The organism is Saccharopolyspora tripterygii (assembly GCF_054778355.1).
This window is the reverse complement of record NZ_BAAGZP010000034.1, coordinates 67,370-175,203: the sequence shown is the minus strand read 5'-3', so window position 1 is coordinate 175,203 and position 107,834 is coordinate 67,370. Positions and strand designations below refer to the sequence as shown.

The following is a 107,834-nucleotide window of genomic DNA, read 5'->3' as shown; positions in this document are numbered from 1 at the left end:
CTTCACCGCGAACTCCAGGCCATTGACCTTCTGCAACTTGACGCTCATGACATCCCTTTCGTGCAAGACCAGTTGACATACCCGTCCTAGGTGGACGGTTGCGGCGAATGCCCGGATGCGATCACGCGGAGTCGGCGGAAATCCGGCTCAACGCGGCTTTCGCTCGTCGGACAACGGGCCGCGATCCCCCTCGCGACATCAAAAAAGGCACCTCCGTCAGGAGGCGCCCTTACCGTGCTGTCCCTTTACCCCGCCGGCCGAGCGTGGCGGACCTGATGTCCGTTGCAGCGCCTCTCAGCCAGCGGTCGCGCTCCCGACGGAGCGCATCGAGTCGGTCGAACCCGGCGTGACCAAAATTTTGGTGACACCGGCCTGCTTTGTCAAGCGGCGTGATCACCGCGACCGCCGCGGTCCGAACCCCACGCAGCGCCTCCCGTCCATCACCAGAACAGGTGATATCCGTCGTCCGCGCCGTCGTGCGTTCTGAGCAATCGCGCGAGATCGCGCAGACTGACTCACGTCAATCCATTTAGGTCACAGCTAAAGAATGCGGCGCTCATGACACTTGTTGGCGGTTTTCGAGAAGTGGACGAGAACGCGGCGCTCCCGGCCGACCGGCAGGAGGCGCTCCACGAGGAGGACCCCGGTACGGCCATAGCCATGCGAACGTTCTTCACCCCTCCGTTCGCCAGCTTGCCCGTCGACCTCTACGCCAAGATCGAGGACGGCGCCGCCACCCGGCATCGCACCGCCGTCACCGTCCACCCGCACAGCACGCTGTCTCGACCTACTTCGGGCGCTTCCCCGCCAGCTACTGGCAGCGCTGGACCGCCGTCAGGCGGGTGATCATCCGCGCGACGGTCAGCGGCGCCGGGATCGTGCGGGTCATGGCGTCCGACGCCAAGGGCGCCACCCGAACCCTGCACACCGAGCGGGTCGCCGGGAACACCGAGTCCCAGGTGCAGTGGACCGCCGACGTCGGGAAGTTCGTCGACGGCGGGGCGATCTGGCTGGACCTGATCACCGAAGCGGACTCGCTGCAGGTCGCCGACGTCGAGTGGCTGGTACCGCACCCGCCGCGCAGCCGCCCCACCTCCGCTGTGCTGTGCACGCACAACCGCCCGGACGACTGCCTCAACACGCTGCGCGCGCTGGCCGCCGACCCGGCCGCGCTGCGCGCCCTGGCCGCCGTCTACGTGGTCGACCAAGGTGACGACACCCTCGAGTCGCGGGAGTCCTTCGAAGCCGTCCGCGGCATGCTCGGCGGTCTGCTGCAGTACCGACGGCAGCGCAACCTCGGTGGCGCGGGCGGGTTCACGCGCGGCCTGCACGAGACCCTGGCCGACGAGGACGCCGTGGTCAACGCGCTGTTCATGGACGACGACATCCTGCTGGAGCCGGACACGCTGGTGCGGATGACGACCTTCGCCGACTCCGCCGTCGAGCCGGTCGTGGTCGGGTCCCAGATGCTGCAGCTGCTGCACCCGTACCGGATCCACGTGTCCGCCGAGCACGCCCGTTTCACCACCATCGAGCCGGGTCTGGCCGTCGAGGGCGGCCTGGACCGCGCCGACCTCACCGAGGACCTGCAGGACCTCCGGGTCGACGCCGACTACAACGCCTGGTGGTGCTGCCTGCTGCCGTCGGAGATCGTGCGCGACGCCGGCTACCCCATCCCGATGTTCTTCCAGTGGGACGACGTGGAGTTCGGCTACCGCATCCGGGGCCGGGGGCACGCGACGATCACGCTGCCCGGCGCGGCGGTGTGGCACGCGGACTTCGACTGGAAGGACGAGGAGAGCTGGGTCCGCTACTTCACGCTCCGCAACGCGCTGATCATCGACGCGCTGCACGGTGACTTCAACCCGGCCGCGAGCGCGAAGGTCTTCCTCCGCTGGACCGCCGAGTGCCTGGCGTCGATGCGGTACGCGCAGGCCGAGGTGCTCATCGCGGCGGTGCAGGACTTCCTGCGCGGTCCGGGCGTGCTGCGCGACGGCGACGCGGCGACCCTCCGGCGGATCGCGGCGATCCGCGCTCCGCACGCCGAGACCGCCCGGTACGCGCCCTCCCAGGTGCCCGGTCTGGGCGGCTCGTCACGGCCCCTCGCCAAGGCCGGACCGGACCCGGCCCGACGTCAGCTGGTCCTGGCCAAGCGCCTGGTGTGGCACCTGCTCGGCAAGGTCGGCGGTTCCGCCTCCATCTCCTCCGGTGACGCTCACTGGTGGCACGTCGGCCTGTTCGAGACCGCGGTCGTCACCGACGCCTCCCAGGAATCGGTCTCGATCCGCCGGGTCGATCGCGACGAACTGCGCCGAGTCGGGAGGAAGGCGCTGCGCGCGGCATTGCGGCTGCGCCGGGAAGGAGAACGGGCGCGCGGCGCGTGGCGCGACGGCCACGGCGCGCTCACCGACAGGAAGAACTGGACGCGCCTGTTCCAGCTCGACGAAACCGACTCTTCGGAGGAGTAGATCGTGAACCTGCTGTCCCGCGCCCTCAAGCCCGTGCGGGTCGCCGCACGCGAGAAGCTGCAGCGAGCGGTGTCCGACGCCGTCGCCGGCGTCGTCCGCCCGGAGGTCGACCGCGCCATCAACGCCACCCGCGACTTCGAGATGCGGTCCCGGCGCGACCTGTTCGCCGCCGGGGAACGCGACGCCGCCGTGTCCACGGCCCGCCTGGTGCACCAGGAGATGGCCTCGGCGCACATGCTGCCGGACCCGATCGCCACGCTCAAGCACGCGCTGTCGCTGGCTCCCGCCGACGGCATGGCGCTGGAGTTCGGCGTCTACTCCGGCAAGACCCTCACCGAGATCGCGCGCTCCCGCAAGGGCGTCGACGTCTACGGCTTCGACTCGTTCGAGGGCCTGCCCGAGCACTGGCGCGCGGGCTTCCCGGAGGGCACGTTCGGCGGCGAGATGCTGCCCGACGGGCCTCCGAAGGTGAGCGGCGCGGAGCTGGTCGTCGGGTGGTTCGACGACACGCTGCCGAAGTTCCTGGAGGCGCACCGGGGCCCGGTGGCGTTCCTGCACGTCGACTGCGACATCTACTCCTCCACCAAGACCGTCCTGGAGCTCGTCGGCCCTCGCCTGCGGCCGGGTAGCGTCGTGGTGTTCGACGAGTTCTTCAACTACCCGGGCTGGCAGTTCGGCGAGTACCGCGCTTGGGGCGAGCACATCGACGCCACCGGTTGGAAGTTCTCCTACGAAGCGTTCACCATCGACAACGAGCAGGTGGCCGTCCGGCTGACCGACGTCGGTTCCCACGTTGACATCGAGCGTTTCGCCCCGGCTCCCCGCGCCGCGGTTCAGCACCGCTGATCCGTCGCCCCCGCCCGCCTGGTGCCGGGCGGGCGGGGGGCGGGTGAAGCACGGGCACGGGACCGGAGGAGAGTGGTCGTCGGCGTCCGCCTCGGAAGCGGAGGGCAATGACTGACAGCGACCGGCTGCACCGTGCGTACGGACTGGACGAGGAACTCCGAGACCTGGCTTGCGAGGTCAACCGCGCTGCGGCTTGGAGCTACCGGCTGTCCGACGGCGAGCTGCGCTGGTCGACGGGCATGGACGAGCTGCTGGAGGTCGGCGAAGGCGGCGAGGACGAGCTCCGCGGCCGGCTGCGGGAACTCATCGCGCCTCTCGTGCACTCCGCGGAGACGCTGCAGGCGCCCGGCTCGCAATCGCTCGAAGAACCGTTCTCGACGCCCTCAGGCGAGCGGCGCGCGGTCTTCCTGCGCTGCCGCACGGCGCTCGACCGCGGCGAGCGCTGCCTCGTCGGCCTCGCGGTGGACGTGGCGTCCCCGCTGAACGAGGAACGCCTCGACACCGACGTCGCGGATCGCTACCGGCGGCTGATCGAGCTGAACCCGGACGCGGTGTGCGTGCACCAGGACGGCACGACCGTCTACGTGAACCCGGCCGGCGTGCGCATGATGCGCGCGACCTCGCCCGACGAGATCCTCGGGCACCCCATCACCGAGTTCGTCGCCAAGCACGCGCGGGCGGAGCTGTTCTCGCGTCTGTCGGTTGCCAACGAGCCCGGGACGACCACCGAACCGGCCGAGGCCGAGATGATCCGGGTCGACGGGTCTCGGATGCTGGTCGAGTCGGTGGCGGTCCGCACGAGCTGGCACGGACGACCGGCCTTCCAGGTCATCCTGCGCGACGTGACCGCGCAGCGGGCGGCAGAGGCGGCGTTGCGCTACCAGGCTGCGCTGGTCGAGCACGTCAACAACGCGATCATCGCCACCACCTGGCACGGCGTGGTGACCAGCTGGAACCCCGCCGCCGAGATGATCTACGGCTTCTCGGCCGACCAGGCGCGCGGGCGCCCGGCCGGGGATCTCGTGGGCGCGGACATCAACCCCTCGGCGCTGCTGGCCGTCGGCGGCACCACCGAGGCCAAGCACCGCCACGCGGACGGTTCGCCGGTGATGGTGCGGATCTCGGCGGCGGAGATGAGCAACGGGTACGTGCTGGTGTGCGCCGACGAGACGGCGCGGCGCACGGCCGAGAAGCGCTACGCGACCGTGGTCAGCCTGCTCGACGAGGGCGTGCTGATCATCGATGCGAACGGCCGGATCGTGATGGCCAACCCGGCGGCCACGGCCATCCTGGGCACCGCGGAGGACGACCTGGTGGGCACGGACCCGCAATCGTGGGTGGCCTTCGACGAGGAGGACAACCGGCTGCCGCAGGCGCCGTCCCTGCAGACGCGCTTCACCGGTGAGCCGGAGAACCGGCGGGTGGCGCGCTTCGTCCGCCCGGACGGCACGAGCGCGTGGCTGGCGATCTCGGCGCGCTCGCTGACCCCGGAGGACTCCCCGCCGCACCGGACGATGGTGTCGTTCACCGACATCACCGAGCCGCGCGCGTTCCGCAAGCAGCTGGAACGGGAGGCCACGCACGACCCGCTGACCGGGCTGGCGAACCGGACGATGGTGCTGCGCCGGCTGCAGAACGCGATGCGCGAGGACGATCGCACCACGCCGACCGGCGTGATGTTCATCGACCTGGACAAGTTCAAGATCATCAACGACTCGCTCGGACACGTCGTCGGCGACGAGGTCCTGCGGGTCGCCGGTGAGCGCTTGCGGTCGGTCATGGACTCCGACGAGCACGTCGGCAGGCACGGCGGCGACGAGTTCGTGGTGCTGGTGCACGACGAGGAGGACCCGTCGCGGCTGCACGCGCTCGCCGACCGGATCCGGCGGCGGCTGACCGACCCGATCCTGGTCGAGGGCAGGCACCTGCACGTCGACGCCAGCATCGGCATCGTGCTCGTCCCGCCCGACGACCCCCGCACCGCGGAGGACGTGCTGCGCGATGCGGACGTGGCCATGTACGAGGCCAAGACGCGCGGCCGCGGGCGCGTGGCGTTCTTCGACGTGCAGCTGCGCGAACGACTGCAGCGCTTCCTGGAGCTGGAGCAGGACCTGCGCTCGGCCGTCGAGAACGGCGAGCTGTGGCTGGCCTACCAGCCCATCGTCAACCTGCACGCCAACCGGGTGAGCGGGGTCGAAGCGCTGCTGCGCTGGACGCACCCGGTGCACGGGACGGTCTCCCCGGAGGAGTTCATCCCGATGGCCGAGGAGAGCGACCTGATCCACCACATCGGGGCGTGGGCGCTGGCCACGGCGGTCGAGGAGATCGCCCGGTTCCGGACTCGTTACGACCTCGACCTGCGGGTGAAGGCGAACCTGTCGGTGCGTCAGCTCGAGGATCCCGATCTTCCCGAGGCCGTGGACAAGGCCCTGCGCAAGACCGGGTTGTCGGCGAAGTCGCTGTCCCTGGAGATCACCGAGAGCGCGCTCATGCACGATCCGGCCACGGCGACGCGGATGCTGCAGGAGCTGCGCCGGTACGGCGTGCGACTGGCCATCGACGACTTCGGCACGGGCTACTCGTCGCTGGCGCAGCTGCTGCGGCTCCCGCTGGACTCGCTGAAGATCGACCGATCGTTCATCGTCGGCATCGCCCACTCCCACGAGGCGGCGGCGCTGGTCAACAGCATCATGGCGATGGCGCACGCGGTGGATCTCGCGGTGATCGCCGAAGGCGTGGAGACCGCCGAGCAGCTGGAGGTGCTGCGCCAGTCGGGCTGCGACCAGGCGCAGGGGTACTACATGAGCCGCCCGGTGCCGGTCGGCGACCTGGCCGAGGCGATCGAGCTCGCCGACCGTCGCACCAGGCGGGAATGAGGCGGGTTGCGTGACGCAACCCGTATCCTGCGACTCATGCGGCGGACGTCCCTGGCTCACTGGCCCTGTTCGATCGCGCGCGCCCTGGACCTGCTGGGCGACCAGTGGACTCCGCTCGTGCTCAGGGAGGCGTTCTACGGCATCCGTCGCTTCGACGACTTCCAGCAGTCGCTGGGCATCGCGCGCAACACGCTCGCCGAACGGCTGCGCAGGCTGGTCGACGAAGGGCTGTTCGAGAAGAACGCCTACCAGGACGAGCCCCTGCGGTACGACTACGTGCTCACCGAGAAGGGCCGTGACTTCTACGGCGTGCTGGCCGTCATGTCGCGCTGGGGCGACCGCTGGCTGTCCGACGACACCGGCGCACCGGTGGTGCTGCACCACCGGACGTGCGGCCACGACACGCACGCCGAGGTGGTCTGCGCGGCCTGCGCCGAGCCGTTGCGGGCCGAGGACACCACGGCGCACCTCGGTCCCGGCTACCCCGCCCGGTTGGCGGAGCGGCCCGACGTGCGGGCGCGGTTCGGCTGAGCTCCTCACAGCTCCCGGACCAGGTCGAGCGCCCGCCCCAGGGTGGTCAGCCGCTGGTCGAGGGTGTCGCCGGCCGGGTAGAGCCGGACGGCCTTCACCCCGGCGTCGCGCCAGACCCGCAGCCGTTCCCGCACCCGCTGCTCGGTGCCGATCAGGGTCGTGCCCAGCACCATCTCGTCGGTGACCAGCGCTGCGGCACCCTCGCGGTCGCCCGCCTGCCAGCGCTCGCGCACGGCCTCGGCGACCTCGTGCCAGCCCTGCCGTGCGTAGGCGCGGTTGTAGAAGTTGGTCTTGGCAGAGCCCATGCCGCCGAGCGAGAAGGCCAGTTCCTTCTTGCGCGGCGCCACCACTGCGCTCAGCTCGTCGGCATCGGCGACGAAGGCGACCTCGGCGCCCTGGCTGATGTCGAGCTGGTCGCGACTGCGTCCGGCCTTGGCCAGCCCGGCGTCGAGGTGGTCGAAGTAGGCCGCGGCTCCTTCCGGGACGAAGCTGGTGCCCAGCCAACCGTCGGCGATCTCGCCGGTGAGCTCCAGCATCTTCGGCGACAGGGTGGCCAGGTGCACGGGCACGTCCACCGGCGGGATCGAGACGCGCATCGGCTTGGACTCGCCGGTGCGCGGGATGGTGAAGTGCTCGCCGCTGTGGGTGATCTTCTCCCCCGCGAACACCTGCCGCACGATCTGCACGGTTTCGCGCATCCGCCCGAGCGGGCGGGCGAAGTCGACGCCGTGCAGCCCTTCGACGACCTGCGGCCCCGACGCGCCCAAGCCGAGGTGGAACCGCCCCTCGGACAGGTGCGCGAGGTTCATCGCGGCCTGCGCGATGGCGACCGGAGTGCGCGTGCCCAGCTGCACGACGCCGGAGCCGAGCTGGAGCCTGTCGGTGCGAGCGGCCAGGTAGCCAAGCGTGGAGGGCGCGTCGGAGCCCCAGGCCTCGGCCACCCAGCACATGTCCAGGCCGAGCTTCTCGGCTTCGCGGACGAACTCGACCGTCTCGCGCCAGTCACCGCCGGAGGCCTCGATCGTGGTGGCGGTGCGCATCAGGCGGCCGTTTCGGCGAGCTGCTTGATGCCGGCGAGGTTCGTGGTCAGGCTCCGCTCGAACTCGCGCAGCCGGACGAAGACGATCTTCTGCTCCTTGTCCGGCATCTGCTCGATCGCCAGCGACAGCCCCGAGGGGGCCGGGCCCATCTGCGCCCACTGGCTCAGGTGCGTGCCGCCGTTCTCGGGCCGGAGCGCGAACCTCCAGGAGGCCATCGGGTTGTCGGGGTCCTTGACCGCCCAGCCGAAGGCCCGCTCGGGTTCGAACACGACGACGTGCGAGGTCGTGGTCCACTCCCCCAGCGCGTCGTTGCGGTTGCGCCCGGTGAACCTGGCGCCCAAGGACGGCCCCTCGGCACCGTCGAGCCAGTGGATCTCCTGCAGCTCGTCGCTCATCCGCGCGATCAGCCGCATGTCGGTGATCAGCTCCCACACCCGTCGCGGCGACGAGTCGATCCAGGTCTCGACCTCGACCGAAGGTGCGTCCGCGTAGCGCGCGCCAGTCCACTCCATGCCCGTCGGCCTCCTCAACGTACGGCGTTGACCAGTAGGGTTTCGTGATGCAACCCGCGTTGTCAACTACCGCACGATGAGGACGCCGTTCAGCCCAGGCGCGACGGAGAAGGCGAGACCGGTATCGGCACCGACACCTGCGGGAGCACGACCTCGCGGTCGACCTCCAGCGCCTCCTTGACCTCGGCGACCACTTCCCGGCTGGACGTCGAGCAGACGAAGGCCGCGCGGGCGTGCTCGCTGATCACGGCGTGATCGCACACCTCGATCTCCACGTGCCGGAACACGTGCGTCATGCCTTCGACCTCGGAGAAGCTGTAGGTGATGGTCACCGAGGACGCGCGATCGTCGGCCCGGGACCGGACGATCCAGCGTCTCCCAGGCTCGGCTTCCAACACCGACCAGTCGTCACCCCTCACTCCCTGCCAGACCGTGCCCTCGGGCCGCCTGCCCGGTGGCACGAGCGTCCACCCTGGATCGGTCACCAGCCGGTTTTCCTCCCAATTGGCCGGATTGGTGATGTAGCTGTAGACGTCCGCCGCCGAACACTCGATGTCCGTCTCGGCCATCGTCGAATAGAAGGGCATGGCTCAAGCGTCCTTCCACTCAATATTTCCCCCGGACGCGCCGCGACCGGATTACCCCCACCGGGACCATTGTTGGGCCCGAAAGGGAATCAGCAACTCGATCGGAACGCGCGAAGGCCACCTCAGGCACGCCACCGGATGTGATCAGTGGCGCGGAACACATCCACCCACTTCCCGCGAAAAGCGCTGGAGCGTAGCTGGTTTCACGACGACCGGGTTCGCACGCCCGGCGTTGGCCGGGCGTCCTCGCGAAGATCCGCGCGACCGTACCGAACGAGGCGTTTCCGGCAAGACGGCGAGTTCGCTTCACATCGGCGCCGAGAAGACCGTGACCCGCACATTCGTTGCGCAGGCAACATCAGGATGTCGGCCCGCCGCCGTCACCCGGTGGGGTGCGTTTCCAGATCGATTCCGAAAGCCGCGACGGGGTCCGTCGCGGACCCGCTCGCGAGCCGGAGCGGACGTGAGGCACGACCGCGCGAAGGCCTGCGACCAGCACATGTACCGTGACTGCCGAACCCACCGGCCCGGCCCGCCGGGCGGTGATCCGCAGGAGCGTCCACAGGAGACTCACCACCGATGCAACCGAGTAACGAGCAGGACCGGGCGAAGTGGGCCGCGGGTACGGCCGTCATCGACGCCTACATCCGCGACGGCATGAAGCTCGGCCTGGGCTCGGGCACCACCTCGCACTGGTTCGTCCGCGCGTTGGGCGAAGCGGTGTCGAACGGCCTCAACGTGGTGGGCGTGCCCACCTCGACCGGCACCCGTGACCTGGCGCTCGAGGTCGGCGTGCCGCTGACGACGCTCGCCGAGGTCGGCAGGCTCGACCTCACGGTCGACGGCGCCGACGAGATCGACCCCGCAGGCCACATGATCAAGGGCGGCGGCGCCTGCCTCCTCTGGGAGCGCATCATCGCCGACACCTCCGAGAAGATGGTCTGCGTCGTCGACGAGGGCAAGGTCGTCGACCAGCTCGGCAAGTTCCCGCTGCCCATCGAGGTCGTGCAGTACGAGTGGCAGGCCACCGAGCGCGCCATCAGCGCGCTGCTGGAGAAGGTCGGCCAGCCCGGGGTGAAGCTGACCCGTCGCGAGAAGGACGGCGGCCCGCTGGTCACCGACAGCGGCAACTTCATCCTCGACGCGCACCTCGAGGCGATCAAGGACCCGATCGCGCTGGACTCGCAGCTCAACTGGATCCCCGGTGTGGTGGAGAACGGCCTGTTCACCGGCATCGCCGCCGAGATCGTGATCGGCCGCGGCGACGGCAGCCACGAGATCCGCGACGTCTCCGCGACGCCGTCGGCCCGCCCGTCGACGCGCGGTCGCTGAAGCGCTCACTCGTGAGAAGAGGGGCCGTGGGCGATGCTCACGGCCCCTCTTCGCGTCCTGCTCACCTCGCGTGGCAGTAGGAATCCGATGAGGCGTCACCGCCTTGCAGGCGGACCTGGTGAGCGCGGCGCCCTCGGAAGTCGTCGCCGCGCGGGAAGAACCCCTCGTCGACCCGCAGGCCGCCGCGCTGCGGATCGGTGATGACCTCGGCCATCCACGCGCCGACTCCGTCCGGGTAGAACTGGTCGTCCCACGACCCGTAGAGCGAGTTGGTCAGGTAGATCCGCTCGCCGTCGCGGCTGACCTCGACCATCTGCGGTCCTCCGGCCAGCGGGCGGTCGGGTTCGGCCGGGTGCGCGCCCCGGCGGACGATTCCCCCGAGGCGGACCGACGCCGTCTCTCGCGGCTGCGCCGGGTCGCTGACGTCGTACTGCTTGAGCTCACCGGTCCCCCAACAGGAGACGTAGAGGAACCGGTCGTCGACGGAGAGGTTGATGTCGGTGACCAGCGGCGGCACCGCACCGAAGGGCTTCAGGGCGGGCGGCAGCTGATCGGCGTCGGCGGGTTCGGCGGGAATCGTGATGACCTTGTCCGCCTTCCAGCGATCGCCCTCGCGGGACCAGCGCCAGACCGAGGCCGACAGGTCGTCGGTGTTGGTGACGACGCCGGCGAAGCCCCAGGTGGCGTCCGGGTCGTGTGAGGGGCGCAGCTCGAGCACCATCTGGTTCTCCGCCCCGAGGTCCACCCGCTGCACGTGCCTGCCCTCGGCCAGGTCCCAGAAGTGCAGTGCGTGGCCGTACTCCTTGCCCAGCAGCAGTTCGGGGACCAGGCCGTCCTCGACCATCGACGGCGTGCCCCACTCGCTGCTGATCAGCGTGTTCTGGTTGAGGTGCCACCAGGCGTCGTAGGCCAGCTGCTGCGGTCCCCGGTCGGTCTCCCACGCGCGGACGACCTCGAAGGTGTCGTGGTCGAGCACCGCGATGCCGCCCGGTCCGCCGTCACCGCTGGCCGTGCCGAGGCAGGACAGGTAGATCCCGTCCGGGCCGCAGTGCAGCGTGTGCGGGCGCGAGTACCCGGCCTTGTCGGCCAGTTCCTCGGCGCTGATCGTGCGCACCAGCTGCGGCTGCTCGGGGTCCGGTTGCGTGTCGAACACGTGCACGTTCGACGAGCGGAGACCGGGCAGCAGCAGGTACCGCCGCTGCAGACCGTCGGTGTGGTGCCCGGCGTGGGCGAACGCGCTGCTGCAGGCGTTCCACCCGAAGTGGTGCAGCTCGTCGCCCTTGGCCGGCAGCTCCACCCACCCCACGACCCGGCCGCGCTGGGGCGAGTTCCGAGCGGTGTCGATGACCGCGAGCGCATCGGGCTGCTGGGCCTGGCGATCGAAGGTGACCACGTAGGCCAGCTCTTCCGGTGGCGCGGCGATCGCTTCGGCGGGACTGCGGTAGAAGGTCGGATCGACCGCGGGCGTGCTCATCTCTTCCTCCTCGGAAGATGGCGTTCGGTCGATCCAGCATGGTCCCGCAGCCCCACCGCAGCGACCTTGCCCGCGAACAGCGGCGGCAGGGGTGCCGCGCTACAGGTGAGCGCAGCGCAGCTCCGGGCTGAGCCGGTAGGTCGTGTCCAGAACGACGTCCTGGCCGCTCAGCCACGTCAGGTCCTCCCCGGGGTGCGGGGTGTGGACGATGACCAGATCCCATTCCTCGGAGGCCACGTCCGTCCCGGAGGCCAGCGTGGATTCACCCACCCGGACGGCGGGCACGAGCGGGTCGGCGTAGGCGACGCTGGCGCCGAGGGCGCTCAGCCCAGCCATGATCTCCAGCGCCGGGGACTCGCGGATGTCGGCGACCCCCGGCTTGTAGGCCACGCCCAGCACGAGGACGCGGGAGCCCGCGAACGACTTGCCCTGATCGGCGAGCAGCTGCCGGGCGCGATCCACCACCCTCTGCGGGCGTGCCGCGATCGCTCCCATCGCCGCGTTCATCAGCGGCGCGGGCAGGCGTTGTGCTCGCAGCTGCCAGAGCAGGTAGTGGGTGTCGCAGGGGATGCAGTGGCCTCCGACGCCGGGTCCGGGGTGGAACGGCATGAACCCGTAGGGCTTGGTGGCCGCCGCCTCGATGACCTCGATCGGGTCGACGTCGAAGGCGTGGCAGCTGTCGGCGAACTCGTTGATCATCGCGATGTTGACCGCGCGGAAGCTGTTCTCTAACAGCTTGGTCAGCTCGGCCGATTCCGGGGACGAGACGGTGTGCACTTCGGCGGTCGTACCCTCCAGCGCTTCCGTCGCCCGTCGCCCGCACTCGGCGGTCACCCCGCCGACGATGCGCGGCGTCGCGCGGCGGTCGTGGCGGGTGACGCCGGGGTCGATGCGCTCGGGGCTGAAGGCGACGTAGATGTCCTCGCCTGCGGTCCAGCCGTTGCGGTGCCGCAGCGGTTCGGCGATGAGGTCCCGGGTGCACCCCACGTACGTGGTGGAGGTCAGCACGATCGTCTGGCCCGCGCGCGCGTTGGCGACCACCGACGCGCAGGCCGCGGTCAGCGCGCGCATGTCGGGAACCAGGTGGGTGTCCACCGGGGTCGGCACCGAGATCAGCACCAGGTCGGCCTCGGCGACCGCGGCCGCGTTGGTGGTCACCACCAGTTCGCCGCTGCTGAGGGAGCGGCCGAGCCGCTCGTGATCGGCCTCGGACAGATCGACCTGGTCCGCCTTGATCGCCAGCAGTCGCGCTTCGTCGATGTCGACACCGGTCACCGCGACGCCGGAATCGGCGAGCGACAACGCCGTCGGCAGGCCGACGTAGCCCAGCCCGACGACCACGGCGTTGGTGGGTGTGCGCGGGGACGGAACTGTCAGCCGCGCGGGCGTTGCTGAGTTCGGCTCTGCCCCATGAATGTTGGCTGTGCTCATCACCGGGGACTCCTCGATGCGCTTGCCTCGCGTTCCAAAACGCGCTCCGTGCAGACGGATTCACCGCTGTGCCGAAGCGATTACCGGCGTTGCCACCGGCTCTCGTTCCGCCGACGTGAGTGTCGCGCCGACCTGGGTGTCGACCACCGTGCACCAGCGTGGTGCGGCTCCGTAGAGGACAAAGACCCGGAGCAATCAGGTTCAGGACTTATGCCCCGGCTTTCGCACGCGGGCTCGACGCACAATCGAGCTGTCACGCCGGTGGGCCGCCGACGCCGGTCCGCCACGAGGAGGTCCCGCGCGAGGAGGTCCGCATGGACCAGCAGCAGTGGGACCGCCACGACATCGCCGCGTACCTCGGGATTCAGGTCGGTTCGGTCAACCCCTGGCTCGCCCGGCACGGCATCGCGCCGGTCGCGAGGCGGCCCGCCGGCCGCGGTGCGCTGGCGAATCTCTACGACGCCGAGGAGATCAAACGCGTCCGGGAGGCCGGTCGCGGGTGGCGGGACTGACCTCTGCCGGGTGCCTGCCGGGACGATGTCTCCAGGTGGTCGTGGCGAGCGCCGGAGCGAGCAGCAGACCGGCGACCAGCAGCACGTTGAGCACCCCGGTGAGCGCCAGCCCCACCACGGCGATCACCGGCAGCACCGCGGCCGCGTCCAGCAGCACGACCCGCCGGGTGCTCGCGGTCGGACCCGCGGCCGGTGCTGGTTCCGGATCAGGCCGGGGCGCCCTCTCGGCACCGGCGGGCTCCTCGGACTTCCGCGTCGAGTCCGGCGAGCCGACCGCTGCGGGGGCGACGGCCTGGGCCAGTCGGCGAGGGCTGGTCCAGATCCCGCTCGACTGGGCGCGCCACAGCCGGTACAGCGTCCACATCGTGGCCGCGGCCTCCACCACTCGCACCATCAGGAACCCCACGCCGTAGATGAGCAGGCTCGGGCGCCTGCGCAACGCGGCGACCACGCAGGTGATCAGGTAGTCCGGCAGGAACAGGAACAGGACCAGGTTGAACGGGGTCATCAGCGGCGCCAGGACCGAGTGGACGTCCCGGTACGCCGGCCAGTCGAGCACCCAGCCCGCGGTCAGCGGCACCAGCGCCATCACCACTCCGGCGCAGGCCAGCGCGAGGATGATCAGGCTGGAGGTGACGATCTCCAGCATGAAGAACGACGTGGTGAACCAGAACCGGCCGAACCACGCGCCGTGCCTGCGCAGGGTCTGCCACAGCCCGAGCGCCCAGCGCCGCACCTGCCGGTAGTAGTCCCCGAGGTTGTCCGGATCGTCGGTCGTCGCGTGCACGTCCGGGGAGAAGGCGATCTTGCCGAGCCGCTTGTGGTGCAGCTCGAAGGTCATGTTGAAGTCCTCGATGATCAGGCCCGGCGGGTTGAGGTCCATGTGCGGCAGGGCCGAGGTCCGGTACATGCTGGCGAACCCGGGGACGATCGGCGTCACGTTGATGTAGCGCCAGGACTGCCCGTAGCGCATCCACTGCATGATGGTCCACAGACGCGCGCGGTAGGAGATCAGCAGCCGTCCCATGAAGGTGTGCTCCCGCGGGTCCCACGGGGTGTGCACGCACCCGGCGACGGCGGCGTAGCGCGGATCGTCCAGCAGCGGAAGCCCGTTCGTGAGGTAGGCGGAGTCGATCTCGGTGTCCGCGTCGATGATCAGCAGCGCCCCGAACCGCCCGACGATGTCGAAGTGGCCGATCGCCGCCTCGATCGCCCCGGCCTTGCCACGGCCCGGGGTGATCTCCAGGACCTGGACGCCATGACTGGCGGCGACTTCCGGCGTGCGGTCGCTGCACCCGTCGGCGAGGACGTGGACGTTGGCCGCCGGCACGATCCGCAGCGCCGAGGTGATGGATTTGGCTATGCCGCCTTCCTCGTCGTGGGCCGGGATGACGACGGCGACCTGCTCGGGACGCATCCTCGTCGGGGGTGCGTCCGCGTCCTGCGGGGCCGGCCTGCGGTTGTCGTCGAAGCGGCGCAGGAACGCGATCATCGTCCACACCGGGACGTTGATCCCGAACACGAGGAACAGCAGGGCCCATTCCACCGCGCTCATCTCCTTCCCGTTGAATTCCCACGAACCGCTCCCGCCATGCGACAACGTCGCACCCCACCCCGACAAGTGCTTTTCACCCGTTCGGGTACGCATTCTTTTCGCCCCTGATTCGGGTGCCACATCGTGGTGCACAGTTGTTTTCAGCGGGCCGATCGGAGACCCCGGTGGTCGAGGCTCGCGCACCGTGCGGGAACACGGATGAGAACCGCGTACTCGCAGCTCAACAGCCACACCTGTGGGTCCCGACCAGGCGGGACAACACCTCCAGAACTCCTCGATGACGAGGGGATGCCATGCGTTTCTTGATAACCGGCGGTGCCGGATTCATCGGTTCCCATCTCACCCGTTTCCTGATTTCGGAAGGGCACAAAGTCCTGATTCTCGACAATTTCAGCACGGGCCGTCCGGGGAATCTGAATTCGGAATCCGGACCTCCAGCACCGGAGGTCGTCGATGGTTCCGTGTGCGACCGGCAGCTCGTCGACGAGTGCACCGGCCAGGTCGACGCGGTGTTCCACCTCGCCGCTGCCGTGGGGACCTTCACCATCGCCCGGCGGACCATCGAGAGCCTCCGCACGAATCTGCTGGGGACCGAAGCCGTGGTGGAAGCCGCCTGCGAGCACAAGGTGCCGCTGCTGCTGTCGTCGACCAGCGAGGTCTACGGCCTCAACCCCAAGCCCGGCCTCACCGAGGAGGACGACCGGGTCCTCGGCTCTCCCCCGCACAGCCGGTGGTCCTACGCCGAGGCCAAATCCGTCGACGAGACCATCGCGCACGCCCACGCCGTCGAGCACGGCCTCGACGTGGTGATCGCGCGGTTGTTCAACACCGTCGGTCCGGGCCAGAGCGGCGAGTACGGGATGGTGATCCCCCGCTTCGCGCGGCAGGCGCTGGCGGGCGAACCGCTCACGGTCTTCGGTGACGGCAGCCAGATCCGCTGCTTCTGCCACGTGCTCGACGTCGTGCCCGCGCTGGTGGCGCTGCTGCGCGACCGCGAGGCGCACGGCCAGGTGTTCAACGTGGGCGGGTCCGCGCCGGTGCGGATCGAGCAGCTCGCCCAGCGCGTCGTCGAGATCACCGGCTCGCCGGGCGGCATCGTGCACGTGCCCTACGACGCGTACTTCGAGCCCGGCTACCGGGACACGCCGAGCCGGATCCCGGACTGCTCGAAAGCACGCGCGCGCATCGGTTTTCGCCCTACCCGGGATCTCGACGAGATCATCCGCTCGGTCGTGGCCGACCAGCGCGCGCACGCGGTGAGCGGGAGTTGAGCGGTGCGACGAGCGTCGGTTCTGCGCAGCGTGGGGGCCTGCGCGGTCCTGGCGCTGCTCGCGGTCGGCTGCGCCGCCCCGGCGCCCGCGCGGTGCGATCCTCCGCGCAACGCGGCGATCTCGGTGCCCTACTGGAACCTCAACCGGGGGGCCGAGACGGTCCGCAAGCACGCGTCGGAGCTGGACTCGGTCTCGCCGTGGGTCTACGGGATCGCACCGGACGGGCGGATCACCGCTCAGTCCTCGGGCAGGCCCGAGGAGGCCGAGAGCCTCGAGAACCTGCTCACCGCGGGGCCGGAGATGGTCCCCTCGATCACCAACCACTTCGACGGCGACTGGCAGCGCGAACCGCTCGCCGGCATCCTGCACGACCCCGAGCGAACCCGCGGGCACGTCGACGCACTGGCGCAGTTCGCCCGCGACGGGGGCTATTCCGCCATCGACATCGACTACGAGGACATGCGCGCGGTCGACGGACCCGTGTTCACCAGGTTCGTCCGCGAACTGGCCGACCGCCTGCACGCCGAGGACCGGCGGCTGTCGGTCACGCTGGCACCCAAGACGGACGACGACGGCAACAGCCAAGCCACCCGCGCGCAGGACTACCGCGCTGTGGCCGAAGCGGCGGACTCGGTGCGGATCATGGCCTACGACTACCACTGGGCCACCTCCGATCCCGGCCCGGCGGCGCCCGAGACCTGGGTTCGGGACGTCCTGAGCTACGCGCTCACCCGCGCACCCGCGGACAAGGTCGTGCTGGGCGTCCCGGAGTACGGATACGACTGGAGCGGCGGGTACGGCACCTCGGTGTCCTCGGCGGGCGCCCTGGAACTGGCGCGTCAGCGTGGCATCGAACCGAACTGGGACGCCGCGGGCGGGTCCGCCTGGTTCACCTACCGCGAGAACGGGGTCGACCACGCCGTGTGGTTCGAGGACGCGCGCAGCACCGCCATCAAGCTCCGCCTGGCGCGGGAGTACGGGCTCAACGCGGTGCACCTGTGGAGCTACGGGCCGGAAGCGCCCGGGGTGTGGGAAGAACTCGACACGGGCTGGAAGCAAGCCTGTCCGTGAGACCGACGGGCCAAGGGAGGAGAGACGACATGGACTGCCTCAACGGGGACGATTTCCTCGCCCATCAAAGGGTTCTGGTGATCGCCCCGCACGCCGACGACGAAACGTACGGCTGCGCGGGCACGATCGCCCGGATCAAATCCCTCGGTGGCGAGGTCTGCGTGATCGTCGGTTCCGTGGCCTCCATCGAGCAGTACGGCGGGCAGCAGACCTCCGGCCTGCGGACCGTCACCGCCGACACGCGCATCGCGGAGTTCCAGTCCGTCGCCGAGCTGCTCAAGGTCGACGACTGGGAGGTGCTGTTGCGCGGCCCGGATCAGCACATGGCGCTGGACGTGGTGCCGCGCCGCGACCTGGCCGCTTTGCTGGAGCGGGACGCCCGGCTGTCCATCGAGAACGTCCGGCCGAGCATGGTCATGATTCCCGCGATCAGCTACAACCAGGACCACGAGGCGCTGTTCCGGGCGTGCGTGACCGCCACCAGACCGTGCTCCCCCGGCGACCGGCACTTCGTCCCGCACGTGCTCTGCTACGACAACACGAGCCTGTTCTGGACGCCGGAGCGCGAGCGGTTCACCCCGTCGCTGTTCGTCGACATCAGCGAGTTCCTGCAGATCAAGCTGCAGGCGTTGGCCCTGCACGCCTCGCAGGTCAAGGATCCGCTCTACCACGGCAGCCCCGAGGGGCTGGAGCTGCAATCGCGGTGGCGCGGCAGGGAGATCTCGGCCGAGGCCGCCGAGGGCTACGCGGCGATGCGGGTGGTGCTGTAGATGACCACCGTCTCGATCCACCAGCCGAACTTCCTGCCGTGGACGAAGCTGATGGCCAAGATCGCCTTGAGCGACGTCCACATCGTCTACGACACCGCCCAGTACACCCGCAGCGAGTACCACGCGCGCCAGCGGATGAAGAACCAGTCCGGCGGGACGTCCTGGCTCAGCGTGCCCGTGGTGCACACGGGCGACCGCCAGTGGCTCTGCGACGTGCGCATCGACCAGCGGCAGAACTGGCGACCCGGCCACCTCAAGCACCTCAAGGTGCACTACCGCCGCACACCCCACTTCGACGAGCTCTACGACCTGGTCCGCGAGGTCTACCGGCGCGGCCACGACCACCTCGTCGACCACAACCTGGACCTGACCACCGAGCTGTGCCGCTACCTCGGCCTGAAGACGCAGATCCTGCGGGCCAGCGACCTCGACGTCCCGGTGCCCGAGGACAGGCAGGAGCGGCTGCTGGAACTGGTCCGCAGCGTGGGCGGTGACGCGCACTTGACCAGCAGCGGAACCTCCTACTCGGTCGACTGGTCGCCATTCCACCGCGCCGGAGTGCCGGTGCTCGACCAGCTCTTCGAACATCCGGTGTACGCGCAGCCGCACGGCGAGTTCGTCCCGGGACTCGGCGTGCTGGACCTGCTGTTCGTCGAGGGGCCCGCGGCGCTGCGCACCCTCCGCGCCTCCTCGCGCTTCGAGCCCTCGCTCGACGCGATGCCCGTCGCCAATCCACAGAGGAGTGTCTGCTGACCTTGACTTCCTAACTCTGCGCGCACAGCGCGGTAGCACAGTCCCGTGACACCGGCGTGGCTCGTCCACGCAACGGCTGCCCAACCGACGGGTGTGTTGCTCACCCGCAGTCACCTCGATGCCGAAACTTCCTCGGCAGGGTGTCTTCGCGGAGAACAGCGCATCTTTCGTCCGGTTGTAGGCAACCCTAGGCGAGCGTGCGACGTGAGAAGGGTGTCGCGATGCCAAGACCCGATCCCTCGGGTCGCTGGGGGGCATGAACACCAACCCACGGGACACACCTGTGCGACCGCACGCGTGTGCGCATTGGAAACTGGGAGGAAAGATGTCGACGACGACATTGCGCAGCAAGGGCTTCAAAGCCGCCATCGCGGTGGCCGGAGGTCTGATGCTCGCCGGGTCGAGCATGGGTCTGGCCTCGGCGGAGACCGAGCAGGAAGCGACCCACCGCGCGATGGCCGAAGCCTGCGGCGACGGTTACCTCTGCGTGTGGCCGGAGCCGAACGGGCACGGCGAGATGGTGAAGTTCTTCGAGTGCGGCCTGTACGACACGCCGTGGCCGGTCGGGTCGTGGATCAACAACCAGTACACCGGCACGGTCGGCGAGTTCATCGGTCCTGACCCGGCGAACCCGGAAGGCCCGTGGATCGTCCAGTACACCTCGACCGCACCCGAGTTCAGCGACAACAACCGGGGATTCGACACCCGCCAGGTGCACCCCTGCTGATGTCGAGGAATGAAAACCCGGCCACCGCCGTGAGCGCGGCGGTGGCCGGACCACAAGGAAACTGGGGGAAATGATGTACGCATCGAAGATCAGCAAGATCGCCGCAGCGGGCGCAGGTTCCCTGCTCCTGCTGGGCGCCGGCTCCGGCGTTGCCGTCGGTGAGACCCAGGAAGAGGCCGTCGAGCGCGCCAAGGCGGTGTGCGGCGAGGGAGTGCTTTGCGTCTGGGACGGTCCGGACTTCACCGGGGCCGTCAATGAGTTCGGGCCGTGCGCGGAGGGCCCGGTGGATTTCAGCTTCGAGGACAAGCGCGCTGGATCGTGGCTGAACACCCAGTACGAGCCGGGAGAAGCTGTGTTCTTCGGTCCGAACCCGGACAACCCTGAGGAGCTGATCGAGAAGTACCGCTCGCCGGTCAACGAGGCGATCTCCGAAGGCGAAGTTTTCGACCTCAGCGCGGTCGACAACTGCTGAGGTGAGCAATGCGCCCGGCCGTCGCTGCCCGTCAGGGGCGGCCGGGCACGCACCACTGGGGGAATGAACGATGTACGCAACAATGCTTCGAAAGGCCGCCGCTGTCGGCGGAGGCTGCTTGCTGATCATGGGCGCCGGAGCCGGCCTGGCATCCGGAGAAACACCGGAAGAGGCCAAGTCCCGCGCTCAGGCCGAGTGCAACGACACCTTCCTGTGCATCTGGGAGGGTCCCAACTTCACCGGCACGAGGACCGACTTCCTGGAGTGCGAACCCGGGCCGGTCCCGATCGAGTTCCGCTTGGGCTCGTACATGAACCGGCAGACACTCGGCACCGTCGCGACGTTCCACGGGGCCGGAGGCGAATGGCAGTACGACTCCGTAGCCGTGGATGACTCACCAACCGACAAGGGATTCGACACCTACCAAGTCGATCCCTGCTGACCGGGGGATGCCGATGACCACGTCCGCCTCGCGCGGCGGTCGTGGTCATCGGCTTGTCGCGGCATCGATGGCACGATGTGAGCATGACGCGATGGAGCAGCGAGCAGCTACCGGACCTCGCAGGCAAGACGGCCGTCATCACCGGCGCCAACAGCGGCCTCGGACTGCAGGCCGCGCAAGCGCTCGGGCGCGCGGGCGCGCACGTGGTGCTGGCCGTGCGCGACCTGGCCAAGGGTGAGCAGGCCGCGGGCAGCGTGCCCGGCTCGGCCGAGGTCCGCAGGCTCGACCTCGGTGATCTCGCCTCGGTCCGCGAGTTCGCCGGGACCTGGGACGACGACCTGGCGATCCTCATCAACAACGCCGGCGTCATGTTCCCGCCGGAGGGGCAGACCAAGGACGGCTTCGAGATCCAGTTCGGCACCAACCACCTGGGTCACTTCGCCCTGACCAACCTGCTGCTGCCGCACGTCACCGACCGGGTGGTCACGGTGTCCTCCTTCATGCACCGCTCGGCCAAGGGCATTCGCTGGGAGGACCCGAACTTCACCGGCACCTACGACCCGCAGAAGGCCTACGCGCAGTCGAAACTCGCGAACCTGCTGTTCACCCTGGAGCTCCAGCGCCGGCTCATCGAGTCGGGTTCGAGGGTGCGGGCCACCTCCGCCCACCCGGGGTACTCGGCCACGAACCTGCAGAGCCACGCGGGCAACTCGCTGCTGCGCCGGTTCATGGCGATCGGCAACGCGGTGATCGCGCAGTCGGCCGAATCCGGTGCGCTGCCCACGCTCTTCGCCGCGACCCAGGACATCCCGGGCGCCAGCTACGTGGGCCCCGACGGTCCGATGGAGCTGCGCGGCGCGCCCACGCTGGTGGGGCGCAGCAAGGCCGCCAGCGACACCGAAGCCGCCCAGCGCCTCTGGACCCTCTCCGAGCACCTGACGGGAGTCGGCTTCCCGCTGGCCGAGAAGTCCTGACCGTCCACTCGGGAATCAGGACAGACCGTTGGCGCGGATGACCTCGGCGTAGAAGCGGGCGCTGTCCTTGGGCGTCCGCGCCAGGCTGTCGTAGTCGACGTGGATCAGGCCGAAGCGCTTGCCGAAGCCGAAGGCCCACTCGAAGTTGTCCAGCAGGGACCAGACGAAGTACCCGCGCAGGTCGACGCCGTTGGCGATCGCCCGGTGCGCGGTGCGGAAGTGCTCGCGGAGGTAGTCGAGCCGGGCCTGGTCGCGTACCCGGCCGTCGACGACCTCGTCGTCGTAGGCGGCGCCGTTCTCGGTGATGTGGAGCGGGACTCCCGGGTACTCGCGGTGCAGGCGTTCCAGCAGTTCTCCGAGGCCGGCCGGGTCGACCTCCCACTCCATCGCGGTGGTCGGCAGTCCGCGGGTCGCCGGGGTCATGTCGGCGCTGCCGGGCCACGGGCTGGGTTCCTGCCCGGCCCGCCAGATCCTCGGACGGTCGCCGGAGCGCACGACCTGGCGCGTGTAGTAGTTGATGCCGAGGAAGTCCAGCGGCGCGGCGATGATCCGCGCGTCGCCGTCCTGCACGTGCTCCGTGCCGGTGACCTCGGCGACGTCGTCGAGGACGTCGGCCGGGTACTCGCCGCGCAGCAGCGGATCCAGGAACTGGCGGTTGAGCAGCCCGTCGACGCGGCGGGCGAGATCGCGGTCGGCCTCGGTGGCGGGGTCGACCGGGGCTAGGTTGAGGGTGATGCCCAGGTTCGAACCCGCTCCCCCGGCGCGCATCGCGGTCATCGCGAGCCCGTGCCCGAGCAGCAGGTGGTGGGCCGCGCGCATCGCGGCGGCGTGGTCCTGCCGACCAGGAGCGTGCACGCCCTGGGCGTGGCCGAGGAACGCCGCGACCCACGGCTCGTTGAGCGTTGTCCAGTTCTCGACGCGGTCGGACAGCGCCTCGTGCGCGCGGGCGGCGTAGTCGGCGAAGCGCAGCGCGGTGTTCCGCTCGGGCCAGCCGCCTCGGTCCTCCAGCGCTTGCGGCAGGTCCCAGTGGTAGAGGGTCACCCACGGCTGGATCCCGGCTTCGAGGAGCGCGTCGATCAGCCGCGAGTAGAAGTCCAGTCCCGCCGGGTTGAGCTCGCCGGTGCCGTCGGGCTGCAACCGGGGCCAGGCCAGTGAGAACCGGTAGTGCGTGAGCCCGAGCTCGCGCATCAGAGCGACGTCGTCGCGGTAGCGGTGGAAGTGGTCGCAGGCAACGTCGCCGGTGTCACCGCCGGCCACGTTGCCCTCGGTGCGGCAGAAGCGGTCCCAGATGGACTCGCCGCGCCCTCCTTCCGCCACACCGCCCTCGATCTGGTAGCTCGCGGTGGCCGCACCCCAGGCGAAGCCCTCCGGGAACCGCAACTGCTCACTCATGCGCACTCCTCGTCGAGCCGTCCCGTCCGATCACCGGGTGGTGATGGTCAGCGGCACCCCGTGCGGGTCGATGAGCAGCGGCTCGGGGCCGGGGCGCAGGACCGCGCCCGCACCGGCGGCGGTCATCGCACCCACCGCCCCGGGCGCCTCCGCCACGCCGAGCCCGATCGCGCGCAGTCCGTGCCGGGATTGGCCCGCCGACCACGGGCTGGGGCTGGTCTCCCGGCGGAAGCTGAACAACTCCAGCACGACGTCGCCGAGCCGCAGGTTGGTGATGACGAACCCGCGCGGGTCACCGGAGCGGATCAGCTTGCCGATCACCTCCGCGCCGAGCGTGCGGACGTAGAAGTCGAGCGCTTCTTGCAGGTCCGGGACCGTCACGGCGATGTGGTCGAAGACCGGCCCGGCATCGCGCGCGCGGTTCTGGTGCGCGGCCAGGTATTCCGCGGCGATCTCGGGCGAGTAGGTCTCGTCGTGCCGGACCGCGCCTTCGACGAATTCCAGCAGCGTGCCGTCCGGGTCGGTGAAGAAGGTGATGCGGACGTTGCCGTGGGCGTCCTTGGGCTGCTGGGTGAAGGCGACCCCGGCGTCGCCGAGCCGCGCCGCTTGGGCGTCGACGTCACCGACCTTCATACCGAAGTGCCTCATCCCGCACTGGAGGTCGTCGGCGCTCCAGCCGCCGAGGTCGCCCTCCCCGACCTCGACGAGCTTGATCCGCGCCGATCCGGCGTCGAGCCAGCACGCACCGGATTCCGCGGCCGTCTCGGTGAACCCCAGCAGGCCGGCGTAGAACTCCTGGGACCGCGCCAGGTTCCGGCAGCCGATCTCGACGTGCCGGATCTCGGCGGTGGCCGCGCTCGGGTCGGCGGAATGGTTCGCGGTCATCGCCCCTCCGGCGAGTCGTTCCGGACGCTGCTGGTGGTCGCGACCCGGTGATCATGAGCGATCACGATGCTGCCACCGCGTGGGACGTCGCGGCAACGGAATGTCCAGGACACGAACCGCACCCTGTCCGGTCCGTGTCCTGCTGACGAAGAGGTGCCCGCCTCACCGAGGGGGCGGTAGTGAGACGGGCAGCGAAGAGACTACGCCGTTCGGCGCAGTCTCCGGCCTCACCGGAGGCGCTCCGCGATGATCTCACCGCATCCGGTGAGGGCCTTTCGTTCAGCCACTTCACCAATCAGCGGGGCCATCCACGCGCCTGTTCGGAACCTGCGGCGAGAACTCCTCGATTTCAGGGGTCTTGTACTCGACGATGACCGGTATTAGTTTATGCTCCGTACTTATCGGAGGTGCGCGTGGCCGAACGCAGAACCGCCGGACCCGCGCTGCTCGGCTCGACGGCCGGTGTCGACCAGAGCGCTGTCCGGCGGGCCAACCTGGCGCTGGTGCTCGACGAGGTCCGGCGCGGCGAGGTCGTCTCGCGGGCCGACATCGCCGCCCGCAGCGGGCTCACCAAAGCGACCGTGTCCAGCCTCGCCGCCGAGCTCCTCGACCGCGGCCTCGTCCGCGAGACCGGGTTGCGCCGCGACGGTGCGGTCGGCCGTCCCGGACGTTCGCTGGAGCTCGACGGCAGCCGCGTCACCGCGCTCGGTCTGGAGATCAACTCCCAGTACCTGGCCGCGCTGGGCACGGACCTCGCCGGGCGGGTCGTCGTCGATCGGCGGGTCCGGTTCGACGCCACGCGCGCCGAACCGGCGGCCACGCTCGACCGGCTGGCGGCCCTGGCCGCTGAGGCCCTGACCGAACTGGCCGCCTCGGCGTCGTCCTCCCCGGCCGGAATCGCCGTCGCCTTGCCCGGTCTGGTGGACGCCGAATCCGGCCACGTGCACTACGCGCCCAACCTGGAGTGGCGGTCCACCGCGATCGCCTCGGCCCTGCGGGACCGGCTCGGCGTCGACGTCCCGATCTCGGTGGACAACGAGGCCAACCTCTCCGCGCTCGCCGAGCTGCACTCCACCCCCGACCCCGCCGCCGACCTCGTCTACCTGACCGGCGAGGTCGGTGTCGGCGCCGGGATCGTCACCGGCGGCAGGTTGCTGCGGGGTTCCGGCGGGTTCACCGGCGAGATCGGCCACGTTCCGGTCGATCTCGGCGGACCCGAGTGCGGATGCGGGCGGCGCGGCTGCCTGGAGACCAAGATCGGCCTGCCCGCCGTGCTGCGGGTCGCCGCGCCCGACCTCGCCGAGCAGGACGCGGACCCGCAGGACCAGGCTCGCGCGCTGCGCGCACGTGCGGAAGCCGGTGGGCCGCAAGCGATGGCGGGATTCGACGAGGTCGGCAAGTGGCTCGGAATCGGCGTGTCGATGCTGGTCAACCTGCTCAACCCGGAGGTCGTCGTGCTGGGCGGCTACCTCGGCACGGTCGCGCCGTACCTGGTGCCCGCCGCGATGCGGGAGCTGCGCGGGCGCTCGGTGGCCGGTGATGCCGCGATCTGCCGCATGACCGCCTCCACCTTCGGCTTCTCGGCGGCGGTGCGCGGCGCGGGAAGCACTGTGATCGAAGAGGTCTTCCGGGATCCGCTGCGCGTCCCGGCAGCCGAAAGAGCCGCCGGTTGAGCAGGTTCCGGCCCGGCAGCAGTCACGACGAAGTGAGGAGCACCTGGTCATGACAGACTTCACCCCGAAGCCCGAGGACAAGTTCTCGTTCGGGCTGTGGACCGTGGGTTGGCTCGGGCGGGACCCGTTCGGCGAAGCCACCCGCAGCCCGCTGGACCCGGTCGAGGCGGTGCGCAGGCTCTCCGACCTGGGAGCCCACGGGATCACCTTCCACGACGACGACCTGGTGCCGTTCGGGTCGAGCGCCGAGGACCGCTCGGCCGTGGTGTCCCGCTTCCGGAGCGCGCTGGATCAGACCGGCCTCGCCGTGCCGATGGTGACGACCAACCTCTTCAGCCACCCGGTGTTCAAGGACGGCGGATTCACCGCCAACGACCGCGACGTGCGCCGCTTCGCGCTGCGCAAGGTGCTGCGCAACGTCGAGCTGGCCGCCGAGCTCGGCGCCCGGACGTTCGTCGCCTGGGGCGGGCGCGAAGGCGCCGAATCCGGTGCGGCCAAGGACGTTCGCGCCGCGCTTGACCGCTACCGCGAGGCCGTGGACACCGTGTGCGCGTTCATCAAGGAGCGCGGTTACGACCTCCGGCTCGCGCTGGAACCCAAGCCCAACGAACCGCGCGGCGACATCCTGCTGCCGACCGTCGGGCACGCGCTGGCGTTCATCAACGAGCTGGAGCACGGCGACATCGTCGGCGTGAACCCCGAGGTCGGCCACGAGCAGATGGCCGGCTTGAACTTCGCACACGGGATCGCGCAGGCGCTGTGGTCGGGCAAGCTGTTCCACATCGACCTCAACGGGCAGAACGGCATCAAGTACGACCAGGACCTGCGGTTCGGCGCGGGCGACGTGCGCAACGCCTTCTTCCTCGTCGACCTGCTGGAGAACGGCGGGTACGAGGGACCGAGGCACTTCGACTTCAAGCCACCGCGCACCGAGGACTACGAGGGCGTCTGGGCTTCCGCGGCGGGCTGCATGCGCAACTACCTGATCCTCAAGGAGCGCGCCGCTGCCTTCCGCGCGGACCCCCGGGTGGTGGAAGCGTGGGAGGCCGCCCGCGTCGGCGAGCTGTCCACCCCGACGCTCGGCGCCGGGGAATCGGTGTCCGACCTGCTGTCGGAGGAGCTGGACGTGGACGCGGCGGCCGCCCGCGGCATGCACTTCGAACGGCTCGACCAGCTCGCGATGGACCACCTGCTCGGCGTTCGCTGAAGCGGCGTTCCACCTGATCGTCGAGCAGGTCCGCGCGGGGGTGCGAGGGCATCGCACCCCCGCGCCCCCATCACGCACAATTGTGCGGTCACAACCGACTCCGGCGTTCCGGCGCCGCGAGGACCGGACCGGGAAGGCGCGTCGCTCCCCGGTCCGCGCGAGCATGAAGGATGATCCGCAATGCTGGTGCTAGGCATCGACTCCTCGACCCAGTCCACCAAGGCGCTCGTGGTCGACGCCGACGACGGTTCGGTCGTCGCCGAGGCCAAGGCCGCGCACCCCGACGGGACCGAGGTCGACCCGGCGGCCTGGTGGGAGGCAGCGCAGAGCGCCATCGGCGAGGCCGTCGCCGCCGCGCCCGGCCGCATCGAGGCGGTGTCGGTCGGCGGCCAGCAGCACGGCATGGTCGCGCTGGACGCCGGCGGCGAGCCCGTCCGAGACGCCCTGCTGTGGAACGACACCCGCTCCGCTCCGCAGGCCGAGCAGCTCATCGAGCGCCACGGGGCCGACTCCCTCGCCGGCCGAACCGGTTCGGTCCCCGTCGCGAGCTTCACCATCACCAAGCTCGCGTGGCTGGCGCAGCACGAACCGGACAACGCCGACCGGGTCGCCCAGGTGCTCCTGCCGCACGACTGGGTCGGCTGGCAGCTGGCGGGACGACCGGAGCAGGCGTGGACCGACCGCGGCGACGCCTCGGGCACCGGGTACTACTCCCCCACCAGCGGGGAATGGCTACCCGACCTGCTCACCGACGCGATGGGCGGACGCACCCCGACGTTGCCGGCACTCCTGGCTCCCCAAGCCGAAGCCGCCCGGGCGACGCTGCCGGGCATCGAGGGCGCGACGATTGGGGCGGGCACCGGCGACAACATGGCCGCTGCGCTCGGGCTCGGGCTGAAACCGGGCGACGTGGCGGTCTCGCTGGGCACCTCGGGCGCGGTGTTCGCCCCCGCCGAGCAGCCCAGCGCGGACAGCTCCGGCACCGTCGCGGGCTTCTGCGACGCGACCGGCCGCTACCTGCCGCTGGTCTGCACGCTCAACGCCGCTCGCGTGCTGAGCTCCACCGCCCACATGCTCGACACCGACTTGGAGGGCCTGTCGCGGCTGGCGCTGGCGGCCGAGCCGGGTGCGGGCGGGCTGAGCCTGCTGCCGTACCTGGAGGGAGAGCGGACGCCGAACCTCCCGGAGGCGACCGGCACCCTGGCGGGCCTGACCGGCGCGAACATGACTCCGCAGAACCTCGCCCGCGCCGCCGTCGAGGGGATGCTGTGCGGCATGGCCGACGCGATCGACGCGTTGCGCGACGCGGGCGCCGAAGTCCGCCGCGTGCTGCTCATCGGCGGAGCGGGCCGTTCCGAAGCGGTGCAGGCCATCGCGCCCGGACTGTTCGGCGTCGACGTGGACGTCCCGGAACCGGCCGAGTACGTGGCCATCGGTGCCGCCAAACAGGCGGCCTGGGCTCGCTCCGGCAGCGCCACCCCGCCGGACTGGGAGGTCGCGGGCACCCGCAGGAGCGTCGGCGAGGACACCGGCGGCGCCGAGGTGCGGGCCGCCTACGCGGCCGCCCGCAAGCAGGTCCACGGCATCTGAGCGGATCGTTCAGGCGGCGACGGCCTCTCCGACCACAGCGGTCCAGAGGTCGTTCGCCGCACGCCGCAGGATCTCCCGAGCGCGCGGATTCGGTTCCCAGCACTGGGTTTCGTCGAACCAGTCGTCGTGGAGGAAGGCGGCGGGCAGCACCTGCCCGCTGCCCAGTCCACCACCGAGGCCGATGGACTGACTCCGCACCGTTCCCAAACCGAGTGGTAGGACTGGTTTTCCGGCGAGCACGTCACGCGGGAGCAACCCGAGCAGCGCTCGCAGCGGCGCGCTGCCGTGCGGTTCGTAGCGGGGCATCACGACGGCCACCGCGTCGGCGGCCGATAGCGCTCGCCGCACCGAGCGCACTTCGGGATGGCGATCGTCGCCGGCCATCAGCGCCGAGTGCGGTAGCTCACCCACCGCGATCTCGGTGACGGCACCACCCCCGGCGCGCAGCTGGGCGCCGACGGTGCGGACGATGGATCCGGGCCGGGACCGCGGCGAGAGATGACCGGTGAGCAGGGCGAACTCAGCCATCCCGGCGCTCCTCGACCTGCCGGGGGCGGGACGTGGGCGAACGCGGGCACATCATGCGGGACTCCTCGGAGCGGGATGCGCCAGGACCGGCGCGCGGCCTCGTCGACGCGCGCAGCGGTCACCGGCGAAAACCGGTGGGGAAAGGGAAAGTCCGGATCCGATCGGGGCCCGGTGGAAAGGACAGCCTCAGATCAACAGATGGCGCTGCACACGCGCAACAGGTCGATGTGGCACCGCACCACGAGACCGACGAGGGCTATCATGCCGGTCATCCTCGTTCCCCAGCGTGCGCGCTGTAAAGCGCGGCCGCCCACATCCCACATCCCGGGCTTCGTCGGCCCGGAGCGCGTCCGCACCCCGGGCCGACGAAGTTCTAGGAGGGTCGCCGCTTCGACACGAACGTAACCGATACCAGCCCGATCACCGCAACCGCGGCGAACGCGTAGAAGCCCCACGGGTAGGCCAACCCGGCGCTGAGCAGCGCACCACCCAGCAACGGGCCGGAGATCGCACCGAGCCGCCCGACGCCGCTGGCGGCCCCCAGCGCGGTCCCTCTCCCGACCGCCGGGTAGTGGTGGCTGATGTAGGCGTAGACGAGCACCGTGGTGCTGAAGACGAACACACCCGCCAGCAGCACGCTGACGTAGATGCCGATGCCGGGAAGCGGCACGCTCAGCAGCGCGAGGAACACCGCTGCCGCCGCGAACCAGATCATCGCCGAGGTCCGCACCCCGATCCGGTCCGACACCCGGCCGGCCGCCAGCAGACCGAGCACGGCACCGACGTTGAGGGTCAGCAGCAGGGCCAGCGCCGCTCCGAGCTCGTAACCGGCCTCGCGCATGATCACCGGGAGCCAGGTGTTGAGGCCGTAGACGAGCAGCAGCCCCATGAACGAGGTCACCCAGAACGCGAGCGTGGAACGCAGGTGGCCACCGCGGAAGAGGATCGACACGGGACTGCGGTCGGCCTTGGTCTCGGTCGCGTCCGGAAGCGATTCCGGCAGGTACCGAGCGAGCAGCGGGACCAGCGCCAGCGCGGGCAGAGCACCGATGACGAACATCGAGCGCCAGGTCAGCAGGGGGATCACCAGGATCCCCAGCAACGAGGTGAGCACGGCACCCACGTGGTAACCGGTCATCAGCGTGGTCGTCGCGCTGCCGCCCTTGGCCTCGGACGCCTCGTTGACCAGTGCGATCGCCACCGGCAGGACACCGCCGAGCCCGAGACCGGCCAGGAACCGCAGGATCCCGAAGACGAGGGGCCCGGTCGCGAAAGCGCAGGCCAGGGTGAGCGCGGAGAACAGCACCACCGTGGTGATCATGAGCTTGCGCCGTCCGAAGCGGTCGGTCAGCGGCCCGACGCACAGCGCGCCGATCATCACGCCCACGAGTCCCACCGAGGAGATCAGCGACCCGGTCGCCGGGGTCAGCTGCCAGCCCGGCGCGCGCAGCAGCTCGGGCAGCACGACGCCGAGCACGACGAGGTCGTAGCCCTCGAGCGCGACCGCGGCCCAGCACAGCGCGGCGACGCCGCGTGCGCTGACCCGTCGGGCGGCTGCCGGTTCCGGCAGGCCGCCGGACTGTCCTGACGCCGTTGTCATTCCAGCTCACCTCTTCGATGTCGGTGTCGTGCCCGGAATCATGTGGGTGCCTCCCGGAACCCGGACCAGCATTCGTTTCCGCTGAGCGGGAGCCGTTCCGAGGTTGAGACCTCCGCGGTCCGACGCACTTCGCAGCGAGGACCTCCTCCCGAAACGTTTCGGAACCGGAGTGGAGTTCGGAACTGGCGGAGAACCACCCCCTCGGCGCGCGGAACCTCGGAAGAGTGGATGGCTCGGACTCGCCACGTGCGGTTGTTGACCTCTTCTCGCAAGCGCCCATATTCTTCGACACCGCTTGTCGTTCAAGGTTTTTCAGAAACTCTTTCGAACCAGAAGAGCACGCCGGAGTCCGCGATGAAGCAGATCCGCCTCGCCACCACCGCCGCAGCAGCGGTCCTGCTCCTGCCCGTCCACGCCGAAGCCGCGCCCCAGGCTCCCGGACTGCGCGATGCCGCACCGGAAGGCCTCGCCATCGGCTCCGCCGTCGCCGGCGGCGGCCATCACGAGGAGCAGCCCTACCCCGATCCGTTCACCTCCGACCAGCGCTACCGCGACGTGCTCGCCCGCGAGTTCAGCTCGTTGTCGCCGGAGAACCAGATGAAGTGGGACTACCTCCACCCCGCTCGCGACACCTACGAGTTCGGCACCACCGACGCGATCGTCGACTTCGCGGAGCAGCACGGCCAGGTGATGCGCGGGCACACCCTGCTGTGGCACAGCCAGAACCCGGAATGGCTGGAGAGCGGCGGGTTCTCACCCGATGAGCTGCGCGAGATCCTGCACGAGCACATCTCCACCGTCGTCGGCCGCTACGCCGGGCGGATCCAGCAGTGGAACGTGGCCAACGAGATCTTCGACGATTCCGGGAAACTGCGCAGCACCGACAACATCTGGATCCGCGAGCTCGGCCCGGGCATCATCGCCGACGCCTTCCGCTGGGCCCACGAAGCCGATCCGGGCGCCGCGCTGTTCTTCAACGACTACGGCGTCGAGGGCGACAACGCCAAGAGCGACGCCTACTACCAGCTGGCCAAGGACCTGCTGGCGCAGGGCGTTCCGGTGCGCGAGCTTGCCGCGCAGGCCCACCTCGACCTCGACGACGGGTTCCCGGCGGACCTCACGCAGAACCTGCAGCGCTTCGCCGATATCGGGTTGGAGACCGCGATCACCGAGCTGGACGTGCGCATGACGCTGCCCCAGGGCGGCGCCCCGACTCCGCAGCAGCTGAGCGAGCAGGCCGACTACTACCGCAGTGCACTGCAGTCGTGCCTGGACGTCTCCACCTGCCACTCGTTCACCGTGTGGGGACTGCCGGACAAGTACTCCTGGGTGCCCGGAAACTTCCCGAACCAGGGCGCGGCGACGATCTACTGGGACGACTTCACCCCCAAGCCCGCCTACGACGCGCTGGTCGAAACCCTCTCGGCGAGCGAGCGGAATAGCGGGAAACCCGAGAAAGGGACGATGACGACGTTCGGGTGAATCACCCCTGGTCAACCGGCGGGGACCCTGGCACGGTGAGTCGCACTGGGGTTTTTCGCGTTGCAACGGCGCGGCGTGGACGACGTCCGGACTTCGAGATGAGTCGCGGGCGGGGCGGTCCTCGGCCGCCCCACCGCACGAGGGCGGAAGGTACGCGGGTCCGATGCGGTCGCAGACCGAGAGCAACGCCGAGGTGTCCTTCGAGCGGTTGTCCCGCTTGCGCGACACCGGATTCATCAAGGTACGCCCAGGATTCGACAACCTCAGCACGCGAGTGCTGAGACTGGCAGGCAGCAGTGCCCGAGGATGCGGGAACGTCCGGATGCTGCGCGACGCCAGGACCCTGGAGCTGCCGGTGGCGTGGACCTACCGCTACGGCTTCCCCGGCGAGACGGATCAGTCCTACGCCCGGGTCCTCGCGCAGTTCCCCGCACTGCACCACCTGCCACCGATGGAGGACGTAGAGCGCTGCGGCGAGGGCATCTCCGCCGCCGCCGAGGCGTCGCTGCTGACCGGGGTCGCGACCTGGCGCCGCGAGAACCCGGGCGGCCTGCTGGAGCTCGTCGAGGACGGCGACGCGCTGGTGGTGCTCGACGACCGGCCCCGGTTCGGCCACCACGAGTACGTCTTCGCCGGGGACGCAGCCGAACTCCTGCGCTACGTGGAGGTTCCCTGCCCGGTCTCGGTCCTGGCGGCCCGCTTCGGTGCGCAGGTGCACGGGAGGCTGGCGGATCTGCGCGAGTGCGGACTGGTCTTCACCGACGCCGGGACCTGGGTGCACGTGGTGCCGCGGTCGGTCGACCACCTCGCGCCCCCACCGCATGCACCCCCGGACGCTGATCTCCGGGCGCACCGGGGTGCGGTGTTCCGCCCATCCGGGTAGGCCGTCGGAAGTGGTGGAACGACATGCGAATGGAGCAGCCGACGGTCACGAAGGCGCAACGAAACACCGCCCGGATGACCATTCCAGCCCTGGTCGCGATAGCAATTGCTGATCAACATCGTGAGCGAGGGGGCTGGAATGGCGGCGTTACCGACTGACGCGGGTTCCCAGGAGCGCAGTGACGTCGAGCTGATCGAGGCGGTGCGCGAGGGCGACACCAGCGCCTACGGCGGCCTCTACGAACGTCACGTCTCGGCCGCCTACAGCATGGCGCGCCAGGTCACCAAGTCCTCCGCCGAGGCCGACGACGTCGTCTCCGAGGCCTTCTCGAAGGTCCTCGACCTGCTGCGGGACCAGCGCGGGCCGACCACGGCGTTCCGCGCCTACCTGCTCACCGCCGTCAGGCACGCCGCCTACGACCGCACCCGCAAGCAGCAACGGGTCCAGTACTCCGAAGACCTGGAGACCGTGCCCAACATCGACATCTCGGAGCCGTTCAAGGACACCGCCGTCGAGGACGAGGACCGGTCGCTGGTCGCGGCCGCCTTCGCGAAGCTGCCGGAGCGCTGGCAGATGGTGCTCTGGCACGTCGAGATCGAAGGTGCTTCGCCCGCGAAGGTCGCTCCGCTGCTGGGCATGACGCCCAACGGCGTGTCGGCGCTGGCCTACCGGGCGAGGGAAGGGCTCAAGCAGGCCTTCCTCCAGGTGCACCTGGCCAACCTGGATGACGAGCGGGACCGCTGCCGGGTCAACGTCGAGCGCCTGGGCGCCTGGACCCGGGGTGGCCTGGCGAAACGCGAGACTGCTCAGGTCGATTCGCACCTCGACGACTGCGACCGGTGCCGGGCGCTGGCCGCGGAGCTGGCTGAGATCAACGGCGCGCTGCGCCTGTTCATCGCTCCCCTGGTGCTCGGCGCCACCGCCACCGCCGGATACCTCGCCGCGGCGAGCGGCGGAGCCGTCAGCGGGATCGTGACGGCCGTGGGAGGCCCGCGTCGCGCGGCCGTCTCGGGTGCCGCGGCCGCTGCCGCGCTCGCCGTGCTCGGGCTGGCCCTGGCCTCCCACGACGAGGAGCTCCCACCGGTCGCCGCCGCCAAGCCACCGCAACCGCCCGCACCGCAGGCGCCGCAGCCGCCTCCCGCACCACCGGCCGCTCCCGCACCGCCCCCAGCAGCGCCGGGATCGCCGGCCCCCGGCGCGCCCGCTCCGCCGCCAGGGGCTCAGCAGCCGGTGCCGCCGCCGTCTCCCCTGCCGCCCTTGCCGCTACCCCCGTCCCCGTCGCCCGAACCGGTCGCCGACGGCACGCTGCACGCGGGCGTGGAGCTGCTCGGCATCGACGTCGACGCCGACCCGCACCTGCTCGTCCGCCACGACCGCATCGAAGCCGGCGCGACCCTGCGGCTGCAGCAGAACGTACCCCCTGACCGGCTGATCGGAATCGACGAACCCACCGGAGCCCTCGACATCCTCGGGGACCCGGTGCTGGGCCGCTGAAGCGGATCACGGACCGGTCGAGGAGTCCTCAGTGGACTCCGACTCCTGCGAGGGGGACGATTCCTCCGACGACGCAGGCGGTTCCTCGGACGACCCGGTCTCGGGAACGACCGATTCGGTCGCGGGCGACCGGGGTTCGCTCGACTCGGGTGCCTCTGTCACCGGCGACCGCGACGTGTCCGGGTTCACGGACGAGGGCGGCGGGCTGTACGTCGGTGGCGGCGAGCCCGGCGCCTCGTAGGGCACGGGCACCGGCACCGGTGCGGGCACGAGCACCGGCACCCAGTCCCGGCCTCCGCCGCACCACCGCAGGTAGGTGCGCACGTCGTCGGAGTCGTAGAAGTTCCACCACCGGGGATCGTCGCAGTGGCGGGCCGCGGGCTCGCGGCTCACGAGCCCGCACCGGGCCTTGGTCTTCACGCTCATCCTCGCCGGGTCGATTCCGCAGTCACCGCGCGGATGTTCGACCTGACCCGGCGGCGGAGGCGGCGGGGCCGGGACCTCGACGTAGACGGTCCGCGGCTGCGCGGCGGTGCATCCGGCGAGCAGCGCGGCAGCGGCCAGACCTCCGAACAACGCCGATGCGTACATCTCGCACCCCCGGACTCGAACTCGGTGGAGGATTCACCGTCCGGGATCGACGTTACGTCCGGGCGCGGCGCCTGCCACGGGACCAAAGCCCCTGGCAATCCACCGGGAACTCGGAGCTCAATGACACGGGGAACCCCCGTCGTCGACCGACGGGGCCCGCGCTTCGAGGGGGATGCGGGCGGCTTCGCGACCTCACCCCGCATCTCCCTCGTCGAGCCGCCGCGCGCGGAAGGACTTCGTCATGCGCCGTCACCGGATCCGCCCCGCCGCAGCAGCACTCGGGCTGCTCGCCGCCCCGGCCCTGGCGGCATGCGTGACCTACCTGCCCGCAGCTCCCCCGCCGCAGCCGATCACCATCCCGGCTCCCGCCGCGCCCGCGGTGCCCTACCAGCTCCCGCCGTCGAACTCGGTCCACACCAGCGGTTGCGTGGCCTCCTACGAGACCGCGCAGTCCTCCGTGGACATCTGCGGATCCGCGGGGTCGCTCTACTACTACGGTTCCAGCGACTCCGGCTCGATCACGCTGCGCGCCTACCCCAGCGGGGACGGCTACGCGACGGAGAGCAACGACGGCCACGTCTACCACGTCGATCACACCGCGCTGACCATCACGCGCGACGGCACGACCCTCTCCTCCCAGCCCGTGATCGCCTCGTCCGGGGGCTGATGAGGCCCACCACCCGCTCGGTCCCAGATCACCGCACGCGTCACGGGCTGTGACCACCGGCGGCCGAACGGGTGCAATCCAGCGGAATCCGGACGCGCCGGACATCAGCGCTTAACTTCCACCGCGGTCGCTGCCAGATTGGTCCGCACACCGAGGCGCGCGGGCAGCGCTGCCCGGTCCGGCGATCGACCGACCGGACCAACGCCGCTGACGCCGTTCAGGGCAGGCGGTGCGATTCCTCCGCCCGCCACGGTTTAGGATCATCGGCCGCGAGGGGGCGCTGGTTTGAGCACAGCACAGGTCCACCGGAAGGCGCGACGCAGGCAGCATGCGCGCGGCAGGCACAACACGCGCCCGACCGCGACCAGGCCCTGGGTGGGACGTCCGCTGCCTGCCCGGCCCGGCACCTCCCCGATGCGCACGCCCCTGCCGATCACACCGGCGACAGCACCGCCCGAGCCTGAACCCAGCCGAGGAACCACCATGACCGCTCGCCACGCCGAAATGATCACGGCGTCCCTGTCGATCGCCACCTTCATCGCCGTCGGAGCGATGTGGATCGGGTACTTCTAGCGGCCGACCCTCGTCGAGTCGCGCACCACCAGCTCCGGCTGGAACACCAGTCGGCGGTGCCGGACCGGCCGCTCGCCCGAGGTCTCGTCGATGAGCAGTTCCGCCGCCGTGCGGCCGAGCTTCCGCGCGGGCTGGCGCACGGAGGTCAGCGGTACCGCAGCCGCTCCCGCGAACTCGATGTCGTCGTACCCGACGATCGCCATCTCGTCCGGCACCCGGACCCCCGCCGCCACCATCGCCTGCAGCAGGCCGAGCGCGAGCAGGTCGTTGGCGCAGAACACCGCGGTCGGCCGCGGGCTCATCCCCAGCAACCTCGCCCCTGCGTCACGACCCGAGGCAACGTCGAGCGCGGCGGATTCCAGCACCGACAGGCGAACGTCAGCGCCCTCCAGCGCCGACCGCGCACCCGACTCCCGGTCCCGGCACTGCGCGAGCAGCGACGGGCCGTTGACCATGGCGATCTCCCGGTGCCCGGTCTCCGCGAGGTGGCGAGCCGCCAGCGCTCCCCCGGCCACGTCGTCGACGGCGACCGAGCTGCCCTGCACCTCCGGCACGGTGCGGTCGACGAACACGCGGGGAATCCCGCTGCGGGCGAAGGCGTGCAGCCGCTCCCCGGTGGTGTCCACGGGCGAGAGCAGCACACCGCGCACCCGTTGCTCGGCGAGCATCGACAGGTAGGAGGACTCCAGTTCGACCCGCTGGCCGCTGTTGCAGGTGATCACGTTGAGACCGGCCTCGTGAGCGGCTTCCTCGGCTCCGCGGGCGAGATCGACGAAGAAGGGGTTGGCCAGGTCCAGCACCAGCAGCGCCATGATCCGGCTGCTGCCCGCGCGCAGTTGCCGTGCCGACTCGTCGCGGACGTAGCCGAGCTCGTCGATCGCCGACTGAACCCGCCGCCGGGTCTCGTCCGAGACGAGTTGCGGCCGGTTGACCACATTGGACACCGTGCCGATGGAAACCCCGGCCAACCGCGCGACGTCCTTGATTCCGACCATGCTCCGACCTCACTCACCGACTGCCGTGAGCCTACGGGCATCCCGATCGGGACGGCAGCCGCACTGTCCAGGCTCTGAGTCCGGAGCTGACGGGCCCGGCGCGAGGCCGGGCCCGTGGGCTCAGACCTGTCGCGGCATCTCCTTGACCTCGCGGCGCAGGATCTTGCCCGTCGGCCCCTTCGGCAGCTCGGGGACCAGCCAGATCTGCCGGGGGTACTTGTAGGCGGCGATGCGCTGCTTGACGAATTCGCGCAGCTCGTCCTCGGTCGCCTCCTGGCCCGGCTTGAGCGAGACGGCCGCCCCGATCTCCTCGCCGAGCGACGCGTCCTTGACGCCGATCACCGCGGCTTCGGCGACGGCGGGGTGCTCGTAGAGCACCTCCTCGACCTCGCGCGGGTACACGTTGTAGCCGCCGCGGATGATCAGGTCCTTCTTGCGGTCGACGATGAAGTAGAAGCCGTCGGAGTCCTTGGTGGCGATGTCGCCGCTGTGGAACCAGCCGTCCTTGATCGCCTCGGCGGTGGCCTCCGGGCGACCCCAGTAGCCCTTCATCACGTTCTCACCGCGGATCACGATCTCGCCCGGCTCGTCGAGGCCGACCTCGTTGCCGTCCATGTCGACGACCTTCATCTCGCACCCGCGCACCGGCAGCCCGATGGACCCGGACTTGCGCTCGTAGCCGGGCTGGTTGAAGGAGGCGACCGGCGAGGTCTCCGACAGGCCGTAGCCCTCCAGCACCAGGCACTCGAACTTCGCCTCGAACCCGCGCAGCACCTCCACCGGCATCGCCGAGCCGCCGGTGGCGCAGGTGCGCAGCGAGCTCATGTCAGCGCCATCGGCGTCGGGGTGGTTGAGCATCGCGGCGTACATCGTCGGGACGCCCTCGAAGATCGTGACCTTGTCGCGCGGCACGATCTGCAGCGCCTTGGCCGGGTCGAACCGCGGCAGCAGCGTCAGGCACGCGCCGACCTTCACCGAGGTGTTGAGCGCGCAGGTCAGGCCGAAGACGTGGAACAGCGGCAGGCAGCCCATCACCACGTCGTCGGGGGTGAGCTCGAAGAGCGTCTCCACCGCCATGGTCGCGTTGGAGGCGAGGTTGCGATGGGTCAGCTCGGCGCCCTTGGGCTTGCCGGTGGTGCCGGAGGTGTAGAGCAGCACGGCGGTGTCGGAATCGGCGCGCTCGACGAGTCCCGGGGCCGGCGTCCCGGACAGCTCCGTCGGCCCGGTGGCACCGACCACGACGCCGGGGATGCCCACCTCGGCGGCCGCGTTGGGCACCGCGTCGCCACCGCCGTCCCAGCCGTAGACCAGCGACATCTGGGAATCGCGCAGGTAGTACTCGACCTCGCGGTCCTTGAGCAGCGGGTTCATCGGCACCACGGTCGCGCCTGCCAGCAGCGCGCCGTAGAAGAGGATCGGGAAGGCGGGCACGTTGGGCAGCACCAGGCCGACCCGGTCGCCGGGTGAGATTCCGCGTTCCCTCAGGTCACCGGCCACGGCAGCGGCTGCGGCGTGGAGCTGGGAGTAGCTGAGCACGTACTCGTCAAGACGGACCGCGGGCCGGTCGCCGTGCCGCTCAGCGGACGCGACCAGGTTCGCTGCCAGGTTCGTCATGTTCCGTTCCCGTCGTCGTTGAGGTGGTTCGGAGTCGGCGAGATCATCGATCCCAGCCAAATCGTCCACGCTCCGCAGCCCGGAGGCAATCGTTCGGGTGCACATTTCGGTAACACGTAGTCGTCATACCTGCACCGATGCGCGACCGCACCACCGAAGCGCACCGGAAACGCCCGAACTCCGGTGTTCACTCGGGCGTCGTGCCCGACGGTCTGGGGTGGGGAAGTTTTCATGAAAACCTCCCCACGAACCGGTCAGAGGAGTTCGGCCGCGAGTTCGGCGATGCTCCCCGCCTTGAGGTCGAACTCGTCGTCCTCCGCCGCATCCGATCCCTCGACGCCTTCGCGAACGATGAGCGCGGCGGACATGCCCTGCTCGGCGGCGGCGCGCAGGTCCCACGGGTGGGACGCGACCATCAGCGCCTGATCGGGCTCGACGCGCATGAGCTCCAGGGCGCGGCGGTAGACCGACGGGTCGGGCTTGTACGCGCCGACCAGCTCCGAGGAGAGCGCCAGGGCCCAGCGCAGCCCGCCGCGGCGGGTGATCTCGGCCAGGGCGAGCACGGTGGTGTTGGACAGCGCGACGACGTTGAACCGGTCTGCCAGCGCGCCCACACCGGGAGCGGCGTCGGGCCAGGGCTTCGGGCGCATCCCCTCCGCGGCGAGCGAGGTCAGCGCTTCCTCGTCGAGCGAGAGGTCGGTGGCCTTGACCGCGTGATCCAGCGCCTCGCGGCTGAGCAGGTCCATCGGCCGGTACTCGCCTCCGCCAGCATCGGCCAGCAACTCGTCGGTCCTGGTCGCCCAGGCGGCCGCGAGCGCTTCGCACGTCTCCTCCGACTCACCTGCCCCCTGGAGCGCGGCCCGGGTCGCGGCGCGGAGCGCACCTCGTTCGTCGACGACCGTTCCCAGGACGTCGAAGATCAGCACGGACAAGCGGGAGACATCTAGCGACACCGGGCGATCATGCACGCTCGGGGAGCAAGATCGCAGCCCTTCGGCGGAACACGGTTCGATCTCACCTCAGCAGCCGGGCGGGCGAGCGGAGGTGACGACTCGTCCACTTCGCCGAGCGGCGTGCGCGCACCGCCGGCGTGCCGACCGCGTCGAACCCGTTGCCCAGCAGGCCGGGGTGGTGTCGGCCGATTCCTGTTCGGACCCCACGATCGTGGTAGTTTCGCCTGGCAGCACAGGAATTCACCGATTCGTGAGTGGAGCGTCCCGTGAGCACCGAACTGCCCGATTTCGACGCCGTCTACCGCGGTGAGTCGCCGTTGGGCGAAGAAGCACCCGTGCCGTGGAACATCGGCGTCCCGCAGCCGGTCATCTCCGACGTGATCGAGCGGGGTGACGTCGCAGGCCCGGTCCTGGACGCGGGATGCGGCGTCGGGGTGACGACCCGCGAGCTGGCAGCGCGCGGCTACGAGGTGCTGGGCGTGGACATGTCGGCCACGGCCATCGCGCAGGCCGAAGCGGCACGGGACGAGCGGCACGCTACGGCGACGTTCCAGCTCGGGGACATCACCCAGCTCTCGGGGCACGACGGGCGCTTCGGCACGATCATCGACAGCACCCTGTTCCACTCGATGCCGGTCGAGAGCCGGGCCGCCTATCTCTCCGCCATCGCTCGCGCCGCTCGCGAGGGTGCGCGGTTGTACATGCTGGTCTTCGACAAGGGCGCCTTCCCGGACGGCCTCGGCCCGCACGCCGTGGACGCCGAGGAGCTGCGCGCTGCCGTCGGTGAGCACTGGACCATCGACTCGATCGAGCCGAGCAGCATCGCCGGCCTGCTCCCGCCCGAGATCAGCGCTGCGCACCCGGTCGACGACGCAGGACGTTCCCGCGTTCCGGCGCACTTCCTCACCGCGCACCGCTGACCCGGTGCGGCGGTCGTGACGGCTTCGGGGCCCTCGCTCCCACGCCGGCTGGGCGTCGTCGACGCGACGTCCATCGGGCTCGGGTCGATGCTCGGCGCCGGGGTGTTCGCGGTGTTCGCCCCGGCCGCTGCCGCTGCCGGGAGCGGGCTGCTGATCGCCCTGGCGATCGCCGGGTTCATCGCCTTCTGCAACGCGTCGAGCTCCGCGCAGCTGGCCGCCGCCTACCCCGCCTCGGGCGGGACCTACCTGTACGGCCGCGAACGGCTCGGCCACTGGTGGGGCTTCGTCGCGGGGTGGGGCTTCGTCGCGGGCAAGACGGCCAGCTGCGCGGCGATGGCGCTCACCTTCGCCGCCTACGCCGCACCTGGTTTCGAGAAACCGGCTGCCGCACTGGCGGTCGCCGTCCTGGCCGCCGTGAACTGCCTCGGCATCACCCGCACCGCCACCGCGACCCGCGTCCTGCTAGTCGTGGTCCTGCTCGTGCTCGCGGGGTCATCCGCGCTGATCGTCCCGGCCGCGCAGCCCGGTGGGTCGCCGGACTGGATGCCGCATGGGCCGTTGGGCCTGCTGCAGGCGGCCGGCCTGCTGTTCTTCGCGTTCGCCGGGTACGCCCGCATCGCCACGCTCGGTGAGGAGGTACGCGACCCGGCGCGCACGATCCCGCGCGCGATCCTGCTCGCCCTGCCGGTAGCAGCGCTGACCTACGGGGTCGTGGGACTGGCGTTGCTCCTGGTGCTGGGCCCGCACGCGCTGGCCACCAGCACCGCGCCGATCTCCGATGCGCTCGCCGCCGCAGGGCGGGACGAGTTCTCCCCGGTGGTGCGCTTCGGCGCCGCTGCCGCCAGCCTCGGTGCGCTGCTCGCGCTGATCGCGGGAATCGGCCGCACCGGGCTGGCGATGGCTCGCGAGGGCGACCTGCCGCGTCGGCTGGCCGCCGTCCACCCTCGCTTCGGCGTCCCGCACCGCGCCGAGATCACCGTGGCGGTCGCGGTGATCGTGCTCGTGCTGACCACGGACCTGCGCGGGGCGATCGGCTTCTCCAGCTTCGGGGTGCTGGTCTACTACGCCATCGCCAACGCTGCCGCGTTCACCCAGCCACGCGCTGACCGTCGTTGGCCGAGAGCGCTCAACGTCACCGGGCTGGCCGGCTGCCTTCTGCTGGCCGCGACGTTGCCGTGGACCTCGGTGCTGGCCGGGCTCGCGGTGTTCGCCGTCGGTGTCGGCGCCCGCCTGCTCAGCAGGGCACTATCGGCTTGAGCTCGGCGTTCAACCTCCTTCGCAGGTCCCCGGCTTCCGGGGCGTCGAGCGACTCGTAGATGCGCACCGCCGTTTCCCAGTGCGCGGTCGCCGAATCTCGCTTTCCCGCCGCCTGCTCGATGTCGCCGAGCCCGGAGTGCGCCCGCGCTCGGACGTAGTGGCTCGATCCGCTGCTGGCCACCGCCAGGGCGTGGCGGTGGCAGCGGGTCGCCTCGTCGGCGGCGCCCATCGCCATGTGCGTTTCGGCCAGTGCCGTGAGCACCATCGCCTCCAGGGTGGCCGACCGCATCCTGCGGGCGAACACCAGCGCCGCCCGGTGGCTCTCCATCGCCCGGGGGTAGTCGCCGAAACCGCTCCGGATGGTTCCCAACCGGTGCAGGGTCATCCCCTCCAGGAACCGGAACCGGCTGCGGCGGGCGAGGACCAGCGCGCGCTCGGCGTGCTCGGCCGCCTCCGCGAAGCGATCGAGGTCCCGGTACACGCCGGACAGCGCGTAGGACGCGTCGGCTTCGCCTGGCCGGTATCCGTGCGCCGCCGCCACGCGCGACGCTTCCCGCAGGCATTCCAGCGATTCGGCGTGGCGCCCCCACCTGCGGTGCAGCCGGCCCAAGCAGATCAGCGGCCGCAGGCCCAGCAGCCGCAGCCCCGCCTGCTGGTAGAGCCCCGTCGAACGCCGGAGGTGCTCCAGCGCGAGCTCCGTGCGCCCGGTGAACACGCACAGCTCCCCCAGGCTCAGCAGCACCGTTGCGGTCGCCGCCGGCCCGCAGGCCCGCTGCAGCGCGCGCTCCAGGTGATCGCGCGCGGCCTCGAACTCGTTGCGCCGGAAGTGCGCGACGCCGAGACCGCGCAGCGCGACCCCTTCACCGGCGCGGTCGCCGGAACGCTCCGCGATCTCCAGCGCCCTGCCGTGGATGCGTTGCGCTTCGTCGACGTGCCAGCCGAAGTCGAGCGCGGTGTCCAGCGCGGTGGCGAAGTCGACCGCGTAGTGCCCGCATTCGCCGTCGACCGTCTCCGCGATGCGCACCATCGTCTCGAACTCCGAATCGAGCCAGCGGGCCGCGTCCTCGTGATCGCGCATCGGTGGCACGTCGAACGCGGGCTCCGCGGCGGAGAGGGCGTCCGGGGCGAGGAACCGGGAGGCCGTCGTCGCGGCTTGCAGGTAGTAGTCGTAGAGCCGCCGCAGCGATGCCCGCCGCTCGGCGCCGTTCTCGCTGACCCGGGACAACTCGGCCGCGTAGGTGCCCAGCAGGTCGTGCAACCGGACCCGCTTGCCCGCGATCTCCTCGACGAGGTGCGCGCGTACCAGCCGGGTCAGACCGCGCCGGATCTCGCGGACGTCCACGCCGGCCAGCGCGGCCAGCGAGTAGGCGTCCATCTTCCTGCCGGGGTGCACCCCGAGCAGCCGGAACAGCTTCGCCTCGGTCGCCGAGAGGTTGCGGTAGGAGGCCGCGAAGATGGTCCGCACGCACGCTTGCGGGTCACCGCTGTCGAGCAGGTCCAGCCGCGCCTGCGCGCAGCCGAACTCGTCGATGGTGTGCCGCAACCCCCGGTCGCGGTGCCTGCGCACCCGCTCGGCGGCGATCCGCAGCGCAAGCGGCAGTCGCGCGCAGCACTCGATGAGCTCGCCGACCGCGTCCTCATCGGTGGCCAGATCGCCCAGCAGCTCCTTGAGCAGCAGCCGCGCCTCGTCTTCGGTCATGCGGTCGAGCTCCACCGGACGCGCGCCGTGCCCGACGACCAGGCCGTCGAGCTGGTGACGGGTGGTGATCACGACCGCGCAGTCGGCGTTGCCGGGCAGCAGCGGGCGGACCTGCTCGGCGCTGACCGCGTTGTCGAGCACCAGCAGCACGCGCTTGCCGTCGAGCAGGCTGCGCAGCCTGGCCGCCCGCTCGGCCAGGTCCAGCGGCACGTCCTTGCCGTCCACTCCCAACGCGCGGAGCCACCCGGCGAGGACATCACCGGGCTCAGCGGGTGTGCCGGTCCCGAACCCGCGGAGGTCGGCGTGGAGCTGACCGTCCGGGAAGCGGGACTTGACCCGGTGCGCCCAGCGCAGCGCCACCGCGGTCTTGCCCGCTCCGGCGGTGCCTGCCACGACCGCGATCGGGATCGCGCCGGGCTGACCGGTGAGGATCGCGTCCATTTCGGACAGAGCGACTTCCCGTCCGATGAAATCCGGTGCGCTGTGCGGGAGTTGCGCCGGGAACCGGGTGGTTCCGGCGAGCTCGACGACTTCGCCCGCGCGGATCTGCCCGTGCAGGGCGCGCAGGTCCGGGCCCGGGTCCAGTCCGAGCTCGTCGTTGAGGACCTCGCACGCGTGCTGGTACGCCGAGAGCGCCTCCGCCTGCCGCCCCGCGTGGTAGAGCGCCAGCATCAGCAATCCGTGCAACCGCTCGCGCAGCGGGTTGCGGTGCACGAGGTCGAGCAGCTCGCCGGCCACGGCCTCGTACCTCCCCGCGCGCAATTCCCCCGCGTAGAGCTCCTCGACCGCCAGCAAGCGCTGCTCGGTGAGCCGTTCGACCACGGCGTCGACGTCGGGCAGGTCCACCTCCTGGTACGGCCTACCCCGCCACATCCCCAGCGCTCGTCGCAGCAGCCGGACCGCGCTGCTCGGGTCCGGCTCGCCGGCCGCCTCCTCGAGCAGCGTCTCGAACTCGGCGGCGTCCAGCTCACCTTTCTCAACCCTGAAGCGGTACCCGGCCGGCCCGTAGCTCAGGCGATCGGGGTCGTCGAGCTCCCGCCGCAGCCTGTGGACGTGGACCTGCAACCGGCTCGCGCCCTGCTCGACCGCCTCACCCCACATCGCCTCCAACAGCACGCTGACCGGTACCGGCTGGTTGGCGTGGGCCAGCAGCACCGCCAGGAGCGTGCGCCGCAGCGCGCCGGTCACCGGCGACGGTCTGTCCCCGTCGAACATCCGGACCGGTCCAAGAACTTCGAACCGCATCTCTCTTCCCCCAGAGAATCCACAAAGATCACTGATGCCGCGATCTGGCGAACCGTCGCCGCTGCCCCGAAAAGCGACGAGAGAACCACGCGCGCAGCGGCCGCGCACAGCGGCCTACCGGACGAGACGCACTCAAACGTGTGACATCAAGCGTCTGTTCGATGCGCGCGGCTGGTGCCGGAGCACAGCACGAACACAGGGCCCTGCGCTTCTGCTCGACGACGGCAGATGCCGACGAGCGGAGCGCCGAATTCCAGAAAGCACGGATCGCACGGGCCTCGATGATCGAGGGAGGCACTGCGCGGTCCGGCTTCGTCGACCGGCGTGGGATCAGCTACCGGCACCTGCCCCCAGGCAGGCGGCTCGGGCAGCGGTTCCTACGCGCGCGACCAGAAAGAACGATGATCCATCGCTACACCCCCCAGGTGTTCGCGTAGCTGTCTTTCCCCCAGTGCCAGGTGGTTGGACCACCGGCGCTGCTCCCGATGATGAACGCTCCCCCGAACAGCGCACAAGCTCTTAGCCCGAGCAAATTTTCGCCATTTGCAGCGAGTGGCGTCCTGACCTGGCGAAACTCAGCGCAGAACAGGACATTTCGATGCCGGGCGGACACGCCGTGCGCGTGTCGGGCTCACCGGTTCGGACCACTTACGAACAAGAGATCGGTGGTGAGGCGGCCCCCTCGCCCGCCTCACCACCGCGCGTCCGAGCCTACGGCGGCCGGCCACTGGTTGCGAGATCAAGCATCGCCGATCGGATGGCGTGTGTTCGCCCACTTGCGATCTGCCCGCACCACCCCGCTGGACTAATGTCACGGCCATGAACCGCTCGCCATCCACACCCGCAGAAGCATTCGCGACGCTGATGGAGGGCAACCAGCGTTTCATCGACAGCTCGCGTCTGCACCCGCACCAGGACGCCGACCACCGCTCCTCCCTGGCCAACGGTCAGACGCCGTTCGCGGTGTTGTTCGGCTGCTCGGACTCGCGACTGGCAGCGGAGATCATCTTCGATCGCGGCCTCGGGGACCTGTTCGTGGTGCGCACGGCCGGTCAAGCGACCGGCTCGGAAGTTCTGGGCAGCATCGAGTACGGCGTCTCCGTGCTGGGTACCCCACTGGTGGTGGTGCTCGGTCACGACTCCTGCGGTGCGGTCGTGGCGGCCCGGCAGGCCGTCCTCGAGGGCTCCAACCCGCCCGGGTACCTGCGCGACATCGTCGAGCGCGTGACGCCGAGCGTGCTGGCCGCCAACGCCGCGGGCGAGAACGACGTCGACGATATCGTCGACGTCCACATCCAGCGCACCACCGAATTGCTCCTCGAACGTTCCTCCGTGCTGGCCGACGAGGTCGCCGCGGGCCGCTGCGCGATCGCGGGCCTGTCCTACCGGTTGGCCGACGGCACGGCCCGGCTGGTCTCCAGCCACGGCCCTCTGCAGCACACCGCCGCCTGAGCTCCTCAGGCCACTGTGGATCGTCCGGGCGCCCGAACCCTCCGCGGTCGTTCTCGGCACGCCGACCTCCGCGCCAGGAGTTAGCCTGCGAAGGCACGCTTGGCGAAAGGAAACGGCCGCGTGAGCTTCCAGCCGCGTCGAGTGCTACTGCTCAGCGCCACCATCGGTGAGGGCCACAACGCGACCGCCCGCGCTGTCGAGGAGGCCGCGCGCGAGGTCTGGCCCGGGTGCGAGGTGGTGTGGCTGGACGCGCTCCGCATCATGGGCCGCTGGGTTCCCCGGACGTTCAACTGGATCTACGTCACCAACGTCGAAACCACGCCGTGGCTGTACGACTTCTTCTACGACGCGCTGTGGCGCTACCGCTGGTTCGCCAACGCCTGCAGGCGCTTCGTCGGCGCGTGGTGCGGCCCGCTGCTCCGCCGCGCGATCCGCCAGGTGGATCCGGACCTCGTCGTCTCCACCTATCCGCTCGGGACCGCCGGACTGGACTGGATGCGCAGGCACGGCGACCTCGACGTGCCCGTGGCGGCGATCGTGTCGGACTTCGCCCCGCACCCGTTCTGGGTGTACCCGGAAGCCGACCTGCACCACGTGATGAGCGAGGCGAGCCTGCGCGCGATGCGGCGCGCCGAGCCCGACGCCGTCGGCGCGGTGTCCGTGCCTCCGGTCCGGCGCGACTTCGCACCCCGTGACCGCACCATCGCCCGCTCCGAATTCGGGGTGCCTGCCTCTGGTTTCACCGCCCTGATCTCGTGCGGGGCGATGAGCTTCGGCTCGGTGGAGCGGGCCGTTTACGCAGCGCTGCGCGTCGACGGGCTCGAACGGGTGCTGGTGGTCTGCGGGCGCAACGAGGACCTGCGGGAACGACTGCTGGCCAGGGGTGAGCCTCGACTGGAACCGCTGGGCTGGGTGGAGGACATGCCCGGGCTGATGGCCTGCGCGGACGTGGTGATCACCAACGCCGGTGGAGCCACCGCGCTGGAGGCGCTGGCGTGCGGGCGGGCGGTCCTGATGTTCGAGCCGATCGCCGGCCACGGCAGGGCCAACGCCGAGCTGATGGCGGATGCGGGGCTGGCCGAGCTCTGCCCGCGCGAGGCGCAGCTGATCGCGACGCTGCGCCGTTGGATCACCGATCCGCAGGAGCTGCGAGACCGCGAGGAGCGGGCGCTCAAGCACAGCCGGTCGGCCGAGTTCACCGACCAGATCGCAGCGCTGGCCGGACTTCGACGCCACAGCGGTCCGCGGCGGCTGCGCGCCCAGGACGCCTTCTTCGTCTATGCCACCACACCTGAGGTGCCTCAGCAGACGGGCGCGATCCTGTCGCTGGAGCCGTCGCTGGATTCAGCACGGGCGTGGTGCCAACACCTCTCGCACCGCATCGAGCGGCACGCACCTGCTCTGCCCGTGCTCACGCGCACTCTGGTGACCCGCACCGGCCGTCGTCCGATGTGGACCGATGCGGGCGCCGTCGACCCGGCCGGACATCTCGACTGCCGGCCGCTGCGTTCCGCTGAGGACGCCGGGACCATCACGAGCGAGTTCTTCTCGACTCCGGTGCCCACCGACCGGCCTCCGTGGCAGCTGCGGCTGCTGCACGACCCGGGGACCGGGCGGGCGACCGTGCTGGCGAAGATGCACCACTCCCTCGGCGACGGACTGGCCGTCACCAACGCGCTGGTGGGGCTGCTCTGCGACGGCCACAACCCGGCCTCCGCCCCCGGCTCGGGCGGGCGGTCCTGGCGGCAACGCGCCCCCGAGGTCCTGCGCGGGCTCGTCGGCCTGGCGACCTCCGCGAGAACGTCCAACCGCACCTGGACCGGCCGCAGCTCGCCGGCGCGCAACTTCGGCCACCTGGCGCTGCCCGCCGTCCGGGTTCGGGCCCGCGCCCGCGATCACGGCGTGACCAGCAGCGCCCTGCTGATCGGGTTGGTGGCCGAGGCGCTGCACCGCGCCACGGGCGAACAGCGCGCAGATGCCCGGTTCCGGGTGATGGTGCCGCGCACCGCGCGCACCGGGCGCAACGGCGCCGGGACCGCCGCACCCGGCAACCACACCCACACCCTCTCGGTGGACCTGCCGATCGGGCCGATGCCGCTGGTGTGGCGGATCCGGGCGGTCGCCGACGCGCTCACCGAACCCGACCACAGCGGTCAGCCCGAGGCAGCCGGGGCCGTGCTGGCCGGATTGGGCCTGCTCCCGGCGCCGCTGCACGCCTGGGTCGTGCGCCGCATCTACGGGCACCGGTTCTTCAACGCGGTCGTCTCGGTGATGCCGGGACGACGCCGCCCGGCGCACGTCAACGGCACCCGCCTGAGCCGGGTGCTGCCGGTGCTCTCGCTGGCCGATGGAGTGGGCGTGGCCATCGGCGCGATCGGCTGGGGAGAGGAGTTCAGCTTCGGCATCACCACCGATCCCGCGCTCGCGCCCGCCGCCGCAGAGCTCGCCGATCACCTGCGGGACGCGTTCGACGAGCTCCAGGAGCGAGGATGAGTTCCGGGACTGTGCTGCCCGTGGCCGTGCCCGCCGCGGTGATCGGCGCTGCGAGCTTCGGGCTGGCCAGCGCGATCCAGCACCGCGTCACCAAGCAGGTCCCGCGAGTCGCCACCTTCAGCCCCAGGATGCTCTGGGACCTGGTGCGCAAACCGATCTGGGTGCTGAGCATCGGCACCGTCATCATCGGCCTGTCGCTGCAGGTGGTGGCGCTGGCGTTCGGCCCGCTGGTGCTCGTCCAACCGCTGCTGGTGACCTCTGTGCTCTTCGGCGCGGGGTTCGCGGCGTGGCTGGCGGGCAGGAGGATGGACCTGGTGCTGGCGCTCGGCGCCCTGTCGTGCGCGGGCGGGCTGGCGGCGTTCCTGCTGCTGGCCCAGCCCTCCGGTCAGGGCAGCGAGTTCACCGGGGATCCCGTGGTTCCCCTGGCGCTGGGGATGGCGCTGCTGGTGGTCCTCTCGCTGCTGGCCGCCCGGTGGCTGCCGGGCGAGTTCGGCGTGGTGGGTCTGGCCGTGGCCACCGGGGTGTTCTACGGCGTCACGGCCGGGCTGATGCGGGTGGTCGCCGGCCAGTTCCGCGCGGGCGGAATCGTGGAGCCGTTCGGCCACTGGACCCTGTACGCGGTGTGCGTGATCGGGCCGATGGGCTTCCTGCTCAGCCAGCAGACCTTCCAGCGCGGGCGGTTGATGTCCCCGTCGCTGGCGGTGATCACGACGGTGGATCCGCTGGTCTCGGCGGCGATCGGCGTGAGCTGGCTGGGTGAGCGCATCGTGTCCTCCCCCGCGATCCTCGCCGGGGAGGTGTTGGCCGCCGCGCTCATCATCGGCGGCATCGCCGTGCTCGCCCAGCGCAGCGAGCAGATCGGCCGCGAGCTCACCGAGCGGGAGGGAACCGAGTCGTGGGGGTGAGCTCCGCCCTCGTCACCGGTGCGTCCTCGGGGATCGGCGCGGCCATCGCGATCCGGCTCGCCGCCGACGGCTGCCGGGTGGTGCTGGCGGGCCGCGACCGGGCGCGCCTGGACGCGCTGGCCGAGCGCACCGGCGGCTCCGCCGTCTCCGCTGACCTGACCACCGCAGAAGGCCTGCATCGGGTGGCTGAGGCCGGACGCGGGGTCGACCTGCTGGTGCACAGCGCGGGCGTCGGCTGGGCCGGCGAGTTCCGCGAGATGCGCCCGGAGCGCGTCGCCGAGCTGGTCGCGCTGAACCTCACCGCCCCGATCCTCCTGACCCGCGCGGTGCTGCCGCCCCGGGCCGCGTTCGTGGCCTCGGTGGCCGTGGTCGGCGTGCGCGACGAGGAGGTCTACTCCGCCACCAAGGCGGGGCTGCGCGCGTTCGCCGCGAGCCTGGCCCACAGCGGCATCGCAACGACCGCCGTGTTCCCGGGCGCGGTGCGCACGCCGTTCTTCCGCGACCGCGACTACCGCCGCCGCTTCCCCCGCATGGTCGAGCCGGAGCAGGTGGCCGACGCCCTGGTCGACGCCGTGCTGCGCGGCCGCTCGGAGGTCTTCGTCCCGCGCTGGCTCACCGTCGCCGACCGCGTGCACGGCGCCCTGCCCGCGGTGTTCCACCGGCTGGCGGGCAGGTTCGGCTGACCACCCGGGTTCAGCTGCGCACCGCTCGCAGGGATTCGCGCAGCGAGCCCATCGTCGCCAGCACCGAGGTCGGCTCGTAGCCGCAGTGCGCCATGCAGTTCGCGCAGCGAGGGTCGTTCCCGCGCCCGTAGGCGTCCCAGTCGGTGTCCTCCAGCAGTTCCTCGTAGGAACTCGCGTACCCGTCGCTCATCAGGTAGCAGGGCCGCTGCCAACCGTAGAGCGAGTAGGAGGGGATGGCCCACGCGGTGCAGGCGAAGTCGACCTCGCCTTCGAGGAAATCCAGGAACAGCGGCGAGTGGTTGAACCGCCACCTCTTGCGCCGCCCATCGGCGAAGACCTTCTTGAACAGCTCGCGCGTCTCGGCGACCCCGAGGAAGTGCTCCTGGTCCGGCGCCTTGTCGTAGGCGTAGGCCGGGGACAGCATCATCTGGTCGACCTTCAGGTCGTTGTTGAGGTAGTCGAGCACCTCGATGACCGACTGCGGTGTGTCGGTGGTGAAGAACGTCGAGTTCGTGGTGATCCGGAACCCCCGCCGCTGCGCGTCCTCGACGTTGTCGACCGCTTGGGCGAAGACGCCCTTCTTGCAGACCGAGGCGTCGTGGCGCTCCTCCAGCCCGTCGATGTGCACCGCGAAGGAGAAGTAGGGCGACGGCTCGAACTTCTCGATCTTGCGCGGCATCAGCAGCGCGTTGGTGCACAGGTAGACGAACTTCTTGCGCTTGACCAGCTCCTTGACCAGCACCTCGATCTCGGGGTGCATCAGCGGTTCGCCACCGGCGATGGACACCACCGGAGCGCCGCACTCCTCGACCGCCGCCAGCGCCTGCTCGACCGGCATCCGCTGCTTGAGCACGCTCGCCGGGTGCTGGATCTTGCCGCACCCGGCGCAGGCGAGGTTGCAGGCGAAAAGCGGCTCCAGCTCCAGGGTGAGCGCGAACTTCTCGCGCCGGGCGAGCTTCTGCTTCATCAGGTACGCACCGACGCGAACCGCCTGGCGCACTGGAATGCCCATGATTACAACGCCTCCTCACAGGTCGTGCGAACTTCCGGCGGGATGTGACGGCCCCACCGCCGCAGGCAGGAACCCACGGCGTGCAGCCGCGCGAGTCCCGACAGGGCTCGGCGGGCGGTGCCCGGCCGCAGCAGCGGCTGCTGCTGGGTGTCGACCACGACGCGCACGACCGCCAGCGGTCGGTGCCCGGCGGCCTGGGCGAGCACGGCCGATTCCATGTCCACGGCCAGCGCACCGGTCGCGGCGAGCTCGGCCCGGCGCTGGCCTCGCACCAGCGCCTCGGTGGTCACCACGGGCCCGCGGCGCACCGGGAACCCGCTGCGCGCGAGCTCGGCGGCCAGCGACCCGGCCGCGTCGCAGCGCAGCACCTCGTGGCGGCCGCGCACCTCGTCGGCGACGATCACGTCCCCGCTGCGCACCTCCGGGGCCAGGCCGCCCGCCAGTCCGGCGACCACGAGCACGTCGAAGTCGGCGGCCAGCAGCCGGACCGCGCTCTCAGCGCTGCGGCGCGGCCCGTAACCCGTGCGGCGCACCGTCACCGAATCGGCGCCGAGACCGGTGGTGCGCAGCGATTCCTGGGCGCAGGAGGCTCCCCCGGCAGCGGAACGCAGCGCACTGGCCTCCAGTCGCATCGGCGCGCAGATCAGCATCCTCGTCGACATGTCACTCCCCGTCCCGCAGGTAGCGCCCGAGCGCCGTCAGCGGGAAGATCACCCGGTACAGGTGGTAGTTGATGTAGAAGTCCCCCGGGAACCCGGTCCCGGTGAACTCCGGTTCGTCCCAGCCACCGTCGGCGCGCTGGCTGCGGGCCAGGTAGCCGATTCCGCGGCGCACCGCGTCGGTGTCGTGCCTCCCCATCGCCAGCAGCGCCATGAGCGCCCACCCGGTCTGGGAAGCGGTCGAGGTCCCGCGCCCGATCCACTGCGGATCGTCGTAGGAGCGCAGGTCTTCGCCCCAACCTCCGTCGTCGTGCTGGTGGTTCTCCAGCCAGCGCACGGCATCTCGCAACGCCCGGTGCTGGCGATCCACTCCGGACGCGACCAGCGCGGGAACCGCGGCACCGGTGCCGTAGACGCGGTTGGCACCCCACCGCCCGAACCACGACCCGTCGCGCTCCTGGTTGGCCAGCAACCACTTCACCCCGCCGCGCAGCACCGCGTCGTCCTCGCCGAGGACCGCCAGCGCCTCCACCACGTGCGCGGTCACGTCCGCCGACGGCGGGTCGATCACCTCGCCGAAGTCGCAGAACGGCAGCTTGGTCACGAGTTGCCGCGTGTTGTCGGCGTCGAAGGCGGCCCAGCCACCGTCGGAGGAGCGCATGCCGCGCAGCCAGCGCACACCGCGCGCGATGGCGGCCCGCACGGCGTCGGGATCGGTGTGCTCGACCCGGTTGAGAGCGAGCAGCACCTCGGCGGTGTCGTCGATGTCGGGGTAGCCGTCGTTGTCGAACTCGAACGCCCATCCTCCGCCCGCGGGCAGGGACGGGCGCTTGACCGCCCAGTCGCCCTTGACGCGGATCTCCTCGGCGAGCAGGAAGTCGGTCGCGCGCCGCAGCGCCGGGTGGTCGGCGGGGACGCCCGCGTCCCGCAGCGCCTGCATACCCAGCACCGTGTCCCACACCGGCGACTGGCATGCCTCCAGCCTGCGGACCGTTCCGGCGTCGGTCTGCTCGCGGATCAGGAACCGCTCCAGCCCGGCGAGTCCCTGGGCGATCACCGGGTGGTCCAGGGAGTAGCCGAGCAGGTGCAGCGCGAGGATCGAGTACACCCACGGCGGCTGGATCCCGCCCCACGACCCGTCGGCCTCCTGGCGGGCGACGATCCACTCCGCTGCGCGCAGCATCGCGTGCCTGCGCAGCGATCTCACCGGTCTCCGGTGGTAGCGGTGCAGGACCCGGTCGAGGGTGTGGAAGCCGTAGGCCCAGGACCACTCGCGGCTCGGCCGCACCGCCGGGCGCCCGGTGCGCAACTCGCGCACGTCGGTGCCCAGGTCGCGTTGCGGGCGCAACGTGCAGACCACCGTCAGCGGCACCACGGTCTGGCGAGCCCAGCACGCCCAGTCGGAGACGTTGAGCGGGCACCACGCCGGCAGCAGCACGACTTCCGGGGGCATCGCGGGCAGGTCGTCCCAGGACCACTCGCCGAACATGGCCAGCCAGATCCGGGTGAACACCCGGGTCTCCTCCAGGCCGCCGCGGGCCAGGATCCACTCGCGCGCCTGGCGCATGTGCTCGGACTCGACGTCGTCACCTGCGAGCTTGAGCGCGGTGTAGGCCTCGACGGTCGTCGACAGGTCACCGGGGCCGCCGTGGAAGGTCGCCCACGTCCCGTCCTCGCGCTGCTGCGAACGGATCCACCGCGCCGCCTGCGCGGTCTCGGTGGCGGTCCGGATGCCGAGGAACTGCCGCAGCAGCAGGTCTTCTACGTCCATGGTCACGTTGGTGGCCAGCTCGCCCTTCCACCATCCCTCGGGGTGCTGCAACGACAGCAGGTGGTCGCGGGCGGCCGACGCCGCCGTGCGGGCGTCGGCTCGCGCCGATCCCTGGGTGGGGATCTGCGCGGCGGTGGCGGCCGGAGCGGTGGACTTCTGCAGCTGTTCGGTCAAAGCTTCCTCCGTACGATGAATTCGGCGAGCTCTCCCAGTGCCGCGGTGTCCCCCAGTGATCCGGACTCGAGCTGCGCCTCCGCGAGCTCGAGCCGACGTCGGCACTCCCGGCGCGTCCAGTCCTCGGAACCGGCGCGGCGCACCATCTCCGCGGCTTCGTGCAACTGCTCCTCGGTGAGCTGATCGGGCTGCTCGTAGAGCTCCCACAACCGCTCCCCGGCTGCGGTCCCGGAGGTCAGCGCGTGCACCACCGGAACCGACTTCTTGCGCGTGCGCAGATCGGACAGCACCGGCTTGCCGGTGACGTCCGGGTCCCCCCACAGGCCCAGCAGGTCGTCGACCAGCTGGAAGGCCATGCCCAGCTCGGTGCCGTAGGCGTGCAGGGCGCGGACGTTCTCGCGCGAGGCACCCGCGCTCAACGGCCCGAGCGAGCAGGCGCAGGCCAGCAGCGCCGCGGTCTTGTCGTGCGCCATCGACAGGCACTCGGTTAGCTCGACGTCGTCGCGGTTCTCGAAGTCGAGGTCGGCGGCCTGTCCGGCGATGAGCACGCGGGTGGTCGTCAGCAGCGAGCGCACGGCCGCCGCGGTGTTGGGCGCCGACGACTCCAGCAGCACCTCGGGAGCCACGGCCAGCAGCGCGTCACCGGCCAGGATCGCCGCCGGGGAGCCGAAGACCGTCCAGGCGGTGGGCCGGTGCCTGCGAGAGGTGTCCCCGTCCATCACGTCGTCGTGCAGCAGCGAGAAGTTGTGCACCAGCTCGACCGCGGCCGCGGCGGGAACGCCGCTTTCCGCCGAACCGCAGGCGATCTCGGTGGCGGCGAGCACCACGGCCGGGCGGACGGCCTTGCCCCCGGCGTCGGTCGGCGACCCGGCCGGGTCGACCCAGCCGAAGTGGTACTCGCTGACCCTGCGGGTGTCGGGGTCGAGTCGCGCCACCGCTGAGCGCAACGTCGGCTCCACCAGTTCCCGCGCGGTGCGCAGCGCCGGGGGCAGCAGTGTCGTCATGCCGTCACCTCCACGCTCGCCCGCGATCGCTGCTGGGCGTCGACCACCTCGGCGGCTCGGGCACCGCTGCGAACCGCGCCTTCGGTGGTGTCCGGCCAGCCGGTGGCGGTCCAGGCCCCGGCGAGCACGAGTCCCGGCACGCTGGTTCCCGCCGCAGGACGGTGGATCGCGGAGCCCGGTGCCTGCCGGAAGGTGGCGTGGGGTTCGCGGGTGACGAAGAAGTCCAGCAGCCGGGCGCGAGCGACCGCCGGGAACAACTCGCGCAGCGCGGGCAGGAAGATCTCGCGCAGCTCCTCGGTGCGCATCCCGAGCTCCCGCTGCGCGGCCGACTGCGACAGCGCGAGGTACTGCCCGCGGCGCGCACCGGAGATCCGGGTGCGGTCGAACACCCACTGCACGGGCGAGTCGAGCACGGCGGCCATCTCGACGTCGGTGACCGCGCGGTCGAAGTGCGCGTGCACGTTGACGATCGGCGAGGCCGACAACCGGGACCAGTCCACCGCGCCGCGCACCGGCAGGTCGGCGACGAGTCCCGCTGCCGCCGGGTGCGGTGTGGCGATCACGACCGAGTCCGCGGTGAGCACCGCATCACCGGCCGGCTCCTCCACCGGGACCTGGAACCCCTCCGGTGCGCGGCGGATCGCTCGCGCCTTGCACCGGACCCGGACGTCGACGCCCGCGGCTTCCAGGGCGCGCTGCCCGGCGGCCCCGTGCAGTTCGGACAGCGGCTGCTGCGGGATCCCGATGTCGCAGGACTCGGTGTCGTCGAGCACTCCGGTCCGGAAGACCTTGGCGGCCAAGGCCATCGACGCGTGGTCGGGTTCGGCGTTGAGCGCCGCGACCGCCAGCAGACCCCACAGCGCGTCGACCGCGCGCGGGCTCTCGCGCCGGGCCCGCAGCCACTGCCCGAGGCTCTGCTGGTCCAGGTCGGGATCGTCCGGGTCGAGTCCGCGCAGCGCGAGCGCCGTGCGGGTGACTCGTATCCGCTGCGCCCAGCTCAGCCGCCGGTACTGCAGCAGCGCGGGCGCCAGGTGCGCGGGCGCGGGCAGGTTCCAGCGGGTCAGCGTCGCGGGTGCGGCGCCGGGACTGAGGACCGGCACGCGGAAGGGTCGCAGGACCACGCCGTCGGCCACCCCGAACCTGCGCAGCAGGTCGAGGTAGGCCGTGTAGCAGCGCAGCAGCACGTGCTGGCCGGTGTCGACCAGCAGGTCGCCGCGCGCGAACGAGTAGGTGGCGCCGCCGAGCCTGGGCCGCGCCTCCAGCAGCTGGACCGCGTACCCGCGTTCGCGGCAGTCCAGCGCAGCGGTCATGCCGGCGAGCCCGCCGCCGACGACCACCACGCGCCCGCGGTTCACGGCGTCATCCCGGCCAGCGAACGGGCCGCGACCCCGGCCTTGCGCCACCCCGACAGCGAGGTGCGCTGGTGCATCGCGGCGTTGGGGTTGCCGGCGATGCGCACGAGGAGCTCGTGGTAGATCCCGGCCATCGACGCGCAGCAGGCGCGCGAGCGCCGGTCCAGCATGGGCAGCAGCCGGAACCCCTCGACGTACCAGCGCTCGGCGCGCGCGGCCTGGAAGCGCACGAGCCGGTTCCAGCGCGCGGTGTCCTCGACGAACCCGCTGCCCGGTTCCAGTCGCACCCCGAAGTGCGCGAGGTCGGACGCCGGCAGGTAGACGCGCCCGTCGAGCTGGTCCTCGCGGACGTCGCGCAGGATGTTGGTCAGCTGCAAGGCGACTCCGAGCGCATCGGCCCGCCCGGTGGCGGTGGTCGGGTCGTCGGTGCCGAACACGCCCAGCGACAGCCTCCCGATGGAACCGGCCACGCAGCGGCAGTAGTGCAGCAGGTCTTCGAAGCTCGTGTAGCTCGTGCCGCGCACGTCGGCTTCGCAGCCGTCGATGAGTTCGTCGAAGGCCGCCATCGGCAACGACATCCGGCTCGCGGCGTCGGCCAGCGCGACCAGGACCGGGTCAGCGGAGCCGGTGGAGGCCTGGTGCACGGCTTCGCGGCACTGCTTGAGCTCGCGCAGCTTCTCCTCCCGCGGCAGCTCGCCGTCGCCCACGTCGTCCACCCGGCGGGCGAAGGCGTAGACCGCGGAGAGCGCGCCGCGCTTGGCCGAGGGCAGCAGCCGGATCCCGTAGGAGAAGTTGCGGGCCTGCTCGCGGGTGATCCGCTCGCACTCCTGGTAGGCGTCCCGGATCGCGGTCGGTGAGCTCACCGAGTCCCTCCCATCGCGTGCAGCCGCGCCCATTCGACGAAGGTGCGCGCCTTGCTCGGACTGACCTGCGAGGCCAGCGGATCGTGTCCAGCCGCCTCGAACGCGGCGACGGTGGCGAGCCCGCCCGCGACGTAGCCGGCGACGGCCACCCGGGCCGTTCCCGACAGGGCTCCGACCAGCACGCTGCCATCGCGCAGCATCCGGCGCGCCCGGGAGACCTCGAAGCGCACGAGCCCGCGCAGCGCCGTCGAGGCGCGCGGGGAGACGAGGTCCTGTTCCTCGCAGCCGTAGCGGGCGAGGTCCTCGGCGGGGACGTAGATCCGTCCGGCCCGGTGGTCCTCGGCGAGGTCCTGCATGTGCTCCAGGATCTGCAGCGCGGTGCAGATCTTGTCCGACAGCGCGATCAGCCCTTCTTCCGCGCGGCCGAAGACGTGCAGCACCGACTCCCCCACCGGGTTCGCCGAGAGCGCGCAGTGCTCCAGCAGCTCGCCGAAGTCGGCGCAGCGCTTGACGTGCTGGTCCCGCCGGTTGGCCTCGATCAGCTTGACCAACGTGGACATCGGGATCGCGCACTCGGTGACCGTGGCGTGCAGCGCCTGCATCGTGGGGATGCGCGCGGTGCCCAGGTAGGTGCGTGCCAGGTCGTGCTCGAGGAAGTCCAGCAGTGCCTCGCGGTTGCCGGGCGCTTCGTCACCGGCGTAGTCGACGAGCCGGAAGTAGCCGTAGAGCGCGTGCAGGTGCTCGCGAACACCGCCGGGCAGGACGCGGGATGCCACCGGGAAGTTCTCCGAACGCATTCGTGCCAGCAGGGCCGCGGTGCGCGGGAGCTCGCCCGAGCGCGCCGATCCCTGCGGGTGTTCGGGATCCTCTCCGGACAGCGTCTCGTCCGGCAACGACAAGACCATCGGTCCCTCCTCCTATTCACCGGCCAGGAGGCGCAATCGGCATCGTATGAGCGCCCCTGCGGCACCGCAGGACGAACGAGGAACCACATGAATCACGGTGATTCGCGCCGGTGTTCGACCACACGCCTTCTCCCCGGTTCCATATTGGACACCGGGGCCGCGCGGCCCGCGCAGACCCGCCCGCAGGTGGCCGGATCGAGTGGCCGATCCTGACCACTTTGGACTAGTCGACTACCGACTGCGACGGCGAACGGGTACGCGGCAGCGCCCGGAGTCACCGGGTCGGCCCAGCGCGAGGGGTGTGGGTTCGCGCCCGCGACGCGGACGCGTGCAGGAGGCCCGGTGACGATCACCGGGCGCGGACTCAGCCGTCCAGCTGTTCGATGGTGGCGATCGAGGGCGACTCGCTGCGCTGCAGCTCCGCAGCGACGCTCTCCGCATCGCGCAGCACCCTGACGGCGTTGTGCCAGGTCAGCTTGCCCAGGTCGGCTTCCGACCAGCCGCGGCGCAGCAGCTCGCCGATGAGGTTCGGGTAGCCGGAGACGTCGTCGAGGTCCTCCGGCAGGAAGATCGTGCCGTCGTAGTCGCCGCCGACGCCGATGTGGTCGATCCCGGCGACCTCGCGCATGTGGTCGAGGTGGTCGGCCACCGTCTTCGAGGTGGCCACCGGCTGCGGGTTGGCCGCCTCGAACTCGCGCAGCACCGCCTTGGCCTCGTCCGTGCCGGACAGGTCGCTGAGCCCGCGCGCGACGAGCTCGCGCTGCGCGGCCGCGGTCCACTCCACCGACTCCTGCAGCACGAACTTGGTCACGAATGTCGCCATCGCCACGCCACCGTTGCCGGGCAACTGGGCGAGGACGTCGTCCGGGATGTTGCGCGGGTGCGTGCAGACCGCGCGCGAGGAGGAGTGGGAGAACACCACCGGCGCCCGGCTGGCGCGCAGCGCGTCCCGCATGGTGTCGGCGGCGACGTGCGAGAGGTCGACGAGCATGCCCATCCGGTTCATCTCGCGCACGACCTCGACGCCGAAGCGGGTCAGGCCGTGAGCCGCGGGCTCGTCGGTGGCCGCGTCCGCCCACGGGGTGTTGTCGTTGTGGGTCAGCGTCAGGTACCGGACGCCCAGCTCGTAGAAGGCCCGCAGGGTGGCCAGCGAGCAGTTGATCGAGTGCCCGCCCTCGGCGCCCATCAGCGAAGCGATCTTGCCCTCCGCCCTCGCCGCCTCGACCTCGTCGGCGGTCCGGACCAAGCGCAACCGCTCCGGGTAGCGGGCCGCGAGGGCGTTGACGCAGTCGATCTGCTCGAGGGTGGCGCTCACGGCCGCGTCACCCTGCAGCTCGGTGGGCACGTAGACCGACCAGAACTGGCCGCCGACGCCGCCCGCGTCGAGGCGGGCGAGGTCGGTGTGCAGCCGGCCGGTCTGATCGGTTCCGATGTCGCGCTGATCGAGGTCGTAGCGGACCTGCTCCCGCAACGCCCAGGGCAGGTCGTTGTGGCCGTCGAGCACCGGCGTCGCCGCCAGCAGCTGCCGAGCCTGGGCCACCACGTCCGCCTCGCTCATCGCGCCTCCCCAATTCACCCGGTCGGTTGCTTCGGCAGAGCATATCCGCTCGAGATCACCCGACCAGGGGCGTGTGGCACGCCGTAGATCGAATCGACGAATCGGGCGTTCGGCCGCACCATCGGCATATGGAGCGAATTCCCAGGCAGCAGGACACCAGCAACCTCCCCACGGTGCTGGCCGAGTACGGGCACCTCGCAGCACAGCTCCCGGGTGCCTCGACGCAGCAGGCCGAGCGGTTGCGCGCGCGGTTGAGCGAGCTGGACGAGCAGATCGACGACTACGTGGCGCGCCTGACCGAATATCACTCCATTGTGGATAGTTGACCGGCTCAGCGGTCCGGGTTCGCGCGCCTGGCGCCCGAGACCGCCCGCAACGCTCCGTCCTGCCCTGGCTCCAACGCTCCGGTGATCAACCCGACGACCTGGCTCATGTCGTGCGACCGCGGCGAGACGACGGCTGCGCGCTTGCCGAGCCGGTGCACGTGGATGCGGTCGGCGATGTCGAACACGTGCGGCATGTTGTGGCTGATCAGCACGACCGGCAGTCCCCTCGCGCGGATCCGGTCGATGAGTTCGAGGACCTTGCCCGCCTCGGCCACGCCCAGCGCGGCGGTGGGCTCGTCCATGATGACGGCCTTGTTGCCGAACGCCGCCGCTCGCGCCACCGCGACGCCCTGGCGTTGACCGCCGGAGAGCGTCTCCACCGGCTGCGCGATCGACTTGACCTGGATGCCGAGTTCGTCGAGCACGCGTTGTGCCTCGACCCGCATCGAGGACCGGTCGACCGCGCGCAGCACGCTCCCGAGCACTCCTGCCCGACGGCGCTCGCGGCCGAGGAACATGTTGGCGGCGATGTCCTGCGCCGGCGCGAGCGCGAGGTCCTGGTGGACGGTTTCGATGCCGCAGCGGCGCGCGTCCAGCGGGCTCCGGAAGCGCACCGGTTCTCCGTCCACGCGGATCTCGCCCGCATCGGGGATCAGCGCTCCGGACAGCGCCTTGATCAGGCTGGTCTTGCCCGCGCCGTTGTCACCGACCACGGCCAGCACCTCTCCGGGGAAGACCTCGAAGTCCGCGCCGTCGATGGCGGTGACCCGCCCGTAGCGCTTGACCAGTCCCGAGGCCGACAGCGTGGGCGCGGTCATCGTTGCCTCCTGGCCACCCGGTCGAGCACGACCGCGGCGATCACCAGCGCGCCGGTCGCCACGTCCTGGTAGAGCGCGTCGACGCCGAGCTGGGTGAGCCCGGAGCGCAGCACCGCCACGATCAGCGCGCCCATCAGCGTTCCCAGCACCGAGCCCCGGCCGCCGAACAGGCTCGTACCGCCGAGCACCACGGCGGTGATGGAGTCGAGGTTGCCCAGCTGGTAGGCGTTCGGATCGGCGTTGGGCACCCGCCCGAGCGCCTGCCAGGCGGCGATCCCGAAGATCACGCCGGCCACGAGGTACACCGACAGCAGCGTGCGGTTGACCTTGATGCCCGACAGCCGGGCCGCCTCCGGTGCGTTGCCGACCGCGTAGACGTGCCTGCCCCACGCCGTCCGGGTCAGCGCGTACCAGACCACCAGGTACAGCAGCAGGGCGAGCGTCATGCCGTAGGTGATCTCGATGCCCCCGAACAGGTAGCGGCGGGTCCCGAGGAAGGTCAGCAGGCCGTCGCCGGTGGGCACGGCTTCGCCGTCGGCGAGCAGCTTCGCGATGGCCGTGAGCATGGTCAGCACGCCCAGGGTCACGATGAACGGCGGCAGCCTGACCTGGGTGACCAGGGCGCCGATCATGAGCCCGATCAGCGCGGTGGTGGCGATGCCCGCGAGCAGCGCGAGGATCCCGGGGGTCCCGGCGAGCACCAGCAGCGCCATCACCAGGGTCGCCACCACCGCGGCCGAGGCGTTGGCGAGGTCGATGCCGCCGGTGAGGATGATCAGCGTCTGCCCGAGCGCGAGCGTGCCGATGACCAGCGATTGCTGGACCACCAGCGAGAGGTTGTCGGCGTCGAGGAACGTGTCGGTGGACAGCGAGAACACCGCGATCGCCAGCAGCAGCGCCAGCGCGGGCCCGACCGCCGGTGCGCGCAGCAGGAATTCGCGCGCGCTGACGCGCTCCTCGGCCGCAGCCGTCACCTGTCGCCCCAGCAGTGCTGCTCGCCCCACGAGACGGGCCGGCTGGGGATGCCGGGCATCGGGTGGTCGGTGATCACCACCGAGCCCGTGTCCTGGAAGCCGCCGGGTTTGGTGCCGGTGCGGGCGTGCTCGACCGCGGCGTCCACACCGAGCTGCGCCATCTTGGCCGGGAACTGCATGACCGTCGCGCGGATCTGCCCGGACTTGACGGCCGCGACGCCTTCGCAGCCACCGTCGATGGAGCCCATCACGACCTGGTCCGCGAGACCGCGCGGTTGCAGCGCCGCGTGCACGCCCTGCGCGGTGGGTTCGTTCATCGTGTAGACGGTGTTGATGTCGCTGCTGCGTGCCAGGAGGTTCTCGGCTCCCTGCTGGGCGAGGTTCTGGTCGCCGTTGGCGTTGGTGACCCCGCGGATCTCCGGGGCACCGTCGGCCAGGCCCATGCCGGCCAGGAATCCCGCGTGCCGCAGGGTGCTCACGGAAACCCCTGCCGTGCCGTCGACCATCAGGACCTTCGGCGCCTGCCCGCCGAGCGCGGCCTTGGCGTAGGCGCCCTGCAGGCGGCCGGCCTCGAAGTTGTCGGTGGCGAAGGTGGCTTCGGCGGCCTCGGCCGGTTCGGTGGGCGTGTCTAGCGCGATCACCAGGACGCCCGCCTGCTCGGCGCGGGCGAGCGCGTCGGTGACGCCGCTGGAGGAGTTGGGCGTGATCAGGATGGTGCTCACGCCCTGCTGGATGAAGTTCTCGATGGCCCGCACCTGGCCGTCGTTGTCGCCGTCGAACTGTCCGGCCAGGCTGAGGATTTCGACGTTCTTGGCGGACGCGGCGGCTTCGGCCTCGGTCCGCAGTCTCACGAAGTAGGGGTTCGTGTCGGTCTTGGTGATCAACCCGATCTTGGCGCCACCGCCGTCCTGCGCGGCTCCCCCGCCCCACTCGCGCTCCGTCGAACATCCGGAGGCGACCAGCGCCAAGCCCGCCAGCACTACGCCCAAAGCCCTTGCGAACATGGTTCCTCCACACTGAGGCCGTTCGAAGACGCCCAGAGATCATGCCCAGCCGAACGCGTCGGCAACTCCCCCGTTCGGCTGCCCTCACCGCCTTCTCGCCGCGCTCCGGCTCTCCGAGCATCAATTTCACTCCACACTGAACTCATCAAGCTGTTTGAACGTACGCAGCGGTGCGTAGTCGCGGTGTCGGCGCGAGGAGGACGCCGAAACTCCGCGCCGTCGGGAAGACTGGTGGGCATGGGTTCGTTGCGTCCTCGGGTCGGCGATGTGGGGCTGGCGCTTCTGGTGACCGCGATCGGGATCGTCGGGACGGTCGCCGTCCACCGCTGGGCCGGGCACGGCGAGCACGCGCTGGACGGCCTCGGGATCGCCTTCGTCGTGGTCGCCGGGGGCGCGCTGGTGTGGCGGCGCAGGGCGCCGCTGGTGAGCCTCGGCGTCGTCGCCGTGGCGGTGTCCGGGTACCTGGTGGCCGGGTACCGGTACGGACCGATACTGGTGATGCTGCTGGTCGCCGTGTACACCGCGGCCCGGCACCGGCCGCCCAGGGCGGCGGGCATCGCCGCCGGGGCCGCGCTGCTCCTGCTGTGGACGCACGCGCTGGTCACCGGCGCCTGGACGGGCCTGGTCCCCTCCTCGGCGTGGGTGCTGGTGCCGTTCGCCGCCGGGCTCGTGGCCCGGACGCAGGCGGAGGGCGTGGCGCGGCAGCGGTCCGAGGCGCTGCGGCGCAGCGTCGACGACGAACGGCTCCGCATCGCCCAGGAGGTCCACGACGTGGTGGGCCACGGTCTCGCGGCGATCAAGATGCAGGCCGACGTGGCGCTGCACGTGCTGTCGAAGAAGCCGGAGCAGGCCGAGATCGCGCTGGACGCCATCAGCCGCACCAGCAGCGACGCTCTCGACGAGCTCCGCTCCACGCTCGCGATGGTCCGCACCGGCACCGGCAGAGGGCCCGAACCCGGCCTGGGCCGGGCGCACGACCTCGTCAACCGGACCCGCGACGCCGGGGTCGACGTCTCGCTGCGCGTGCGGGGCGAACGACCCGAGCTGCCGAAGTCCGTCGACCTCACCGGGTACCGGATACTGCAGGAGTCCCTGACCAACGTGCTCCGCCACAGCCACGAGCAGCGCGCGGAGGTCACCATCGACTACTCCCCGCAGGAGGTCGGCATCGAGGTCACCAACCCCTCCCCCGCGGACGCCGGCGGAGACGGTCTCGGCATCCCCGGGATGCGGCGCCGCGTCGAGGCGCTCGGGGGCGAGTTCAGCGCCGGGGCCTCCGGCGGCCGATTCCGGGTGCGCGCCCGGCTGCCGATCGGAGAGCAGCGGTGACCACCGTGCTGATCGTCGACGACCAGGACCTCGTGCGCATCGGCCTGCGCACGCTCATCGAATCCGAGGACGACCTGGACTGCGCGGGTGAGGCCGCCGACGGCCTGGACGCCGTGCGCGCCACCCGCGAGCACCACCCCGACGTGGCGCTGATGGACATCCGGATGTCCGGTGTGGACGGTCTGGAGGCGACCCGCCGCATCACCGCGGACCCGGATCTGGCCAGTACCAAGGTGATCGTGCTGACCACCTTCGAGATCGACGAGTACGTCTTCAGCGCGCTGCGCGCCGGGGCCAGCGGCTTCCTGCTCAAGGACACCAGCCCGGTCGACCTGCTGCGCGCGATCCGCCTGGTCGCCGACGGCGAAGCGCTGCTGGCCCCGTCGGCGACGCGGAAGCTGGTGCGCGAGTTCGTGCAGCTGGCACCGCGCTCCCGCGAACCGCACCCGCAGCTGCACGCGCTCACCGACCGGGAACGCGAGGTCCTGGCCCTGGTGGCGGAAGGCTTGAGCAACGAGGAGATCGCCGAACGGCTGGTGGTCAGCCCGGCCACGGCCCGAACCCACGTCAGCCGCGCGATGGTCAAGCTCGGCGCGCGCGACCGGGCCCAGCTGGTGGTGTTCGCCTACCAGTCCGGAGTCGTCGACTGACTCACTTGCCGATCGGCGTGTACTCCGACCACGGGGTGTTCTCGAGCTTCTTGTTCTCGTCCCAGAGCTCCACCGTGAACCGCATGAGGCCGTCCGGCTTGAGCTGGAGCTTGCACTCGACGTAGCCGCCCTCGCTGCTGCCGTCCCGGCACTCGGAGGTGTGGTGGTAGTCGGTCTGCGAACGGATCTTCAGCCAGAACCCGTCCTTGTTGGTGTCCTTCACCGCGACGGAGTCCTCGTCGGCGTTGAAGCACCCGGTGCCCCGGTCCTTGCCCTGGTAGCTCACGGTCTTGCACGTGCGCGCCGCGTACGGCGGCCGTGAGGTGGTGGGCGCGGCCGATGACGTGGTCGGCTTGGCCGAGGTGGTCGGTGGAGCGGACGTGACCGAGCTCGTGGGAGTCGACGACGCGCTCGTCGCCGGACTGCTCGCCGAGTTCGAGGCGGGGATCGGGATCGGCGTCGCCTGTCCGCCGGTCGGGCCGGGCAGCAGAGTCACCACGGCGGCGACCACGCCGGCCACCGCTGCGATCGCTCCGCCTGCGGCCAACGCCCACGGCCACCGCGGCGACCTGGGCGTCTCGGGTTGGGGCCCGGGACCCATCGGTGCCGTGCCGCGCAGCGCCCGGCGGGCCGCTGCCGCGAGCTCCCCGGCGGAGGCGTAGCGGTCGGCCGCGTTCTTGGCCATGCCGGTGGCCACCACGCGATCGAACTCCGGCGGAACACCGGCCATCGCTGCCGACGGCTTCGGGGGTTCGCGGTTGAGGTGCGCGTAGATCAACGCCTCGGTGCTGGTCACGCCGTAGGGCTTGGCGCCGGTGAGGCCCTGGTAGAGCACGCAGGCCAGCGAGTACACGTCGACGCGGTGGTCGGACGGCGCATCGCCGAACCGCTCGGGCGCCATGTAGGCGAGCGTGCCCATGGTGACGCTGCCCGAGGTCCTGCTGGTCGCGTCCTGGATGGACGCGGCGATGCCGAAGTCCACGAGGTAGGCGAAGCCGCCGGCGCCGAGCAGCACGTTGGACGGCTTGACGTCCCGGTGCACCACGCGGGCCGCGTGCGCGGCGTCGAGCGCCTGCGCGATCTGCTCGATCACGTGCACGACGTCGTGCGGGTGCATCGGGCCGTGGGCGTTGAGCCGCGCTCCGAGGTCCTCGCCCTCGACCAGCCGCATGTCCAGGTAGAGCCGGCCGTCGATCTCGCCATAACCGTGGATGGGGATGACGTGAGGTTCGCTGAGGCGGCCCGCGGCGTGCGCCTCGCGCTTGAAGCGCTCGCGGAACTCCTGATCGGCGGCCAGGTGCGGGGCGAGCAGCTTGAGCGCGACGACGCGGTCGTGGCGGGTGTCGTAGGCGCGCAGGATCTCGCCCATCCCTCCGCGGGCGATCACGCCCTCCACCCGGTACGGGCCGAACTGCGACTGCACGGTTGCTCCTCGTCCGACGTTGGCGGCCATCCTATTGGGTTACGCAGAGCGCACGGCACCGCCCACCGGCGATCTCGGCGGAACGCGGCTGCTCGCGGTGAAGTTTCCACTACGAACCGACACCACCTGCTGCGCCGCGCGACGCGGTCCTGCTACCAAGGACGACGCAAGATCATGTTCTTCCACCGGCTCGGGGAAAGGACCGGTCCAGGAGATGTCGACGACCGACGACGGCGCGGACGCACGCAAGATCAAGCGCGGGGAGGACACCGGCGGGTGTCCGGTGAGCCGCGATTCCGACGGCGTGTGGCGGGTTCGCGGTCACGCCGCCGCGCGGGCGGCCCTGCGCAGCAACGACACGGTCCAAGCCGGGCTGGGCGTGGAGACCGTCGAGAAGATGCCCGCCAAGATCCGCCGACCGGTCCTCTACCGCGACGGCCCTGAGCACCGCGAGCACCGGCGTCAGACCGCGCGGTACTTCACGCCCCGCAAGGTCGACGAGTCCTACCGCGCGATCATGGAGCGCGTCAGCGACGAGCAGCTCGCCAAGCTCACCGGCAACGGCACCGCCGTCCTCTCGGAGCTCAGCTTCGAGCTGGCGATCGGGGTGGCGTGCGCGGTCATCGGCCTGACCGAGAGCCGGCCCGGACTGGCGGGACGCCTGGAGCGCTTCTTCCCGGAGGAGTTCGGCGAACCCGGTTTCACCAGCCTGCACGGCTGGTACTGGATCTACCGGCAGGCGGTCAACTGGGGCGGCATCTACTTCGCCGACGTGCTGCCGGCGGTGCGAGCCAGGCGCAAGAATCCGCAGGACGACCTCATCTCGCACCTGCTCGCCGACGGCTGCTCCTCGGCGGAGATCCTCGGCGAGTGCATCACGGTCGCGGCGGCGGGCATGGTCACCACCCGCGAGTTCGTGAACCTCGCCGCGTGGCACCTGTTCACCGACGACGCCCTGCGCGAGCGCTACCTCGCCGCCGAGGAGGCCGAGCGGCACGCGATCCTGCAGGAGTTCCTGCGGCTGGAACCCGTGGTCTCCCACCTGATGCGGCGGACCACCGCACCGGTGGAACTGCCCGGCGAGGACGGCAGCACCCACACGGTGCCCGCGGGTGAGGTCATCGACATCGACGTGACCGCCACCAACACCGACGCGGGCGCGTTCGGCGCCGATCCGACGCAGGTCTGCCCGAACCGCGAGCTCACCGGAGCGACTGCCCCGGGCCTGTCGTTCAGCGACGGCGCCCACCGCTGCCCGGGCAACAACATCGCGATCTACGAGACCGACGTGTTCCTGACGCGGTTGTTCGCGATTCCGGACGTCCGCCTGCAGAACCCGCCCCGGATCTCGTTCAACGACGCCATCGGCGGCTACGAGCTGCGGGGCATGGTCGTGGCCATCGGGAAGTGACCGCGGGTGGGGGTCTCGGCCGGGACCCCCACCCGTCTCATCTCAAGCGCCTTGCCAGCTGAAGGTGGTGACGGCTCCGGCGGGCAGGGTGTGCTCGAAGGTCTGGCCGCCGGAGCGGACCTGGAAGGTCTGCTCGGAATCCGACGCGTTGAGCGCCAGCAGCGCGATCGAGCCGTCGGTGTTGCGGAACGCGACGGATTCGAGGCCACCCGGGTTGCTGGTGGACTCGATCCGCTGGGCACCGCCGGAGACGAACTTCGCGACGTGCCCGAGGACGTAGTACTCCTCGTTGTGGGTGACCTGCCCGCTGCCTGGGTCGACGGTGACCACGCCCCGGCAGTCGGTGCAGCCGCCGTTGGTCGGGCCGTGGCCGGGGTCCAGCGCCAGGTTCCACAAGGCCACGCCCTTGGCCCAGTTGCGCGTGCCGCCGATGACGAGGTTCTGCGTCTGCCACTTGAGGTTCTGCGCGAAGTCCGGTGACCAGTCGCCACCGGAGCACTCGGTCAGCCAGATCCCCGAGTCCGGGTGCGCCTGCTGGAACTCGCTCTGACCGGACACGTCGCCTTCGTAGCAGTGGAACGCGGCGCCCTGCACGTGCTGCCCGGCTTCCGGGTCGTCCACGACGGTTGCCGGGTACTCCGGGTGGGACCAGTTGTGGTCCCATGCCAGCAATCCGGTCGTCAGCCCGGCTTCGGCGAACTTCGGGCCGACCTCGTCGCCGATGACCGCGGCCTGCTGCTCGGGACTCATGTGCATCGACGGGTATCCGGCCGAGCCATCCCCGGATTCGGGGTGGTAGGGCTCGTTCTGGATGCTCAGGTAGTCCAGCGGCACGCCTGCGTCGGCGTAGGCCTGGGCGGATTTCACCAGGTAGTCGGCGAAAACGCCGTGGTTCTCCTGCTTCAGCTCACCGCCGTCGACGTTCTCGTTGGTCTTCATCCACGCCGGAGCGCTCCACGGCGTGCCCATCACCTTCAGGCCCGGGTTGAGCTGCTTGGCCTGGCGCAGCAGCGGCAGGATGTAGGCCTCGTCGTGCGCCGCGCTGAAGTCGCCGAGATCGCAGCAGGTGTCGTCGAAGGTGTAGTCGCCGGACTCGGCGGTGGCGAAGTCGCTGGCCCCCAGGGGCTGGCGCACCATGCTCAACCGGATCCCGTCGGGGCCGAAGAGGTCGTTCATGAGCGCAACGCGCGCGCCCTGGTCGAGCCCGTTGGCGATCAGCGAAGCCGACGAGTCGGTGAGCGCGGCGCCGAACCCGTCGATGGTCTGGTACGTCGTGCCGGGGTCGACGTCGATAATGGCCTCGGTGCTGCCGCCGGAGCCGAACTCCTCGTCCTCCTGGCGTTCGAGCAGCTTGCTCTTGTCCCCGGTGGTCTCCCAGACCTGCACGACCGGTGCGGCTCCCCCGGGCGCGACACCGGCGGCGGCTCCCAGCAGCAGGGTGCCGGTGAGCAGTGCGGCGCGCCTGCGCCAGGGTCGGGTTCGGTTCACGGTGGTTTTCCTCTCGGCCGCGGGACGGGGGTGGTCTCCGGGATTGTTCGCGGAAATCCACGTGGGCGCACATGGGAATTCCCGTTCAGTACCTCGTTTCGCCGAATGCGGGACGGCCTTTCGGCCTATCCTGTCCAACTTTCGCCAACAGATCCGAACCCGCTGTCCCGGTGCTATGTTCGGCAATCGCGACAAACCCGAACAAAACCGCGACGTCCTAGGACTGTATCGGTTCGGTGCTCGATCCACAGCGAAGCGGCGGAGAATTCCCCGAATCCGAATCGCGGTCCGGCGAATGCTTTTCACGGCTGTGCTTTCGGCGAATCCCGGAGGAGATGCGTTCATGACTCTCAACAGACGGAGGCGCGTTGCGGCGCTCGGCGTCGCCCTGGCGTGCGCGGCGGTGATCACGCCGACCACCGCGGCTGCCGCCGACCCGACCTACCGCGACGCCACCGCCCCGGTTCCCGACCGGGTCGAGGACCTGCTGTCTCGGATGTCGTTGCAGGACAAGGTCGGTCAGATGACGCAGGCCGAGCGGGTGGCCGCCGACCCGCAGACGGCGGCCTCGGCGTCGCTCGGTTCGGTGCTCAGCGGGGGCGGTTCGGCTCCGGAGCCCAACACCGCCGAGGCGTGGGCGGACATGTACGACGACTACCAGCGCGCGGCCACCGCCACCCCGCTGGGAATTCCGCTCATCTACGGCGTGGACGCGGTGCACGGGCACAACAACGTGCACGGCGCGACGATCTTCCCGCACAACATCGGCCTGGGTGCGGCCGACGACCCGAAGCTGACCGAGGACATCGGACGGGCGACCGCCGAGGAGATCTCGGGCACCGGCATCGACTGGGACTTCGCGCCGTGCCTGTGCGTCGCCCGCAACGACCGCTGGGGACGCACCTACGAGTCCTTCGGCGAGACGCCGGAACGACCGACGGCCCACGCCACCGCCATCAACGGATTGCAGGGCGAATCCCTAGACGCGCCCGGATCGGTGCTGGCCACGGCCAAGCACTACATCGGCGACGGCGGGACGACCGCCGGTGACGACCAGGGCAACACCGAGATCGACGAGCAGGAGCTACGCCGGATTCACCTGCCTCCGTTCCAGGAGGCGATCAACCGGGACGTGGGCTCGGTGATGCTCTCCTACAGCAGCTGGAACGGGCAGAAGCTGCACGCCCACTCGTACCTGGTCAACGACGTGCTCAAGGGCGAGCTCGGGTTCAAGGGCTTCGTGATCTCCGACTACGACGCGATCGACCAGATCGACGGTCAGCTGGGCTTCACGGCCGAGGAGGTCGCGACCGCCATCAACTCCGGGCTGGACATGATCATGGTGCCCAACGACTGGCAGAAGTTCACGGAGCTGCTGCGCGGCGAGGTCGAGAACGGCCACGTACCGATGTCGCGCATCGACGACGCCAACCGCCGCATCCTCACCAAGAAGTTCGAGCTCGGCCTGTTCGAGAACCCCTACACCGATCGCCAGTTCACCGGCACGGTCGGCAGCCCGGAGCACCGCGCGCTGGCACGCGACGCGGTCCGGAAATCCCAGGTGCTGCTGAAGAACGACGGCGGTCTGCTACCGCTGGCCAAGGACGGCGGGAAGCTGTTCGTGGCGGGCAAGAACGCCGACGACATCGGCAACCAGTCCGGCGGCTGGACGATCAGCTGGCAGGGCGAGAGCGGCCCGATCACGCCCGGCACCACGATCCTGCAGGGCATCCAGGAGGCGGCTCGGGGTTCGCAGGTCACCTACGACCGCCACGGCAACGGGATCGACGGCAGCTACGGAGCCGCGATCGCGGTAGTCGGCGAAACCCCCTACGCGGAGGGCAAGGGCGACCGCCCGTCCGGCATGGGGCTGGACCAGGAGGACCAGGAGACGCTGCAGAAGCTGGAGGACAGCGGCGTCCCGGTCATCGTGGTGACCGTGTCCGGCCGCCCGATGGACATTAGCCAGGACCTGCCGAACTGGGACGCCCTGCTCGCATCCTGGCTGCCGGGCACCGAGGGAGCCGGTGTCGCCGACGTGCTCTTCGGCGACCACAACCCCTCCGGGACCCTCCCGATGACCTGGATGAACTCCGCCGACCAGCAGCCGATCAACGACGGCGACGGTCAGACTCCCCTGTTCCCCTACGGTTTCGGCCTGCGGTACTGACCCGCAGCGGAGCTCCCCTGGTCACCACCCGGCGACCAGGGGAGCTCCTCTCCATCAGCTGCGCGACCGCTGCACCGAAGCCGCGTAGTCGTCGAGCACCACCGCGAGCTCGCGCAACCCGCCGCTCAGCTCACGGCAGTCCTCGCAGCTCAACCGGCCTCCCACGACGTCGAACGCGGCTTCGTCGGCCCTCCACTGCACCTGGCGCAGCAGCACGGCCAGCGCGACCTCCCGCCGGGTCATCGGGCGCGCTCGCAGTCCGAGCAGCGCGGCCGGCTCGTCGTCGGATGCCCCGGCCGAGCCCACATCACGCCCTGCCCGCACGCACCCGTGCGCTCACCCTCCGCCGCGAGATGCGTCTCCAGATCCCGCAACGACGTCGACGGCAACCACCGCCGCACGACCGCCCCCAGCACTGTTCCAGTCATGCCGGACAAGATCGCGGAACGCGAGGCTGGTCCGGTATGACGCCATGTACGACTGCTCGATCGGTCTACCGCACACCGATGCGAGCGGCCATGCTGCGCAACCGGGGAGTGCGGGACGCGCGGCTGTGCAACAGGTCCCGAGTGACGGACTTCAGCAGTGATTGGTGCCTAGCCCACGAGGGAGCCCACTGCTCCGCGGTGAGCACCAGGTTCGCGGCCTCGTTGTGCTGGCCCAATCTGGCGTGAGCCTTCGCCCGGTCCGTCAAGTGCCGAGCTCTGGAGGCCATCGGCAGCGCTGAGCCCGTGCTGGGCATCTTCCGCGCAGCCACGAGCGCGTCTGCGAACTCTTCGGACTGAAGGGCCACGTCCACCGTCTGCATCACCACCTGGGACGGGCCGAACGCCGTTCGGTAATCCTGCCTGTCCTCGCCCAGCCGATCGGCGATCTCCGCGCTTTCGGCCACCATGTCGCGCGCCCGGTCGGGCTTCCGTCCCCTCGACGCCGCAGTTGCCGCTGCGAGCACGAGCGAGCCGTAGGTCGACAGGGCAGGCGAACTCGCACGCCCACGCGGCTCAACGTCTCCGGCCGCTCGCAAAGCCAGCGATTCGGCTTCCGCATGCCGCCCGGACACCATCAATTGCCACGCCAGAGTGCCGTGCAAGGTTGCCACCAGCAGCGGGTCTCCCGCTCTCTCCGCAGACTCCACCGCCTGTCGGATCGCCAAGAAGGCGGAATCGGGCTGTCGCAGTTGAACCAGGACGTAGCCGGCCAGCCAATAGCCATGAACGGCAGCAGCCGGGCTGCTGTCGAGGGCACGCAAGGACTCCAGAACAGGCGGGAGAAGAGAAACGAGCTGTTCGTACTCGCCGTCCCAATACGCACCCCACAGATGCGCGAGCGTTCGCTCAGCTTCTCGCGCATCCAGCGGCTCGGGCTCGGAGCCGCCGAGCAGATCGCCGACCCCGGCCACCGCGAATCGAAGCGCCGTCACTCCTTCGTTCGTCTCGCTCTTCGGGAAAGAGCCACGACCGAGCAGGTCGGGCAGGGAAACGTCCAACGCACGAGCCAACCGGTGCAAGCTGGCCACACTCGCGGAATTGCGACTGCCCTGCTCCAACTTGCGGACGAGGTCGACGGAGACCTCGGCTCGCTCGGCGAGTTGCCGCTGGGTGAAGAGCCGACCGCGCAACTCTCGAATGCACTGGCCGATCGTTCTGTCCTGCACGAGGGATCACCTCTTCGCGAAAGGCGGGATCCCCGAGCCTAGCCAGTACTCGATCAGCTCACGCCGGGCGAACGGGTGGCTTCAGCGTACGAGCGTGGTGAAGAGTTGCAGCCATGCGGCCCGCAGCATCAGGCGGGTTGCACCGTCCCGGTCGTCGGCGATTCGCTGCCGGCGGATGTTGGGCACCAGGAAATCCTCTTCGACTCCGTCGGACCGGCGCGTGAACGCCCCGACCCGGACTTTCGACGCCTGGCAAGACTCCGTTGTCCCGCCAGGCCACACCCGGCCGAAGCGCGCGTGCGACCGATACCTTGGCGGTTACCTCGCGTTTACGCAAGGGACTTCTGCGGCCGAACACCGTCGGTTGATCGAAAACGAGCGTCTGACCTGCGATGATCGAAGGCGGTTTAGCCGATCGAGTGGAGCAGCGCAGGATGCTGCGATCGGCGGCTTGCGCATCGAGGCGACCAGGAGGGCATCAATGCACTACCGGCATCTGGGCAGCAGCGGCATGGTGATCAGCGAGCTGGTCTACGGCAACTGGATCACGCACGGCTCCCAGGTCGAGGAGAACGCCGCTGTGGCCTGCGTGCGGGCCGCGCTGAACAACGGCATCACCAGCTTCGACACCGCGGACGTGTACGCGGCGGGCCGCGCCGAGGAAGTGCTGGGACGAGCCCTGCGCTCCGAGCGCCGCGAGGGGCTGGAGATCTTCACGAAGGTCTACCACCCGACCGGTGAGGGCCAGAACGACCGCGGTTTGTCGCGCAAGCACATCATGGAGTCGATCAACGCCTCGCTGCGCAGGCTGCAGACCGACTACGTCGATCTCTACCAGGCCCACCGCTACGACCCGGACACCCCGCTGGAGGAGACGATAGAGGCCTTCGCCGACGTCGTCCGCAGCGGGAAAGCGCACTACATCGGCGTTTCCGAGTGGACGGGCGAGCAGATCCGCGCCGGTCACGCGCTGGCGCGCGAGCTGCGGATCCCACTGGTGTCCAACCAACCGCAGTACTCGGCGCTCTGGCGGGTCATCGAGGGCGAGGTGGTCCCCGCGTCCCGCGAGCTGGGGATCGGGCAGATCGTGTTCTCCCCCATCGCCCAGGGCGTGCTCACCGGCAAGTACCTGTCGGGCGCTGAGCCGCCAGCGGGGTCCCGCGCCACCGACGAGCGCGGGTCGACGTTCGTGGCCCGCTACCTGCGCGACGAGGTGCTGGAACGCGTCCAGCACCTCTCCCCGCTCGCCGACGAGGCGGGGCTGAGCCTCGCCCAGCTGGCGGTGGCGTGGGTGCTGCAGAACGACAACGTCTCCGGCGCGATCATCGGGGCTTCCCGGCCCGAGCAGGTCTCGGAGAACGCGGTCGCCGCAGGCGTGACGCTCGACGCCGAGCTGGTCGCGAAGATGAACGAGGTCCTCGCCCCGGTCGCCATCACCGACCCGGGCAAGACGGCGGAGAACGCCCCGAAGTCCCGCCGCTGAGACGTCCCGCCGCCCTTCCGGGCAGGTCGCCGAGCCCGTAACCTGCGAGGCGTTGGCCACGACCGGGAGGGCGGCGATGGGACCGGAACGCCTGGTGGACGCGGTGCTGTTCGACACCTTCGGCACCGTCGTCGACTGGCGGACCGGCGTCTCCCGAGCGGTCGAGGAGTTCGCGGGCGAGACGATCGACGCCGACGCGTTCGCGCTCGCGTGGCGCTCCCGCTACCAACCGTCGATGAAACCGATCCGCGACGGCGACCGGGATTTCGTCGACCTCGACGTCCTCCACCGGGAGAACCTCGACGCCACGGCCGCGGAGTTCGGCCTGCCCCTGGGCGGCGACCCCACCGCGGTGGAGCACCTCAACCGCGCCTGGCACCGGCTCCCCGCCTGGCCGGACAGCGTTCCGGGCCTGACCGAGATCAAGCGGGACTTCATCATCGGCCCGCTGTCCAACGGCCACACCGCCCTGCTGACCAGGATGGCCAAGCACGCGGGTCTCCCGTGGGACGTCATCATCGGATCCGACCTCACCCGCACCTACAAACCGGATCCCGACGCCTACCTGCGCACCACGGAGATCCTCCGCCTCCCACCCGAGCGCGTGATGCTGTGCGCGGCGCACAACCTCGACCTCGCCGCGGCCCGCGACGCCGGGCTGCGAACCGCCTTCACCCCCCGGCCGACCGAGTACGGGCCTTCGCAACGCGACGACCTCCACGCCACGAACACGTGGGACGTCATCGCGCGGGACATCACCGACCTCGCCGCACAACTGCGCGACCACGTGCTCTGAAATCCGCTGCTCCGCCGCCCGTTTCGCACGGCGGAGCGGATCACCCGATCCAGCGACCTGACTTCGCTCGCTTTTCCGGCGCCCCATCGCCACAATGGGAACATGCGTTCGATTCGGAACATCGCCAGTCCCACTGCCCAGACCAGCCCTCGTCGACGGAGAGGAGGAACCATCCGACCACCACATCGCACTGCGCCAGCGGATTTCGTCTCCGCGCCGACGAAATCCTCCACCCGCTCTCACGTCGCGCTCGATGCGGCACTGCTGTTTGACAACTACACAGTGGGAACTTCGCGCCTCCCCTTCGCCGCAGCTCAGGAGCGGAACGACTCCCGGGCGACGGTCCAGGCCCGAGCCTGGTCGCTGATCGTCACGCCGAGCCCGGGGCGAGGCGAGATGTGCATCCGGCCGTCGGCGATCGCGAGGTGCTCGTCGAACAGCGGGTCCAGCCACTCGAAGTGCTCCACCCAAGACTCGAACCCGTAGGCCGCGGCAAGGTGCACGTGGATCTCCATGGCGAAGTGCGGCGCGAGCTGGAGGTTGCGGTCCTCCGCAAGCGCCATCACCTTCAGGAACTGCGTGATGCCGCCGACGCGCGGAGCGTCCGGCTGCACGATGTCGGCACCGCCCGCGCGGATGAGCTCGCGGTGCTCGGCGACGCTCGTGAGCATCTCCCCCGTCGCGATCGACGTGTCGAACGCCGAGGCCAGCACCGCGTGGCCCTCGAAGTCGTAGGCGTCGAGCGGCTCTTCGATCCAGACCAGGTTCAGCGGTTCCAGCGCGCGGCACATGCGGCGCGCGGTCGGGCGGTCCCACTGCTGGTTGGCGTCGACCATCAGGGCCACCCCGTCACCGATCTTCTCGCGCACAGCCTCCACCCTGCTCAGATCGGTCGCGTTGTCGGGATGCCCGACCTTGATCTTGATCCCGCCGATGCCCTGCGCCACCGACTCCGCCGCGCGCTCGACCACCTCGTCGATCGGCGCGTGCAGGAAACCGCCCGAGGTGTTGTAGCAGCGCACCGAATCACGGTGGGAACCGAGCAGTTTCGCCAGCGGCAGTCCCGCCCGCTTGGCCTTGAGGTCCCAGAGCGCGACGTCGAACGCCGCGATGGCCTGCACCGACAGACCGCTGCGGCCGACCGAAGCGCCGGCCCAGACCAGCTTGTCCCAGATCTTGGCGATGTCGCTGGGGTCCTCGCCCAGCAGCACCGGGGCGATCTCGCGAGCGTGGGCGAACTGGCCCGGGCCACCGGCGCGCTTCGAGTAGCTGAAACCGACGCCCTCGACACCGCATTCGGTGGTGATCTCCGCGAAGAGCATCGCCACCTCGGCCATCGGCTTCTGCCGACCGGTGAGCACCTTGGCATCGCTGATCGCGGTCGGCAGCGGGAGCGTCACCGAGGAGAGTCTGACCTCGCTGATGCGGTCCAGCGTGGCCGAAGGGGTCGCCGTCATGGATCTGGTCTCCGTCCAGGGGTGTTCTGCGAGGTCATCGATCCCGGTTTCCGCTGCGCACCGGCGGTCGTCACCCGCAGCACCCGGCGGGCACGGTGCTCTGGACACTAGGGCGCCCGCCGATGCCGGTCCAACACCGAACCGACATCGACCAATACCGCTGGCGCATCGACGTTCTCGCCAACACCCCGCCCCACCTGGGACCCGGACGCGATGCGCTCAAGGTATCGATCGATGCGAAATCAGGCTTGGACACGCATGGAAGGACCTCCCTAGGCTTTCCGCACAATCGTCACCGTGACCGCACTCACATCGCGCCGGCCGCGGACGACTCAGCGGATCGAAGGAGAAGGCGTTGACGATGCAGTCAGTTCGCCGAGGAACGGTGGCCGCGCTCGCAGCGGGACTGTCCCTGTCACTCGCCGCCTGCGGTGGAAACCTCTCCACCAGCGGCGGAGGTCGGTTCCCGAGCGGTCCCATCACGATGGCGGTCGGGCAAGCACCCGGCGGCAGCACGGACCTCATCGGGCGCGCCCTGGCAGATGCCGCTTCCGATGACCTCGGCGTCGCGGTCCCGGTGGTCAACACCCCCGGTGCCAACGGCGCTCTGGCCGCCAAGGAGCTGACGGGGCGCGCACCCGACGGCCAGAACATCATGGTCATCAACGCGTCGCTGACCTCGATCACCCCGCTCGCCGTCGCGCCCGAAGAAGCCGTCGACATCCGGAACTTCGACGTCGTCACCGGCATCTCCCAGGACGACTACGTGCTGGTCGCCAACCCCGACTCCGGGCTCAACTCGGTGCAGAGCCTCATCGACGCCCACCGGGACCTCAAGTTCGGCACCACCGGGGTCGGCACCGGAAGTCAACTGGCCCAGGAACTCCTGTTCAAGCACGCCGGAATCCCCGGTACAGCCGTGCCCTTCGACGGCGGCTCTCCCGCGATGACGGCCGTCCTGGGAAACCAGGTCGACGTCGCCGCCGTCCAGCTGGGCGAGGCGATCAGCCAGATCAAGGCCGGCGAGCTCGTGCCGCTGCTGACCTTCGCCGACCAGCGCAGCCAGTACCTGCCCGACACCCCGACCGCGGTCGAGAAGGGCTACGACGTCGAGGTGTCGCAATTCCGCGCGATCGTCGCCCCGAAGGGGACGCCGGCGGAGGTCGTCGACCGGTTGCGCACCGCGTTCCGCAACGCCTTCGCCACCGAGCCGTACCGCAAGTTCAACGAGGAGAACCTGTTGACGCCGCACGAGGTCGACGGCGCGACACTCGTCCACGAGTGGACCGCGTCCCTGGACAGCTACCGGACCATGGTGCAGCACTACGGCATCGACCTCGGCGGGCAGGAATGAGCACGCCCCCACCCGAAGTCGACGACGACCGCTTCCACGCGGAGCCGCAGTCGGCCGCACCGGAAGCCGAGGTCCCGCACCAGGCGGGTCCGGTGTCGAACCTCGTGGTGGCGCTCGTCGTGGTGGCCATCGGCGTCGGCGGACTCATCGGCTCCGCATCGCTCGGGCTGGGCACGGCGGCCGCCCCCGCAGCGGGCACCTGGCCTTTCCTGATCAGCGTCGCGATCACCGGCCTCGGCGTCGTTCTCGCCGTTCTGGCCCGGAGCACGGCCGACGCGGAGCAGGTCACCTCCTCGGCCTGGAGGGTCGGAGCCGGTGTCGCGACGATGATCGGGTTCGTCGCGGTGATCAGCGTGATCGGGTTCGAGATCCCCTCAGCGCTACTGGCTTTCGTGTGGCTGCACTTCCTGGGCGGCGAATCGTGGCGGCTGTCGGCCATCGGCAGCATCGGCATCGTCGTCGCCTTCTACATCATCTTCGTCGGCGCGCTGAACGTACCGATCCCCCACCTGTTCTAGAGCTCTCGCGATGCCGCGAACCCGCATCGCTCGCAGGCTCTTCCGCACGACCCGCTAGGAGCGGCGATGGACTTCCTCAGCCCGGCGATCGAGGGGTTCGGCGTCGTTCTCGAACCCACCAACCTGCTGTACTGCCTCATCGGCGTTGTGATCGGCATGCTGGTGGGCGTGCTGCCCGGCCTCGGGCCGGCGGCGACGATCGCGATCCTGCTGCCCCTGACGTTCGACGTCGAGCCGGTGACCGCGATCATCATGCTCGCGGGCATCTTCTACGGCGCGCAGTACGGCGGCACCATCACCTCGGTGCTGCTGCGGCTGCCCGGTGAAGCGTCCTCGGTGGTGACGGTCTTCGACGGGCACGCCCTCGCCCGGCAGGGCAAGGCGGGAACCGCGCTCGGCATCGCCGCGATCGGCTCGTTCGCCGGTGGCACCGCCTCGATCGTGGCGCTGTCCTTCCTCGCTCCGCTCATCGCGGGTTTCGCGCTGGACTTCGGTCCGCCCGAGTACACGGCGCTGGCGCTGCTCGGCATCCTCCTGGTCGCCACGGTGAGCAACGGCGGCCGGGTGAAGGCGATCGTCGCCGCCTGCGTCGGACTCCTCCTGGCCACCGTGGGACGCGACGCGTTCACCGGAGCCGAGCGCTTCACCTTCGACGCGCTCGCCCTCTCCGACGGACTCGACTTCGTCCCCATCGCCATGGGCCTGTTCGGGCTCGGCGAGATCCTCTACAACCTCGAACAGCGGCGCAAGGCCGCGATGGCCGCCGGAGGCGTCGCCAACGCGTGGCCCTCGCGCAGCGACCTCCGGCAGTCCTCGGGCGCCATCGGCCGCGGTTCGGTGCTGGGATTCGTGCTGGGAGTGCTGCCGGGTGGCGGCGCCACGCTCTCCTCGCTCGCCGCCTACGCGTGGGAGAAGCGCCGAGCGAAGACTACCGAACGCTTCGGCAAGGGCGCAGTGGAGGGCGTGGCGGCACCCGAGACCGCGAACAACGCCGCGGCGACATCCTCGTTCATCCCGTTGCTGACGCTGGGAATCCCGGCCAACGCGACGATGGCGATGATCTTCGGTGCTCTGCTCATCCAGGGCGTGACGCCCGGTCCTCAACTCGTGGACGAGGAACCGGAGTTGTTCTGGGGCGTGGTGAACTCGATGTACATCGGGAACATCCTGCTGCTGATCATGAGCATCCCGCTGGTGGGCCTGTTCGTGAAGATCCTCCGGGTGCGGGAGTCGATCTCGGCCCCGATCACCGTGCTGATCACGCTCATCGGCGTGTACACCGTCCGCAACAGCGTTTTCGACATGGCGCTGGTGATCGCCTTCGGCGCCATCGGCTACTTGATGAAGAAGTTCGGCTTCGAGCCGGGACCGCTGGTGCTGGCCTTCGTGCTCGGTTCGCTGCTGGAGACCTCGTTGCGCAGGGCGCTGCTGCTCTTCGAAGGAGACCCGGCCGGGTTCTTCACCCGGCCGATCTCGGGCACCCTGCTGGTTCTGCTGTTCGTCGTGATCCTGCTTCCGCTGGCGCACAAGCTCGTCCGCGCCCGACGCGCATCCCCGGAGGACGTTCCCGAGAAGACCGAGGTCTGAGCGGCTCGCGTCAGAGCAGGTCCAGCAAGGCGCGGAGGGCCGGGTTGTCGTTGGCGTGCCGCCACACCAGGTGCAGCTCGACCGGTTCCGGTTCGGGAAGGTGTACCTCGTGGAAGACCACGCCCTCGAAGTGCAGACGCGCGGCCGTGGCGGGCACCAGGGCCGCGCCGAGTCCCACCTGCACGAGCGCCAGGGCGGTGTGGATCTGGCTGACGTGCTGCACGTAACTCGGCTGCACGTCGGCGTTTCCGAACGTGGTGACCAGCAGCTCGTGGAAGTACCGGGCCTCCGTAGGCGAGTACATCACCATGTCGGTGCCGTGGAACCGGTTCAGCTCCAGCGGTGTTGAGCCACCTGCCAGCGGATGTCCCTCCGGCAGCGCCGCGAGCAGCGGTTCCGCTCGAAGCCGGCGCGAGGCCAGCTCGGGACGCGCGGCGGGCGGCCTCGCGAGCCCGAGGTCCAGCGAGCCGCCGGACAGCCGCTCGATCTGGTCGCGGGTGACGAGTTCGTGCAGCACCACGTCCACGTGCGGCAGGTGCTCGCGAACGGTCGCCAGCACGCCGCCGAGCTCCCCGTAAGCCGAGGTCGCGGTGAAGCCGACCCGGATCATGCCGGCCTGGCCCGCGGTGACCCGCCGCACCGACAGCGCCGCGTTCTCGGCCTCGCTGAGCAGGCGCCGGGCGTCGTCGAGGAAGGCACGCCCGGCCGGGGTCAACCGCACCGTGCGGCTCGTCCGGTCGAACAGCTGGACCTTCAGCTCCTTCTCGAGCTGCTGGATCTGCCGCGTCAGCGGCGGCTGGGTCATCCGGAGGCGCTGGGCTGCGCGGCCGAAGTGCTGCTCCTCGGCAACGGCGACGAAGCCGGTCAGATGGTTCAGGGTGAACATCGATGCTGCCTCAGTATCGGTGGACGCCGCGATCAGCTCGGTCGCGCATGGGCGGCTCACCCTATCGAGGATCCGCGCTCCCGGGGAGAGCATCGATTCCCGCCTTCTCGGCACCTACCGCGGCGGCCTCGGCCCCGGCGGTCCCGGCGGCGGCCCCTGCTGGCCCGACCCCTGCTGGCCCGGCCCCTGCTGCCCCGGCCCCTGCTGCCCCGGCCATGGCGGAGGAGGTGGCGGCGGCCCCGGCGCCTGCGGACCCGGTGGCGGCGGCCCCGGACGCTGCGCCCCGGGAGCCGGAGGCGGCGCCTGCGGCGGCGGTCCAGGAGGCTGCTGGCCCGGACGCTGCTGACCTGGTCCCTGCTGGCCCGGCCATGGCGGACGAGGTGGCGGCGGCCCCGGCGCTTGGTGTCCCGGCGCTTGAGGCCCCGGTCCCGGCGGTGCCTGCGGCGGCACGCGCAGCTTGTGCGTCGGCATGTCGTTGAGCTGCTGCGGCAGGACGAAGAAGCCGGACCGCTCGTGTTGCGCCCACGGTGCGGGCTGGGGCTTCGGCGTGCGGCGGAAGAACGCGTCCCGGGCGACCCGCATGAGGGCCACGATCTGATCCCGTCGGACGAAGAACGTCTGCGGTTCGATCGTGCGCCGCTCGGCACGGGCGTGCAGCAGCGCGAGCTCGGTGGCGGCGAGCTGGTAGTCGCCCATCGCCTGCGCGCCGACGTTGCCCGCCTGGGAACGCGCCCAGTGACGGGCCTGGCGGCGACCCGCCATCGCACCGAGCATGCGGATGTCGTTGGGAGCCACCAGCCCGCTGGGGATGTAGGCGGGCAGGTAGCGGCCGATGGAGCGGACCAGGCGCCGTCGGTCCCGGATCAGGATGATCACCAGCACGAGCAGGACCCCGGCCTCCACGAGGTAGGCCAGCACCAGCCCGCCGATGCCGAACAGCGTCGAGCCGCCGTTCCAGAGCGCGTGCAGGAACACCGCGGCGCACCAGCCGAAGAACACCGCGAAGACCCGTCCCGCACCGCGGTGGGTGGCGGCGTAGGCGACGCCCAGTCCCGTCATCGCGGTGTACATCGGGTGCCCCAGCGGGGCCACCACACCGCGGATCAGGACCGTCCCCCAGATCTCGCCGGACACCGAGGCCAGGCCCTGCATGTAGTAGAGGACGTTCTCGACCAGCGCGAAGCCCAGTCCGCACATGCCCGCGTAGACGATGCCGTCGGTGGGGCCGTCGATCTCGTTGGGCCTGACCAGCAGCAGGAACAGCAGCAGGGCGCCCTTGAAGCTCTCCTCCACGAAGGGCGCGATCACCGACACGGTCAGCACCGACGCCGGTTCCGGGCCCATCACGGCGGCCAGCACCGACTCGCCGAGGGTGTTGACGATCAGCGCCCCCAGCAGCGCGACCCCGGCGCCCCACCCGAAGGCGAGCAGCAGGTTCAGCCGCGGTTCCGGTTCCAGCCGGTCCACCAGCAGGAGCAGCGCCACCAGCACGATCGCGGTCGGCAGCGCCAGGAGCATGCCGATGACGACGTTGCCCGGCGCGTCCGGGGACAGCAGGAAGTAGGACGCCAGCGCCAGCAGCATGCAGACGCCCGAGACCACCAGCCCGATGATCAGCGACACCGGTGCTCGGTTGGAGTTGCGTCCTTCCAGGACCGACTGCGGGCTGAGTGCGGGCATGCCCGGCAGCGTAGGAGACGAACAGGGGTCACGTCCGGTCAGCCCCGGAATTCCCGGGGCTGACCGGAGCGGCTCAGCTGTTCTGCGGGAAGCCCAGGTTCACGCCGCCGTGCGACGGGTCCGGCCAGCGCGTCGTGACCACCTTGGTTCGGGTGAAGAAGCGGATGCCGTCCGGGCCGTAGGCGTGGGAGTCGCCGAACAGTGAATCCTTCCAGCCGCCGAAGGAGAACTGGGCGACCGGAACCGGGATCGGCACGTTCACGCCGACCATGCCGACCTCGACCTCCTCGCTGAACCGCCGGGCCGCCCCACCGCTCTCGGTGAACAGGGCGGTGCCGTTGCCGTAGGGGTTGCCGTTGACGATCTCCAGCGCGACGTCGTAGCTCGGCACGCGCAGGACCGAGAGCACGGGACCGAAGATCTCATCGGTGTAGATCGACATCCCGGTCCCGACGCGGTCGAAGAGCGTGGGGCCGAGCCAGAAGCCCTCGGCAGCCCCGTCGGCCTCGACCTCGCGACCGTCGACGACCAGCTCCGCACCGGCCTCCAGGCCTGCGTCCACGTAGGACGACACCCTGCTGCGGTGGGAGGCGGTGACCAGCGGTCCCATGTCGCAGGCGCGGCGACCGTCGCCGACGGTGAGCTCGCCCACCCGCTCCGCGATCTTGGCGACCAGGTCGTCGCCCACCGGGTCGACCGCCACGACGGCGGAGATCGCCATGCAGCGCTCGCCGGCGGATCCGAACCCGGCCGAGACGGCGGCGTCCGCGGCCAGGTCGAGGTCGGCGTCGGGAAGCACCACCATGTGGTTCTTCGCCCCGCCGAGCGCCTGCACCCGCTTGCCGTGCACGGTGCCGGTCTCGTAGACGTAGCGGGCGATCGGCGTGGAGCCGACGAACGAGATCGCCTTGACGTCGCGGTGCTCCAGCAGCGCGTCGACCGCGACCTTGTCGCCCTGGACGACGTTGAACACGCCGTCCGGCAGCCCCGCCTCCTTCCACAGCTCGGCGAGGAACAGCGCTGCCGACGGGTCCTTCTCGCTGGGCTTGAGGATCACCGCGTTGCCGCAGGCGATCGCGTTGGGCGCGAACCACAGCGGCACCATGGCGGGGAAGTTGAACGGGGAGATCACCCCGACCACGCCGACCGGCTGACGCGTCGAGTGCACGTCGACGCTGGTGGAGGCGTTCTCCGAGAAACCGCCCTGCAGCAGGTTCGGGATGCCGCAGGCGTACTCGACGTTCTCCAGCCCGCGCTGCACCTCCCCCGCCGCGTCGGAGAGCACCTTGCCGTGCTCGGCGGTGATGATCTCGGCCAGCTCGTCCTTGCGCTCGTTGAGCAGCTCCCGGAACGCGAACAGCACCGCCGACCGCTTGGCCAGCGAGGTGCGCCGCCACTCCCGCAACGCCTCGGAGGCCACCGCCACCGCGGTGTCCACATCGGACCCGTCGGCGTAGGCGACCGTGCCCGTCACCTCCCCGGTGGCCGGGTTGAACACCTTCCCGGTGCGCTCGGGCGCGGTGTCGGCGGACTTGCCCGCGATCCAGTGGTGGATGAGCTCGGTCATGACGAGAACAGCTCCTGCTCGGCCAGCGAGACGGTGTCGGTCAGGATCTCCAGCGCCTGCGCGGCTTCGGACTCGGTGAGCGTCATCGGAGGCGCCAGGCGGAGGACGTTGCCGTGCAGGCCGCCCTTGCCTATCAGCAGACCTCGCTGCTTGGCCAGTTCCATGACCCGCGCGGCCGCCTGCGGCGCCGGCTGCTTCCCGCCCGGCACGACCAGTTCGACCCCGATCATCAGCCCCTTGCCGCGCACGTCGCCGATCAGCGCGCTGCCGTGGGAGCGCAGCCCTCGCAGCAGCTGGGCACCCAGCTTCGCCGCGTTGCCCTGCAGGTCGTGCTCGATCAGGTACTCCAGCGCGGCGTGCGCCCCACCGGTGGACACCGGGTTGCCGCCGAAGGTGGAGATCGAGTTGGCGCCGATGTCGTCGATCAGCTCCTTCTCCGCGACGAGCCCACCGATCGCCAGCCCGTTGCCCAACCCCTTGGCGAACGTCATCGCGTCGGGCGTGACGCCGTGCGCCTGGATGCCCCAGAAGTGCTCTCCGGTGCGGCCCCACCCGGTCTGCACCTCGTCGGAGATCAGCAGGATTCCGTACTCCTCCAGCACCTCGGCGAACGCGCCCAGCAGCCCGTCGGGCGGGGTGGCGAACCCGCCGACGCCCTGGATCGGCTCGGCGATCATGCAGGCGACGTCGCCTGCTGTGGTGGTCTCGATGACCTCGCGCAGGTCGTCGACGCACGCGGCGATGTAGTCGGCGTCGGACAACCCGCCGAACGGGCTGCGGTAGGGGTACCCGCCGTGCACGTAGCTGACCTTGATCGGCGACAACGAGGTCGCCGACCACCCCCGGTTGCCGGTCACGGCCAGCGTCGCGAACGCCCGCCCGTGGTAGGAGTTGCGCAGCGCCAGGACCTGGTTGCTGCGCCGCTTCTGGGTCGCCAGCATCAGCGCCGTCTCGTTGGCCTCGGTGCCCGAGTTGGTGAAGAACACCTTCGGGTTCGCCAGTCCTGACAGCTCCGCGATGCGCTCGGCCAGTTCCACCTGCTGCCGGATCAGGTACAGCGTCGAGGTGTGCAGGACACCGGTGTCGACCTGCTTGCGCACGGCATCGCTGATCTCATCGATGTCGTAGCCGATGGCGTTGGTGAGGATGCCCGCGAAGAAGTCCAGGTACGTGGTGCCGTCGGCGTCTCTGACGTGCCGCCCGGAGCCGCTGACGATCTCGATCGGCTCCTCGTAGTACAGCGACAGCCAATCCGGCAGCACTGCCTTGTGGCGGGCCAGCAACGAATCCGACATGCTTCCTCCTGCTCCAGCGGCCTCGTTCGATCGGCCCAGTCTCCCGCGCCGGATGCGTCTCGGCCACGACCAGGCCACCGCGACCGGGGGATCCGCGCCCTGACCGGCTGCGGGTGACCGCACGCGCACCGGGTGTAGCCTGTGCCCCGCCGGTCACGCCGCGCCAGCACCTCCCCCCCTGTAGCTGGCGTCGCGTGACCGGCCCTTTTCACCTCCGGCACCTGCCGAGCAGGGCAGGTCGGCGTCGCCGCCGCAACACCGCTCACCGACCGTGCGCGGAGTGTCCCGGGCAACCCCTTCAGGTGATCAATTGCGCCGATCGGCGCATGTCTGATGGGCCGAACGGGTCAAGCCTCCTAGTCTCGCGTCACACGTCTTCGCCGGACGAGTCCCGTCCGCGGAGGTGGAAAATGATCGACCGAATCCACAAAGCCCTGCCCGCCCGCGGACTCCCGGGGGACCCGGTGGACACGAGCCTGCGGCCGGGTGAGGCACGATCCACGGGGGCGGCACTATGAACGCAGTGGTCGCGGTGCGTTTCGCCGCGGGCGTGGTCGCCGAGTCCCGTCGCCAGGCGCACCTGGCGACGCAGCCGGAAGGACCGTTCCCAGCGGCATGGCGCACGTTGTGCGGCATTCAGATCCCCTCGTACGTGGCCGAGGTGTCCGAGCAACCGACCGGAATGCCGTGCGTGCGCTGCATGTCACGACTGTCCGGCCAGTCCGGACAGTCCGATCCGGAGCTGCAGCAGTGACTCAGCGCGCGATCGACAGCGACAGCGCGAACTCCGACGCGTCGTCCAGCCACCAGCTCCCCAGGTCGAAACCCGCCACGGCCAGCTCGTCGGCGATGCGATTACGCCGGAACTTCGCCGAGATCTCGGTGCGGATCTCCTCACCCTCCGCGAAGTCGACGTCCAGCGCGAGCTCACGCACCCTGACGTGCATCGGCCGCCGGGCGCGCAACCGCATCTCGATCCACTCCTGATCGGTGTTCCAGCGCGCCACGTGCTCGAAGGAGTCCACGTCGAAGTCCGCGCCGAGGCGCTTGTTCAGCACAGCCAGCACGTTCCGGTTGAAGTCCGCGGTCACGCCCGCCGCGTCGTCGTAGGCGCGGATGAGCCGCGACGGCTCCTTGACCAGGTCGGTCCCCAGCAGCAGCCACTCCCCCGGCCGCATCGCTGCGTGCAACGCGGCGAAGAACCCGGCGCGTTCCTCCGGGAGGAGGTTGCCGATGGTGCCTCCGAGGAACGCCACCAGCCGGTCCTCGCCAGCGTCGAGCCTGCCGGTGGTGAAGTCGTCGACGACCCCGGACACGATCAGCTCAGGGTAGTCGGACTCGATCGCCGCGACCGCGCCGCGCAGGGCCGACTCGGAGACGTCCAGCGGCACGAACCGCCGCAGCGTGCCGTGCTTGCGCAGGGAGTCCAGCAGCAGCCGGGTCTTCTCCGAAGAACCCGAGCCCAGTTCCACCAGCGTGGCGGCGTTGGTGAGCTCCGCGATGGTCAACGCGGTGCGCTGGAGGATCTGGTGCTCGGCCCGGGTCTGGTAGTACTCGTCGAGCTCGGTGATGCGCTCGAACAGCTCGCTGCCCGCCGCGTCGTAGAACCACTTGGGCGAGAGCCACTTCGGGTGGTCGGTCAGCCCTTCTCGGACTTCGGCGCGCAGTTCGCGGTCGGCGTCCGCCTCGGTGAAGCGCACGGTCAGGTCGGGTTGTCGCACGGCTCCTCCAGGGAAACGACCTCGGTGTGTTCAGTGTCGGCCACCACCAGGCAGCGATCGGGGATCTCCACCCACGGGGTCCGGTCGGACCGGCCGAACGGTTCGGAGGCGATGGTCACCGAATCGGGTTCCCGGCACACCCACAGCGAGTGGGTCCAGGTGGTGGCCACGATCCGGTTGCCGTCGCAGAGCAGCAGGTTCAGCCGCGAATCCGGTGCCGCGGCGTGCACTTCCCGCACGAGCTCGGCGATCGCAGTCTCGGGGTCATCGCCGTCGGCGAGCCGCCGCCGCAGCAGCGCCCACAGCACCGCCGAATCGGTGGGCTGGGCCGTCAGCAGCTCGGCGGGGTCGAGTCGTCCCGCGAGCTTCGCCAGCGAATCCGGCCAGCCGCCGACCTTGCCGTTGTGGCTGAACAACCACCGCCCGTCGGTCATCGGGGCGCACAGCTCGGGTCCCACCGGCATGCCCGTGGTGGCCGACCGGACGGCCGCGACCACGGCCGACGCCCGCAGATCCCTGGCGAGCGGTGGGAACGACGTGTCGGTCCACATCGCCGCACCGTTGCGGTACACGCCGGTGGTCCCGTCGGAGCGGAACCAGCCGGCTCCGAAGCCGTCGGCGTTGACGGTCCCGCCACCGCGCATGTCGTTCGGCGCCCAGGACTGCTCCAGCAGCGAGTGCGCCGGATCGAGCAGCAGCTCCGCCAACGGCACGGGAGCTCCGAGGTAGCCCAGATGTCGGCACATGCTCAGCGCTCGTCCGGGATCGGTGTGCGGGCGCAGCGGAAGCCCGCGAAGATCTGCCGACGGATCGGCAGGTCCCAGTTGCGGAACGTGCCCCGGCACGCCGCCCGGTCGGTGCCGAAGGACCCGCCGCGCAACACCTTGTGGTCGCTGCCGAAGAACACCTCCGAGTACTCCCGGTAGGGGAACGCGGCGAACCCCGGGTACGGCAGGAAATCGCTCGAGGTCCATTCCCACACGTCGCCGATGAGCTGCCGCGCGCCGCAGGGCGCCTCGCCCTGCGGGTAGGCCCCGGCCGGGGCCGGCTGCAGGTGGCGCTGTCCCAGGTTCGCGTGTTCGGCGTCCGGGTCCTCGTCACCCCACGGGTATCGGCGGGAGCGGCCGGTGGCGGGGTCGAACCTGGCCGCCTTCTCCCACTCCTGCTCGGTGGGCAACCGCTTCCCGGCCCACGCGGCGTAGGCCTCGGCCTCGTAGAAGCTGACGTGCACCACGGGTTCGTCGTCGGGCACCTCCTCGACGCGCCCGAAGCGGCGGCGCATCCAGCGGTCGCCGTCGCGGATCCAGAATCGGGGAGCTTCCAGGGAGGCCTTGTGCCGGTAGCGCTCTCCGGCTTCGCTCCACCAGCGCGGCTCGTGGTAGCCGCCGGCGTCGATGAACCGGGCGAACTCGGCGTTGGTGACCGGCGTCGTGTCGAGGTGGAACGCCTCGACGTGGACCTCGTGCGCCGGGCGCTCGTTGTCCAGCGCCCAGGCCTCGGTGGAGGTGCCCATCGCGAAGCTCCCGGCAGGCACGTACACCTCGGACGGCAGCGCCGTCTCACCCGGTGGCGGAGGTTCGGCGTCGAGCGCGGGCGGCCCGTCGCGCAACTGGTGGGTGGCCAGCATCGTCTCGTCGTGCTGCTGCTCGTGCTGCACGATCATGCCGAAGGCGAAGGCCCTGTCGACGAGCCTGCGCCCCTCCAGCGGTGTCTCGCCGAGCAGGTCGAAGACCTTGTCCCGCACCGTCGAGACGTACTGGCGGGCTTCCGTCGGGCCCAGCAGCGGGAGCTCGGGGCGGTCGGCCCTGCGGTGTTGGAAGGCGTCGTAGAGGTCGTCGATGTCGGGGCGGACCGCCTCGCGCCCGCCCACGTCGCGCACCAGCCACAGCTCCTCCTGGCTGCCGACGTGCGCGAGGTCCCAGACCAGCGGCGACATCAGCGGCGAGTGCTGCTTGACGAGATCCTCGTCGTCGACGGCGTCGGTGAGCTGCGCGCTGCGCTGCCGCGTGCGGGCCAGCTCGGCCGCGACGTGCTCGCGCAGGTCCTCGGTTCCCATGTCCTGAAGGTCTTTCACCGTGCACCCCTCCGGTCGTGACGAGTTCAGCTCAGCCGCCGTGCGACGTGCTCTGCCAGGCGTTCGGCGAGGCCCCCGCCCACGCCGTCGAGCAACCGGCACGCCAGGTCGAAGATCTCCCGGGCGGATTGGGCCAGCACCGGATCGGCGAGACCGGAGCGGGCCGCGTGCACCCAGCGCCCGGCTGCGGGCGCGGCCATCACCGCCACCTTGTCCACGGCGGACTCGTCGCCGAACAGGGCCGCGAGCGCCGCGGTGGGCAGCATCCAGTCCGTACCGGACTGGGCGTCGAGGTAGCGCACCTCCAGGTACCCGCGCGCGCGAACCGGCGGGAAGACCGTGGTCAGGTGGTAGTCGAGGTCGTCACGGGTGGGAGCCTCCGGGAGCCCGCCGTGGATCCACTCGGCGAAGCTGAGGCCGCTGGGCGCCGACCAGTCGTCGCCCTCCCGTCGGCGGCACACGACGGACATGTCCAGCATCCGCCGCGCCCAGCCGCGGACCGGGTCGCCCTTGATCGGGCCCGGCCGGGTGCGCGGCGGATCGGTGTCGAGCAGCACCCGGGTCCGGGTGGAGGCCCACCCGGTCTCCACGCCGAACAGGCGCGGTGAGTTGGCGAACGCCGCGATCATCACGGGCCCCAGCGCGTGCAGCGCGTTCCACCGCGCGGCGATGCGCTCCGGTTCGCCGGCGTCGAGGCACACCTGCACCCCGGCGGTGCTGCACATCATCAACCGGCCGTCCAGGCCGATGCGGTCGAACGCGCTCTCCATCGCCTGGTAGCGCGGCACGCGCAGGATCCGGTTCGGGTGGCGGTACGGGTCGAGCCCGCTCTCGCCGAGCACCAGCCCGGCCTTCGCGAGCGTACGGCGGAGGTAGTCGGCGTCGGCCGCCACCACGCTCAGCAGGGATCGCAGCGAACTGGTGGGAAGACTGGAGATCTCGACCTGGCCACCAGGCTCAACGCTGAGCGCGGAGCCGTTCGGCAGCGGCTGTTGCGGGCTGTCGGGAACCAGGGAGCGGGGTGCGTGCGGGCCGAGAGCGGCGATCAGCGTCGCGGCGTCGAGGGCACGTCCCGGATCGGATCGGTGGTGCAAGGTCCATTCGAGTTCGACACCCAGCAATCGAGGAGGACCGTGCTTGAAGCACACCGACGCCACGTAGGCCTCGGCCTCCGCCCTGGTGCGCACTCGTGAGGTCGGAAATTCGCCTGCTGCAGGATCGGTCGATATCGGCAAGATCATCACCGCCCGTGTTTGGCCGGTTACCGACGCTACCGCCCGCCTCTGACAGCCGCGACCCTTGTTCTGCGCCCGGGCAGCTGTTATCGAGCAGGCGGGAAGCGTGCTGATTCGGTTCACCACCACCCGAACCGGCTCGATTTGCCAACAAACCGTACGTACGGATTGCAACCGCAACGACCGTCCTGCAAGGATTCACGGCATGCCCCGGGTCAGCCAGGACCACTTGGACGCACGACGCCGACAGATCCTCGACGGATCGCGCAGCTGCTTCGCGCGCTTCGGTTACGAGGGTGCCACCGTGCGCCGCCTGGAAGAAGCCACCGGGCTGTCCCGCGGAGCGATCTTCCACCACTTCAAGGACAAGGAATCGCTGTTCCTCGCCTTGGCGGAGGACGACGCGGCGCGGATGGCCGACGTGGTCGCGGAGCAAGGCCTGGTGCAGGTGATGCGCAACCTGCTCGACGCGCCCGCGGGGATCGAAGCCCGCGCGCTGGGCGCCGACTGGCTGGGCACCCGGCTGGAGGTCTCCCGGAGGCTGCGCACCGACGTCGAGTTCCGGGACCGCTGGGCGCAGCGCTCCGAACTGCTCACCGCCGCCACCCGGGCGCGTCTGCAGTGGCAGCACCAGTCCGGGAACCTGCGCGACGACGTCGACGTCGACGTGCTGACCGCCTACCTGGAGCTGGTCCTGGAAGGTCTCGTCTCGCACCTGGCCATGGGCCTGCCCGCCAAGCACCTGGGTTCCGTCCTCGACGTCGTCGAGGAGAGCGTGCGGCGCCACCGGGGCCGCTGATCCCACAGCACCGCCACCGCGAGGCGTAATGTCACGGCCACGACGGCAGAGCTGAAGGAGTCGCGCGGCATGGGCAGCGAGTGGTGGAACCGCTTCCTCGCTTCCGATCCTTCGCTGCGGAGGCTGCGCACGGCCGTGCGCGTCACCCTCTCCGTCGCGCTGACGCTCGCCGTCGCGATCCCGCTGCTGGCGTGGTGGGGGCAGCCGCTGCCGACCGCCATGATCGGCGCCGTCGTGGCCATCAACGGCTCGCTCGGCGTCAACGACCCGGAACGGCGCGACCAGGCCATCACCTACGCGCTGCTGCCGCTGCCGGTGCTCGCCGCGCTGGGCCTGTCCATCGGGACCGCGTTCTCACCACCTCTGCAGAGCGCGGTGTTCCTGCTGGTCATCTTCGTCGCCGTGTACGTGCGCAGGTTCGGCACGCGGTACTTCCCGCTGGGGATGGTCGCGTTCATGGGCTACTTCTTCTCGATGTTCCTGCGCCCGCAGCCCGCCCAGTTCCCGGCGCTGCTCGCCGCGGTCCTCATCGGCACCGTCGCCGCCGCCGGTCTTCGATTCCTCGTGCTGCGCGACGATCCCGAGGGCGTGCTGGCACGGGGGCGCCGGACGCTGCGCGCTCAGGTCCACGGGCTGCTGCACGCGGTGCGCGACGTCGCCGGGCAGCCCGAGTCGACGTCGAAGCGGCGCCGGCTGCACAACCGGTCGGCGCGGTTGAACGAGACCTCGCTGATGCTGGAGAGCACCGTCGGGCGGATGGACGAGATCTCCGAGGACAGCCGGAAGGTCCTGCGGCAGCGGATCCTGGACGTCGAGCTGGCCGCCGAGAACCTGGTGAACCGGCTGCTCCAGCTGGTCGACCACCCCAGCGGTGGTGGTGTGGTCCCGCACGCCGTCGGCGCGCTGCTGTCGGTGCTGGAGAACCGCCCGCACCAGGTGCGGGAGGCGACCCGGCGGGTGTCCGAGCAGATCGAGGACCGCGGCTCGGTCGACGTGGCGATGGCGATCCGCAGGCTCGGCACCGAGCTGGCCGAGCTCGCCGAAGCGGCCGGTGAACTGGGCGAGGAGCGCGACGACGCCGAAGCCCGTTCCGACGACGAGACCGACGACTCCGCCAGCGAGCAGACCGGCCTCGCCCGACCGGAGGTGCGCACCGCCATCCAGGTCACCGTGGCGGCCGGGCTGGCGATCGTGTTCGGCCAGCTGGTCGCTCCGAACCGCTGGTACTGGGCGGTGATCACCGCGTTCGTGGTGTTCATCAGCGCCAACAGCCGCGGCGAGCTGCTCGTGCGCGCGTGGCAGCGCACGGCGGGAACGATCCTCGGGGTGCTGGCGGGCATCTTCGTCGCCGCGATGGTCGGCGACGATCTCGCCGCGGAGCTGTCGGTGATGCTGGCCTGCGTGTTCCTGGCGTTCTACTTCGTCGGCTACTCCTACGCGGCGATGACCTTCTTCATCACCACGCTGCTCGGCGCGCTCTACGGGATGCTCGGCACCTTCGACGCCTCCGTGCTGGAGACGCGACTCGCGGAGACCGCCGTCGGTGCGGCGGCCGGCGCACTGGCGGCGTTCTTCGTGCTGCCCACCCGCACCCGCGAGGTGATCCGCTCCAACACCGCCGAGTTCCTGGAGGCGTTGCGGGACTTCCTGCGCAAGACCGGGACCGAGCTCAGCGTGCAGGGCACCGCCTCGGGATTGCAGGAAACCACCCGCGCCGTGGACGACGCCCTCCAGAAGGTGCTCGCCAGCGCGAACCCGCTGACGGTGTACCGCTTCCGGTCGCGGCGCAGCCAGGTGCAGCGGCTGGCCGCCAACCTCAGCGGCTGCGCCTACTACGTCCGCAACCTCTCGGTGGCGCTGAGCGACACCGCCGAGATGGTCGACGCCGACACCCGCGAGCGCATCGCCGAGCAGCTGTGGGCGCTGGCCGATGCCGCCGAGTCCTTCACCGACGAGGGACAGGTCCCCTTCGAGGAAGCGATCGGGGCGGCCCACCGCAGCTCCGACGAACTGCACGACCTGGCCGAATCGCTCACCGGCGGGCCGACCTCGCTGCACCGCAGCATCCGGTGGCTGGACCGCACGATGCTGGTCCTCGACGAGATCGCGCGGGAGATCGGCACCGACGCTCACCTGGCCGGGCGAAGCTGACACCCCCCTTCCGGCGACACGGCACCGCGTCCCCGGCCCCCGAACGCGACCCCCATACGCTGCGAGATCAACAGCCTCCACGCGTTTGAGGAGCCCCCACGTGAAGCGTTCGATCGCGCTCGGCCTGGCCGCGGCGGCCGCGCTGGCCGTCGCACCGGCCGCGGCGAGCACCGCGGCGGCAGGCCCGGCGCCGCAGTTCGGCCCGTGCCCCGAGGACATCGCCACCCCGTACCCGCAGCTGCGGTGCGCGACCGTCGACGTCCCGCTGGACCACGCCAGTCCGAGCGGTGAGCAGGTGCAGCTGCTGATCTCCAAGCTGCCCGCGCGCGACCCGCACGCGCGGCGCGGCTCCCTGCTGCTCAACCCCGGCGGTCCCGGTGGGCCGGGCGCGGACTTCGCGGGCGCGATGGGCCAGATGGCCCCACCCCAGGTGCGCGATTCCTACGACCTGATCGGCTTCGACACCCGCAACACCGCGCACAGCACGCCGATCAGCTGCGTCGACCCGGCGAAGTACTGGGCCAACCCGCTGCCCGACCCCGATTCCCCCACCACCCGTGAGATCAACTGGCACCGGGCGGAGACCTACGCGGAGGGCTGCGCGCAGCGCGCGGGCAAGTACCTGCCGCACCTCAACACGCCGACCAACGCCCGCGACATGGACCTCATCAGGTCCGCGCTCGGCGAGCAGAAGATCAGCTTCCTCGGCTACTCCTACGGCACCTACCTCGGCGCGGTCTACGGGCAGCTGTTCCCGGAGCGGGTGGACCGGATGATCCTGGACAGCTCGGTGAACCCGGACGTCTCGGAGATCTGGTACGGCAACAACCTCGCCCAGGACGTGGCCGCGCAGCAGCGCCTCGACCACTTCTTCGGCTGGGTCGCCCGGCACGACCGGGTCTTCCACCTCGGCACCGAACCGGGCGCGGTGAAGGCGGCGTGGGAACGCACCCAGGCCGACCTGCGCCGGGCACCGCGCGGGCCGCTCGGACCGTCGGAGCTCATCGAGATCAGCTTCAACGCGCTCTACGGCGAATCCGATTGGCAGCCGCTGGCCCAGGGCCTCGCGGACTTCCAGCTGCGCGGCGACGACCGCGCGCTGGCCGCGATGGTGACGCCCAAGGACGCGCTCGCGGAGAACGGCAACGCCATCTACAACGCCGTGGAGTGCGCCGACGCGCCCTGGCCGTCCCGCAGCGCCGAGTGGGAGCGCGACTCCCGGCGGATGGCGGCCGAGCACCCGTTCGCCGCGTGGTTCAACAGCTGGACCGTCGCTCCCTGCCGCACCTGGCAGGCGCCCCGGCAGCAGCCCACGAAGATCACCGGTGAGGGCCTGCCGCCGGTGCTGATGTTCAACTCGGAGCACGACGTGGCCACGCCCTACGCCGGTGCCGTCGAGATGCACCACTCGCTGCCGTCCTCGGTGCTGGTGACCGAGCGCGACGCGGGCAAGCACGGGGTCTGGGCGCTGGCGGGCAACGCCGAGGCGAACCGCATCGGCACCGACTACCTGGTGCGCGGTGCCTTGCCACAGGAGGACATCGACATCCCGGGACATGCCGAGCCCGACCCGTCGGCGCCCGAGACGCGCGGCTCCCGCACCTACGACCTGCGCTGAGGCCCGAACGAGAAGGAGGCCGGCCCCATGACGGGACCGGCCTCCTCGCACATCCGCAGCGTCAGAGCACGCCGTGCATGTAGCGCTTGATGGTGCGCGCGGACAGGAGCAGCAGCACGGCGCACGCGATCGTGGCGAGGCCGACGACCGAGAAGTACAGCTGCTGGTTCTCCACCGAGTACATCTTCACGACCTGAGCGCCCAGGCCCTGACCCATCGCAGGCGCCAGGAAGTAGAGACCCATGGTCTGCGAGGCGAACACCTTCGGCGCGAGCTTCGTCGTCGCCGAGAGACCGACCGGGGAGAGCATCAGCTCACCCACGGTCATGATCACGAAGACCAGCGCGAGCATGATCGGCAGGTGCTTGCCGTCATCACCGGCGACGGACTTCGACAGCACGACCCACAGGAAGGACAGGCCTACGAAAAACAGCCCGCCGACGAACTTCTGCGGTGTCGAGGGCTGCTTGGAACCCAGCTTCATCCACATCGCGGCCATCACCGGAGCGAGGATGATGATCGTCAGCGAGTTGACCGACTGGAACCACGAAGCGGGAACCGCGAAGCCCAGGACGTTGAGGTCCGTGTCCGCCTCGGCGAGGTTCGCCAGGGTGTTCGGCTGCTGCTCGAACAGCAGGAAGAACAGCGCGGTGGCGAGGAACAGCGGGATGTAGGCGATCAGCCGGTCGCGCTCGACCTTGGTGATCTGCTTGCTGGAGAGCATCACCACGAAGTAGATGATCGGCAGCACCGCGGAGATCACGCTGATCAGGTTGACCAGGCCCTCCAGGCCCATCACACCGCTGACCGACAGCACGACCAGCACCAGCACGAAGCCCACGGCGATCCCGCCCGCACGGCCCAGGACGCGGCCCTTGTGCTCGGCGGGAAGCGGGTTGACCGGGTGCAGTCCGGCGTTCCCGAGGTTCTTGCGCCCCATCGTGTACTGGATCAGGCCGAACGCCATGCCGACCGCGGCGGCGCCGAACCCGAGGTGCCAGTTGACCTTCTCACCCAGGGTTCCGGCCACGAACGGCGCGATGAACCCACCGAGGTTGATGCCCATGTAGTAGATCGAGAAGCCGGCGTCGCGGCGGTTGTCGTCCTCGCTGTAGAGGCTCCCGACCAGGCCCGAGACGTTCGGCTTGAGCAGGCCGGTGCCGATCACCAGAAGGACCAGGCCGACCAGCACGCTGGCCATGCCACCGGGGATGGCCAGTCCGATGTGGCCGAGCATGATGATCACGCCACCATAGAGGACCGCGCGCTGGGCGCCGACGATGCGGTCGGCGAGCCAACCGCCGAGCACACCGGTCATGTAGACCGAGGCACCGTAGATGCCGACCACCGACAGCGCGGTCGACTCGGGAATCCCCAGGCCGCCCTCGGAGACGGCGTAGTAGAGGTAGTACGCCAGAATGGCGCGCATACCGTAGTAGGAGAACCGCTCCCACATCTCGGTGAAGAACAGCGTCAACAAACCGCGTGGGTGCCCGAAGAAACCCTTCTGCGGCGCGTCCGCAACCGTGGGTGTGCTCACGATCACGTCCTCTCGTGATTGTTCGGCGGGATGGTGACCGCGACTACTTTGTCGCAGGTTACGTCCAGGTGGACTGGATCAGTCCATCGGGGCGAGAAGCAGCCATCGACCGGCCACAACGGACTCCCGGGCGGGTCAACACCGCTGGTGGTGACCACGCCCGCCGGCCCCCGCGCGCGGGAGCGCCCGGGACGGCTCCCTCCGGGAAACACGGGAATCGTGATCGTGCCGCTACCGATTGCATCCCTTCAGCGCCGGTATACTCGGTATGACCATTTCTCAACCGGTCCATTTCTATTCACGGGAGTGAGCACTTCAGTGCCAGCGGCACAATCCCCAGAGGGAAGCAGTACCGAGCCGGGCAGTAGACCCGGCTATCTCCGACCCACGGGCGCTATCACGAGGCGGGCCGAGGGTTGATCGAAATCGTGCTGGCCGTTGCCGGCCTCCTGTTCATCGCGGTCCTCACGCTGGGCACCGCTCTCGCGGTGGCAGCCGAGTTCTCCTTGACCTCGCTGGAACGCTCCACCGTCGACGCCCACGTCCACCAGGTCGACGACAAGCGCGCTCGTGCCGTCCAGCGCGCGCACCGCACGTTGTCGTTCCAGCTCTCGGGCGCGCAGGTCGCGATCACCCTGACCACCCTGATCACCGGTTACGTGGCCGAGCCGCTCATCGGTGACCTGATCCAGCCGGTGATGACGGCCGTGGGCATGCCGCTCGGCGTGGCCGAGGGCGTGTCGCTGGCGCTGGCGATCCTGCTGGCGACGGCGCTGTCGATGGTGTTCGGCGAGATGGTGCCGAAGAACCTCGCCATCGCCCGCCCGCTGCCGACCGCCCGCGCCGTCTCCGGCTACCACGCCCGGTTCTCGCAGGTCTTCAAGTGGCTCATCGACGCCATGAACAACAGCGCGAACTGGGTCGTGCGCCGCTTCGGCATCGAACCGCAGGAGGAGCTGCGCTCGGCGCGCTCCCCCGACGAACTCGGTTCGATCGTGCGTTCCAGCGCCGAGCACGGCACGCTCGACGAGACCACGGCCAGGCTGATGGACCGCTCGCTGCGGTTCGGCGACCGCACCGCCGAGGAGCTGATGACCCCGCGCGTGAAGGTCGCCTCGCTGCAGGTCGGCGAGACGGTCGTGGACCTGCTCGACCTGGCGCGCCGGACCGGGGTGTCCCGGTTCCCGGTGCACGGCGGCGATCTCGACGACATCCAGGGCGTCGTGCACGTCAAGCACGCGTTCGGCATCCCGGCAGCCCGCCGGGAGACCACCCGGGTCGAGACGCTCTCCCGCCCGGTGCCGACGGTTCCCGAAACGCTGGACGGCGACGCGCTGCTCAACCGGCTGCGCGGCTCCGGCCTGCAGCTGGCGGTCGTCGTCGACGAGTACGGCGGGACGGCCGGCATCGTGAGCCTCGAAGACGTGGTCGAGGAGATCATCGGCGACGTCCGCGACGAGCACGACCGGCAGGAGATCTCCGCCGTGCGCCGGCTCAGCGAGGACTCGTGGCTGATCTCGGGCCTGCTGCGGCCGGACGAGCTCGCCGAGGCGACCGGCTTCACCATGCCCGACGGCGACTACGAAACGGTCGCCGGTCTGATGCTGTGGCGGCTGGGCCGCATCCCGTCGGTGGATGACCGGCTCGACGTGGACGGGTGGCGACTGACCGTCATGCGCATGGACAAGCACCGGATCGCGGAGCTGCGCCTCAACAAGCAGCCCGCGCCCGCGGACGCGGATGCCGACGCGGTGGAGGCGGCCCGATGAGCGACTCCTTCGCACTGCTGCTCGGCGTGCTCCTGCTGATGCTCAACGCGCTGTTCGTGGGCGCGGAGTTCTCCCTGCTGTCCTCGCGCCGCGACCGGCTCGAAGCGCTGCTGGCCCAAGGTGTGGGCCGGGCGCGGACGGTCATCAAGGCGAGCCAGGAGGGTTCGCTGATGCTCACCAGCGCGCAGCTGGGCATCACGCTGTGCTCGCTGGGACTGGGCCGCCTCGGCGAGCCCGCCGTCGCGCACACCCTGGAGGGACCGTTCAGCGCGCTGGGCATCCCCGCGGCCGCGACGCACGCAGTGGCGTTCACGATCGCGCTGGCGATCGTGGTGGTGCTGCACGTGCTGGTCGGCGAGATGGTGCCGAAGAACCTCGCACTCGCCGAGCCGGAGCGCACGGCGCTGTGGCTGGTCCCGCCGCTGGTCGGGTTCGTGCAGTTGGCGCGCCCGTTCATCGCGCTGTTCAACATGATGGCCAACGCGGTGCTCAAGCTGCTGCGCGTCCAGCCGAAGGACGAGCTGGAGACCGCCTACACCTCCGCCGAACTGGCGGAGCTGCTGGTGGAATCGCGGCGCGAGGGGCTGCTCGAGCACTCCGAGCACCGCAGGCTCGCCCAGACCCTGTCGTCGGTGGAGCACACGGTCGCCGACGTCCTGGTGCCGCTGCCGGAGGTCACGACCCTGCCGGGCCGTCCGACGCTGGGCGATGTGGAGCGGCTGGTGGCCGACACCGGGTTCTCCCGCTTCCCGGTTCGCGGCGACGACGGACGGCTGGTCGGATACCTGCACGTCAAGGACGTGCTCGACCAGGCGGGCGAAACTCCGGAGACGCCCATCGCCGACGCCCGCCGGCGTGAGCTGCCGACCGTCCCGGTCACGGCTCGCCTCCACGAGGCGATGGCCTCGCTGCGCCGGGCGGGCGGCCACATCGCCGCCGCGGTCGACTCCAGCGGAACGGCCGTCGGGGTCGTCGCGCTGGAGGACCTGGTCGAGGAGTACGTGGGCACGGTCCGCGACGCCACGCACGTCCGCTGACCGAGCCGGAGCACCGGGCCGACTGGGCGAGCACCACTCCGCTCGCCCAGTTGGCCCAACTTCGCGAGAAACCGCGGGCGCAGCGATTCGGACGATCAGTCTCAGGATCCCGTTTTCCCAGTTCGTTCCGGGTGTGCCCCGAATGAGGACGGGGATCTTCGCTGGGTAGTGTCGTCGCGTGCGAGATGATCAGCTCTCGCCGTCCCACGCGGACAACTCTTCTTCGGGCCGCGTGATCGGCGGCCGCTACCGGCTGGACCGCACCATCGGCAAGGGTGGGATGGGCTACGTCTGGTCCGGGACCGACGAGGTCCTCGAACGCCCCGTCGCGGTCAAAGAACTCCACCTGCCCGCCAACGTCCCCGAGGACGAAGCCGCCGATCTGCGCGAGCGGGCGCTGCGCGAAGCGCGGGCGATGGCCACCCTCAGCCACCCGAACACGGTGATGCTCTACGATGTGGCCCGCGAGGACGACCGGCCCTTCGTGGTCATGGAACTGGTTCCGGGGCAAAGTCTCTCGACGATCCTGAAGCGGCACCGGGCGCTCAACCACTACCAGCTGGCCGTGATGATGGACGGCGTGGCTGCGGCGCTGCACGCGGCCCACCTGGTCGGCATCGTGCACCGCGACGTCAAGCCCGGCAACGTGCTGCTCGGCCCGCGCGGCAAGGTCAAGCTGGCCGACTTCGGTCTCTCGCGCAACACCGCCGAGAAGAGCATGACCCGCTCGGAAGTCCTGCTGGGCACCCCCGTCTACCTGCCGCCCGAGATCGCCCGCCGCGGAACGCTGGGTGCCGGCGCCGACCTGTGGAGCCTGGGCGCCACGCTCTACTCGGCCGCCGAAGGCCACCCGCCGTACGACAAGACCTCCGATCCGCTGATCACCATCAGCTCGATCGTGCACGGGCCGCTCCCCCGCCACCACCAGACCGGCCCCGTCGGCGAGGTCCTGGGCGGCCTGCTGGTGAAGGACCCGGCGCGGCGGATGCCGCTGGTCGAGGTGCGGCGACGGCTCCACGAGCTGGTCAAGGCCGCGGGCGATGAACCGTTCGAGCCGCTCCTGGACCCCGACGCCCCAGCGCTGACCGAGCGGATCCGCCCCCTCCCGCGCCCTCCGGCGGTGCACCCGCAGGGGCCCACGGGCCACACCCACCAGCGCCAGTCGATCCCGAGGGTGACGCCGACGCCTCCGTCGAACCCGCGCCCGCTGGCCGGGGTCTCGCGGGCGCAGCCGTGGATCCCGCCGCAGCAGATGCGCTCGGCCCAGCCGCACCTGCCTGCGCGGTCCGGTTCGTGGCACGGGCAACCCGGCGGCGCCCCGCACGCCGAGCCCCCGCGGAAGCCGTCGTCCACACCGACTCCGGTCGTCCTCACGGCGGGCGCGGTCACGCTGGTGCTGGTGGCGGGTGCGGCGGTGTTCGGGTTCCTCGCCGCGAAGGGTTCCGGCGACGATGCCTCGACGATCGTCGGGAGCAGCGCGTACCAGGCGTTGCAGGCCGAGGCGGCCGGTTCGGTGGGCCGGGAGATCACCGAAGGCACGAGCGACGGCACCCGGTTCGCCGGTCCTCTGATGGCCGGGGACGTGCTGCGATTCGACCACGTGGACTTCGGCACCGCCTCGGCGAACGCGCTGTCCGTGCGCTTGCGCACCTCGGTCCCGGAATCGGCGCACGCCACGATGACAGTGCGGATGACCAGCCCGAACGGGGAGAAGGTCGGCGAGGTCGACCTGGTCGGTCTCGACCGGGGCGGATCGTGGCAGACGGTGCGGGTCGAGCTCAGCCGGAACCTCTCCGGCACGCACAGCCTCTACCTCGTGGTCAGCGCCGACATCGGCGGCGAGGCGCTCCAGCTGGATTGGGTCAGGTTCCACCGCTGAGCCGTTGGAAGATATCCTGACCAGCGATGTTGGTGTTGACCGAGCAGGAGTGGCGGGAGCGGCGGGACGCCCACCGCGAGCGGGTGGCCGAGTGGACCTCCCCGCACCGGCAGCGGCAGCACCAGCACCGCAAGCACCCGGTGTTGGACTTCCTGTTCACCTACTACTCGTTCCGCCCGGCCCGCTTGGAGCGCTGGCAGCCCGGCGTCGACGTGGCGTTGGCGGGCGGACAGGAGTTCTTGTCCCGCAGAGGTTTCACCGAGACCCCGCACGGCGTCGCCCTGGATCCGGCGGTGCTGACCGACAAGCGGCGCGCGTCGGCGGAGTTCATCCTCGGGCTGCTGAGCGCGACGGCCTCCCGCCCGGCCCGGCTGGGCTGCTTCGGGTTGCACGAGTGGGCGATGGTCTACCGCACCGAACCCGGGGACGTGCGGCACAGCGGCTGGCCGCTGCGGCTGGGCCACGGCGGCACCGACGAGGTCGTGGAGTCGATGCCGATCAGTTGCACCCACCACGACGCGTTCCGGTTCTTCACCCCGCAGGCCCGCCCGCTCAACGAGCTCCAGCCCTCGCGGTCCGACCAGGTCAGTCTGGAACAACCGGGCTGCCTGCACGCGAACATGGACTTGTTCAAGTGGGCCTACAAGCTCGACCCGTTCGTCCCCGGCGAGCTGATCGCCGACTGCTTCGACCTGGCGGCCCGGGTGCGCGAGCTGGACATGCGCGCCAGCCCCTACGACCTCGGCGAGCTGGGCTACGAGCCGGTCGCGATCGAAACCCCGCAGGGCCGCGCCGAATACGTCCGCTACCAGCGCGAGTTCGCCGACGAGGCCGCAGCGTTGCGCGAGCGGCTGATCCAGACCTGCCGGGACGTCCTCAGCTGGGGCGCTCGGCAGGTCGCGTGACCTCGGGTTCGACGCGACGCCTGGTCAGCACGGCGAACATCAGGACGGCCGAGACCGACAGCGCACCCATCACGACGCCCATCGGCACGGCCGTGTTCGGGCCCGCGATGCCGACCAGCGGGGAGACCAGCCCGCCGATCATGAACTGCAGCACTCCGAGCAGCGCCGAGGCGCTCCCGGCCGTCTCGCGGTGCCCGGACAGGGCGAGGGCGGTGGCGTTCGGGAAGACCAGGCCGATGCTGGCCACGGTCACGAACAGGGCGGCCAACAGCGCGACCAGCCCCAGTTCCAGCACCGTCGAGGCCGCCACGGAGATGCCGCCGAGCGCGTTGCAGCCGAGACCGATCGCCAGCAGTCGACGGGAGTCGACCTTGCCGACCAGCAGACCGTTGACCTGGCCCATCGTGACGATGCCGATCGAGTTCACGCCGAAGACGACGCTGAACATCTGCGGGGACAGGTGGTGGACGTTCTGCAGCACGAACGACGAGCCGGAGATGTAGGCGAACATCGCGGCGAAGGCCAGCGACGCCGACAGAGCGAAGCCCACGAACATGCGGTCCCGCAGCAGTGCGCCGAAGGTCCTCAGCGTCTGCGGGAGGCTCCCGGGCCGGCGCTGCTCGCGCGGCAAGGTCTCGGGCAGTGCGAGCAGCGCCGCCATCAGCAGCGCGGCACCGATCACGCAGAGCGTCACGAACACCCCGCGCCACGAGGTGAACCGCAGAAGCTGCCCGCCCAGCACCGGAGCGAGCACCGGGACCACGCCGTTGACCAGCATCAGCAGCGAGAAGAACTTGGCCAGCGCGACTCCGGAGAACAGGTCGCGCACCACGGCGCGGGCGATGACGATGCCCGCCGCCCCGCCGAATCCCTGCACGAACCGCAGCGCGGCCAGCGCGTAGGCCGACGGCGCCAGCGCGCAGGCCAGCGAGGCGAGCGCGAACACGACCACGCCGATCAGCATCGGCCGCCGGCGCCCGTGCGCGTCCGACAGCGGACCCATCACCAGCTGCCCCAGCGCGAGGCCGATCGTGCAGGCCATCAGCGACAGCTGCACCTGGGAGGGACCGGCGTGCAGCTCGCCGGAGATCGCCGGCAGCGCCGGCAGGTACATGTCCATCGACAGCGGCCCGAAAGCCGACATCCCGCCGAGGATCAGCGCGTACTTGGCCCGCGACTGCTCAGCCATCCCACCTCGATCGTTCGCACCGCAAAGAACTACTACCACCGTAACCGCAGCGCCGGTGCCGGTCCGAACCGAGGACGATCGGTGTCCGCTCCGCCTTCAGGGACAGGAGCTCAGCGGCCCCAGAGTGGTCCCTGCCAGTCGGAGGTCCCGCGCAGCTCTCGCTTGAGCAGCTTCCCGCCGGGGTTGCGCGGCAGCGGCTGGGCGCGCAGCTGCAGGAACTGCGGGATCTTGAAGTCGGCCAGGTGCTCTCGCAGGTGCGCCAGCAGCAGCTCGGGTTCGAAGTCCTCGTCGGCCACGACGACCGCGCCGACCTTCTCCCCCATGACGTCGTCCGGGACCCCGACCACCGCGGCCTCCAGCACGCCGGGTGCGGCCGCCAGCGCGTTCTCGACCTCCACGGAGTAGACGTTCTCGCCACCCCGGTTGATCACGTCCTTCGCGCGGTCGGCGATGTGGACCAGCCCGCGCTCGTCGATGCGGGCGAGATCGCCGGTGCGCAGCCAGCCGTCGACGAACGTCGAGGTGGTCGCCTCCGGCTTGTTCCAGTAGCCGGCCACCACGTTGGGACCCCGGATCAGCAGTTCGCCGACGCCGGTCGCGGGGTCGGGCTCGTGCACCGCGACGTCGACCACCGGTGCGGGGAAGCCGACCGAATCGGCGTGCTCGACGGACAGCTCGTGCGGCAGGAACGTGGAGATCGACGAGGTCTCGGTCAGCCCGAAGCTGTTGCCCACCCGTGCGTTCGGGAACGCCGCCTTGACGCGTTCGACCAGCGCCGGGGCCATCGGGGCGCCGCCGTAGGAGAGGTGCTCGACCGAGGACGTGTCGCACTCCGCGAAATCCGGCTGCTTGAGCGCCAGCGCGTAGATCGCGGGGACCGTGGTGAACAGGGTGATGCGCTCGTCGACGATGATCCGCAGGAACTCCCGCACGTCGAACTTCGGCATCACCACGGTCGCCCCGCCGTAGGAAAGCTGCAGCAGCAGCTGCGTGTTGCACCCGGTGACGTGGAACAGCGGCACGGAGACGAGATTGCGCGTCCGCCAACCCGTTCCGGCGTCGATTCCCTTGACCCGGCACACGTTCTCCACGTTGGACAGGAAGTTCTCGTGGGTGGTCATCGCGCCTTTGGGGAGACCGGTGGTGCCACTGGTGTAGAAGATGGCCGCGACCTCGTCAGGCCTGAGGTCGTCGACGGCCAGCGGCTCGCCGTCCGGGAACGGGTCGGCCGGGCGGAAGGTGAACGACGCGCCGGAGTCGGCGAGCACGTACTCCACCTCGGGCCGGGCGAAGCGGGTGTTCACCGGGACCGCGATCGCCCCGGCCAGCTGCGTGCCCAGGAACGCCAGCACCCAGTCGACACCGGCGGGCAGCAGGTTGGCGACCCGGTCGCCGCGGACGATCCCGGCTTGCCGCAGACCACCGGCGACGCGGGCGGCACGCCGCCACAGCTCCCGGTAGGTCAGCCGGTCGCCGCCGACCTCCACCAGAGCCTCGCGGTCGCCGAAGCGCTCGACCGACGCCCGCAGCATGTGCACCAGCGAGTCGGCCAGCCCGGTGTAGTGGGCGACGCCCCGCTCGTCCCGCTCGATCCCGGACCTGTCGAACATCGCCTGACCTCCCCGCCGCGACTGACAGTGATCACGGTCACCCGCCGGATGGCGGGGGTCAAGCGGTCACGGCACCCGGAACCCGAACGGCAGCTCCAGCCGGTGCTCGGCCAGCAGCTCCTCGTCGGCCAGCAGCTCGGCGGTGGGGCCGTCGGCGACCACCCTGCCCTCGTCGATGATCACGCTGCGCGGGCACAGCTGCAGCGCGTAGGGCAGGTCGTGGGTGACCATCAGCATCGTCCCGCCCACGGCCAGCAGGACCTCAGCGAGTTCGCGGCGCGCGACCGGCTCCAGGTTCGCCGACGGCTCGTCGAGCACGAGCAGTTCGGGACGGCACGCCAGCACCGCCGCGAGCGCGACGCGCTTGCGCTGACCACCGGAGAGCCGCAGCGGTGAGCGCTGTGCGTGCTCGGTCATGCCGACGGCGCCGAGCGCCTCCGCAACGCGCTGGTCGAGCTCGCTGCCCCGCACGCCGAAGTTGGCCGGGCCGAACGCGACGTCCTCGCGCACGGTCGGCATGAACAGCTGGTCGTCGGGGTCCTGGAACACCAGGCCGACGCGACGCCGGATCTCCTTGAAGGTCTTGCCGGACACCGGGAGCCCGCCGACGGAGAGTTCCCCCGCCGACGGCCGCAGCACGCCGTTGAGGTGCAGCGTCAGCGTCGTCTTGCCTGCCCCGTTGGGCCCCAGCACGGCGACCCGCTCTCCCGGTTCGACCCGCAGGTCGATGCCGTGCAGCGCCCGGTGACCGTCCGGGTAGGCGTGGGCCAGCCCGGAGATCTCCAGCGCGGGCGTCCCCAGCGCCTCGTGGAGTCCGGCGCGCTGCTCGGTCACGCGGTCCACAACGCCACCCCCAGTACGACGGCTGCGACCGCGGGCGCGGCCAGCCCCATGCTCCAGGTCTTCCACGAGGTCCGGCGGGCCGGGTCGACCTCGGGCATCTCACCGCTCCACCCGCGCGAGAGCATCGCGAGGTGCACCCGCTCGCCGCGCTCGTAGGAGCGGATGAACAGGCTCCCGATGCCTCGGGCGGTGGCGCTCACCTGCCAGAGGAACCTCGGGTCGTGGCCCCGGGAGATCCGCGCGACCCGCATCCGTCCCGCTTCGGCGACGATCACCTCGGCGTAGCGCAGCATCAGGGTGATGATCGTGATCACCAGCGCCGGTGCGCGCAGCCGCTGCAGGCCGAGCACGATCTCGCGCGGCGCGGTCGTCGCCGCCAGCAGCAGCGACGTGCCCAGGCCGAGCGTCCCCTTGACCATGATGTTGAACCCGGCGAGCAGCCCCTCGGTCGACAGCGCGATCCCGGCGACCTCGGTGCTCGGGCCTCCGGCGGTGAACGGCAGCAGCAGCGCGAGCACCACGAACGGCACCTCGATCAGCAGTCGCGTCACCAGCCAGCGGGGCGGGATCCGCGCGAGGACCGCGAGCGCGATCAGCAGCAGCGCGTAGCCCCCGAAGGCCCAGAAGACCTCGCGCGGTGTGGCCACCACGCACAGCACCAGCAGGAACGCCGCGGCGATCTTCACCTGGGGGTCGAGCCGGTGCAGCACCGTGTCTCCGGGCAGGTGCAGGGCGTCGGCGTGCCCGGCGCCCACCTACGCGTCCTCTGACCCGGACCGGCGGCGCAGTCCCCAGAACAGCCCGCCGGCCGCGGCGAGCGTGACCGCGGCGCCGATGATCCCGGCGACACCGGTGAGCCGGTCATCGCCGCCGACGGTGTAGTCGGCCAGCGGGCCGTCCGACAAGGCGTGGTCACCGGCGTGCTGGGCGATGCAGCGGCCTTCCAGCGACTCACCGCCTCCGGTCTCCACGACCGCACACCCGCGTTGGGTGACGGCGTCCAGACCGTCGGGGTCGGAGTCGGCGAAGTAGGCGACGCCTCCGGCCACCGCGAGCACGACCAGGGCGAAGATCATCAGAAAGCGCTTCATCGGGCGAGCTCCTCGCTGCGCGCACCGCGCACCAGGTGGACGAGGTCGGGCCGGGCGGAGGCGACGGCACCGACGGTGGCCGCGGTGATCAGCCCCTCCCCGATCCCGATCAGGGCGTGCACTCCGACGATCCCCACCGCCACGGTGGGGAGGCTGAACCCGGCGGCTCCGCCGAGGGAGTACTCCACGAGGAATCCGCACGAGGCGACCACGGTGTTGACCCAGGCGGCGACGAAAGCGGTGATCAGCAGCCCGGCACGGCTGCGGGTCGCCAGTCCGCGCAGCGCCAGCGCCACCAGGTATCCGACGGCGGTGCCGATCAGCGCCATGTTGGTGATGTTCGCGCCGAGCATCGTCAGCCCGCCGTCGGCGAACAGCAGCGATTGCACGACCAGCACGATCGCCACGCACAGCGCTCCGACCCACGGGCCCGCCAGGATCGCGGCCAGCGCGCCTCCCAACAGGTGTCCGCTCACGCCGGGCAGCACCGGAAAGTTGATCATCTGGGCGGCGAAGACGAACGCCGCGACGAGACCGGCCATCGGGGCCGTGCGGTCGTCGAGGTCGGCCCGCGCGCGCACCAGCGCCAGCGCCAGGCCGGCTATCGCCACGACGGCGAACAGCAGGGCGGTGCGGGCGTTGAGCAGCCCGTCGCTCATGTGCATGGCGAGCGTGGTGGTCGGCACCGGCGTCCTCTCCCGCGATCGGTCGTTCCCCCGCGGAACGACCGCCGGTCAAGAGTAGTTGCCGCTCAGGTGCTATCACCAGGCTCTGGCAAGA

At 70.6% G+C, this 107,834-nt stretch carries 92 protein-coding genes and 1 pseudogene; 47 read left to right on the top strand and 46 right to left on the bottom strand.

Going from position 1 to position 107,834, the window contains the following annotated elements; all coding sequences use genetic code 11:
- Window positions 1-558: 558 nt before the first annotated feature.
- The 6 genes and pseudogenes from ACYVF3_RS24610 (at window position 559) to ACYVF3_RS24585 (ending at window position 6,721) form a co-directional block, all read left to right on the top strand.
- Entirely contained in the window at window positions 559-846 is a 288-nt protein-coding gene (locus ACYVF3_RS24610) for a hypothetical protein (RefSeq protein ID WP_461156624.1), read from the top strand.
- Window positions 819-1,007: pseudogene (locus ACYVF3_RS24605) on the top strand (glycosyltransferase); the annotation flags it as partial. The gene ACYVF3_RS24610 and the pseudogene ACYVF3_RS24605, both read left to right, overlap by 28 nt.
- 93 nt (window positions 1,008-1,100) lie before the next feature.
- A complete protein-coding gene (locus ACYVF3_RS24600; protein ID WP_461156631.1) occupies window positions 1,101-2,468 on the top strand; it encodes a glycosyltransferase in 1,368 nt (455 codons plus the stop codon).
- A gap of 3 nt (window positions 2,469-2,471) precedes the next feature.
- On the top strand, window positions 2,472-3,314 hold the full coding sequence (locus ACYVF3_RS24595) for a class I SAM-dependent methyltransferase (RefSeq protein WP_461156623.1): 843 nt from the start codon (window positions 2,472-2,474) through the stop codon (window positions 3,312-3,314).
- 107 nt (window positions 3,315-3,421) lie between these two features.
- Window positions 3,422-6,190: a sensor domain-containing protein gene (locus ACYVF3_RS24590; RefSeq protein ID WP_461156622.1), complete on the top strand. Its 2,769-nt coding sequence runs from the start codon at window positions 3,422-3,424 to the stop codon at window positions 6,188-6,190.
- Window positions 6,191-6,226: 36 nt separating this feature from the next.
- On the top strand, window positions 6,227-6,721 hold the full coding sequence (locus ACYVF3_RS24585; RefSeq protein WP_461156621.1) for a winged helix-turn-helix transcriptional regulator: 495 nt from the start codon (window positions 6,227-6,229) through the stop codon (window positions 6,719-6,721).
- A 5-nt stretch (window positions 6,722-6,726) separates the two neighbouring features.
- On the opposite strand, the gene ACYVF3_RS24580 is transcribed toward ACYVF3_RS24585, so the two are convergent.
- From ACYVF3_RS24580 to ACYVF3_RS24570, 3 genes are all read right to left on the bottom strand, one after another.
- Entirely contained in the window at window positions 6,727-7,761 is a 1,035-nt protein-coding gene (locus ACYVF3_RS24580) for an LLM class flavin-dependent oxidoreductase (RefSeq protein ID WP_461156620.1), read from the bottom strand.
- Complete coding sequence (locus ACYVF3_RS24575) at window positions 7,761-8,273, bottom strand: SRPBCC family protein (protein ID WP_461156619.1); 513 nt, start codon at window positions 8,271-8,273, stop codon at window positions 7,761-7,763. Before ACYVF3_RS24575 ends, ACYVF3_RS24580 begins: the two co-directional genes overlap by 1 nt.
- Window positions 8,274-8,362: 89 nt before the next feature.
- A complete protein-coding gene (locus ACYVF3_RS24570) occupies window positions 8,363-8,842 on the bottom strand; it encodes an SRPBCC family protein (RefSeq protein WP_461156618.1) in 480 nt (159 codons plus the stop codon).
- Window positions 8,843-9,439: 597 nt separating this feature from the next.
- Between ACYVF3_RS24570 and rpiA the strand changes: the two genes are divergently transcribed.
- Window positions 9,440-10,192 (top strand): ribose-5-phosphate isomerase RpiA, encoded by a 753-nt coding sequence (gene rpiA / locus ACYVF3_RS24565; protein ID WP_461156617.1) that lies wholly within the window; start codon window positions 9,440-9,442, stop codon window positions 10,190-10,192.
- Between the two features lie 61 nt (window positions 10,193-10,253).
- Here rpiA and ACYVF3_RS24560 read toward each other — a convergent pair whose 3' ends face one another.
- Window positions 10,254-11,666 carry a selenium-binding protein SBP56-related protein gene (locus ACYVF3_RS24560; RefSeq protein ID WP_461156616.1) on the bottom strand — a complete coding sequence of 471 codons (1,413 nt, stop codon included), beginning with the start codon at window positions 11,664-11,666 and terminating at the stop codon, window positions 10,254-10,256.
- A 99-nt stretch (window positions 11,667-11,765) separates the two neighbouring features.
- Complete coding sequence (locus ACYVF3_RS24555) at window positions 11,766-13,097, bottom strand: nucleotide sugar dehydrogenase (RefSeq protein ID WP_461156615.1); 1,332 nt, start codon at window positions 13,095-13,097, stop codon at window positions 11,766-11,768.
- Window positions 13,098-13,411: 314 nt separating this feature from the next.
- Between ACYVF3_RS24555 and ACYVF3_RS24550 the strand changes: the two genes are divergently transcribed.
- Window positions 13,412-13,609, top strand: coding sequence for a hypothetical protein (locus ACYVF3_RS24550; protein ID WP_461156614.1), 198 nt, complete (start codon window positions 13,412-13,414; stop codon window positions 13,607-13,609).
- Here the strand turns inward: ACYVF3_RS24550 and ACYVF3_RS24545 are convergent.
- The gene (locus tag ACYVF3_RS24545) at window positions 13,569-15,164 is read right to left on the bottom strand and encodes a glycosyltransferase family 2 protein (protein WP_461156613.1); all 1,596 of its coding nucleotides are present in this window, start codon (window positions 15,162-15,164) and stop codon (window positions 13,569-13,571) included. The two genes, ACYVF3_RS24550 and ACYVF3_RS24545, sit on opposite strands and share 41 nt — an antisense overlap.
- Before the next feature lie 293 nt (window positions 15,165-15,457).
- On the opposite strand from ACYVF3_RS24545, the gene ACYVF3_RS24540 reads away from it, so the two are divergent.
- The 8 genes from ACYVF3_RS24540 to ACYVF3_RS24505 all read left to right on the top strand — a co-directional run bounded on the left by ACYVF3_RS24540 (window position 15,458) and on the right by ACYVF3_RS24505 (window position 21,644).
- Window positions 15,458-16,435, top strand: coding sequence for an NAD-dependent epimerase/dehydratase family protein (locus ACYVF3_RS24540; protein WP_461156612.1), 978 nt, complete (start codon window positions 15,458-15,460; stop codon window positions 16,433-16,435).
- A 3-nt stretch (window positions 16,436-16,438) separates the two neighbouring features.
- Entirely contained in the window at window positions 16,439-17,506 is a 1,068-nt protein-coding gene (locus ACYVF3_RS24535; protein ID WP_461156611.1) for a glycosyl hydrolase family 18 protein, read from the top strand.
- A gap of 29 nt (window positions 17,507-17,535) precedes the next feature.
- Window positions 17,536-18,276, top strand: coding sequence for a PIG-L deacetylase family protein (locus ACYVF3_RS24530; protein WP_461156610.1), 741 nt, complete (start codon window positions 17,536-17,538; stop codon window positions 18,274-18,276).
- Window positions 18,277-19,029, top strand: a complete 753-nt coding sequence (locus ACYVF3_RS24525) for a WbqC family protein (protein ID WP_461156609.1) — start codon at window positions 18,277-18,279, stop codon at window positions 19,027-19,029.
- 325 nt (window positions 19,030-19,354) lie between these two features.
- Window positions 19,355-19,756 carry a peptidase inhibitor family I36 protein gene (locus tag ACYVF3_RS24520; RefSeq protein ID WP_461156608.1) on the top strand — a complete coding sequence of 134 codons (402 nt, stop codon included), beginning with the start codon at window positions 19,355-19,357 and terminating at the stop codon, window positions 19,754-19,756.
- A gap of 70 nt (window positions 19,757-19,826) precedes the next feature.
- Window positions 19,827-20,228 (top strand): hypothetical protein, encoded by a 402-nt coding sequence (locus ACYVF3_RS24515; RefSeq protein WP_461156607.1) that lies wholly within the window; start codon window positions 19,827-19,829, stop codon window positions 20,226-20,228.
- A 70-nt stretch (window positions 20,229-20,298) separates the two neighbouring features.
- Entirely contained in the window at window positions 20,299-20,670 is a 372-nt protein-coding gene (locus tag ACYVF3_RS24510) for a peptidase inhibitor family I36 protein (protein ID WP_461156606.1), read from the top strand.
- Window positions 20,671-20,753: 83 nt separating this feature from the next.
- A complete protein-coding gene (locus ACYVF3_RS24505) occupies window positions 20,754-21,644 on the top strand; it encodes an oxidoreductase (protein ID WP_461156605.1) in 891 nt (296 codons plus the stop codon).
- Window positions 21,645-21,659: 15 nt separating this feature from the next.
- Here the strand turns inward: ACYVF3_RS24505 and ACYVF3_RS24500 are convergent, their stop codons facing one another.
- Together ACYVF3_RS24500 and ACYVF3_RS24495 are read right to left on the bottom strand one after the other, a co-directional pair.
- Window positions 21,660-23,036 carry a GH1 family beta-glucosidase gene (locus tag ACYVF3_RS24500; protein ID WP_461156604.1) on the bottom strand — a complete coding sequence of 459 codons (1,377 nt, stop codon included), beginning with the start codon at window positions 23,034-23,036 and terminating at the stop codon, window positions 21,660-21,662.
- Window positions 23,037-23,066: 30 nt separating this feature from the next.
- Window positions 23,067-23,921 (bottom strand): VOC family protein, encoded by an 855-nt coding sequence (locus tag ACYVF3_RS24495; protein WP_461156603.1) that lies wholly within the window; start codon window positions 23,919-23,921, stop codon window positions 23,067-23,069.
- Between the two features lie 413 nt (window positions 23,922-24,334).
- On the opposite strand from ACYVF3_RS24495, the gene ACYVF3_RS24490 reads away from it, so the two are divergent.
- From ACYVF3_RS24490 to xylB, 3 genes are all read left to right on the top strand, one after another.
- Window positions 24,335-25,594 carry an ROK family transcriptional regulator gene (locus ACYVF3_RS24490; protein ID WP_461156602.1) on the top strand — a complete coding sequence of 420 codons (1,260 nt, stop codon included), beginning with the start codon at window positions 24,335-24,337 and terminating at the stop codon, window positions 25,592-25,594.
- Window positions 25,595-25,643: 49 nt separating this feature from the next.
- Window positions 25,644-26,801, top strand: coding sequence for a xylose isomerase (gene xylA / locus ACYVF3_RS24485; protein WP_461156601.1), 1,158 nt, complete (start codon window positions 25,644-25,646; stop codon window positions 26,799-26,801).
- A gap of 180 nt (window positions 26,802-26,981) precedes the next feature.
- Entirely contained in the window at window positions 26,982-28,391 is a 1,410-nt protein-coding gene (xylB, locus tag ACYVF3_RS24480) for a xylulokinase (protein ID WP_461156600.1), read from the top strand.
- Window positions 28,392-28,400: 9 nt separating this feature from the next.
- Here xylB and ACYVF3_RS24475 read toward each other — a convergent pair whose 3' ends face one another.
- Window positions 28,401-28,919, bottom strand: a complete 519-nt coding sequence (locus ACYVF3_RS24475; RefSeq protein WP_461156599.1) for an NAD(P)H-dependent oxidoreductase — start codon at window positions 28,917-28,919, stop codon at window positions 28,401-28,403.
- Window positions 28,920-29,292: 373 nt separating this feature from the next.
- Entirely contained in the window at window positions 29,293-30,519 is a 1,227-nt protein-coding gene (locus ACYVF3_RS24470) for an MFS transporter (protein ID WP_461156598.1), read from the bottom strand.
- Window positions 30,520-30,873: 354 nt separating this feature from the next.
- Between ACYVF3_RS24470 and ACYVF3_RS24465 the strand changes: the two genes are divergently transcribed.
- The 3 genes from ACYVF3_RS24465 (at window position 30,874) to ACYVF3_RS24455 (ending at window position 34,378) form a co-directional block, all read left to right on the top strand.
- Window positions 30,874-32,001: an endo-1,4-beta-xylanase gene (locus ACYVF3_RS24465; RefSeq protein ID WP_461156597.1), complete on the top strand. Its 1,128-nt coding sequence runs from the start codon at window positions 30,874-30,876 to the stop codon at window positions 31,999-32,001.
- 163 nt (window positions 32,002-32,164) lie between these two features.
- Entirely contained in the window at window positions 32,165-32,884 is a 720-nt protein-coding gene (locus ACYVF3_RS24460; RefSeq protein WP_461156596.1) for a hypothetical protein, read from the top strand.
- 138 nt (window positions 32,885-33,022) lie between these two features.
- Window positions 33,023-34,378: a sigma-70 family RNA polymerase sigma factor gene (locus tag ACYVF3_RS24455; RefSeq protein ID WP_461156595.1), complete on the top strand. Its 1,356-nt coding sequence runs from the start codon at window positions 33,023-33,025 to the stop codon at window positions 34,376-34,378.
- 6 nt (window positions 34,379-34,384) lie between these two features.
- Here ACYVF3_RS24455 and ACYVF3_RS24450 read toward each other — a convergent pair whose 3' ends face one another.
- Complete coding sequence (locus ACYVF3_RS24450; RefSeq protein ID WP_461156594.1) at window positions 34,385-34,969, bottom strand: hypothetical protein; 585 nt, start codon at window positions 34,967-34,969, stop codon at window positions 34,385-34,387.
- Between the two features lie 241 nt (window positions 34,970-35,210).
- On the opposite strand from ACYVF3_RS24450, the gene ACYVF3_RS24445 reads away from it, so the two are divergent.
- Complete coding sequence (locus tag ACYVF3_RS24445) at window positions 35,211-35,636, top strand: hypothetical protein (RefSeq protein ID WP_461156593.1); 426 nt, start codon at window positions 35,211-35,213, stop codon at window positions 35,634-35,636.
- Window positions 35,637-36,205: 569 nt separating this feature from the next.
- Here ACYVF3_RS24445 and ACYVF3_RS24440 read toward each other — a convergent pair.
- From ACYVF3_RS24440 to ACYVF3_RS24430, 3 genes are all read right to left on the bottom strand, one after another.
- Complete coding sequence (locus tag ACYVF3_RS24440) at window positions 36,206-37,204, bottom strand: LacI family DNA-binding transcriptional regulator (RefSeq protein WP_461156592.1); 999 nt, start codon at window positions 37,202-37,204, stop codon at window positions 36,206-36,208.
- A gap of 120 nt (window positions 37,205-37,324) precedes the next feature.
- Window positions 37,325-38,818 (bottom strand): long-chain-fatty-acid--CoA ligase, encoded by a 1,494-nt coding sequence (locus ACYVF3_RS24435; protein WP_461156591.1) that lies wholly within the window; start codon window positions 38,816-38,818, stop codon window positions 37,325-37,327.
- A gap of 254 nt (window positions 38,819-39,072) precedes the next feature.
- Entirely contained in the window at window positions 39,073-39,771 is a 699-nt protein-coding gene (locus tag ACYVF3_RS24430; protein ID WP_461156590.1) for a haloacid dehalogenase type II, read from the bottom strand.
- A 266-nt stretch (window positions 39,772-40,037) separates the two neighbouring features.
- Here ACYVF3_RS24430 and ACYVF3_RS24425 point away from each other — a divergent pair, with 266 nt between their 5' ends.
- Window positions 40,038-40,691, top strand: a complete 654-nt coding sequence (locus tag ACYVF3_RS24425) for a class I SAM-dependent methyltransferase (RefSeq protein WP_461156589.1) — start codon at window positions 40,038-40,040, stop codon at window positions 40,689-40,691.
- A gap of 15 nt (window positions 40,692-40,706) precedes the next feature.
- Window positions 40,707-41,948 (top strand): APC family permease, encoded by a 1,242-nt coding sequence (locus ACYVF3_RS24420; protein WP_461156588.1) that lies wholly within the window; start codon window positions 40,707-40,709, stop codon window positions 41,946-41,948.
- On the opposite strand, the gene ACYVF3_RS24415 is transcribed toward ACYVF3_RS24420, so the two are convergent.
- Entirely contained in the window at window positions 41,926-44,892 is a 2,967-nt protein-coding gene (locus tag ACYVF3_RS24415; protein ID WP_461156587.1) for an AfsR/SARP family transcriptional regulator, read from the bottom strand. The two genes, ACYVF3_RS24420 and ACYVF3_RS24415, sit on opposite strands and share 23 nt — an antisense overlap.
- Window positions 44,893-45,711: 819 nt before the next feature.
- Between ACYVF3_RS24415 and ACYVF3_RS24410 the strand changes: the two genes are divergently transcribed.
- From ACYVF3_RS24410 to ACYVF3_RS24395, 4 genes are all read left to right on the top strand, one after another.
- On the top strand, window positions 45,712-46,344 hold the full coding sequence (locus ACYVF3_RS24410; protein ID WP_461156586.1) for a carbonic anhydrase: 633 nt from the start codon (window positions 45,712-45,714) through the stop codon (window positions 46,342-46,344).
- 120 nt (window positions 46,345-46,464) lie between these two features.
- Entirely contained in the window at window positions 46,465-48,837 is a 2,373-nt protein-coding gene (locus ACYVF3_RS24405; protein WP_461156585.1) for a wax ester/triacylglycerol synthase domain-containing protein, read from the top strand.
- Complete coding sequence (locus tag ACYVF3_RS24400) at window positions 48,834-49,742, top strand: DMT family transporter (protein WP_461156584.1); 909 nt, start codon at window positions 48,834-48,836, stop codon at window positions 49,740-49,742. Before ACYVF3_RS24405 ends, ACYVF3_RS24400 begins: the two co-directional genes overlap by 4 nt.
- Window positions 49,739-50,425 carry an SDR family NAD(P)-dependent oxidoreductase gene (locus ACYVF3_RS24395; RefSeq protein ID WP_461156583.1) on the top strand — a complete coding sequence of 229 codons (687 nt, stop codon included), beginning with the start codon at window positions 49,739-49,741 and terminating at the stop codon, window positions 50,423-50,425. The genes ACYVF3_RS24400 and ACYVF3_RS24395 overlap by 4 nt, the downstream gene beginning before the upstream one ends.
- Window positions 50,426-50,435: 10 nt before the next feature.
- On the opposite strand, the gene hpnH is transcribed toward ACYVF3_RS24395, so the two are convergent.
- From hpnH to ACYVF3_RS24355, 8 genes are all read right to left on the bottom strand, one after another.
- Entirely contained in the window at window positions 50,436-51,437 is a 1,002-nt protein-coding gene (hpnH, locus tag ACYVF3_RS24390; RefSeq protein WP_461156582.1) for an adenosyl-hopene transferase HpnH, read from the bottom strand.
- Window positions 51,438-51,439: 2 nt separating this feature from the next.
- The gene (locus ACYVF3_RS24385) at window positions 51,440-52,099 is read right to left on the bottom strand and encodes a phosphorylase family protein (protein ID WP_461156581.1); all 660 of its coding nucleotides are present in this window, start codon (window positions 52,097-52,099) and stop codon (window positions 51,440-51,442) included.
- Window position 52,100: 1 nt separating this feature from the next.
- On the bottom strand, window positions 52,101-54,041 hold the full coding sequence (gene shc, locus ACYVF3_RS24380; RefSeq protein ID WP_461156580.1) for a squalene--hopene cyclase: 1,941 nt from the start codon (window positions 54,039-54,041) through the stop codon (window positions 52,101-52,103).
- Window positions 54,038-55,045, bottom strand: coding sequence for a polyprenyl synthetase family protein (locus ACYVF3_RS24375; RefSeq protein ID WP_461156579.1), 1,008 nt, complete (start codon window positions 55,043-55,045; stop codon window positions 54,038-54,040). The genes shc and ACYVF3_RS24375 overlap by 4 nt, the downstream gene beginning before the upstream one ends.
- The gene (gene hpnE, locus ACYVF3_RS24370; RefSeq protein ID WP_461156578.1) at window positions 55,042-56,400 is read right to left on the bottom strand and encodes a hydroxysqualene dehydroxylase HpnE; all 1,359 of its coding nucleotides are present in this window, start codon (window positions 56,398-56,400) and stop codon (window positions 55,042-55,044) included. Before hpnE ends, ACYVF3_RS24375 begins: the two co-directional genes overlap by 4 nt.
- On the bottom strand, window positions 56,397-57,293 hold the full coding sequence (gene hpnD / locus ACYVF3_RS24365) for a presqualene diphosphate synthase HpnD (protein WP_461156577.1): 897 nt from the start codon (window positions 57,291-57,293) through the stop codon (window positions 56,397-56,399). Before hpnD ends, hpnE begins: the two co-directional genes overlap by 4 nt.
- Window positions 57,257-58,165 (bottom strand): squalene synthase HpnC, encoded by a 909-nt coding sequence (gene hpnC, locus ACYVF3_RS24360; protein WP_461156576.1) that lies wholly within the window; start codon window positions 58,163-58,165, stop codon window positions 57,257-57,259. Before hpnC ends, hpnD begins: the two co-directional genes overlap by 37 nt.
- Before the next feature lie 364 nt (window positions 58,166-58,529).
- Window positions 58,530-59,723 carry a dipeptidase gene (locus ACYVF3_RS24355; RefSeq protein WP_461156575.1) on the bottom strand — a complete coding sequence of 398 codons (1,194 nt, stop codon included), beginning with the start codon at window positions 59,721-59,723 and terminating at the stop codon, window positions 58,530-58,532.
- A gap of 128 nt (window positions 59,724-59,851) precedes the next feature.
- Between ACYVF3_RS24355 and ACYVF3_RS24350 the strand changes: the two genes are divergently transcribed.
- Window positions 59,852-60,049, top strand: a complete 198-nt coding sequence (locus ACYVF3_RS24350) for a hypothetical protein (protein WP_145739611.1) — start codon at window positions 59,852-59,854, stop codon at window positions 60,047-60,049.
- 5 nt (window positions 60,050-60,054) lie between these two features.
- Here ACYVF3_RS24350 and ACYVF3_RS24345 read toward each other — a convergent pair whose 3' ends face one another.
- The 3 genes from ACYVF3_RS24345 to ACYVF3_RS24335 are packed head-to-tail and all read right to left on the bottom strand — an operon-like array spanning window position 60,055 to window position 62,845.
- The gene (locus ACYVF3_RS24345; RefSeq protein ID WP_461156574.1) at window positions 60,055-60,867 is read right to left on the bottom strand and encodes an ATP-binding cassette domain-containing protein; all 813 of its coding nucleotides are present in this window, start codon (window positions 60,865-60,867) and stop codon (window positions 60,055-60,057) included.
- Complete coding sequence (locus ACYVF3_RS24340) at window positions 60,864-61,841, bottom strand: ABC transporter permease (protein WP_461156573.1); 978 nt, start codon at window positions 61,839-61,841, stop codon at window positions 60,864-60,866. The genes ACYVF3_RS24345 and ACYVF3_RS24340 overlap by 4 nt, the downstream gene beginning before the upstream one ends.
- Window positions 61,838-62,845: a substrate-binding domain-containing protein gene (locus ACYVF3_RS24335; protein ID WP_461156572.1), complete on the bottom strand. Its 1,008-nt coding sequence runs from the start codon at window positions 62,843-62,845 to the stop codon at window positions 61,838-61,840. The genes ACYVF3_RS24340 and ACYVF3_RS24335 overlap by 4 nt, the downstream gene beginning before the upstream one ends.
- 237 nt (window positions 62,846-63,082) lie before the next feature.
- On the opposite strand from ACYVF3_RS24335, the gene ACYVF3_RS24330 reads away from it, so the two are divergent.
- Together ACYVF3_RS24330 and ACYVF3_RS24325 are read left to right on the top strand one after the other, a co-directional pair.
- Window positions 63,083-64,174, top strand: coding sequence for a sensor histidine kinase (locus ACYVF3_RS24330; RefSeq protein ID WP_461156571.1), 1,092 nt, complete (start codon window positions 63,083-63,085; stop codon window positions 64,172-64,174).
- Window positions 64,171-64,824, top strand: a complete 654-nt coding sequence (locus ACYVF3_RS24325; RefSeq protein ID WP_461156570.1) for a response regulator — start codon at window positions 64,171-64,173, stop codon at window positions 64,822-64,824. The genes ACYVF3_RS24330 and ACYVF3_RS24325 overlap by 4 nt, the downstream gene beginning before the upstream one ends.
- Before the next feature lies 1 nt (window position 64,825).
- Here ACYVF3_RS24325 and ACYVF3_RS24320 read toward each other — a convergent pair whose 3' ends face one another.
- Window positions 64,826-66,247: a serine/threonine-protein kinase gene (locus ACYVF3_RS24320; RefSeq protein ID WP_461156569.1), complete on the bottom strand. Its 1,422-nt coding sequence runs from the start codon at window positions 66,245-66,247 to the stop codon at window positions 64,826-64,828.
- Between the two features lie 214 nt (window positions 66,248-66,461).
- On the opposite strand from ACYVF3_RS24320, the gene ACYVF3_RS24315 reads away from it, so the two are divergent.
- Window positions 66,462-67,658 (top strand): cytochrome P450, encoded by a 1,197-nt coding sequence (locus ACYVF3_RS24315; protein ID WP_461156568.1) that lies wholly within the window; start codon window positions 66,462-66,464, stop codon window positions 67,656-67,658.
- A 42-nt stretch (window positions 67,659-67,700) separates the two neighbouring features.
- Here ACYVF3_RS24315 and ACYVF3_RS24310 read toward each other — a convergent pair whose 3' ends face one another.
- Entirely contained in the window at window positions 67,701-69,146 is a 1,446-nt protein-coding gene (locus ACYVF3_RS24310) for a glycoside hydrolase family 30 protein (protein ID WP_461156567.1), read from the bottom strand.
- A 343-nt stretch (window positions 69,147-69,489) separates the two neighbouring features.
- On the opposite strand from ACYVF3_RS24310, the gene ACYVF3_RS24305 reads away from it, so the two are divergent.
- Window positions 69,490-71,316, top strand: coding sequence for a glycoside hydrolase family 3 protein (locus ACYVF3_RS24305; RefSeq protein WP_461156566.1), 1,827 nt, complete (start codon window positions 69,490-69,492; stop codon window positions 71,314-71,316).
- A 54-nt stretch (window positions 71,317-71,370) separates the two neighbouring features.
- On the opposite strand, the gene ACYVF3_RS24300 is transcribed toward ACYVF3_RS24305, so the two are convergent.
- A complete protein-coding gene (locus tag ACYVF3_RS24300; RefSeq protein ID WP_461156565.1) occupies window positions 71,371-71,640 on the bottom strand; it encodes a hypothetical protein in 270 nt (89 codons plus the stop codon).
- Between the two features lie 169 nt (window positions 71,641-71,809).
- Window positions 71,810-72,970 carry a helix-turn-helix domain-containing protein gene (locus tag ACYVF3_RS24295; protein ID WP_461156564.1) on the bottom strand — a complete coding sequence of 387 codons (1,161 nt, stop codon included), beginning with the start codon at window positions 72,968-72,970 and terminating at the stop codon, window positions 71,810-71,812.
- A 481-nt stretch (window positions 72,971-73,451) separates the two neighbouring features.
- On the opposite strand from ACYVF3_RS24295, the gene ACYVF3_RS24290 reads away from it, so the two are divergent.
- Both ACYVF3_RS24290 and ACYVF3_RS24285 read left to right on the top strand, forming a co-directional pair.
- Window positions 73,452-74,453: an aldo/keto reductase family protein gene (locus ACYVF3_RS24290; protein ID WP_461156563.1), complete on the top strand. Its 1,002-nt coding sequence runs from the start codon at window positions 73,452-73,454 to the stop codon at window positions 74,451-74,453.
- 52 nt (window positions 74,454-74,505) lie between these two features.
- Window positions 74,506-75,249 (top strand): haloacid dehalogenase type II, encoded by a 744-nt coding sequence (locus ACYVF3_RS24285; protein WP_461156562.1) that lies wholly within the window; start codon window positions 74,506-74,508, stop codon window positions 75,247-75,249.
- A gap of 314 nt (window positions 75,250-75,563) precedes the next feature.
- Here the strand turns inward: ACYVF3_RS24285 and ACYVF3_RS24280 are convergent, their stop codons facing one another.
- Window positions 75,564-76,706 carry an L-talarate/galactarate dehydratase gene (locus ACYVF3_RS24280; protein ID WP_461156561.1) on the bottom strand — a complete coding sequence of 381 codons (1,143 nt, stop codon included), beginning with the start codon at window positions 76,704-76,706 and terminating at the stop codon, window positions 75,564-75,566.
- A gap of 361 nt (window positions 76,707-77,067) precedes the next feature.
- On the opposite strand from ACYVF3_RS24280, the gene ACYVF3_RS24275 reads away from it, so the two are divergent.
- From ACYVF3_RS24275 to ACYVF3_RS24265, 3 genes are all read left to right on the top strand, one after another.
- A complete protein-coding gene (locus ACYVF3_RS24275) occupies window positions 77,068-78,060 on the top strand; it encodes a Bug family tripartite tricarboxylate transporter substrate binding protein (RefSeq protein ID WP_461156630.1) in 993 nt (330 codons plus the stop codon).
- A complete protein-coding gene (locus tag ACYVF3_RS24270) occupies window positions 78,057-78,578 on the top strand; it encodes a tripartite tricarboxylate transporter TctB family protein (RefSeq protein WP_461156560.1) in 522 nt (173 codons plus the stop codon). Before ACYVF3_RS24275 ends, ACYVF3_RS24270 begins: the two co-directional genes overlap by 4 nt.
- A 66-nt stretch (window positions 78,579-78,644) precedes the next feature.
- The gene (locus tag ACYVF3_RS24265) at window positions 78,645-80,165 is read left to right on the top strand and encodes a tripartite tricarboxylate transporter permease (protein ID WP_461156559.1); all 1,521 of its coding nucleotides are present in this window, start codon (window positions 78,645-78,647) and stop codon (window positions 80,163-80,165) included.
- 10 nt (window positions 80,166-80,175) lie between these two features.
- Here the strand turns inward: ACYVF3_RS24265 and ACYVF3_RS24260 are convergent, their stop codons facing one another.
- From ACYVF3_RS24260 to ACYVF3_RS24245, 4 genes are all read right to left on the bottom strand, one after another.
- A complete protein-coding gene (locus ACYVF3_RS24260; RefSeq protein ID WP_461156558.1) occupies window positions 80,176-81,051 on the bottom strand; it encodes a LysR substrate-binding domain-containing protein in 876 nt (291 codons plus the stop codon).
- A gap of 114 nt (window positions 81,052-81,165) precedes the next feature.
- The gene (locus tag ACYVF3_RS24255; RefSeq protein WP_461156557.1) at window positions 81,166-82,731 is read right to left on the bottom strand and encodes a PrsW family intramembrane metalloprotease; all 1,566 of its coding nucleotides are present in this window, start codon (window positions 82,729-82,731) and stop codon (window positions 81,166-81,168) included.
- A 73-nt stretch (window positions 82,732-82,804) separates the two neighbouring features.
- On the bottom strand, window positions 82,805-84,298 hold the full coding sequence (locus ACYVF3_RS24250) for a CoA-acylating methylmalonate-semialdehyde dehydrogenase (RefSeq protein ID WP_461156556.1): 1,494 nt from the start codon (window positions 84,296-84,298) through the stop codon (window positions 82,805-82,807).
- Complete coding sequence (locus ACYVF3_RS24245; RefSeq protein ID WP_461156555.1) at window positions 84,295-85,593, bottom strand: aspartate aminotransferase family protein; 1,299 nt, start codon at window positions 85,591-85,593, stop codon at window positions 84,295-84,297. Before ACYVF3_RS24245 ends, ACYVF3_RS24250 begins: the two co-directional genes overlap by 4 nt.
- A 523-nt stretch (window positions 85,594-86,116) precedes the next feature.
- Between ACYVF3_RS24245 and ACYVF3_RS24240 the strand changes: the two genes are divergently transcribed.
- Window positions 86,117-86,347: a hypothetical protein gene (locus ACYVF3_RS24240; RefSeq protein WP_461156554.1), complete on the top strand. Its 231-nt coding sequence runs from the start codon at window positions 86,117-86,119 to the stop codon at window positions 86,345-86,347.
- A 1-nt stretch (window position 86,348) separates the two neighbouring features.
- Here ACYVF3_RS24240 and egtD read toward each other — a convergent pair whose 3' ends face one another.
- From egtD to egtA, 4 genes are read right to left on the bottom strand one after another with little or no spacing between them, the layout of a single operon-like run.
- Window positions 86,349-87,314 carry an L-histidine N(alpha)-methyltransferase gene (egtD, locus tag ACYVF3_RS24235; RefSeq protein WP_461156553.1) on the bottom strand — a complete coding sequence of 322 codons (966 nt, stop codon included), beginning with the start codon at window positions 87,312-87,314 and terminating at the stop codon, window positions 86,349-86,351.
- Complete coding sequence (gene egtC / locus ACYVF3_RS24230) at window positions 87,296-88,060, bottom strand: ergothioneine biosynthesis protein EgtC (RefSeq protein ID WP_461156552.1); 765 nt, start codon at window positions 88,058-88,060, stop codon at window positions 87,296-87,298. Before egtC ends, egtD begins: the two co-directional genes overlap by 19 nt.
- Window positions 88,061-88,062: 2 nt before the next feature.
- Entirely contained in the window at window positions 88,063-89,370 is a 1,308-nt protein-coding gene (gene egtB, locus ACYVF3_RS24225) for an ergothioneine biosynthesis protein EgtB (RefSeq protein WP_461156629.1), read from the bottom strand.
- A gap of 44 nt (window positions 89,371-89,414) precedes the next feature.
- On the bottom strand, window positions 89,415-90,575 hold the full coding sequence (gene egtA, locus ACYVF3_RS24220) for an ergothioneine biosynthesis glutamate--cysteine ligase EgtA (protein WP_461156551.1): 1,161 nt from the start codon (window positions 90,573-90,575) through the stop codon (window positions 89,415-89,417).
- A gap of 253 nt (window positions 90,576-90,828) precedes the next feature.
- On the opposite strand from egtA, the gene ACYVF3_RS24215 reads away from it, so the two are divergent.
- The 3 genes from ACYVF3_RS24215 to ACYVF3_RS24205 all read left to right on the top strand — a co-directional run bounded on the left by ACYVF3_RS24215 (window position 90,829) and on the right by ACYVF3_RS24205 (window position 95,191).
- Window positions 90,829-91,422 (top strand): TetR/AcrR family transcriptional regulator, encoded by a 594-nt coding sequence (locus tag ACYVF3_RS24215; protein WP_461156550.1) that lies wholly within the window; start codon window positions 90,829-90,831, stop codon window positions 91,420-91,422.
- A 69-nt stretch (window positions 91,423-91,491) separates the two neighbouring features.
- A complete protein-coding gene (locus ACYVF3_RS24210) occupies window positions 91,492-93,573 on the top strand; it encodes an FUSC family protein (protein ID WP_461156549.1) in 2,082 nt (693 codons plus the stop codon).
- Between the two features lie 100 nt (window positions 93,574-93,673).
- Window positions 93,674-95,191 carry an alpha/beta hydrolase gene (locus ACYVF3_RS24205; RefSeq protein WP_461156548.1) on the top strand — a complete coding sequence of 506 codons (1,518 nt, stop codon included), beginning with the start codon at window positions 93,674-93,676 and terminating at the stop codon, window positions 95,189-95,191.
- A 61-nt stretch (window positions 95,192-95,252) separates the two neighbouring features.
- Here ACYVF3_RS24205 and ACYVF3_RS24200 read toward each other — a convergent pair whose 3' ends face one another.
- The gene (locus ACYVF3_RS24200) at window positions 95,253-96,731 is read right to left on the bottom strand and encodes a peptide MFS transporter (protein ID WP_461156547.1); all 1,479 of its coding nucleotides are present in this window, start codon (window positions 96,729-96,731) and stop codon (window positions 95,253-95,255) included.
- Between the two features lie 419 nt (window positions 96,732-97,150).
- On the opposite strand from ACYVF3_RS24200, the gene ACYVF3_RS24195 reads away from it, so the two are divergent.
- The 4 genes from ACYVF3_RS24195 (at window position 97,151) to ACYVF3_RS24180 (ending at window position 102,321) form a co-directional block, all read left to right on the top strand.
- Entirely contained in the window at window positions 97,151-98,500 is a 1,350-nt protein-coding gene (locus tag ACYVF3_RS24195; protein WP_461156628.1) for a hemolysin family protein, read from the top strand.
- Window positions 98,497-99,537: a hemolysin family protein gene (locus tag ACYVF3_RS24190; RefSeq protein ID WP_461156546.1), complete on the top strand. Its 1,041-nt coding sequence runs from the start codon at window positions 98,497-98,499 to the stop codon at window positions 99,535-99,537. The genes ACYVF3_RS24195 and ACYVF3_RS24190 overlap by 4 nt, the downstream gene beginning before the upstream one ends.
- Window positions 99,538-99,715: 178 nt before the next feature.
- Window positions 99,716-101,416: a protein kinase domain-containing protein gene (locus ACYVF3_RS24185; protein ID WP_461156545.1), complete on the top strand. Its 1,701-nt coding sequence runs from the start codon at window positions 99,716-99,718 to the stop codon at window positions 101,414-101,416.
- Window positions 101,417-101,442: 26 nt separating this feature from the next.
- The gene (locus ACYVF3_RS24180; RefSeq protein WP_461156544.1) at window positions 101,443-102,321 is read left to right on the top strand and encodes a 3-methyladenine DNA glycosylase; all 879 of its coding nucleotides are present in this window, start codon (window positions 101,443-101,445) and stop codon (window positions 102,319-102,321) included.
- Here the strand turns inward: ACYVF3_RS24180 and ACYVF3_RS24175 are convergent.
- The 6 genes from ACYVF3_RS24175 to ACYVF3_RS24150 form a co-directional block, all read right to left on the bottom strand.
- The gene (locus ACYVF3_RS24175) at window positions 102,293-103,510 is read right to left on the bottom strand and encodes a Bcr/CflA family multidrug efflux MFS transporter (RefSeq protein WP_461156543.1); all 1,218 of its coding nucleotides are present in this window, start codon (window positions 103,508-103,510) and stop codon (window positions 102,293-102,295) included. The two genes, ACYVF3_RS24180 and ACYVF3_RS24175, sit on opposite strands and share 29 nt — an antisense overlap.
- 110 nt (window positions 103,511-103,620) lie before the next feature.
- On the bottom strand, window positions 103,621-105,120 hold the full coding sequence (locus ACYVF3_RS24170) for a class I adenylate-forming enzyme family protein (protein ID WP_461156542.1): 1,500 nt from the start codon (window positions 105,118-105,120) through the stop codon (window positions 103,621-103,623).
- Between the two features lie 66 nt (window positions 105,121-105,186).
- Window positions 105,187-105,963 carry an energy-coupling factor ABC transporter ATP-binding protein gene (locus ACYVF3_RS24165; RefSeq protein ID WP_461156541.1) on the bottom strand — a complete coding sequence of 259 codons (777 nt, stop codon included), beginning with the start codon at window positions 105,961-105,963 and terminating at the stop codon, window positions 105,187-105,189.
- Window positions 105,951-106,718 carry a cobalt ECF transporter T component CbiQ gene (gene cbiQ, locus ACYVF3_RS24160; protein ID WP_461156540.1) on the bottom strand — a complete coding sequence of 256 codons (768 nt, stop codon included), beginning with the start codon at window positions 106,716-106,718 and terminating at the stop codon, window positions 105,951-105,953. Before cbiQ ends, ACYVF3_RS24165 begins: the two co-directional genes overlap by 13 nt.
- Window positions 106,719-107,054, bottom strand: coding sequence for a PDGLE domain-containing protein (locus ACYVF3_RS24155; RefSeq protein ID WP_461156539.1), 336 nt, complete (start codon window positions 107,052-107,054; stop codon window positions 106,719-106,721). It abuts the gene before it with no gap.
- The gene (locus ACYVF3_RS24150) at window positions 107,051-107,719 is read right to left on the bottom strand and encodes an energy-coupling factor ABC transporter permease (protein WP_461156627.1); all 669 of its coding nucleotides are present in this window, start codon (window positions 107,717-107,719) and stop codon (window positions 107,051-107,053) included. The genes ACYVF3_RS24155 and ACYVF3_RS24150 overlap by 4 nt, the downstream gene beginning before the upstream one ends.
- Window positions 107,720-107,834: the final 115 nt, after the last annotated feature.

Coding starts and splice junctions, on each gene's coding strand:
- ACYVF3_RS24250 (WP_461156556.1), bottom strand. CDS start 84,298: ATGACCGAGCTCATCCACCACTGGATCGCGGGCAAGTCCGCCGACACC.
- ACYVF3_RS24505 (WP_461156605.1), top strand. CDS start 20,754: ATGACGCGATGGAGCAGCGAGCAGCTACCGGACCTCGCAGGCAAGACG.
- ACYVF3_RS24415 (WP_461156587.1), bottom strand. CDS start 44,892: ATGCGGTTCGAAGTTCTTGGACCGGTCCGGATGTTCGACGGGGACAGA.
- egtB (WP_461156629.1), bottom strand. CDS start 89,370: ATGGGAACCGAGGACCTGCGCGAGCACGTCGCGGCCGAGCTGGCCCGC.
- ACYVF3_RS24170 (WP_461156542.1), bottom strand. CDS start 105,120: ATGTTCGACAGGTCCGGGATCGAGCGGGACGAGCGGGGCGTCGCCCAC.
- ACYVF3_RS24305 (WP_461156566.1), top strand. CDS start 69,490: ATGACTCTCAACAGACGGAGGCGCGTTGCGGCGCTCGGCGTCGCCCTG.
- ACYVF3_RS24180 (WP_461156544.1), top strand. CDS start 101,443: ATGTTGGTGTTGACCGAGCAGGAGTGGCGGGAGCGGCGGGACGCCCAC.
- ACYVF3_RS24500 (WP_461156604.1), bottom strand. CDS start 23,036: ATGAGTGAGCAGTTGCGGTTCCCGGAGGGCTTCGCCTGGGGTGCGGCC.
- ACYVF3_RS24435 (WP_461156591.1), bottom strand. CDS start 38,818: ATGACGAACCTGGCAGCGAACCTGGTCGCGTCCGCTGAGCGGCACGGC.
- ACYVF3_RS24580 (WP_461156620.1), bottom strand. CDS start 7,761: ATGCGCACCGCCACCACGATCGAGGCCTCCGGCGGTGACTGGCGCGAG.
- ACYVF3_RS24545 (WP_461156613.1), bottom strand. CDS start 15,164: ATGAGCGCGGTGGAATGGGCCCTGCTGTTCCTCGTGTTCGGGATCAAC.
- ACYVF3_RS24440 (WP_461156592.1), bottom strand. CDS start 37,204: ATGGTCGGAATCAAGGACGTCGCGCGGTTGGCCGGGGTTTCCATCGGC.
- ACYVF3_RS24410 (WP_461156586.1), top strand. CDS start 45,712: ATGAACCGCTCGCCATCCACACCCGCAGAAGCATTCGCGACGCTGATG.
- ACYVF3_RS24400 (WP_461156584.1), top strand. CDS start 48,834: ATGAGTTCCGGGACTGTGCTGCCCGTGGCCGTGCCCGCCGCGGTGATC.
- xylA (WP_461156601.1), top strand. CDS start 25,644: ATGACAGACTTCACCCCGAAGCCCGAGGACAAGTTCTCGTTCGGGCTG.
- ACYVF3_RS24355 (WP_461156575.1), bottom strand. CDS start 59,723: ATGAGCGAGGCGGACGTGGTGGCCCAGGCTCGGCAGCTGCTGGCGGCG.
- ACYVF3_RS24350 (WP_145739611.1), top strand. CDS start 59,852: ATGGAGCGAATTCCCAGGCAGCAGGACACCAGCAACCTCCCCACGGTG.
- ACYVF3_RS24375 (WP_461156579.1), bottom strand. CDS start 55,045: ATGACGACACTGCTGCCCCCGGCGCTGCGCACCGCGCGGGAACTGGTG.
- ACYVF3_RS24190 (WP_461156546.1), top strand. CDS start 98,497: ATGAGCGACTCCTTCGCACTGCTGCTCGGCGTGCTCCTGCTGATGCTC.
- ACYVF3_RS24150 (WP_461156627.1), bottom strand. CDS start 107,719: ATGCACATGAGCGACGGGCTGCTCAACGCCCGCACCGCCCTGCTGTTC.
- ACYVF3_RS24550 (WP_461156614.1), top strand. CDS start 13,412: ATGGACCAGCAGCAGTGGGACCGCCACGACATCGCCGCGTACCTCGGG.
- ACYVF3_RS24290 (WP_461156563.1), top strand. CDS start 73,452: ATGCACTACCGGCATCTGGGCAGCAGCGGCATGGTGATCAGCGAGCTG.
- ACYVF3_RS24450 (WP_461156594.1), bottom strand. CDS start 34,969: ATGTACGCATCGGCGTTGTTCGGAGGTCTGGCCGCTGCCGCGCTGCTC.
- ACYVF3_RS24495 (WP_461156603.1), bottom strand. CDS start 23,921: ATGACCGCGAACCATTCCGCCGACCCGAGCGCGGCCACCGCCGAGATC.
- ACYVF3_RS24560 (WP_461156616.1), bottom strand. CDS start 11,666: ATGAGCACGCCCGCGGTCGATCCGACCTTCTACCGCAGTCCCGCCGAA.
- ACYVF3_RS24460 (WP_461156596.1), top strand. CDS start 32,165: ATGCGGTCGCAGACCGAGAGCAACGCCGAGGTGTCCTTCGAGCGGTTG.
- ACYVF3_RS24520 (WP_461156608.1), top strand. CDS start 19,355: ATGTCGACGACGACATTGCGCAGCAAGGGCTTCAAAGCCGCCATCGCG.
- ACYVF3_RS24210 (WP_461156549.1), top strand. CDS start 91,492: ATGGGCAGCGAGTGGTGGAACCGCTTCCTCGCTTCCGATCCTTCGCTG.
- ACYVF3_RS24590 (WP_461156622.1), top strand. CDS start 3,422: ATGACTGACAGCGACCGGCTGCACCGTGCGTACGGACTGGACGAGGAA.
- ACYVF3_RS24570 (WP_461156618.1), bottom strand. CDS start 8,842: ATGGCCGAGACGGACATCGAGTGTTCGGCGGCGGACGTCTACAGCTAC.
- hpnD (WP_461156577.1), bottom strand. CDS start 57,293: ATGGGCGCGGCTGCACGCGATGGGAGGGACTCGGTGAGCTCACCGACC.
- ACYVF3_RS24215 (WP_461156550.1), top strand. CDS start 90,829: ATGCCCCGGGTCAGCCAGGACCACTTGGACGCACGACGCCGACAGATC.
- rpiA (WP_461156617.1), top strand. CDS start 9,440: ATGCAACCGAGTAACGAGCAGGACCGGGCGAAGTGGGCCGCGGGTACG.
- ACYVF3_RS24280 (WP_461156561.1), bottom strand. CDS start 76,706: ATGACGGCGACCCCTTCGGCCACGCTGGACCGCATCAGCGAGGTCAGA.
- ACYVF3_RS24255 (WP_461156557.1), bottom strand. CDS start 82,731: ATGCCCGCACTCAGCCCGCAGTCGGTCCTGGAAGGACGCAACTCCAAC.
- ACYVF3_RS24455 (WP_461156595.1), top strand. CDS start 33,023: ATGGCGGCGTTACCGACTGACGCGGGTTCCCAGGAGCGCAGTGACGTC.
- ACYVF3_RS24260 (WP_461156558.1), bottom strand. CDS start 81,051: ATGTTCACCCTGAACCATCTGACCGGCTTCGTCGCCGTTGCCGAGGAG.
- ACYVF3_RS24335 (WP_461156572.1), bottom strand. CDS start 62,845: ATGTTCGCAAGGGCTTTGGGCGTAGTGCTGGCGGGCTTGGCGCTGGTC.
- ACYVF3_RS24270 (WP_461156560.1), top strand. CDS start 78,057: ATGAGCACGCCCCCACCCGAAGTCGACGACGACCGCTTCCACGCGGAG.
- ACYVF3_RS24525 (WP_461156609.1), top strand. CDS start 18,277: ATGACCACCGTCTCGATCCACCAGCCGAACTTCCTGCCGTGGACGAAG.
- ACYVF3_RS24610 (WP_461156624.1), top strand. CDS start 559: ATGACACTTGTTGGCGGTTTTCGAGAAGTGGACGAGAACGCGGCGCTC.
- ACYVF3_RS24345 (WP_461156574.1), bottom strand. CDS start 60,867: ATGACCGCGCCCACGCTGTCGGCCTCGGGACTGGTCAAGCGCTACGGG.
- ACYVF3_RS24555 (WP_461156615.1), bottom strand. CDS start 13,097: ATGAGCACAGCCAACATTCATGGGGCAGAGCCGAACTCAGCAACGCCC.
- ACYVF3_RS24575 (WP_461156619.1), bottom strand. CDS start 8,273: ATGGAGTGGACTGGCGCGCGCTACGCGGACGCACCTTCGGTCGAGGTC.
- ACYVF3_RS24155 (WP_461156539.1), bottom strand. CDS start 107,054: ATGAAGCGCTTTCTGATGATCTTCGCCCTGGTCGTGCTCGCGGTGGCC.
- ACYVF3_RS24530 (WP_461156610.1), top strand. CDS start 17,536: ATGGACTGCCTCAACGGGGACGATTTCCTCGCCCATCAAAGGGTTCTG.
- hpnC (WP_461156576.1), bottom strand. CDS start 58,165: ATGGTCTTGTCGTTGCCGGACGAGACGCTGTCCGGAGAGGATCCCGAA.
- ACYVF3_RS24265 (WP_461156559.1), top strand. CDS start 78,645: ATGGACTTCCTCAGCCCGGCGATCGAGGGGTTCGGCGTCGTTCTCGAA.
- ACYVF3_RS24330 (WP_461156571.1), top strand. CDS start 63,083: ATGGGTTCGTTGCGTCCTCGGGTCGGCGATGTGGGGCTGGCGCTTCTG.
- ACYVF3_RS24585 (WP_461156621.1), top strand. CDS start 6,227: ATGCGGCGGACGTCCCTGGCTCACTGGCCCTGTTCGATCGCGCGCGCC.
- ACYVF3_RS24445 (WP_461156593.1), top strand. CDS start 35,211: ATGCGCCGTCACCGGATCCGCCCCGCCGCAGCAGCACTCGGGCTGCTC.
- egtC (WP_461156552.1), bottom strand. CDS start 88,060: ATGTGCCGACATCTGGGCTACCTCGGAGCTCCCGTGCCGTTGGCGGAG.
- ACYVF3_RS24385 (WP_461156581.1), bottom strand. CDS start 52,099: ATGTCGACGAGGATGCTGATCTGCGCGCCGATGCGACTGGAGGCCAGT.
- ACYVF3_RS24275 (WP_461156630.1), top strand. CDS start 77,068: ATGCAGTCAGTTCGCCGAGGAACGGTGGCCGCGCTCGCAGCGGGACTG.
- ACYVF3_RS24175 (WP_461156543.1), bottom strand. CDS start 103,510: ATGGCTGAGCAGTCGCGGGCCAAGTACGCGCTGATCCTCGGCGGGATG.
- ACYVF3_RS24245 (WP_461156555.1), bottom strand. CDS start 85,593: ATGTCGGATTCGTTGCTGGCCCGCCACAAGGCAGTGCTGCCGGATTGG.
- ACYVF3_RS24540 (WP_461156612.1), top strand. CDS start 15,458: ATGCGTTTCTTGATAACCGGCGGTGCCGGATTCATCGGTTCCCATCTC.
- ACYVF3_RS24475 (WP_461156599.1), bottom strand. CDS start 28,919: ATGGCTGAGTTCGCCCTGCTCACCGGTCATCTCTCGCCGCGGTCCCGG.
- ACYVF3_RS24315 (WP_461156568.1), top strand. CDS start 66,462: ATGTCGACGACCGACGACGGCGCGGACGCACGCAAGATCAAGCGCGGG.
- ACYVF3_RS24465 (WP_461156597.1), top strand. CDS start 30,874: ATGAAGCAGATCCGCCTCGCCACCACCGCCGCAGCAGCGGTCCTGCTC.
- ACYVF3_RS24470 (WP_461156598.1), bottom strand. CDS start 30,519: ATGACAACGGCGTCAGGACAGTCCGGCGGCCTGCCGGAACCGGCAGCC.
- hpnH (WP_461156582.1), bottom strand. CDS start 51,437: ATGGGCATTCCAGTGCGCCAGGCGGTTCGCGTCGGTGCGTACCTGATG.
- ACYVF3_RS24515 (WP_461156607.1), top strand. CDS start 19,827: ATGATGTACGCATCGAAGATCAGCAAGATCGCCGCAGCGGGCGCAGGT.
- xylB (WP_461156600.1), top strand. CDS start 26,982: ATGCTGGTGCTAGGCATCGACTCCTCGACCCAGTCCACCAAGGCGCTC.
- ACYVF3_RS24510 (WP_461156606.1), top strand. CDS start 20,299: ATGTACGCAACAATGCTTCGAAAGGCCGCCGCTGTCGGCGGAGGCTGC.